The organism is Bradyrhizobium sp. BLXBL-01, from assembly GCF_051853025.1.
GTDB lineage: Bacteria > Pseudomonadota > Alphaproteobacteria > Rhizobiales > Xanthobacteraceae > Bradyrhizobium.
In genome coordinates this window covers 7236252-7348675 of the sequence record NZ_CP182471.1, presented here as the reverse complement: position 1 = coordinate 7348675, position 112424 = coordinate 7236252, and the positions used below count along the sequence as shown (strand labels likewise).

The following is a 112424-nucleotide window of genomic DNA, read 5'->3' as shown; positions in this document are numbered from 1 at the left end:
TCGTGGCGCTCAGCAAGCTCGATCTTGCGGACGCGGCCGCGGGAACGCGGATGCGCGAAGCCATCCGCGCCCAGCGCGTCCCCGCCGTGGTGGTCGACGCACACCATGGCGAGATACCCTCTGCGCTGCTGTTTCCCACGGCCGCCGATCGCGCGCCCGCGCCGCGCGATTCGGGACCGAAACGGCCGGTGGAGCAGCGCTTCGAGACGCTGAGCTGGATCTCCGATCACCCGATCTCGCTGCCGCACTTGCAGCAGGCCATCAGCCGGCTCGCGCCGAAGCTCGCCCGCGCCAAAGGCCTGTTCGAGACCGTCGAGCAGCCCGGACGCCAGATGGTGTTTCAGTTCGCCGCCGGCCGCGCCACGCTGGCGCTCGGCGAGGCGCCGCCGCAAGGCGTGCCGCGGACACGGATCGTCTTCATCGCCGAGCTCGGCGTGCTCTCGAAGGCCGAGCTCGACGGGATCATGGAGGGGTGTGTTGCGGGCGGCTGAGGCAAGGCGGTAGGGTCAACCGCTTCCGCCGGGAGGCACCGCCCCCTTCTCTTGCTGCGTCGATCCGAGACCGAACAATGCCAAATATCCTACCCGCCCCCGCCGATGCCGCCTCGCGCCGTGCCGCCAAGCAGGCCATCGTCTATCCGGCCGGGACGATGCCCGGGCCGGATATGGCCACGCTCGAAGCTGCCCGCCGTGCGATGATCAAGACGCACGAGTTCATCGTACCGCCACGCGATGCCCGTGCCTTTCGCGTGGCGCGCGGCCAGTTCTTCCGCATCGTCAGCATCGAAGGCCCTCAGGTCGGCGACCTCAATCTCTGGAACGCCGACAATCTCTCCGAGCGCTTCTTCAGCGGCAAGACGCGGGCGCTCCATGGCACGCATGTCGGCATCGGTGACCGGCTCTGGAGCAATATGCCCTATCTTCGGCCGATGGCGACCATCAGTCACGATACGCTCGGCTGGTACGGCTTCGACGCGGACGGCGCCGGCATTCACGATGTGATCGGCACGCGCTGCGATCCCTACACAAATCTCCTGCTAAGCGGCACGGCTTACGATCTTTGCTGCCACTCCAACCTGTCGCGTGCGCTGGCGACCGAACTGAAGATGGAGCCGCATGCGGTGGAGCATCATGTCCACGACGTGCTCAACGTCTTCATGTGCACCGGCTTCACCAAGGACACGCACCAGTATTTCATGAAGGCAAGTCCGGTCCGCCCCGGCGACTTCATCGAGTTTTTCGCGGAGATCGACCTGCTCGGCGCGTTGTCGGCCTGTCCCGGTGGAGACTGCAGCGCAACCCATTCCAGCGATGCCGCGGCATGCCATCCGCTCAAGATCGAAATCTTCGAGCCGGATCGAACGACCCTGAAGGGCTGGACCTGGCCCTCGCCGAGTGCTTATCACCGTCACCACGGTACGCATGCGGGAAGCTGAATCTCAGTCCTCGACCGGTAGTCCGTCGCCGTGCACATCATGCGAATTGCGCGATGCCGTGCCCCACCGACCAGTTCTCCTTGGGGGCGTCGAGCACGTTCACGAACACGTCCTCGGGCCGGATGCCCGGGTTCTCGCCGAGCAACTCGGCGATCCGCCGGTACAGCGCCTTTTTCTGCTCGGGGGTGCGCGAGGCGAATACGGTGATCTGGATCAGCACGGCGTCCTCGCTGCGCGTCACGCCGTAAGCGTTGCCGCAGCGGAAGTTCGCTGCTTCATGCTCGGTGATTGCCATGAACGCGTCGCCCTCGGGCACGTTCAGCGCCTCGCGCATGGCGCGATAGAGACTGTCGAGGATGGCCTGGCGGTAGTCGTCAGGCTTTCCGGCACGCATCGAGATGTGGAGGAGAGGCATCGTACGTCCCTTTGCATGCGGGCCTGATCGGCCGGCCACATGGTCCGCGCCGGCCGTCGGCTTGACGAAACGGGATATCAATCCCAATTGGTTTTTGACACGATGTCGAGAAAGCATGTTCTTGACGAAGTGTCAAATATTTTGAGGAGCAACATTTGAGGCCGCGCGAGTTCGACCATGACGACGTGCTGCGCATCGCGTTCGACCAGTTCTGGCGCAAGGGCGTGCGCGGCACCTCGCTATCGGACATCGCGCGCGACGCCGGTGTGCAGCGCGGCAGCCTCTACAATGCGTTCGGCAGCAAGGAAGCGCTGTTCCTGCAGGCCTATGAGCGCTACGCCGGGGACTATCTGCTCGCCCTGCAAAAAGCGCTCGGGACGGGGTCTTTGCGCAAACGCCTCACCGCGTTCTTCGACCTCACCATCACCAATTTCCGTTCCGGCTCGCCGCCGCGGGGATGCCCGACCACGCGCGGCCTGATGGAGCTCGGCCCGGCGGAAGGCGAAGGGTTGGACGAAGAGGCGCGCCAGGCCTTTGCGAGCCTCGTTTCCCGCATCACCACGCTGGTTCAGGACACCTTGTCGGCGGGCGCCAAGCGTGGCGAGTTCAAGGGCAATCCGGCGGCCGCAGCGCTGCACATCATCACGGTGACGCGCGGCCTTGCCGTGCTCGAACGCGCCTATGGCGACGAAGCCCAGCTGCGCAAGATCGCCGCGCACGCGATCGATCTCGTGCTCGAGAAGGGAGGTTAGGTGTCAGCAGCAGGCCAGCGCCAGCGCGTTGATCGCCTGCGTTGTCGCGTCCTCTTTCCCGGAGCCGACGAATTGGCAGACCACCGACCCGAGCTCGCCCGGCTGCTTGCGGCGCGCGACTGCCAGCAGGCGCATCAATTCCGCCTCGTCCTTGGAAAGCCGCCTGCAGGACGGCGGCATGAAGCACAGCTCGCAGGGCCGGTCGCCGCGCAGGATCCTGACGAGCGCTGCCGCGCGCGCAACCAGCAGCGGGCTGTCGGCAATGCCGGGAGCGTCCTCGGCAAAGCGATAGGCCGCTTCCCAGCAATCCGATGCGCCGGTCGCATAGGCCGCTCCGATGAAGCGGAACAGTGCCAGCGCGACGCGGGAAAAATCATCGTAGCTGTCGATGCTCGGCCGGGTCGCCAGCGCGGCTTGAAGCGGACGAGCAGCGGCTCGCCCGCGTCCGGCTTCGGCGCAGAATCGCAAATGGCCCGCATCGTGAGTGATCTCGTCAATGCAACGTCGCGCTGCCCACGAACCAGCTCTTCATCGCCATCATCCGGTCATGCTCGAAAGACTGCACGTGACGGTCGGGCAGGATGAGGCCGGCCATGCGGAAGATCGTCGCAAGCCCCTGGACCGGCGCGAGCGCCCAATCGGCACCGACCGGCGGCAGCCAGCGCTCGAACTGCTCGCGCGCGACATCGACGCGATCCTGCTGGGCCGCGGCAATTGCGCTCAAGATGCCGTGCTCGCTGTCGGACATGCGCGGACAGGTGGGGCAGTGCACTTCGATCGCCGTATGCGCGGTACAGGCAAAGATCTCGATGATGGATTCCAGCGACAGCACGGCATCGCCGACGCGGAAATGGTCGTACACCTGCTTGATATCGGCCGCCGTGGGGACGGCGCTTCCGCTGCGGGCCTTCGCGCGAAATCCCCAGATGAAGAGCCGCTCCGCCGCGCACAGCGCAGGAAGGTCGAGGGGCCTTGTGTCTGTCGATCGATGCATTGTGCCTCTTGGCTCTGGCTGCGCTCACGCCAGCGCTGGCGCGGATGATCTGCGCCGATCGTTCTGCCAGAGAGCTCTCCAAGTCAACGCGCGGAGAGGCGATGTCGAGGTGTTCTAGTTTGGAAGAATTCGTATCTCGGACGCGGTCGGTCGCTCGCCCGCAGCGATGAGCAGCAGGGCCGCCCGCCCCCGCACAATTGCGGATGCCGGAACCCGAATGCTTAAGGCTTTGCTAAGGGGGGCGGGATAAACTGGCATATCAGCCCTTCCAATTCCTGTGAGCACCGATGATTTTCTCCCGCATCAGTTTCAAGCTGGTCCTGATTGTCGGCATCAGCCTCCTCGGCATGATCGCGCTGGCGCCGGTCGCGCTCTCGACCCTGCGCACGCAGATGGTCGCCGACCGCCAGGCCAAGACCCAGCACATGGTCGACGTCGGCTACGGCATCCTGGCGCACTACCAGAAGCTCGAGAGCGAAGGAAAACTCTCGCGCGAGCAGGCGCAGGCCGGCGCCATGGCCGAGATCAAGAGCCTGCGCTACGACAAGGTCGAGTATTTCTGGATCAACGACATGACCCCCAGGATGGTCATGCACCCGATCAAGCCCGAGCTCGACGGCAAGGATCTCTCCGGGATGAAGGATCCCGCCGGCAATGCGCTGTTCATGGGCTTCGTCGACGTCGTCACCAAGCACGGTGCGGGCTTCTACGGCTATCTCTGGCCGAAGCCCGGCTTCGACCAGCCGGTCGGGAAAATCTCCTATGTGAAGGGCTTTGCGCCCTGGGGCTGGATCATCGGCACCGGCATCTATCTCGACGACGTCGACGCCGCCTTCCGCCAGAACGCGATGACCTTCGCCTATATTTGTCTCGCGGTGCTGGTCGTGGTGCTCGGGGCCTCGTTCCTGATCGGCCGTAGCGTCACCCGGCCGCTGGCCCGGATCACCGCGCTCACGGAGCGCCTTGCCGCCGGCGACAGTGCCTTCGACGTGCCCTACACCGACCGCCGCGACGAGGTCGGCGGCCTCGCCAAGGCGCTCGCCGTGTTCAAGGACAATGCATCGGCGGTGAGCCGGATGCATGCCGAGCAGCAGGAGCTGAAGCAGAAGGCCGACGACGAGAAGCGCAAGACGATGGCCGATCTCGCCGGCAAGTTCGAGGCGAGCGTCCAGGCCGTCGTCCGCGACGTCTTCGACGAGGCGCGCGCGATGCAACAGGCCGCGCAGGGCATGTCGGAAACCGCCAACAAGGCGAGCGATCGTGCGAGCTTCGTCGCCACCGCATGCCAGCAGGCCTCGAGCAACGTACAGACGGTGGCCTCCGCCGCCGGCGAATTGTCGGCCTCGATCGCCGAGATCAGCCAGCGCGTGGCACAGGCCGCGACAGTGGCCGACAAGGCCGCCGCCGACGGCCAGCGCACCAACGACACCGTGCAGGGCCTTGCCGCCGCCGCGCACAAGATCGGGGAGGTCATCGACCTCATCAACCAGATCGCCTCGCAGACCAATCTGCTCGCGCTCAACGCCACCATCGAGGCGGCTCGCGCGGGCGAAGCCGGTAAGGGCTTTGCGGTGGTCGCGAGCGAGGTGAAGTCGCTGGCGAGCCAGACCGCGAAGGCGACCGACGAGATCGGCGCGCAGATCACCGCGATCCAGGCCGAGACCAATCAGGTCGTCGGCAACATCGAGAGCATCCGCGCCACCATCATGGAGGTCAACGAGATCTCCTCGTCGATTGCCGCCGCGGTCGAGGAGCAGGGCGCCGCCACGAAGGCGATCGCGCACAGCGTGCAGGAGGCGGCCTCCGGCACCGACCAGGTCTCGCACAACATCTCCGGCGTCACCGATGCGACCGCCGAGACCGGCCAGGCCGCCGGCCTCGTGCTGCAATCGAGCGGCCGGCTGACGCACAAGCTGCAATCGCTGCAGGACGAGGTCGGCGCCTTCGTTGCGGGCGTGCGGGCAGCGTAACTGAAGCGCTGCAGGTGATCTTTTTCCGCGTCGCGGCATCGGCCGTGATGCGGAGACTGTTTTCCTTGACATGAAGTCTGCCGTGCTCGACGTGTAGCGACGTCGACTGGCGGCACGTGCGTGCCGTCCCGAAAAGAAAAGCAGCACGGGAAGGACGTCATGAACGCGGGCCTCGACGAGAAGGACTACCTCGCCAATTTGCGCGGCCTGTGGGACAAGGCCTGGCCGAAGGATCTGCCGCGCTCGCCGAATTATCTGCATGGCGAAGTTCCCCTGACGGAATATCTGCGCGCCTGGGCGAAGCGGAGTCCGGAGCGGCCCGCCGTGATCTTCTATGGCCATGTGACCACGTATGCCGATCTCGATCGGCAGAGCGATCGCTTTGCGGCGCTGCTGCAGGCGAAGGGCGTGCGCAAAGGCGATCGCGTCGCCGTCTTCCTGCCGAACTGCCCGCAATTCCACGTCGTGTTCTTCGGTATCCTGAAGCTTGGCGCGGTCCACGTTCCCATCAGCCCGCTGTCGCGCGCGTTCGAGCTGTCCTACCAGCTCAACGACACCCAGGCCGATGTGATCGTGGCGCTCGACCAGCTCATCCCCGTCGTCGAGCAGGTGAAGAGCGAGGTGCGGTTGCGCGAGATCATCGTCACCAGCTTTGCCGATGTCGTGCCGGCGGCGCCTGCGTTTCCCGCGCCGGACTCGATCCGCACGCCGCGCGTCGCGATCGCTGCCGCGACTGATCTCCTGCCGGCGCTTGCGGCAATGCCCGCACCGACGCCGCTGCCGCCGCCTCACCTCGATGATGTCGCCGCGCTCAATTACACCGGCGGCACCACCGGCATGCCGAAGGGCTGCGTGCATACCCATCGCGACATGGTCTACACGGCCGCCGCCAATTACGGCATCTCGCTTCCCTCGGACGAGAGCAGCGTGTTCCTGTCGTTCTTTCCGGAGTTCTGGATTGCGGGCGAGAATTCCGGCCTGATCTTTCCGCTGTTCTCGGGCGGCACGCTGGTTCTGCTCGCGCGCTGGGACGCCGTCGGTGCGATGGCGGCGATCGACAAGTACAAGGTCACGATCACGGCGATGCCGGTCGACAGCGCGGTCGAGATGATGGACCATCCGCGTTGGAGCGAGTTCGACCTGTCGTCGCTGCAACAGGTGCGCGTGGTCTCCTTCGTCAAGAAGCTCAACGCCGGCTATCGCAGGCGCTGGAAGGATCTGACCGGCACGATCCTGATGGAGGCAGCCTGGGGCATGACCGAGACGCACACGTCCAACACTTTCACCGCTGGCTTTCAGGACGGGGATTTCGACCTCAACAGCCAGCCGATCTTCGTCGGCCTGCCGGTGCCCGGGGCCGAGTTCAAGATCACCGATTTCGAGACCGGCGCGCTGCTGCCTCTCGGGGCGGAAGGCGAGATCCGCGTGCGCACGCCGTCGCTGCTCAAGAGCTACTGGAACAAGCCGGAGGCGACGGCGGAATCACTCGTCGACGGCTGGTTGCGCACCGGCGATATCGGCACGATCGACAAGGACGGCTTTCTGCACTTCCTCGGCCGGCGCAAGGAGATGCTGAAGGTCAAGGGCATGAGCGTGTTTCCGCCGGAGATCGAGGCGCTGCTGGGGCAGCATCCGAAGGTGCTGGGCTCAGGCGTGGTCGGCCGCGACGATCCGGACAAGGGCCAGGTGCCCGTCGCCTATATCCAGCTCAAGCCGGAAGCGATCGGCACGGTCTCGGAACAGGAGCTGCGCGCCTGGTGCGCCGAGCGCATGGCCGTCTACAAGGTTCCGGAAGTCCGCATCATCGATGCGCTGCCCCTGACGGCGACGGGCAAGGTCAGGAAGCAGGACCTCAACCCAAATCCTCCTGTCGTATAGTTGAGAGATACGATGTCGTTCAAGAAGCTCCTGATCGCCAATCGCGGCGAAATCGCCATCCGCATCGCACGCGCGGCGGCCGATGCCGGCATCGCGACGGTCGCGATCCATCCCGCCGATGATGCGCTGTCGCTGCACGTGCGCGTCGCGGACGAGGCGATCGAGATCCCCGGCCGCGGCGCGCGGGCCTATCTCGACATCGAGGCCGTGGTGAAGGCGGCGAAGAGCACGGCGTGCGATGCCGTGCATCCCGGCTATGGCTTCCTCAGCGAGAACGCGGCATTCGCGAAGGCCTGCGCCGATGCCGGCATCACCTTCGTCGGGCCGAAACCGGCCGCGCTCGAACTGTTCGGCGACAAGGTCGCGGCACGTCAGCTGGCGAAACGCTGCGGCGTGCCGATCATTGCCGGCACCAGCGGGCCGTCGAGCCTCGAGGAGATCACGGCATTCTTTACCTCGCTCGGCAGCAGCGCTGCGATCGTGATCAAGGCGATGGCCGGCGGCGGCGGCCGCGGCATGCGCGTGGTGGAGAACGCGTCCGATCTTGCGGAAGCCTATGCGCGCTGTCAGTCCGAAGCCAAGGCGGCGTTCGGCTTCGACGGCGTCTATGCCGAGCGGCTGATCCGGCAGGCGCGCCACATCGAGGTCCAGATCATCGGCGATCGCCATGGTGCGATCTCCCATCTCTGGGAGCGCGAATGCACCATCCAGCGCCGGCACCAGAAGCTGATCGAGGTGGCGCCGAGCCCATCATTGAGCGATGCCCTGCGCGGCCGCATCATCGAGGCGGCGAAGCAGCTGGCGGGTGCGGCGTCTTACGACAATCTCGGCACGTTCGAGTTTCTGGTCGACGGCACCGCGGAGGACAGCTTCGCCTTCATCGAGGCCAATCCGCGGCTCCAAGTCGAGCACACCGTCACGGAAGAGGTGCTCGGTCTCGACCTCGTCCGCGCCCAGCTCGCGGTCGCCGCAGGCAGCACGCTGGCTTCGCTGGGTCTTGCGCAAGCATCCATTCCGAAGCCGCGCGGCTATGCCATGCAGCTTCGCGTCAACATGGAAACGCTGGACGAAACCGGCGCCACGCATCCGACCGGCGGCGTTCTCGCCGTGTTCGAGCCGCCATCGGGCCCCGGCGTGCGCGTCGATAGCTTCGGCTATGCCGGCTACAAGACCAGCGCCGCTTTCGACTCGCTGCTGGCGAAGGTGATCGTGCACACGCCAGGCGAGGCCTGGCATGACGTGGTCGCGAAAGCCTCCCGGGCGCTACGCGAGTTCCGGATCGACGGTGTCGTCACCAACATTGCCTTCCTTCATGCGGTGCTCGCACATCCCGATTTCAGGACCAACCGCATCGCGACCGATTTCATTGACCGCAACATTGCCAAGCTCGTGGAAGCATCGGATGGCGCCGCCAAGCCGCTCTATTTCGCAGCAGCCGAGCGTAGTGGTGGCCACAGCGCGGAGGTGCACGTCGCGCAAGCCGTGCCCGAAGGCGCGGTGATGGTCGCGGCGCCCCTGCAAGGCACCATCGTCACCATCCAGGTGAAAGAAGGCGAGATCGTACGCCCCGGCCAGCAGCTTGCCGTGATCGAGTCCATGAAGATGGAGCATCTGGTGATGGCCGAGCAGGGCGGCCGGGTCATGAAGCTCGTCGCCGGCGACGGGGTCACGCTGATGCATGGCGAGCCGATCCTCTGTCTCGAGCCCCTCGACGTCGCCGCCGACAGCACGACGGCGGAAGCCGAGGTCGATCTCGACCATATCCGTCCCGACCTCGCCGAGCTGATCGCCCGCCAGGCCAACACGCTCGACGAGAACCGCCCCGCTGCGGTCGAGCGCCGTCGCAACACCAACCAGCGCACCGCGCGCGAGAACGTCGCCCAGCTCGTCGATGACGGCTCGTTCATGGAGTACGGCAGTCTCGCGATTGCGGCGCAGCGCCGCCGGCGCAAGCTCGACGATCTCATCAAGAACACGCCGGCCGATGGCCTCGTCATGGGCGTCGCCACGGTGAATGCAGAGAAGTTCGGGCCTGAAGGCGCGCGTTGCATCGTCGTCGCCTATGACTACACCGTGCTTGCGGGCACGCAGGGCCACATGAACCACAAGAAGATCGACCGCATGCTGAGCCTCGCGGAAGACTGGCGCGTGCCGCTGGTGTTCTATGCCGAAGGCGGCGGTGGCCGGCCTGGCGATACCGACCGGCTCGGCATGACAGGCCTCGACGGTCCGTCCTTCGTGCAGTTCGCACGGCTCTCGGGCCTCGTCCCAGTGGTCGGTGTCGTTTCCGGCTATTGCTTTGCCGGCAATGCCGCGATGCTCGGCTGCTGCGACGTCATCATTGCGACCAAGAACGCATCGATCGGCATGGGCGGCCCGGCGATGATCGAGGGCGGCGGCCTCGGTGTCTATCATCCGGCCGAAGTCGGCCCTGTCTCGTTCCAGTCGCCGAACGGCGTCATCGACATCCTGGTCGAGGATGAGGAGGAGGCGACATCTGTCGCGCAGAAATACCTGTCCTATTTCCAGGGCGCGGTGACGCAGTGGGAGGCCGCTGACCAGCGCCTGCTCCGCCGCGCAATCCCCGAGAACCGCTTGCGCGTCTACGACATCCGCAGCGTCATCGATCTCGTCGCGGACAAGGACAGCGTGCTGGAGCTGCGCCGCGACTACGGCGTCGGCATGATCACCGCGCTGATCCGCATCGAGGGCAAGCCGTTCGGCCTGATCGCCAACAACCCGCGCCATCTCGGCGGCGCTATCGATGCCGACGCCGGCGACAAGGCCGCGCGTTTCCTCCAGCTCTGCGACGCCTTCGATCTGCCTGTTGTCTCGCTGTGCGACACGCCCGGCTTCATGGTCGGCCCGGAAGCGGAGAAGACCGCGATCGTGCGCCACGTCTCCCGCATGTTCGTGACCGGCGCCAGCCTCACCGTGCCGCTGTTCGGCATTGTGCTGCGCAAGGGCTACGGTCTCGGCGCGCAATCGATGATCGGCGGCGGCTTCCACGCCTCGTTCTTCACCGCGGCCTGGCCGACCGGCGAGTTCGGCGGCATGGGCTTGGAGGGCTATGTCCGCCTCGGCTTCCGCAAGGAGATGGAGGCGATCGCCGATCCCGAGGAGCGCGAGACCTATTACCGCAACAAGGTCGCCGAGCTCTACGCCAACGGCAAAGCGGTCTCGATCGCCTCCGTGTTCGAGATCGACAACGTCATCGACCCCGCCGAAACGCGGCGCTGGATCATGGCCGGTCTGCGCACAGTGCCGAAGCCCGCGCCGAGGACGGCGAAGAAGCGGCCGTGCATCGACACGTGGTGAGGGCGGTGCAGCAACCCGGTCAGCTTAAGGCAATCCATATCAACGCCGTCTTGCCCGGGCTCGTCCCGGGCATCCACGTTCCTTGGCGCGCGCTGTAACACGTGGATGGCCGGGACGAAGCCCGGCCATGACGGCGCTGGGCCATCGCGCCATACAACTGCGTTCCGGTTCCCAATTGACATCCCCGCCTGCGGTGCCAGACTTTGCACAATAATACAGGGTGGAGACGTCCGCGATGGCCAGCCTCTCGGCCTCGAACCATGTCGCCCGTGTCTTGTCCGTCGCCAATCATGTGGCCGACGTCGATGCCTCCTCGCGGATTGCCAATTCCTGGCGGCGCTGCCTCGTCAATCACAAGCTCGATCCCGCCCGCCAGGGCCCGCCGCAGACGCTCACCGAAGCCGAGATCCGTCATGTCGCCGGGCCGATGGAGGAGACGATCCGGCTCGTCACGCCCGAGCTCGACGATCTCGCCCGCGTGCTGCGCGACGCCGGCTATTGCGTCAATCTCGCGGATGTGAACGCGACCATGCTGTTCAGCCGTCTGCCGGGCGAAGCCGACGCAAGGATGTTTCTGGACTGGAAGATCTACACCGGCTCGAACTTCGCAGAGGCTTGCGAGGGCACCAATGGGCTCGGCACCGCGCTGGCCGAGGAGAAGCCGATTCTGGTGCATCGCGACGAGCATTTTCGCGCGCAATGGCACATGTTCTCCTGCGCCGTGGCGCCGCTGTTCGACCAGGCCGGCCGGCTCGCCGGTGCCATCAACATCACCTCCTGCCGCGAAGACCTGGAGCGCGCCGCGCATCAGCTTGCACTCGCGGTGACGATGGAGGCGACGCGGCGGATGGAGGGTGCGATCTTCCGCGGTCATTTCCGCAATGCCTGGATCGCAACCGTGCCCGGTGACGGCGGCAGCGGCCTCGTCGCTTACGACGACGACCGCCGCATCGTCGGCGCCTGCCGCTCGGCGCGTGCGCTGCTCGGCCTCACCGACGGCATGATCGGCTCCGGCATCGACCTGTCGCGCTACGTCAAGTTCGATCATCACGCCGCGCGTGGCACCGGCGAGATCGTCGAGCTGCACCATGGCGATGGTCGTCCGTTGGGGCAGGGGCATGTTGCTCCGCCCCTGCGTGCGCGATCGCAGGCGCCGCGCCGCGATGCGCCGGTCGATCGCTTCGACGCGTTGCATCGGCTCGCCGGCCGCGACCCCGGCCTGATCCGAAGTGTCAAGCGGCTCCGAAGCATCGGCGATCACAATCTGCCGGTGCTGCTGCATGGCGAGACCGGCGTCGGCAAGGACGTGTTCGCGCGGGCCATTCACGGTGCGAGCAACCGCGCGCGCAACAATTATGTCGCGCTCAACTGCGCGGCGATGCCGGAAAGCCTGATCGACGCCGAGCTGTTCGGCTACGAGGCCGGCGCCTTCACCGGCGCGCGGCGCGAGGGCTCGAAGGGCCTGATCGTGCAGGCCGACGGCGGCACGCTGTTCCTCGACGAGATCGGCGACATGCCGATCGGCTTGCAGACGCGCCTGTTGCGCGTTCTGGAAAACCGCGAGGTCTGGCCGCTCGGCGCGCTCAAGCCTGCCGCTGTCGACATCCGCCTGATCAGCGCCACGCATCGCGATCTCGGCCGCATGGCGGAAGCGGGAGCCTTCCGCGCCGACCTCTACTTCCGCCTGCGCGGCATCGAGGTGCGCCTGCCCGCCTTGCGCGAGCGCGCCGACCGCGCCGACATCATTCGCCAGATCGCGGGCGAGGAGGCGCCGAACTGCCGGCTCTCGGACGAGGCATGGTCGCAGCTCGCGGCCTATCCGTTTCCCGGCAACATGCGCCAGCTCCGCCACGTGCTGCGGCTTGCCGGCTGCACGGCGGAAGATGGCGTCATCACGGATGCCGATCTCGATCTGCCGCCGTTCGGCGGACGGACGGAGCCCGACCTTGAAGCGGCCGAGCGTGCGACGATTGTCGCGGCGCTACGTAAGCATGGTGGCCGCGTGACAGAGGCGGCGCGTACACTCAAGCTGAGCCGCGCGACGCTCTATCGCAAGATCAAGCAGCTGAAAATCGAGACGGCGCAGTAGCGCTCGATTCCACGCAGCGTGCGTCCTTTCCCTCTCCCCTTGTGGGAGAGGGTGGCTCGCCGCGCAGCGGCGAGACGGGTGAGGGGTTCTCTCCGCGAGCACGTCTCTCATCGGAGTTCGCGGAGACATACCCCTCATCCGGCGCTTCGCGCCACCTTCTCCCGCAAGGGGAGAAGGTGCACCGAGCGCGCGGCGCCCCCTTACGAAAAATCCGTCCAGCTCAGATGCCGTGCGTCGAGATCGCCGATCGCGACCGTCTCGCGGATTTCTCGCGGCGTATGGAAATTGCTGCGCAGGTACACCAGCGGCGTGGCCGCAGCGGAATGCGAGGCGCTGCGGACCTCGCCGACGAAGATCGAATGCGTTGTCGTTTCGAACTCCTGCGCCAGCACGCAGTCGAACGCAGCCACCGCATCCGCCAGCACCGGTGCGCCGGTCACGCCACGCGTCCATTGCCCGAAGGCAAAGCGATCATCGCCATTGACGCCTTTCTGGCCGCTGAAGGTGAGGGCGAGCAGCGCGTGATCCTCGTGCAGGAAGTTGATGGCGAAAGCACCTTCCTCGCGGATGCGGGCATGTGCGCTGGCGTTGCGGTTGACGCAGACGATCAGCGAGGGCGGCTTGTCCGACAACGAGCAGGCCGAGGTCACCGTCAGCCCCGTGCGCTTGCCGTGATCGGCGCCCACCGTGACCAGCGCCACGGCACCGGCACATTGGCGCATCGCCTGCTTGAAATGCGTAGCGTCGAAAGAATTGGCGTCGAAAGAACTGGCGTCCACCGTCACGCGGAAATCTCCGACAATAGAAGCGGGTGCGGCACGATCGCGCCGCACCCGCTAACAGGTCAAGCCGCCTCCTTCGCGGAGCCGAGATGCGCAAGGCGCGGCATCACCTCGTTCTTCAGCAACGAGAGCGAGTGATGCCAGGCCTCCGCCTTGTGCTTATAGTCGAAGCCGAACACCAGCAGCACGCCGAAGCCGCCGACCTCGTCGTAGATCTTTTCGATCTTCTCGGCGACCGTTGCGGGCGAGCCGACGATCCAGTTCCGCTTGGCGCAATATTCCACCGTGACGTCGCTGTCGGGCACGTCAGGGGCGTGCTTCAGATAATCCTTGAAGCCGAAATGCCCGAGCAGCGGCAGGAAGTACTCGCTCATCATCCGGCCCATCATGTCGCCGGTCGAGAGCTTCCAGGCCTCTTCGTCCGTGTCGGCGACGAACACCTCGCGCACCAGCCGCCAATCCTGCCGGTTCGGCTTGCGTCCGGTCTTGGCCGCGCCGATCTCGACCGAGTCCCAGTGGCTGCCGACATAGGCCGGATTGAGGTTGAGGCTCATCGGGATGAAGCCGCGCTCGCCGGCGAGCTTCAGCGTGTCCGAGTTCTTGGACAGGCCCGCAACGCCGATCGGCGGATGCGGCGCCTGCAGCGGCTTGATGTGGGGCTTGAGGAAATCGAACATGGTGTCCGGCTTGGTCACCGTCCAGTACTTGCCCTTGTGGGTGAAGGGCGCCGGCTCGGTCCACAGCTTCAGGATGATCTCCAGCGCCTCGCGCGTCATGTCGCGGTTCTGTCCGCTCATGCCGTCGACGTTGAACATCGCCCAGTCGCTCGGCAGGCCCGAAGCTGCGACGCCGAAATTGAGCCGGCCCTCGGAGAGATGGTCGAGCATGGCAACGCGGTTGGCGAGCTCGGCGGGGTGGTGATAGGGCAAGAGGAAGCCGCCCGGCCCGATGCGCAAGCGCTTGGTCTGCATCAAGGCCTGCGCGATCAGAAGGTCCGGCGTGGGATTGGGTTCCCAGGGCGCGGTGTGGTGCTCGCCGACCCAGGCCTCCTGGTAGCCGAGCTCGTCGAGCCAGCGCATGACCTGCAGGTCCCAGTCGTTCCCTTCCTTCAGCCCGCACTCCGGCGGATGCGAGGGCATCGTGAAATAGCCGATCTCCATGGGTTTCCTCATCTGATGTTGACGCGTCTTGTCGCGCGTTGACGGAGTTGAGTGATGAAGCTTGTTGAGTGATGAACCTTGAGCAAGCGGTGTGCCAGCGCGGCGGAGCCTCGAATTGAAGAGAAAGGACTGGTTTGCCCGCGCAATAGCCGGTATCTCGACGGGAGCCTGCTGGACATCGTCTCATCTGTCGCGAGACGGCGTCTTGGCCATGAGACGAGGACGAGACCTGATATGACCGAACCCGCTTATGTCGCGGTGGATTGGGGCACCAGCAGCTTCCGGCTCTGGCTGGTCGATCGCGCCGGGCAGGTGATTGCCGAGCGCCGCAGCGGCGAGGGCATGCTGGCGGCGGCGAAGACCGGCTTTCCCGCCGTGCTGCAAGCGCATCTGGCCGCGGTCGAAGCGCCGGATCATCTGCCGGTTCTGGTCTGCGGCATGGCCGGCGCCAAGACCGGCTGGGTCGAGGCCGGCTACGTCGACACGCCGGCACAGCTCCTGGCCGTCCTGAAACAGGCCGTGCGCGTGCCGGGCGAGGCGCGCGACATCCGCATCCTGCCGGGCATCGCCCAGCGAGACGCCAAGGCGCCGGACGTCATGCGCGGCGAGGAGACGCAATTGCTCGGCGCGCTCGGCCTCGATGCCGCGGGCGAGGCGCTGGTCTGCATGCCCGGCACGCATTCGAAATGGGTTCGCGTGAAGGACGGCACGGTCGAAAGCTTCTCCACCTTCATGACCGGCGAGCTGTTCAGCGCTGTCTCGCGCGAGACCATCCTGTCGCTCGCAGTCACCGGCGCTGAAGACTCCGAAGATCTTGCGAGCTTCAAGGCGGCCGTGAAGGCCGCGTTCGACGCCCCGGCCTTTGCCGCCAACCTGCTGTTCACGGCGCGCTCGCGCCAGCTGCTGTTCGGCGGCACGCCCGCCGCGGCGCGCGAGACGCTGTCGGGCACGTTGATCGGTGCCGAGCTGGCAGCAGGGCTTTCCGGCGCAGTACCGAAAGAAGGTGCGACGCTGATTGCCTCGGGCCGGCTTGCAATGCTGTATCGGATGGCTTTCGAGGCGTTGTCGATGACCGCCAAGCCGGTCGATGCGGATGAAGCCGTCCGTCGCGGTCTGTCGATGGCGGCTGCCGCGATCTGGACGAAGTAGAAGGACTGCGAGAGATGAGCGTTCCCTTTCCGTCGATGCAGCGGCCGCTGGTCGCGATCCTGCGCGGCATCAAGCCCGAGGAGACCGAGGCGATCGTCGGCGTGCTGATCGAGGCCGGCATGACCGCGATCGAGATCCCCCTGAACTCGCCCGATCCGTTCCGCTCGATCGGGATGGCGGTGAAGCAGGCGCCATCGGGCGTGCTGATCGGCGCTGGCACGGTGCTGACGACGGCAGATGTCGATCGCCTCAACGACGTCGGCGGCAGGCTGATGGTCTCGCCCAATGTCGACACCGAGGTGCTGGCGCGCGCGCATCAGCACGGCATGGTGACCATGCCCGGCGTCTTCTCTCCGACCGAAGCGCTGCTGGCGGCGCGCTCGGGCGCGTCGAGCTTGAAATTCTTTCCGGCGAGCGTGCTCGGCGCTGCCGGCATCGCCGCGATCCGCGCCGTGCTTCCGGCAGGCGTGATGATCGCCGCCGTCGGCGGCGTCTCCGACCAGAACTTTGCCGAATACATCAAGGGCGGCGTGACCGCATTCGGGCTCGGCTCCAGCCTCTACAAGCCCGGCATGAGTGCGGCGGATGTCGCAGCCCGCGCAGAGGTGACAATTGCCGCTTACGATCGGGCAATTCAGAGCGATTGAACCGACAATAAACTAGCCGTGATCCTGACCTGGCTTATTCTGCCATATGGTGGCGCGATGCCGACATGCGCGCATCATCTTATGCGGCTGGATGAATCAGGAGACCGACATGGCGATCAACAACGTGGCCGACCTGTTCGTGGCAACGCTCGAGCAGGCCGGCGTCAAGCGCATCTACGGCATCGTCGGCGACAGCCTGAACGCGCTGACCGAGGCGCTGCGCCGCCGCGGCACGATCGAATGGATCCATGTCCGGCACGAAGAGGTCGCGGCCTTCGCAGCGGCCGGCGAAGCCGAGATGACCGGGAGCCTCGCGGTCTGCGCGGGCTCCTGCGGCCCCGGCAATCTGCATCTGATCAACGGCCTGTTCGATGCGCATCGCAGCCGCGTTCCCGTGCTGGCGATCGCGGCGCAGATCCCCACCGCCGAGATCGGCGGCGGCTATTTCCAGGAGACGCATCCGCAAAATCTGTTCCGCGAATGCAGCCATTATTGCGAGCTGGTCTCGGACCCGAGCCAGCTGCCTTACGTGCTGGAGAATGCGATTCGCGCGGCGGTGGGCTTGCGCGGCGTTGCCGTCGTCGCGATGCCCGGCGATGTCGCGTTCCGTAGTCCTCCGAAGCGCGCACTGTCGACGACGCGCAGCCTTGCGCTGGCTTCGCCACAGGTCGTGCCGCAGGCGGACGAGCTGAAGGCCCTCGCTGATCTTCTCAACGGCGCCGACCGCATCACCCTGTTCTGCGGCCGCGGCTGCGCCGGCGCGCATGCGTCCTTGATGCAGCTCGCCGAGACCCTGAAGAGCCCGATCGTGCACGCGCTCGGCGGCAAGGAGCATGTCGAATACGATAACCCCTATGACGTCGGCATGACCGGCTTCATCGGCTTCTCCTCCGGCTACGCAGCGATGCACGCCTGCGACGCGCTGGTGATGCTCGGCACCGATTTTCCCTACAAGCAGTTCTTCCCTGATGATGCCAAGGTCGCGCAGATCGACATCCGCCCGGAAAATCTGGGACGGCGCTGCAGGATCGATCTCGGGCTCGTCGGCGACGTCAAGCTCACCATCGAGGCGCTGCTGCCGCTGCTCAAGACGAAGACGCAGCGCAAGCATCTTGACGAGGCCGTCGCGCATTACAAGAGAGCCCGCGAGGGCCTGGACTCGCTCGCCAAGGGCACGCCGGGAGCCAAGCCGATCCACCCGCAATATCTCGCCAAGGTGATCAGCGACCATGCCTCCGACGATGCCGTCTTCACCGCCGATGTCGGCACGCCGACGGTGTGGGCGGCGCGCTATCTCGACATGAACGGCCGCCGCCGCCTGATCGGCTCTTTCGTGCACGGCTCGATGGCCAACGCCATGCCGCAGGCGATCGGCGCGCAGGCCGCCCAGCCGGGGCGCCAGGTCATCTCGCTCTCCGGCGACGGCGGCTTCACCATGCTGATGGGCGACCTGATCACGCTGACGCAAGAAAAGCTGCCGGTGAAGGTGGTCGTCTTCAACAACGGCGTGCTCGGCTTCGTCGCGCTGGAGATGAAGGCCGCGGGCTTCGTCGACACCAATGTCGACCTGGAGAACCCGGACTTCGCCGCGATGGCGCGCGCGATGGGCATCTTTGCCAAGCGCGTCGAGGATCCCGGCGAGCTTCCGGGCGCGATGAAGGAGATGCTGGCGCACAATGGGCCGGCGCTGCTCGACGTCGTCACCGCCAAGCAGGAGCTGTCGATGCCGCCGACCATCACGGCCGAGCAGGTCAAGGGCTTCAGCCTCTGGGTGCTGCGCGCGGTGATGAACGGGCGCGGCGACGAGGTGCTGGACCTCGCGAAGACGAATCTGTTGCCGCGGTGATATCAGCTGGCGCGGTGGTTCACCTCTCCCGAAGGGAGAGGTCGGATCGCATTGAAAATGCGATCCGGGTGAGGGGTTAAGGTTTCGCCGGGTGCTGCGGCCCCTCACCCGGATTGCTGCGCAATCCGACCTCTCCCCGCCGGGGAGAGGTGAAGGTCTGCCAGTGCAGCACGATGCCGATCAGCAGCGCCGGCACGAAGCCGAGCGCGATCAGGAAATGCGGCAGCTCCATCGGCGAGATGAAGGCGATGGCGATATCGGAGATCAGCCACAGCGCTGCGAACATCACCGCAAAATCCGTTCGCGGGCAGCGCAGGTAGTAGAACACGGCGGTGACGACGATGGCGGGTCCGATCGCGATGCCGATCATGATCGCCGTCAGCTCCTTCGGCGTCAGCGCGTCGAGCACCATCGACGCCAGCAGCCAGAGTGCGGCGAACATGGCGACGATGTCGAGCGGATGCCGCAATCCAATTCCTCTCGCGAAGGCGCGCTATCGTTGTGGCCGGACCTGCGGCCGTCAAGTCAAAATGAGCTTATTCTTCGTCGCTTCCAGGCGTCGGACGCAGCATGAAGTGACCGAAAGCGGTGGCGATCGGCCTCTCCGGATCGTCCTGCCAGGCCCGCGCCTCGAAGGCGACGATGCGCCGGCCCTGCTTCACGATCGAGACGTCGGCAAACGTGTCGAGCGCGCGACCGGAGCGCAAATAGTTGACGGTGAGGCCGATCGGCTTGGGCGGTGCCGCAGCGCCGAGCTCGCGCGCCACCCCGATGATGGCGGTGGTCTCGAGGAAGGCGCCGGTCATGCCGCCGTGGATCGCGGGCAGGATCGGATTGCCGATGATCTGCGGCGAGAACGGCATCGTCAGCGTGCCGTCATCGTTGATGCGGATGCCCAGCGCCCGCGCGAACGGGCTGCGCGCAAAGGGCCCGTCCAGATCCTCCGGCGCCTCCAGCGTCGGGATGCTGCGCGCATCCATCCGGCGGTCGGCGAGCATGTTGGTGCGGTTGGCACCGATCATGAAGCAGGCGGTTGCGGTCGCGACCGGATCGTCTTCGGACTCCTGATAGGCCGTGGAGCGTACGAAGGCGATCGAGCGCGTGGTGCGGTAGCAGACCGAATGCGCCTTGATGTCGAGACCCGGCGTCGCCGGCTTCTGGTAGTCGATACGCAGATCGAGGGTTGCGATGGCGCGCGTGCCGTCGAGCGCAAGTTGCACCGCCATGCCGCAGCTCTCGTCCAGCATCGCAGTGACGACGCCGCCGTGCAGCACACCGGTCTCGGTGTCGCCGACGAAGACCGCACGGTAGGGCAGGCTGGACCAGGCCTCGGCCGGCGCGAAGCGGTCGAGCTGGAGCCCGCTGATGTGGCCATAATCGGAGCGGCGGTCCTTGATGGCCTCGGCGAGTTCCTCGAAGGCAAGCGTGGTCGGTAAGGTGCTCATGGGGACGTTCTAGACCAGTGCCGGGCCGCGCAAAACCCCGAATGGGCCCCGCACCGGGCGGTTTGGTCTCGACAGGGCGGGCCGAAGCGCCGATGGTGGACGCTTCGTTCGTCGATGAACTGCAAGGAGCGCCCATGGCCGACCCCGAAACGCCCGCCACCAATCAGGGGCCCGTCACCATTTCGAGCTCCAGCTCGGAGCGGGCGCCGATCATCTATTTCGACGGCGCATCCTGCTTCGGCCACCACAACGGCGCGATCCAGATCGAGCTCGCCGCAAACCTGTTGATGCCGGTCGGCGCCGCCGTCAGGGTCGACGTGGTCCAGACCGCGCACTTACGTTGCAGTGTGGCTGCGGCGCTGGCACTGCGCGAAGCCCTCGACAAGGCGCTGGCGATGTATCAGCAGGGTCAGAAGCAGCCGGTGGCGGAGGAGATACCGGCAGTGAAGAACTGAAGGCGGTTGCGATCGCGTGTCGTGCGATCGCACACTTGCTAAAGCGGAATGGCTTTAGGTTGAATCGATGCCACGGGCTCGCTGCAACCTCTCCCGCTTGCGGGAGAGGTCGCGCCGAAGGCGCGGGTGAGGGCTTTCTCCTCTAGGGGATTGTCCCGTCGCGGAAACACCCTCTCCCGCAAGCGGGAGAGGGAGTGCACCTCCGCTGCAGCGATCGAACTGATCTCATCACGCTCTAATTTAGCTCACATGCACCTTCGGCTTCTTCCCGCCGTTCCACTTGCCGTCGAGCGCGCGCTCGATCTGGGCGGCGAGCTGCAGCAGCAGGCCGTCATTGGCCTGCTTGGCGATGGCCTGGATGCCGAGCGGCAGGCCGTGGTCTTGCGCCGCCATCGGCATCGAGATCGCCGGCATGCCGCAGAGATTGGCGAGCGGCGTGAAGGCGAAGAAGCGCCAGAGATTGTCGAACCAGTCGCGCACATCGGGGTTGTCGGAAATGGTGAGATATTCCCTGGTGCCGACCTTCGGCGTCGGCAGCGCCGTGATCGGGGTCAGGATCACGTCCCATTGCTCGAAGAAGCTGCCGAAGCCGCGCGAGGTCGTGTTGAAAACGGCCTGCATCTTCGCCCGCTCGGCGAAGCTGGTATGGCGCCCGGCTTCCCAGATGCGGATGTTCATCGGCTCGATCAGGTCCTCCGGCGGCTTTTCCAGCCCGCGCGCGGCGAGCATGTTGGAGATCACCACCGCGAAGTTCGAGATGTAGCAGGTGGTCTGCGCCTCGAAGGCGGCGGGGAGGTCGATCTCCGGCAGCGCATAATCGACGTGATGGCCGAGGCCTTCGAGGAAGCGTCCGGTCTTCTCCAGTTCAGTGGCGATCTCGGGCGTCGCGGTGTAATTGCCCCATGTGTGTGACAGCGCGATGCGAAGCTTTGCCGGGTCGCGCTTGATCATCTCGCAATAAGGCTGCGCCGTGGTCCAGAACGGCATGAACTCGCCGGGCGCAGGCCCGCGCGCATGATCGACGAAGGCGGCAGTGTCGCGCACGCTGCGCGACTGGCAGCCCTGGATCGAGACGAGGCCGGTGAGGTCGGACATGTGCGGCGCCAGCGAGAACACGCCGCGCGAGACCTTCAGGCCGATATTGCCGTTGACGCCGGCGGGAATGCGGATCGAGCCGCCGCCGTCGGTCGCATGCGCGATCGGCACCACGCCCGCGGCGACCATCGCGGCGCTGCCCGCCGACGAGCCGCAGGTGGTGTAATCGGTATTCCAGGGATTGCGGGTGACATAGACGGCGGGGTTGTCGGCCGACGAGCACACGCCGAATTCCGGTGTCGTGGTGCGTCCGATCAGGTTCAGCCCCGCCTGGCGGAATTTACCGGTGAGGAACGTATCGGCGCTCGCGCGATTGCCGCGCATCAGCAGCGAGCCCATCTCCTGCAGCCGGCCCTTCATGGTCGGCCCGAGGTCCTTCATCAGGAAGGGCAGGCCGGCGAAGGGACCTGCGAGATTGGCGCCGTCCTTGGCGGGATCGGCGATCACGTCCTCGAACAGCTCAACCACGCCCGACAGCGCCGGATTGACCTTGGCAACGCCGGCGGCGGCCTGGCGCGCCAGCTCCTTCGCCGTCAGCTCGCCCTTGCGGACACGCCCCGCTAGCGCGACGCCATCGTGCTGCGCCCATTCATTCCAGCTCATCGGCAAAGTCATGAAGTCAAAGTCCCCTTAAGGTGCGGCGTCACCTTTTTCGCAAGGGACCGCGTGAATCAACCGAGCCGCCGCGAGGGGCAGGGTTGCATGGGATGGAGGGGTCGCAGAGGAAGGCTGTATCAATCCGACAGTCGTGCGATCACTGCAACCGGTCCGCCACCGGCGGGCCCCTGATGCTCGGCGCCGCCGGAGACATAGACCGCGCCGGTGCCGGCAAGGCCCGCGATCAGGCCGCCGACCGCGGCGCGGGCGTGGCGGGTCGAGCTGATGTCGGTGTCCTCCAGCATGGTGTGGCGAAAGCCGCGCACGCTGCCGTCAGGCGAGGCCTCCGCCTTGGCGAAGATGTTGACGAGCGCGCGGCCCGGCTGCGGATTTGCACCAAGCCCGACGCTCTCCAATGCCGCGGTCACCGCCGCCGCATCGATGGCATCCCCCATCACGGCATGCCCGATCTCGAACTTACTCGCTGAAGATACCGAATTGCCGAGCACGATGACGACGTTGTGCATCAGCTCGATCCCCGACGAGGTCGAGGCGACCTTCGAGAACAGGTCGTAGCGCCGCAGCACGTCCTCGTCCCTGATGTTGGAGGCGATCTCGCCGAGCGCGACCGCAACGCCGAGCGCGGAGGCGCCGCGCGAATAGGCCATCGAGCTGTAAGAGCTCGTCGTCGCCGTCGTGTTGCCGCGCGCATGTGCCGCCGCGACGCGGTCGCTGGTCAGCAGCGGGCATTTGATCTGCACGAAATGGACGTCCGCGGGATCGCTGATGCCGGCATCTGCCATCGCAGCCTTCACGGCCCTGGCCGTCTCGGTGATCTGCGCCGAGCGCCCGAGCTCTTCCGGCAGAAAATCCCGCGTGTGCGCCATGCCGATGCTCAGGCGCTTGCCGGACAGGCCTGCCGGGCGCTCGGCCTCGCTGCGCGTGAACACCGTGATGTGCGGGCTCAGCACGCCCTCGGTGCCGCCGGACATCACGAAGGCGATGCGCTGCTCGACGGCCTCCGGCGACAGGCCGAGCTTGGGCGTCAGCGCCGTGCATAGCGCGGCCACCGCGTATTCCCGGGTAAAATCATTGACGCCGCCATTGCCTTCGGTCTTGCCGAGAACGGCGAGGATCGCGTGGGGATCGATCGCCCCGGACCCGATCAAGTCCATCAGGCCGGAGACGTCGCCGGGGCCCGTGGTGGCGATCCTGAAGACGCCGACCGATGTCGTACGCATGATTGGTCCTTGGTTCGGTGGCCCGGCGAGCCCACCAGCCGTGGAACGGGGGTGATGTCAAGACCGTAGCCCCGACGGAAGTGCGTAGGGCGGATTAGCGAAGCGTAATCCGCCTCTTCTGTCTCCGCGGGGATCAAAGCGGCGGATTACGCCTTCGGCTAATCCGCCCTACAAGATCTTGCGTTGCCCGAGGGGCAAAACACCCGATCGGCTGGTCAATTCGTATGCGCGAAAAGATTCGTCTTTACAGAATTTCCGATTTGTCGCATTCTCCCGCCACCTCATCCCGGTCAGAGGGGCGTATCGCGATCGTCACGAACGTGGGGTGAGCCGTGGTGGACGCTCGTTACACCGGCGCGAAGGATTTTGCAGGGCGGGCAACCGTGAGCGAAATACCTCGCGCACACGACCGGTGTGATCGGCGTATGGCAAAACCGTGTCGTCCTGACGCCCGGGGTCTGTGCGTCAAGTCTTGCGGTGATGTGGCGGTCCAACCGGACGCGCGCGTCAGCTATCGGCAAGGCGACGGGGGCAATAGTGCATCGCTCCCCGGGGAGAGCTCGGCATAAGCCGTAAAACCACTGCGCAGGGAAGGCCGGTTGTTTGGCTTCACCTGTATGCCGCTGTGCAGCCTCTTGTAGCGCAACCTTCGCACAGTGGACCGTGGGTGCCCGGCCGGCACCCGGTCTTCCCTGCGCCCTCTGACAGAGGGTGTCGTGACCAGGCAAAGCTCGGGCCTATTCCGCCGCGAGGATGCAAAGGCATGTCTGCGCGTTGAATGCCAGCTGAAAGAACGACGTGATCGCCTCATACTCCGTCATTGCGAGCGCAGCGAAGCAATCCAGAGTCCCTCCGCGGAAAGACTCTGGATTGCTTCGCTTCGCTCGCAATGACGAGGAGGAGAGTGTGCGCGACATATTCCGCTCTCGTGCCCCGGACGCCATCAGCGCGTTTACGCGCGTCTTCGACGCGCTATGGCAGCGTCCCTTCGACGGTGCGCTGCAGAGCCGGGGCCCATCTCGCCGTATTCCCGTGCCGCCTCTGGGTCCCGGCTCTGCACCGCATCGCTGGCGCGCTGCGCTGCGTCCGGGACACGAGAGCGCGGCCTCAAATCGACGAATGTGGCGAGATGGCATCGGTCGGGCAAAAAAAACCTCTGTCGACGATTGCGCGCCGCACCTTGATGAATCAACCTTGGTTGGTCCATAAGCGGCGTCCCGCGGCCGGTGGTTCGCCCCTGCGCCCGCGTGCTAGGATAGAGGGAATCTCGCGTGGCCAACATCAACCAGAAGATTGCGCAGGAGCTTGGGGTTCGGGCCGAGCAGGTCGAGGCGGCGGTGACGCTGCTCGACGGCGGCGCCACGGTTCCCTTCATCGCCCGCTACCGCAAGGAAGCGACCGGTGCGCTCGACGACGCGCAATTGCGCACCCTGGAGGAGCGCCTGGTTTACCTGCGCGAGCTCGAGGACCGTCGCAAGGCCATCCTCGAATCGGTCCGCGAGCAGGGCAAGCTCGATGCCGCGCTCGAGGCCTCGATCATGGCGGCCGACAGCAAGGCCCGCCTCGAGGACATCTATCTGCCGTTCAAGCCGAAGCGCCGCACCAAGGCGGAAATCGCCAAGGAAGCCGGCCTCGAGCCGCTCGCCAATCAGCTCATGGCCGAGCCCGGCAATGATCCGAAGGTCGTGGCGGAGGGCTTCATCAATGCCGAGAAGGGCGTTGCCGATGCCGCTGCGGCGCTCGACGGCGCCCGCGCCATCCTGGTCGAACGTTTCGACGAGGACGCCGACCTGATCGGGAGCTTGCGCGAGGAGATGTGGACCAATGCGCGCATGGCCTCCAAAGTGCGCGACGGCAAGAAGACCGAGGGCGAGAAATTCGCCGACTATTTCGATTTCTCCGAGCCGCTGACCAAGCTGCCGTCGCACCGTATCCTCGCGATGTTCCGCGGCGAGAAGGAAGAGATCCTCGATCTCCAGATCCAGGCCGAGGCGGAAGCGCCGCCGCCGGGCGTGCCGAGCGCCTATGAATTGAAGATCATGAAGCGGTTCGGCATTGCCGACCTCAAGCGCCCCGGCGACCGCTGGCTGATCGACACTGTGCGCTGGGCCTGGCGCACCAAGATCCAGGTGCATCTCAATATCGATCTACGCATGCGGCTGTGGAACTCGGCCGAGACCGAGGCCGTGCGCGTGTTCGCCTCGAACCTGCGCGACCTGCTGCTGGCCGCGCCGGCCGGCACCCGCGTCACCATGGGGCTCGATCCCGGCTACCGCACCGGCGTCAAGGTCGCCGTCACCGACGCGACCGGAAAGGTCGTCGATACCGCCGTGATCTATCCGCACGAGCCGCAGCGGCAGTGGAACGAGTCGCTGGCGACCCTCGGCCGGCTCGCGATCAAGCACCGCGTCGAGCTGATCGCGATCGGCAACGGCACCGCCTCGCGCGAGACCGACAAGCTCGCGACCGAGCTGGTCAAGGGGCTGCCCGAGCTGAAGATGAACAAGATCGTGGTGTCGGAAGCCGGCGCATCGGTCTATTCGGCCTCGGCATTCGCTTCGGAGGAGCTGCCCGGCCTCGACGTCACCCTGCGCGGCGCGGTCTCGATCGCGCGGCGCCTGCAGGACCCGCTCGCCGAGCTCGTCAAGATCGAGCCGAAGGCGATCGGCGTCGGCCAATATCAGCACGACCTCGGCCAGGCCAAGCTCGCCAAATCGCTCGATGCCGTGGTCGAGGATTGCGTGAACGCGGTCGGTGTCGACGTCAACACCGCCTCCGCGCCGTTGCTGGCGCGCGTCTCGGGCGTCGGCTCCGGCCTGGCCCAGAGCATCGTGGCGCATCGCGACGCCAACGGTCCGTTCAAGTCGCGCAAGGCGCTCAAGGACGTGCCGCGGCTCGGGCCGAAGGCGTTCGAGCAGTGCGCGGGCTTCTTGCGCATCCTCGGCGGCGAGGATCCGCTCGATGCCTCCGGCGTGCATCCGGAGGCCTATCCCGTGGTGCGCCGGATTCTCGAAGCGACCAAGAGCGACATCAAGGCGCTGATCGGCAACGGCGACGTCGTGCGCACGCTGAAGCCGAAGGATTTCGTCGACGAGACCTTCGGTCTGCCGACCGTGACCGACATCCTGCGCGAGCTCGAAAAGCCGGGCCGCGACCCGCGCCCGGCGTTCAAGGCTGCCGTGTTCAAGGAGGGCGTCGAGGAGATCAAGGATCTCAAGAAGGGCATGATCCTCGAGGGGACCGTGACCAACGTCGCCGCCTTCGGCGCCTTCGTCGACATCGGCGTGCACCAGGACGGCCTCGTGCACATCTCGGCGATGTCCAAGACCTACATCAAGGACCCGCGCGAGGTGGTGAAGCCCGGCGACATCGTCAAGGTGAAGGTGCTGGACTTCGAGGTCGCCCGCAAGCGCATCTCGCTGACGCTGCGCCTCGACGACGAGGTCGGCGCCAAGAAGGATGCCCCGGGCATGCAGCGCGACAACAATCAGCGCAACGCCAGCCGCATGACCTCGTCCGCGCCGCGCAAGCAGGAGTCTTCGGGCGGCGGCGCGCTCGCCGAAGCGCTGCGCCGCGCGGCGGAGAAGAACAACGGCAAGCGGGCGTGACCGCTTAACCTCTCCCCGCTCTCTGCGGGGAGAGGTCGGACCTCGCTCCATCCACGTCGTCATTGCGAGCGTAGCGACTTGTCCGCCGAAGCCTTCGGCGAAGGCGGAAGCAATCCAGACTCCCGCCGCGGAAAGACTCTGGATTGCTTCGCTGCGCTCGCAATGACGAGGTGAGAGTAGCGCCCCCTAACACCCGCGTCAGAATCTGGCGCGTTTGTAAGTTGAAGATGCCGGTCCCTTGCTCTCATCTGATCGTCCTCGGGCGGCGCCAAGGCGGCCGCACGGCAAGGAGGACGCTTCGATGAACAACAGGCTTCTCAAAGGCCTCACGGCGAGCGTGATCGCGGCCATGATGGCGGTCGCGTCACCGGCGCTCGCGCGCGGCGGCTTTGGCGGTGGCGGCCATGGCGGCGGCGGGCATGGTGGCCATTTCGGCGGCGCTGGGCATTTCGGCGGTGGCATGCACGCCGGCGGCTTTGGCGGTATGCGGGCTGGCGGCATGGGCGGTGCGCGCTTCGCTCACGTCGGCGGTTCCGGCTTCGGCGGGGCACGGTTCGCGCATGCGGCGATCGGGCCGCGCTTCGCCGGCGCGGGCTGGCATGGCCATCACGGCTTCCGCCATCACCACCATTTCCGTCGGTTCGCCGTCTTCGGCGCCCCCTATGTCTACGCCGGCTACAATGACGGCTGCTGGCGCAGGAGCTGGACGCCCTATGGATGGCAATGGGTCAATGTGTGCGGAGACTATTGGTACTAGCATCGCCGTGCCGCACCATTGTCGCGATCGCCACCGGGCGGTTCCGTCCAGCCCCGGAACGGGATAGTCTGGTGGCGATTGTCGCGCGGAGTTTTGCATGACCGGAGGTCACCGTCGCATCCTGGTCGTCGAGGACGATCCGGAGACCGCAGGCCAGCTCGTCGAGGAGCTGACGGTTTCGGGCTACGACGTCGACCTCGCCGCCACCGGGCGCGAAGCCCTCAGCCATGGCGCCGCGCGCGACTATGCGGTGATCACCATCGACCGCATGCTGCCCGATATCGACGGCATCAGCGTGATGCGCCAGCTGCGCGACGACGGCGTTGCCGCCCCCTTCCTGATCATCTCCGCGCTCGGCGAAGTCGACGACCGCGTGCGCGGCCTGCGCGCCGGGGGCGACGACTACCTCGTCAAGCCGTTTTCCTTCACCGAATTGCTGGCGCGGCTCGAGGCGCTCGGCCGCCGCAGCGAGACCATCGCCAAGGAGACGCTGCTGCGCGTCGGCGATCTCGCCGTCGACCTGATCGCGCGCAGCGCCTCTCGCCGCGGCCGCAAGATCCCGCTGCTGCCGCGGGAATTTCAGCTGCTCGAATATCTCGTCCGCAACGAGGGCCGCGTCGTCTCCCGCGCGATGCTGCTGCAGCACGTCTGGGACCTGCATTTCGATCCCTCCACCAACATCATCGATGTCTATGTCGGCCGCGTCCGCCGCAAGGTCGACGATGCCCAGGCCTATCCGCTGATCCACACCATCCGCGGCATCGGATATTGCCTCCGTGCTCCTGGTTAAGACGCTTCGCTCCTCGACCTTCCGCCTGGCGCTGATCGCGATCGCAGCGTTCGGAATGATCGTCGCGGCGATCATGGCGTACGTCTATTTCGGCACCTTGGCCTATGTGGAGAGCCGGCTCGGCACGGTCGGCGATCATGACGGCTTCACCGGCATGATCGAGCTCGCGATGGCTGCCGTCGCCGCGCTCCTGCTGGTGCTCGCCGGGCTTGCGGCCGTGCTGGTGACGCGGCGCACCGTGGGGCGGATCGAGCAGATCAATGCCACCAGCCGCGCCATCATGCTCGCAGGCCTCGACCAGCGCATCCCCTTGCGCGGCAGCAACGACGAGTGGGATCGCGTCGCCGAAAACCTCAATCAGATGCTCGACCGCATCGAGACGCTGATGGGCGAGGTCAAGCAGGTCAGCGACAATGTCGCGCACGATCTGCGCACGCCGCTGACGCGGATGCGCGGCCGGCTGGAAAAGGCCTATCACGCCCCGCGCAACAGCGAGGCGGATGCGGCGCTGATCGGCGACACCATCGCCGATCTCGATGCCGTGCTCGGCATGTTCGCCTCCATCACGCGGATCTCGGAGATCGAGACCCGCGCCCGCACCGGCGCCTTCCGCGCGCTCGATCTTTCCGAGATCGCCGCCGAGGTGGTCGAGCTCTACGATGCCGCCGCCGAGCAAGTTGCCACGCGCCTCAGTTTCGATGGCGACCGCGAGGTCGCGATCACCGGCGACCGCGACCTCTTGTTCGACGCCATCGCCAATCTCGTCGACAACGCGATCAAGCACGGCCGCAAGGGCGGGCAGGTGATTGTGAGCTGCCGCAGGGCCCATGGCGGCGCGGTGATCTCGATTGCCGACGACGGTCCTGGCATTCCCGCCGAGCAGCGCGATCATGTCTTCAAGCGCTTTTACCGGCTCGAGCAGAGCCGCTACACGCCGGGCAATGGTCTCGGCCTCAGCCTCGTCGCCGCGGTCGCGCGGCTTCATGGCGCCGAGATTGCGCTGCATGATAATGCGCCGGGCCTGAAGGTCGAGCTCAGCTTCCCGCCGATTTCGGCGAAGTGAGGCTCGGTGACTCAGAGCTCGATCACGCCGCGGCGTGCCGCATGCGCGACTGCATCGGTGCGACCGGTGGCATCGAGCTTGTCGAGCAACGAGCCGACATGGAATTTCACGGTGTGCACGGAGATGCCGAGCTGCCGCGCGATCATCTTGTTGGAGGCACCCTCGGCCATCAGCGCCAGCACGTCGAGCTCGCGCTGCGTCAGCGCGATGTCCGCAGGGCTGATGCGCGGATCGCGGGCGACAATCGTCGCCGCGGCGGCTTCGCCGGGCGCAGCGAGGCGCAGCCCGGCGACATTGCCGAGTAGGGCCGACAGGCGATCGGCGAGGGCGGGATCGTCGATCTCCAGGGCGAGTACGATCTCGGCCGTCTTGTCCTCGCTCACGCCTCCGGCCTCTCGCCGACCGTGACCTTGAAGCTGACCGGCTCGCCGCCGCGGCGCGCGGCGACCTCGACCACCACGCCGACGCTCGCAGGTCCCAGCGCCTGCGACAGCGCGCGCACGCCCGACAGCTTTTGATCGTTGACCGCCACGATCACGTCGCCCTGTCGGATACCGGCCGCGGCGGAAGGCCCGGCCTTGTCGACATTCATCACCATCGCGCCGATGCCGTCGTCGAGGCGCACCGGCTGCAGCCCGAGGCCGAGATAGCCGCGCGCGATGCGGCCGCGGCTTTCCAACTGCGGCGCGACGCGCTCGATCGTTGCCGTCGGTATGACGAGCACCCGCCGCGGCCCCAGCACGGCCATGCCGAAGGCGTCGCCCGATGCGTCGAGCGCGAGGCCACCCTGCTGACCGCGGCTGAGGCGAACGTCGAGCTCGATCCGGGCATCGATGTCGCCGCCGCGCAAGGAGCGCCAGCTCTTGCCGGACGCCGATACCATTCCGAGCGCCGCGCTCGGCGTCTCGCGGTTGGTGGCGACAACGATCGACAACGTGCCAAGCGGTGGGACCGTGGTGGCAAGCTTGACCGGCGTGACCGCGGCCTCGGTGCGCAGCAGCGCAATGTCGGTCGTGTGGTCGCGCCCGGCGATCGTGGCGGCGGCCCGGCTGCCGTCGGCGAGGCCGATCTCGACCTCGCCCTCGTCGGCCAGTGCCTCGTCGGCGGTGACGATCAGGCCGCTCTTCCAGGCAAAGCCGGTGGCGCGGGAACGATGCGAATGCACGGCAACGACGGACGGCGCGGTGCGCGCCACCAATCCCGCGAGCGCGAACGACAGTGAGGACAGGGGACTAAGATCGGTCATGGCGGGCTCCTGTAAGTTGCCCTCAATCTGGGATGCCGCAGGCGATTGCGAAACTGGCCGGGTGGCCAGGAGCAGAACGAGGACCAGAACAGGGGAGAGCGGCGGACCTCCGTAGGACCACGGCCGACGAACATGTGATTGGGAGCGCCTCACGGGAACGTGTAGCAATCCCGAAATTGCGCCCCGTGGCCTCTAGGATTTCGAGCCCTCATGACAATCGACCTCACCCGCCGCAGCCTGCTGCAACTCGCCGGCGCCACCTCGCTCGCGATGGCCGCCGCAGCCGCGGCCCGTGCCGAGGGCACACCGCAGGGCGGCGGCCCGACGTTTGCCAGCCGCACGCCGATGCGGGTCGGCATGGTAACGCTGCGGGTGAAGAACCTCGACAAGGTTGCCGATTACTACCGCGACGTGATCGGCCTCACCGTGATGGAGCGCTCGGCGGCCACAGCCAGGCTCGGCACGTCAGGCCTCACGCTGCTGGTGCTGGAGGCCCGGCCCGATGCGGCGATCGAGCCGCGCAGCGCCGCCGGCCTCTACCACACCGCCTTCCTGATGCCGACGCGCAAGGATCTGGCGCGCTGGCTGGTTCACGCCGCCTCGCACCGCGTGCCGTTGTCGGGCTTTGCCGATCACCTCGTCTCCGAATCCGTCTATCTCGACGACCCCGAAGGCAACGGCATCGAGGTCTATGCCGACCGCGATCCCTCGCAATGGCAATGGAGCGAGGGCAGCGTGAAGATGGCGACGGACGAGCTCAACATTCCCGACCTGCTGTCGCTGACCAACACGCGCATCCCTGATTACGCCAAGGCGCCGGACGGAATGCGCATCGGCCACATGCATCTGCGCGTCGGCGATCTCGCGCAGGCCGAGAGCTTCTACCACGGCACGGTCGGCCTCGACCCGACCCGCAAGCGCAACGGAGCAGCGTTCCTGTCGTCGGGTCGCTATCACCATCACCTCGGAATGAACGTCTGGCAGAGCCAGGGCGCCGGCCAGCGCGACGAGTCCGCGACCGGCCTTGCCTGGTTCTCGCTGGTGATGGCAAAGCCGGAGCTGCTCGCCGCGCAGGAAGAACGGCTGCGCAAGGGCGGCGCGAAAGTCACGCCGCTCGCGGACGGGGTGGAGGCGGTCGATCCCTGGGGCACGCGGGTGCGTCTGCTCAGGGTTTGATCGCCGGCGCCGGCATTGGTAAGAGCAGTCAGACGCAAACCAATCGACCGGGATCCGCGCCGACAATGTCCGAATTCCACGGTGTCTTTCCGTACCTCGTCTCGCCCGTCGATGCCGATGGCACGGTGCGGACCAACGTGCTGGCAAAACTCTGCGACGACCTGATCGGCGCCGGCGTGCACGGGCTGACGCCGCTGGGCTCGACCGGCGAATTCGCCTATCTCAACGCCGCGCAACGCACGGCGGTCGTGCAGACCACGATTGAGGCCGCGCAAGGCCGCGTGCCTGTTGTCGCCGGCGTCGCCTCGACTTCGACGGCGGATGCGGTGGCGCAAGCGAAAGCCTACCAGAAGTGTGGGGCCGACGGCATCCTGGCGATCCTGGAGGCGTATTTCCCGCTGGCCGATGCGCAGGTCGAATCCTACTTCCGCGCCATCGCCGATGCCGTGGACATTCCCGTCGTCATCTACACCAATCCGCAATTCCAGCGCTCCGATCTCACCCTCGACGTCATCGCGCGTCTCGCCGAGCATCCGCGCATCGGCTACATCAAGGATGCCTCGACCAACACCGGCCGGCTGCTCTCGATCATGAACCGCTGCGGCGACGCCTTGCGCGTGTTCTCCGCCTCTGCCCACATTCCGGCAGCAGTGATGCTGATCGGCGGCCGCGGCTGGATGGCGGGACCTGCCTGCATCATCCCGCGCCAGAGCGTCATGCTCTATGAGCTCAGCAAGGCCGGCCGCTGGAACGAGGCCATGGCGCTGCAGCGCCGGCTTTGGCGCATCAACGAAGCCTTCGCCCGCTTCAATCTCGCGGCCTGCATCAAGGCCGGCCTTTCGATCCAGGGCTATGACGTTGGCGAGCCCATCCCGCCGCAGGCACCGCTGACGGCCGAGGCGCGCAAGGTGGTGGAAGCGGCGTTGCGCGAGCTGACATAGCTGTTTGCCACGCGGCAATATGCCCCGGCACCCCTGCGGGAGCCAAAAAGGCCCTTACCCGCCCAACCGAGAAACTTCCGTCCGTTTGCGACGTTGCTGCGTCAGCGACCTCTGTCGCCTACGCATGCGCATGTCAGAGCCCGCGTTCAGCACAAACACGGTGGTCACCAATGAATCGTCGCTACGCGATTGCCGCGGCCGCCTTCGCCGCCCTGCTGCTCGCCGTCACTGCCGCGAAGATCCTGCATGTCCCGATCTCATATGTCCCTTGGGCGGCGCCCTCCGCACGTGCCGTCGAGCAGCGCGGCCCGCTGTCGGATGGCGAAAAGGCAACCATCGACATCTTCGAACGCGTATCGCCGTCGGTCGTTCAGGTCGCGGCCAGGTCGGCGGCAAGTCCCCTCATGGGCGAGGAAGGCCAGGGCGGTGGCGGCGCCTCCGGTACGGGATTCGTCTGGGACGGCGAGGGTCACCTGGTGACGAACAATCATGTCATCGCCAATGGCGGCGAGATCGCCGTGCGCTTTGCGTCGGGTGAAGTGGCCCAGGTCGACCTGGTCGGCACGGCGCCCAATTACGATCTCGCGGTGCTGCGCATCCGCAGCGTGCGCCAGCTTCCAGCGCCGATCGCTCTCGGCAGCTCGAGCGACCTGAAGGTCGGGCAATCCGCCTTCGCGATCGGCAATCCCTTCGGGCTGGATCAGTCGATGACCTCCGGCATCATCAGCGCGCTCAAGCGCCGGCTCCCGACCCATGGCGGCCGGGAGATCGCCAATGTCATCCAGACCGATGCCGCGATCAACCCGGGCAATTCAGGCGGCCCGTTGCTGGATTCCGCCGGCCGGCTGATCGGCGTCACCACCGCCATCATATCGCCGTCCGGCTCGAACGCCGGCATCGGCTTTGCGGTGCCGGTCGATGTCGTGAACCGGATCGTGCCCGAGTTGATCCGCAATGGTCGCGTGCCGACGCCCGGCATCGGCATCGTGGCCGCCGGTGAGGATGTCGCGACGCGGCTTGGCGTCGAGGGGTTGATCGTGGTGCGCACGTCCCCCGGCAGTCCTGCCGAGCGGGCAGGCATTCGCGGCGTCAACTTTTCGACGGGCGCGGTCGGAGACATCATCACCGCGGCCGAAGGCAAGCCGGTGCGCCGCCTCTCCGACCTGACCGATGCGCTGGAGCAGGCCGGGGCCGGGAAGACCGTTCGGCTCACGGTCAAGCGCGGCTCCGACAGCCGCGATGTCAATGTGAGCATCGTCGATATCGACCGGTCCTAGAGCATGATCCGGAAAAGTGTGAAGCGGTTTTCCGAAGAGATCATGCTCAAACAAAGACCTTAAGCGCGATGACGATTCGTCCAAATCTCATCGCGCTTTAGCCGATCCGCGCCTGCAAGGGCTCTGATGCGCATTGCAGATGTGCCGGGGCTCGGTTGTCTGGCGCGCAAAATCGGTTAAAACCGCCGCGGTCGTTTTCCGGATCTCGAGGATACAGCGGAATGAACATTCTTCCCGGCAATTTGCGTTTCGGAGCGGGGCAGCCCGTCAAGCGTTTGGAAGATCAGAGGCTACTCACCGGGAAGGGACAGTTCATCGACGACAAGCCTGCGGACGGCGCCTTGTGGTTGCACCTGCTGCGCTCGCCGCACGCCCACGCGAAGATCGTCGCGATCGACACCAGTGCCGCGGCCTCGATGCCCGGCGTCGCCGCGATCTACACCGGCGCGGACCTCATCAAGGACGACATCGGCACCATCCCGACGCTGAACATCTTCAAGCGCCCGGACGGCAAGCCGATGACGGTGCCGCCGCGCCGGCTGCTCGCCCACGAGGTCGTGCGCTATGCCGGAGAGGCCGTGGCCGCGGTGGTGGCATCATCGCGCGTGGAGGCGCAGAGCGCGGCTGAAGCGATCGCGGTCGAATATGACGTGCAGCCCGCGGTGGTCGATCCCGTCGAGGCGGTGAAATCAGGCGCGCCCGTGGTGTGGCCGGAGGCGCCCGACAACATCGTCGGCGCGATGGCTTACGGCGATGCCGCCAAGGTCGACGAGGCCTTTGCCAAGGCGGCGCACACGGTCGAGCTCGATATCGTCAGCCAGCGTCTCGTTCCGTCCGCAATGGAGCCGCGCTCGACCATTGCCGAGATCGACAAGAAGTCCGGCCGTCTCCTGCTGCACGTGCAGTCGCAGACGCCGGCCTCGACCCGCGACGTGCTGGCGGAAGCCGTGCTCAAGCGTCCCAAGGACAGCGTCCGGGTGCTGGTCGGCGACATCGGCGGCGGCTTTGGCCAGAAGACCAATCTCTACCCCGAGGACGGCATCGTCGCCTATGCCGCGACCAAGCTGAACAAGAAGATCCGCTGGCGCGGCGATCGCACCGACGAATTCGTCGGCGGCACCCACGGCCGCGATCTGACCTCGACGGCCTCCTTCGCGCTGGACGAGAAGGGCAAGGTGCTGGCCTATCGCGTCAAGTCGATCGGCTGCACCGGGGCCTATTCCTCAGGCGCGGCCAACATCATCCCGCTGGTGCTCGGGCCGTTCGTTCAGACCGGTGTCTATGACCTGCCGCTGGTGCACTTTGAGGTGAAGACGGTGATGACCCACACCGCGCCCGTCGGCGCCTATCGCGGCGCGGGCCGGCCTGAGGCCGTCTTCATCGTCGAGCGCCTGTTCGACGCTGCTGCGCGAAAAATCGGCATGGATCCACGTGCGATCCGCAAAGCCAACTACATCAAGCCGGCGCAGCTGCCCTATACCAATGCGGCCGGCCAGGTCTACGATTCCGGCGCCTTCGCGCACATGCTCGATCGCGCCGTGAAGCTTGCCGACTGGGACGGCTTCGCCGCGCGCAAGAAGGCCGCGAAGAAGAAGGGCCTGCTCTACGGCCGCGGCCTCACCTCCTACATCGAGTGGACCGGCGGCCGCGCCCACACCGAGAAGGTCAGCCTGCACGCGACCTCGCTAGGGCGCGTCGTGCTGCATTCCGGCACCATGGCGATGGGGCAGGGCTTGCAGACCACCTACACCCAGATGATCTCCGACTCGCTCGGTATCCCCATGGACAAGATCGACGTCGTGCAGGGCGACACTGATCTGGCCATGGGCTTCGGTAGCGTCGGCTCGCGCTCGCTGTTCGTCGGCGGCACCGCGGTCGCGGTATCCTCCAACGATCTGATCCAGAAGGCGCGCGAGAAGGCGGCGAACGTGCTGGAGACCTCGGTCGAGGACATCGAATATCAGGGCGGCTTGCTCACCGTGGTTGGCACTGACCGCCGCATCAGCCTGTTCGATCTCGCCGAGAAGGAGAACGGCGCCAAGCTCAGCGTCGATTCCGAAGGCGAGGTGGATGGACCGAGCTGGCCGAACGGCACGCATATCTGCGAGGTCGAGATCGATCCCGAGACCGGCGTCTCCAAGGTCGTGCGCTACACCACCGTCGACGACGTCGGCGTCGCCGTGAACCCGATGCTGGTCACGGGGCAGATCCATGGCGGCGTAGCGCAGGGCATCGGCCAGGCGCTGTATGAGGGCGTCTCCTACGATGCCGACGGCCAGCTGCTGACCGCGAGCTACCAGGATTATTGCATCCCGCGCGCCGACGACGTGCCGCCGATCGTGGTGACGCTCGACGACACCGCGCCCTGCCGCACCAATCCGCTCGGCGCCAAGGGCTGCGGCGAATCCGGCGCCATCGGCGGCCCGCCTTGCGTCACCAACGGCGTGATGGACGCGCTCGCCGAGCTCGGCATAGACCAGCTGAATACGCCGCTGACGCCGCAGAAGATCTGGCAGGCGATCCGGGACGCGAAGGCGGGCTAACGGCCACAGTGCACCGTCATTGCGAGCGTAGCGAAGCAATCCAGTTTATCTCCGCGGAAAGATTCTGGATTGCTTCGTCGCAAGAGCTCCCCGCAATGAACGGCGGAGAGGCCGTAGCCCTCAAATCCCCAGCATCATCTTCGCGATGATGTCGCGCTGGATCTCCGAGGTGCCGCCGAAGATGGTGTAGGCGCGGCCGTTGAGATATTCCGGCATCACCGTCAGCATCTCCTCAGGCGTCGCCGGCTCGTGGTTGAGCTTGTAGAGCGGGCGCATCGGCTCGACGGCGAGGGCGTCGTGGCCGATCACGTCGGCCCCGAGCCGCGTGACGGCCTGGCGGATCTCGCTGTTGCGCAGCTTCAGGATCGACGACACCGCACCGGGATTCTGGCCGGTCTGGAGTGCCGAGAGCACGCGCAGCTCCGTCATCTCCAGCGCGTCGATATCGACCTCCACCTCCGAGATCCGCGTTGCGATGTCGGGGCTGTCGATCGCGCGGCCCGTGAGGTCGGACTCGGCGAGGTCCGCGATCGCCTTCAATCCTTCGCGCAGCTTGGCCGAGGCGATGCCCGCGCCGCGCTCGAACTCCAGCAGATATTTGCCGTAGGTCCAGCCCTTGCCTTCCTCGCCGACGCGGTTGGCGACCGGCACGCGGACGTCGTCGAAGAACACCTGGTTGACCTCGTGGTCGCCGCCGATGGTCAGGATTGGGCGCGTGGTGATGCCCGGCGTCTTCATGTCGATCAGGATGAAGCTGATGCCGTCCTGCTGCCGCGGCCCGTCGCTGGTGCGCACCAGCGCGAACATGCGGTTGGCGTGATGGGCGTGCGTGGTCCAGATCTTGGTGCCGTTGATGATGTAATCGTCGCCGTCGCGCACCGCGCGGGTCTTGAGCGACGAGAGATCGGAGCCGGACCCCGGCTCGGAATAGCCCTGACACCAATAATCCTCGCCGGAGAGAATCCGCGGCAGGTAGAAATTCTTCTGCTCGGGGCTGCCGAAGCCGATGATGACGGGCCCGACCATCTTGACGCCCATCACGTTGACATTGGGCACGCCGGCGCGTGCGGATTCGGTTTCGAAGATCCAGCGCTGCGCCGGCGTCCAATCGGGGCCGCCATATTCGACCGGCCAGCCCGGCGCGCCCCAGCCTTGGGCGTGCAGCGCGCGCTGCCAGGCCATGCCGATGTCAGGGTCGGAGAACACCGATGGCGTCAGCGCGGTTGCGCGCTTCATCTCCTCGGAGAGATTCCTGGCAATGAATCCGCGCACCTCGTCCTGGAAGGCGCGCTCCTCGGCATTGAACGACAAGTCCATGATGCTCTCCCAGTGTCAGGCCCTGCGGCCCAGCGCGGCGTGGCGGGCATAGTGATGCGCGGTGCCGCCGAACAACGTGTCGAAGGCGACCAGCCGCTTGAAATAGGCGCCGACCTCGAGCTCCTCGGTGACGCCCATGCCGCCATGGAGCTGGATCGACTGCTCGCCGACGAAGCGCGCGCATTTGCCGATCTTCGCCTTCGCGCCCGACGCGGCCCGCGCGCGTTCAACCGGCGCGCTATCGGCCTTCAACGCCGCCCGCAGCGCCATCGAGCGCGCCTCGTCGACCTGCATCGCCATGTCGGCGAGGCGGTGGCGGATCACCTGGTTGGCGGAGAGCGGCCGGCCGAATTGTTTTCGGATCTTGGTGTAGTCGAGCGTGGTGTCGAGCAGCGTCTGCATGATACCGACAGCTTCCGCCCCTAACGCGGCCATGGCGCGATCGATCGCCCATTCGATTGCGGGCAGGGCGTCGCTGCCGTCGCCGAGCAGGGCGTCTTCCGGCAGATGCGCCTCGAGCAGCTCGATGTTGCAGGCCCGTCCGCCGCCGAGACGCGGATAATCGCTGATGACGAGACCTGACGTCGTCGCCTGCACGAGGAACAGGCCGATCCGCCCCTGGGGTCCCCGATGATCGTGGATATGGGCGGAGACGATGATCTCGTCGGCGGCATGTCCGTCAAGTACGGCGATCTTGCTGCCGGAGAGGCGCCAGCCTTGTCCTGTCTTGTTGGCGCTGGTCGTGACCCTGGCAAGATCGAACCGGGCGGCGCGCTCGGCATGCGCAAAGGCAAGCTTCAGCGATCCGTCCGCCACCTTGGGCAGGCTCGCCTGCTTCTGCTCGCTGGTGCCGCATCTGGCGATCAGCGCGGCCCCGAGCACGACCGTTGCGACATAGGGCTCCGACACCAGGCCCCGGCCAAAGGCCTCCATCAGGATGCCGATATCGACCGCGTTGCCGCCGAGCCCGCCATACTCTTCGGGAAGCGGCAGTGCCAGCCAGCCGAGCTCGGCGAATTGCTTCCAAACGGCCGGGCTGAAGCCGAGTGGGTCATTCGCCATCTTGCGGCGATGATCGGCGTCATAGCTTTCGACTACAAAGCGTTCCGCGCTTTCGCGCAGCAACTTTTGCTCGTCACTGAGATTGAGATCCATCGCGTCTACTCCGCGGCGGCCGGCGGCTTGCGCACGGAGGGATGCAGGCCGGATGGATCGACGATCATGCCGAACTCCTGGAGATTGTGCGCGTGACAGAGCTGATGCAGCGCAAAAGCCTGGTCGATCGCGGCCGGTTGGCCCATGACGTCGACCGAGCGGTTGACCGCCTCCTTGGTCAGCTTCAGCGCGAAGGACGGCTTTGTCGCGATCCTTCGTGCCAGCTCCAGCACGCGCGACGACAGCTCGGCGCGCGGCACGATTTGGTTGACCATGCCGAGCTGGTGCGCCTCCACGGCGCTCCAGCTGTCGGCGGTGAACAGGAACTCCTTGGCCTTACGCGCACCCAGCTCCCAGGGATGCACGAACCATTCGACGCCGCAGACGCCCATGGTGACAACGGGATCGCAGAACTGCGCATCGTCGCTGGCGACGATGAGATCGCAGGCCCAGGCCAGCATCAGACCGCCGGCGATGCACTTGCCATGGACCTCGGCAATGGTGGGCTTCGCCAGGTTGCGCCAGCGGCGCGTGATCTGGAGATAAATTTCCTGCTCGCGGGCGAAGCGGCCATGGGCGTTCGGCTCGGCAAAGCCACCCCAATTTCCAATCGGCGGAAAATCGACCCCTGCGGTATTCTTGTCTCCGGGACGCAGGTCGTGGCCGGAGGAGAAGTGCGGCCCGTTGCCGGCGAGAATGATCACCTTGACCGCGTCGTCCTGCACCGCCGCATCGAATGCGGCGTTGAGGTCGTAGGTCATTTGCAGGTTCTGCGCGTTGCGCGCCTCGGGCCGGTTCATCACGACACGGACGATCGCCGGCTCCGGCCGTTCCACGAGGATGGTCTCGAACGAGGACATCGCGTTCCCCCTGGCGTTTCCGCTTTTGTTTTGCGGGAGTTGACTATGTCGGCCTGCGATAGGCAAGAGGCTTGCGTCAGCCGGCTGCTTTTCTCGGGCGCGCAATCTGATAGTTTGCGTCGGATTCCACCGGGAGAAATTTAATGCGCAAGATCCTGACCGTGCTGGCCGCCCTGGCCTCGCTGAGCCTGACCAATTGCGGCTACAACGCGATCCAGAGCGAGGACGAGCAGATCAAGGCCAATTGGTCCGAGGTCGTGAACCAGTATCAGCGCCGCGCCGACCTCGTGCCCAACCTCGTCAACTCGGTGAAGGGCTTTGCCCAGCAGGAGAAGGACGTGCTGCTCGGCGTCACCAATGCGCGGGCCAAGGTCGGCAGCATCCAGGCGACGCCTGAGGTGCTGAACGATCCCGCCGCGTTCCAGAAATTCCAGGCCGCGCAGGGCGAGCTCTCCAGCGCGCTGTCGCGGCTCCTGGTCGTCACCGAGAACTATCCGCAGCTGAAGTCCGATGCCTTGTTCAAGGATTTGATGTCGCAGCTCGAGGGCACCGAGAACCGTATCACGGTCGCGCGCAACCGCTACATCAAGGCGGTGCAGGACTATAACGTCACCATCCGCTCGTTCCCGACCAACCTCACCGCGATGGCGTTCGGCTACAAGGAAAAGCCGAACTTCACGGTCGAGAACGAGAAGGCGATCTCGACCGCGCCGAAGGTGGACTTCAATCCGGCACCGGCGCCGTCGAAGTAAGCGCGTTCGGTCCCGATGCGCGTCCCACCCACCACTGTCATTCCCCGCGAAGGCGGGGAATCCAGTACGCCGCGGCCTCTCCGCATCCCGCCGGCGTCTCTGGAATACTGGATCGCCCGGTCCAGCCGGGCGATGACAGCGAGGGTGTGGTGCGCGGTCCTCGCCATCGCACTCCTCCTCACCTTTGCCTTCCCCACCCACGCCGACGTCGCCGTCCCCCAGCTCACCGGCCGCGTCGTCGATCAGACCGGCACGCTCTCAAGCAGCGACATCGCCACGCTCACGCAAAAGCTGCGCGACTTCGAGAACCGCAAGGGCAGCCAGATCGCCGTCCTGATCGTCCCGACCACGCAGCCGGAGACGATCGAGCAATTCTCGATCCGGGTCGCGGAGGCCTGGAAGATCGGTCGCAAGAAGGTCGACGACGGCGCGATCCTCGTCGTCGCCAAGAACGACCGGCATTTGCGCATCGAGGTCGGCTACGGTCTCGAAGGCGTGCTCACCGACGTCACCTCGCGGCGCATCATCGACGAGGATATCACCCCCAAGTTCAGGAGCGGCGATTTCGCCGCGGGCATCAGCGCAGGCGTCGACCGCATGATGCGGGTGATCGACGGCGAGCCGCTGCCGTCACCCTCGCGCAGCGTCAACTTCGCCCACAATCTGGACGACCTCGCGCCGGTGTTCGCGGTGGCGCTGTTCGCCTCGATCGGCGTCGGCGGGTTTTTCCGCGCGATCCTGGGGCGGCTGCTCGGATCATTGGTGACCGGGGGCATCATCGCAGCGGTGACCTGGCTCATCCTCGGCTCCGCTGCTCTCGCCGCGGCCGTCGGCGTGCTCGGCTTCGTCATCGGATTTATCGCCGATCTGTTTTCGGCGATCACGCCGGGTACGGGCCGCTCGCGCGGCGGCGCATGGTCGAGCGGCTCCTCGGGTGGCTGGAGCAGCGGATCGTCAAGCAGCAGCGACAGCGGCGGCTTCAGCGGCGGTGGCGGCAGTTTCGGCGGCGGCGGTGCCTCGGGGAGCTGGTAGGACATGAGCATCAAGCGCATTGCCCGACATCTCGTCCAGCATCATTGGCGGGCGAAGCAGATTTTCCCGCAAGCCGTGCTCGACCGCATCGAGCAGGCGATCCAGCGCGGCGAAGCCACCCATTCCGGCCAGGTCCGCTTCGTCGTCGAAGGGGCGCTCGACGGCCGTCCGCTGTTCCGCAACCAGCCGGCCCGCGCGCGCGCGCTCGACGTGTTCTCGCATCTGCGCATCTGGGACACCGCGCACAACAGCGGCGTTCTGATCTATCTCCTGCTCGCCGACCGCGACGTCGAGATCATCGCCGATCGCGGCATCGATGCGAAGGTTGGCGCGGAGGGTTGGGAGACGATCTGCCGCGCGATGGAGGCCGAGTTCAGGTCGGGCCGGTTCGAACATGGCGTCATCGCAGGTATCGACGCGGTGTCGCGCGAGCTGGCGCGCCATTTCCCGCCGGGCGCATCGCATCCGAACGAGCTACCGGATGCGCCGGTCGTGATGTGACGGAGTGTGATGTGAGAGGGGCGGGAGCCACTCCACATCCGTCATTGCGAGCGTAGCGAAGCAATCCAGGCTGCCGCCGCGGAGGAATTCTCGATTGCTTCGCTGCGCTCGCAATGACGCTGGAGGAGCAGCGCGCTCAACGCTCTCCGTCATCCTGAGGCGCGAGCGTAGCGAGCCTCGAAGGATGAGCGGCCCAGCGCCCATTCCGCCGCCGTTCATCTTCCCCCGATTACGAATTGTTTCACGCCCGCCACACCGGTTCCACTTTCCCGGCCCAATTCGGCCCCGGATAACTTCCTAAAATTTCGGTAAGCGGGTCCCGAGGTAAGGATTTCGCAAGCAATGAAAGTTACCAAAAGGTCAACCGAGACTGGAGTATTTGAGCCGTGAGCGAACCCATGCCCGAGCAGGCTGCCCAGGAGTCCGGTGCTGTCGACGCCGCAGCGCCGCAGGCCGTCGAGGTTGCCGCCGGTATCGACGCCCCCTCGATCGCCCCCGACCACGAAGCGCCGCCCAAGCCGGATCCGGTCAAGGCGGACGCCCCGAAGATTGAGCCGCCGCGGATCGAAGTGCCGAAGGTCGAAGCCAAGACTGAGGTCAAGACTGAGGCCAAGCCCGAGCCGAAGCCCGGCAAGCTGATTGTCATGGCGCCCTCGGATCGTTCGTGGGACCGTGAGGACTTCGCCCCCCATGTGAAGGCGGACGAGCCGCGCGAGGCCGGCAGCAAGCGTCGCCTGTCGGCCATGGCCGCGGTGGTGGCGATTGCCGCCAGCGTCGGCGCGATTAGCGGCGCGCTTGCGACCGCCGGCATGATGCATTTCGCTGCTCCAGCCCAGGCGCCGGTCCAGGTCGCCGACACCAGTGCGCTGGATGCCTCCGTCGCGCGGATCGATGCCGACCTTGTCGCACTGAAGGCCAATGTCGAGCAGAGCTCGAAGTCCGGCCTGAGCCAGTTCAACCGCGCCAACGACCGGCTGGACAAGCTCGAAAAGGCGCAGGCCGAGCCGCTGGCCAGGATCGCAAAGCTGTCCGAGACCGTCGACAAGCTCCGCGCCACGCCGCCTGCCGCGCCCGCGCAGGCCGCAGCAGCGATGCCCAAGGAGACCACCGGCTCGATCGCGCCGACCCAGCCCCAGACCCAGGTCGCGACCGCGGCGGCCCCGGCGCCCGCAGCTCCCAAGACTGAAGTCGGACGTCTGCCGACGATCGAGGGTTGGCGGCTGCGCAACGCCAGCAACGGCGGCGCGCTGATCGAGGGCCGCGACGGCCTCTACGAGGTCTATCCCGGCGATCCCATCCCCGGCGTCGGCCGTGTCGATGCGATCCGCCGCCAGGATGGCCGCTGGGTGGTCGTCACCAGCAGGGGGCTGATCACGGCGCGCTGAGCGTCCGGTATCCGACTTTCGAAGAGGCGCTTCACCGCGATGTGAGGCGCCTTTTTGCTTGAATAGGCATCCCTGCGCGGTGTTACCTCAGGCATGGGTCGCTTCTTGCGAATTCTCGTTGCTGCCGCCGCATTGCTGGGCGGTGTCGTTCCGCTCTTCGCAGCGGACAGCACTGCGCTGACCCGCGGCACCGCGATCACCGACCCCGCTCTCCTGCGCAAGCTCGACCAGACTAATGCGCTGACGATCTCGCGTCTTTTGTCGCCGGAGCGGAATTCCGACGTTCCGCTCACGACCGAGCTGATGTTCGCCTCGCTGCCGCAGCTGAAAGCGATTCTGCCCGCGATCGATGCGGAATTCGAACGGTACGCCGCCTGGTACAAGGCGACCTATCCTGGCGAGACCATCGGCGTCGGCGAGGGTTTCGACGCGCAATTGTTCGATCGGGCCAATCTGAAATCGCGCGAGGCGCGGTTCGTGCTCGCCGGCATCGTCAATCGCATGGACCGTGCCTATGTCTCGCAAGAGTCCTGCGGCGAGATCCGGCTGATCTTTCGTCTCGCGCGGTTCGACGGCGGGCCGGATGGCAGCAAGAGCGCATCGCGCCTGCCGATGACGTTCAACCTGGTGATGAAGGCGCGCGACGCGCGCCGGACGGATGCGAACGGCAAGCCGGTCAGCTGCGCCGAGATCGCGCGGCGCTGGCTCGACAAAGGCGACTGGCAGGGCTTGATCGGCAGCCGCTTCCCGCCTGACGACGCCATGCTCGACCAGATCGAGACCAACATCCAGGTCTCGGTCGCGCCGAAATCGGCGCTGCACGATTTCCGCTCCGACTATCTTCTGAAGGTGTTCAAGTACGACGCCGCCACCAGGACGTTCGAGGAATCGACGCTGGAGAACCAGATCGACCGCGACCGCATTCTTGCCGACGACGCGCTGCGGCGCGACTTCAAGGCCTGGCTGCTCGCGCCCGAGAACTTGCGCGAGTTCGATCGCGGCACGGTGCTGATCCCGGAGAGATTCCTGGCCAAGGCCGCAATGGTGCCGACCCCCGCCGGCCTCGACGCTTCGGCCTTGCAGCCGGAGTTCGGCTTGATGCAGGGGGAGGGCAAAGGCGATCCCGTCTTCACTGACAATGACGTGGTTGGCGCGCTGAAGCAGGCGGCCGCCCGCGGCCTCGACCTGCAGAACGTCCGTTCGGTCGCAGGCTTCCAGCGCCGCCTCAACGACATCACCTGTGCCGGCTGCCACCAGACCCGAGGCATCGGCGGCTTCCATTTCCCGGGCGTCGATTGGCTTGCGGACAAGCCGTCTAATTCCACCCTCGTGCCGGCCTCGCCGCATTTCTTCGGCGACCAGCTCCGCCGCCGCGACATCCTGACCGCGTTCGCGGCCGGCAAAAGCCCTGATTTCTCACGCGGATTTGCCGATAGGCCGCAGACCCGCGGCAGAAGCGAGCTGGCCGGCAGCGAATATCAGGACGGCTGGGGCGCGCATTGTTCCCTGCAAGATCCGGGATCGGGAACGCCGGACAAGAGTTTTACGTCATGGAGCTGTGCTAACGGTCTGACCTGCCAGGCCGCCGCGGCCTCGCGCCGCATCGGCATGTGCTTCATCAAGACGCGTTAGCGCGTGATCCGGACCCGGAGGGCCGCGCCAGCGCAAGTGTGTAGCCGTTTTCGGAAAAGATCACGCGCAAGCTAACAGATCGATTTGGATGACCCATGACGGACACGAGCGAAGCCAACAAGATGCGCAATCGCGAGATTGCGCGCAATGAGGAAGCCAAGCAGATCACCGGCAGCGCGCGTGTCAGCATCTGGGCGGTCGCGGTGGCTGTCATCATCGGCGGGATTCTGCTCACGCTGGGCTGGCTGTCGCTGAGGTGATCGGAGCCGTCACGTCGCGTAATTCGTCATCCGCTTGCCGGGTAGCAGCTCGTAGGCCGGCTTCCAGCCCGGCAGCGCGGCCATGCGGCCGAGCCAGGCATGGATGGCCGGATGGCTCGCGGCGAAATCGAAGCCGTGCTCATCGCTCGGATAATGCAGATAGGCCATCATCGAGATGTCCGCGACCGTGGGCCTTGCGCCGATCGCGAAAGCATTGTGCTGGAGATGTCCGTCGAGGATACCGAGAAAGTCTTCGAGCCGCCGGCGAAAATGCTTCAGCACCTGCGGGTCGTTTTTCTCGGTGAAGGCGCGCATGAAGCGGTAGGTCGCCATGTAGCCGGTGAGCTTGTGGTTGTCCCAGAACAGCCAGCGCAAGAGCTCGAACTTCTCGTCCTCCGTCTCGGCGCCAAAGCGGCCGTATTGCTCGGCCAGTTTCAGCAGCAGCGGCGCGGTCTGCGTCATCTTCACGCCGTCGACCTCGAGCACGGGAATCTCGCCCATCTCGTTGACGGCCTTGCGCCACTCCGCCGTGCGCGTGACGCCGCCGGCGAAATCGGTCCAGACCGGCTCGAACGTCTCGCCGCAGAGCGTCAGCATCAGCGCCAGCTTGTAGCTGTTGCCGGATTCGGGGAAGTAGTGAAGGCGATAGCTGGGCATGAGACCTCGCGGCATCTGTGTGTTGCCGGTTGTTATAGCGAGATAGTCCAGCATCGTCATTGCGAGCGCAGCGAAGCAATCCAGCAATGCATCCGCGGAGACACTCTGGATTGCTTCGCTGCGCTCGCAATGACGGGGTTAGAGCGGCGCGCTCCTACCCGACCGCCCCCGACGACCTCAGCTGCTTGATCGCCGCCTCGTCATATCCCGCCCCGCGCAAAATCTCGTCACTGTGCTCGCCGACGGCCGGCGGCTTGCGCGGCTGCACCTTCTTGGCGCCGTCGATCCAGATCGGGCTGTTGATGGTGAGCATGGTGTCGTTCTCGAACGGCACCAGCACCTCGTTGTCCAGCATCTGCTTGTCGTTCGGGATGTCGTCCAGGATGGCGACGACGCCGAACACGAGACCGTTGCCGTCGAGGATCTTTCGCCATTCGGCGAGATCCCTGGTGGCGAAGGTCTCGTCCAGGATCTTGATCAGCTCGACCGAGCGGGCGTGGCGGTCGGCCTTGGTGACAAAGCGGGGATCGGCGATCAGGTCTTCGCGCCCCACGCACTTGGCCAGCGTCGGAAACTGCTTCTCCTCGTTCAGCAGCGACAGGATCAGCCAGCGGCCGTCCTTGCACTGATAATGGTTGGCGACCGCGTTGAGCGCGCGCTCGCGCGGCCGTCTCTCAGCGAATTCGGCGCCGCAGAGCTTGGCCTGCGCCAGCGTGCCCCCGGCCCATACCCCGTTCGCCATCAGATTGGAGGCGACATGCGAGCCCTTGCCGGTCTTCTCGCGCTGATAGAGCGCGGTGACGATCGCGCTGTAGAGCGCCATGGCGCAGGGGTGGTCGCCCATGCCGGCGACCGAGCGGGCCGGGGTCGTGTCGATGTCGGCGCGGACCAGGTCCATCAGGCCGGAGCGCGCCCAATAGGCGTTACTGTCGAAGCCGGGCTTGTTGGCCTCCTCGCCCTTTTCGCCATAGCCGGTGAAGGAGGCGTAGATCAGCCGGTCGTTGAGATGAGCGAGATGGTCATAGGTGATGCCGAGCTTGGCGCGCACCGGCGGCGGCATGTTGGTGATGAAGACGTCGGCTTCTTCCACGAGCTTGTAGAGCACGGCCTGCGCTTCCGGCTTGGACAGGTCGAGCGCGATGCTCTTCTTGTTGCGGGCCTCCAGCAGCCAGGCGTAATTGTGCTCGCCGCCCGGATAGCCCGGAATGTTGGGCAGATTGCGGTAGGGGTCGCCAGTGCCGGGCGGCTCGATCTTGACGACGTCGGCACCGAAATCCGACAGCACGGTCGCGGCCGCGGGCGCTGCGATGAAGCTTGCGCAGTCCAGAACCTTCAGGCCTGCAAAAATGCCCTTCTCCATCGCAGCGTCGCTCCCTCGCTTCAGTCGTTTCCCGCGCGCTGGAATTGGCGCGGGCAGGTAGTGGGAGCATTAGACCGATGTTTTGCCGGGATGCAACGGCGCCTGGCGCAAGGCCTCACTCCTCTCCCGCAAGCAATGCGGCATTGCCGCCGGCAGCCGCGGTGTTGATCGTCACGGTCTGCTCGGTGGCGAAGCGCGCGAGGTAGTGCGGGCCGCCGGCTTTGGGGCCGGTTCCGGACAGGCCGCTGCCGCCGAACGGCTGCACGCCCACCACGGCGCCGATCATGTTGCGGTTGACGTAGATGTTGCCGACCTGGACGCGGTCGATGATGGCCTCGATCGTATCGTCGATGCGGGAATGGATGCCGAGCGTGAGCCCGTAGCCGGTGCGCGCGATCGATTGCAACACACGCTCGAGGTTTTCCGCGCGGTAGCGCACGACATGCAGGATCGGGCCGAACACCTCCTCGGTGAGCTGACCAGCCTCCTTGAGCTCGAAGATATGCGGCGCGACGAAGCAGCCATCCGGCGCGTGGCCTGCAAAGTGCAGCCGCGCCTCGCGCTTCATCCGCGCGACATGCGCATCGAGGCGTTGCTTGGCCTCGTCATCGATCACTGGACCGACGTGAGTCGCAGCATCTGCGGGATCTCCAATCCTGAGTTCGCGCGCGGCGCCCGCGATCATCTCGATCATGCGGTCGGCGACATCCTCCTGCACGAACAAGAGCCGCAGCGCCGAGCAGCGCTGGCCGGCGGAACGGAACGCGGAGGTGACGACGTCATCGGCCACCTGCTCGGGCAGCGCGGTGGCATCCGCGATCATGGCGTTGATGCCGCCGGTCTCTGCGATCAGCGGCACGATCGGCCCGTCCTTGGCGGCCAGCGTCCGGTTGATCGCTCGTGCAACCTCGGTCGAGCCGGTGAAGACGATTCCGGCGACATCAGGATGCGCGGTGAGGACGGCGCCGATACGGCCGTCGCCGGTGACGAGATGCAGCGCGCTTCCGGGGATGCCGGCCTCGTGCAGCAGGGCGACGGCCTCGCGCGCGATGCGCGGCGTCTGCTCGGCGGGTTTTGCCACCACGCTGTTGCCCGCCATCAGCGCCGCGGTCACCTGACCAAGGAAGATCGCGAGCGGAAAATTCCACGGCGAGATAGCGATGAACACGCCGCGGCCGCGAAGGCCGAGCGCGTTGCTCTCGCCGGTCGGGCCCGGCATGGCCGCATCAACGCCGAACAGCTTTCGGCCCTGCGCGGCGTAATAGCGGCAGAAATCGGCGGCCTCGCGCAGCTCGGACAGCGCGTCGTCGAGCGTCTTGCCGCCCTCGGCTTGCAGCAGCGCGATGAAACGGGCGCGGCGGCTTTCCAGGAGATGCGCGGCCTGCTCCAGCGCCGCGGCGCGTGTGCCCGCCGGCGTCCGGCTCCAGCCGGCAAAGCCGGCGCGCGCAGCCGTCACCGCCGCATTGGCCTGATCCGGTGTTGCATCTGCGACAGGCTTGAGATCGACCACCTCGGCCCTGACATCGGCCAGCAGCTGGTCCAGTGCGGCGCGCTCACCGAATTCGACGCCGCGCGAATTGCGCCGCTCCGGCGCGAACAGATCTGCCGGCAACGGTATGTTGGCATGAGGTGCCTGTTGCGGCCGGCCAATGGCATCCGCCGGGCGCTGCAGCAGCGCCGAAACCGGCACGCGATAGTCGGCCGCCTGCGCCACGAAGGACGAGTTGGCGCCGTTCTCCAACAGCCGTCGCACCAGATAGGCGAGCAGATCGCGATGGCTGCCGACCGGCGCATAGGTGCGGTAGGCGATCTCAGGATGATCCCTGGCGAGTTGCTCGTACAGCGCTTCGCCCATGCCGTGCAGGCGCTGGAACTCGAAACCGCCGCCATCTTGCGCGAGCTCGAGCACGGTCGCGACCGTCAGCGCGTTGTGGGTGGCGAATTGCGGGAAGATGCGCGGCCGCAAGGCGAGAAGCTTCGTCGCGCAGGCGATGAAGTTCAGATCGGTCATCGCCTTGCGCGTGAACACGGGATAGCCGTCAAGCCCGCGCTCCTGCGCGCGCTTGATCTCGGTGTCCCAATAGGCGCCCTTGACGAGGCGCACCATCAGCTTGCGGTCATGCGCGCGGGCGAGTTCATCGACATAGTCGATCACGGTGCTGGCGCGCTTCTGATAGGCCTGGATCGCCAGGCCAAATCCGTCCCATCCGGCAAGTGACGTATCGGCGAGCGTCGCCGCGATCACGTCGAGCGACACCTCCAGCCGGTCGGCCTCCTCGGCATCGACGGTGAAGTTCAAATCGTAGGTCTTGGCGCGCTGCGCGAGATCCAGCAGTTGCGGCACCAATTCGCGCATCACGCGGTCGCGGCTGATCGCCTCGAAGCGCGGATGCAGCGCCGAGAGCTTGACGGAGATGCCGGGCCGGTCGGGCAGGGCATGGTTGCCCGCCGCCTTGCCGATCGTCTCAATCGCGCTGGCATAGGCGTCGAAATAGCGTTTGGCGTCAGCGGCCGTGCGCGCGCCTTCGCCGAGCATGTCGAAGGAATAGCGCGGCTTCTGGCCGGAGCGCGGCCGGCCCCGCTCCAGCGCCTGCTCGATGGTCTCGCCGAGCACGAAATGATTGCCCATCAGCCGCATCGCCTGGCGCGTCGCGGTGCGCACCGCCGGCGCGCCGAGCCGCTTCACCAGCCGGCCAATGGTGCCGTCGGGCGTCTCCCCCGGCTGGATCACCCGGGCGGACAGGCCGAGTGCCCAGGCCGAGGCGTTGACCAGGAACGCCGTGGACTTGGTCTCGTGATGGATGAAATCGCCTTCGCCGAGCTTGTCCTCGATGAACTGGTCGGCGGTGCGCGCATCAGGCACGCGCAGCAGCGCTTCCGCCAGCACCATCAGCGCCAGCCCCTCCTTGGTCGAGAGCGCGAACTCCCGCAGCATGTCCTCGACCCCGCCGAGCCGGTCGTCGCGCTTGCGGATGGCCTCGATCAGCCGCGTCGCGGTGCGGTCGATCCGCGCCTCCTGTGGTGGGGCGAGATGCGAAGCCGGCAGAAGCTTTGCGGCGATCTCGGCGTCATCGGGGGCGTAAGGCGCTAAGAAGGGCGGCGGGATGTTCGGCATGGCGTGTCCTGTGGCTGACATCCAGGATAAGGCCCGCGTGACCGCAGTTCGATAGACAATCTAGCCAGTTTGCCTTAGAAAATGAAGATAGGAAACAGCTTGGCCTCATAAAGTATGGAATTGGACCGAACCGACCGGAAAATCCTCTCGATTTTGCAGGAGGATGGGCGCATCGCCAATGTCGAGCTCGCCGAGCGCATCGGGCTGTCGCCGACCTCGATCGGCGAGCGGCTGAAGCGCCTGCAGCGCGAGGGCTTTGTCGAAGGCTATGGCGCGCGGCTCAATCCGCACCGGCTCGGCCTTGGGCTCCTGGTGTTCGTCGAGGTGCTGCTCGACAAGACCACGCCCGACAATTTCGAGCGGTTCGCACGGGCCGTGAGGCTCGCCCCTGAAGTGCTGGAGTGTCACATGGTTGCCGGCGGCTTCGACTATCTTGTGAAGGCGCGGCTTGCCGACATGACTGCCTATCGACGCTTTCTCGGCGAGACCCTGCTGTCGATGCCGGGCGTGCGCGAGACGCGGACCTATGCGGTGATGGAGGAGATCAAGCGCGACGCACCGCTGCCGGTGGGTTAGCGAAGTGCAGTCGCGATTGTCATTGCTGTGGTTCGATAAGCGGTCTTCGCAGGAAAAATAGCTATCCTTGTGCAATCGCAACGCCTGTCGTCGAATGCACCGGCCGTCTTCTTAAATTTTTTTGGCCCGCTCCCGGACAAATCCGGGAGGCAGCAAAGGCTGGCGCGGGCTTATACTTTGAGGTTCTCCGCGGAGGTCTTGCCCCGGTTTGCGATCTCTTCGTATTCCACCGTCTGTCCCTCGTTGAGGGTCGACAGACCGGCCTTCTGCACTGCCGAGATATGCACGAACACATCCTTGCCACCCGACGCAGGCTGGATAAATCCATAACCCTTCGTCGGGTTGAACCACTTGACCGTACCTTTAGCCATCACGACTTCTCCGCGGGTCTTCCTCCGAGATCTCGAACCGCCAGTCCCCGCCAACCGGCCGGTTCGGTCCTAACAGGATACGCGGAATGTGGCAGGCTTGGTAGCTCAAACCACATCGCCATTTCGCCGAATTCCGCTCAACTTCGCGGCGTTTTTGCCGCTTTTGCCCGTTTCGCGGTCAAATGGCCGGCACGCGTGCCGGCGTCCGTCAATACGTCGCAGCCAGATAATCGACGATCTTGCCGACATCGGCATCGTCGATCGGTGCGCCATAGACCTTGATCATCTTGGTCACCGCGGCCTGCCAGAAGGCCCTCTTGTCCTTCATCGGCGGCTGCGTGGCGACGTAGTCGGACGAATGGCAGGCGCCGCAATTGCCCTGCACGACCTCGAGGTTGGGTCCGGGCTTGAAGGCGGCGACCTCGTCGGGGGTCTTGTAATTGACCGGCGCTGCAAGTGACGAGCCCATCAATGCGGCGGCGGCGAGCGTGATGGCGAGGAGAACGGTGCGCTGCATGATCAGTCTCCTTCAGGCCACGCTGACGCGGACGGTTTCGACGACGTTGCGCAAATAGCCCGCCGGGTTCCAGCGCGGCGTGTCCGGCTGGGTCTCGCCGCCATTGCCGGTGGCGCGGACCTTGAGCTCGTGGCTGCCGGCCGCGAGCTTCACCGGCAGCTTCCATTCGCGGAAGGCGTACTTGCCGAGATCCTTGCCGAGCTTGGCGCTGACCCAGGTCTTGCCGGCGTCGGTGGAGACCTCGACCGCCTTGATGCCCTTGCCGCCATCGAAAGCGATGCCGCGCAGGGTCACCGCTCCCGCCTTCAGCTTGGCACCGTCGGGGATGCTGGTGATGAAGGAGCGGATGGTGAAGCGGTTGATCGGGATGGTCGCCTTCGGCGCAGTGCCCGGCTCGACCGCGTTGTTCGGCGTGTCGGGGATGCGATAGGCCGACTTCATCCAGAAGCCGTCATAGACATTGTCGATGACGGTGATCTCGTTGAGGTGCTTGACCCAGTAGGTGCCGTAATAGCCGGGCACGATCAGGCGCAGCGGGAAGCCGTTGAGGAACGGCAGGTCCTCGCCGTTCATGCCATAGGCCAGCATCACCTCGCCGTCGCTGGCATGATCGATGTCGAGTGCCTTGACGAAATCCGGTGTCTTGTCGTTGACCGGCCCATCCATGCCGTTGAACGTCACCTGCTTGGCGCCGGCCTGCACGCCCGCCATCTCGAGCACCACCTTCAGCGGCACGCCGCGCCAGCGCGCACAGCCCATCGCACCGTTGGCGAGCTGGCCGCCGGCGACGCGTGGCTCGAAGAAACCGCGGCTGTTGCCGGAGCATTGGTTGACGGCGACGAGCTCTGTCGCCTTCATCTTCCTGATGTCTTTCAGCGACAGTTTCAGCGGCTTGTCGACCTTGCCCTTGACCTCCAGCGTGAACTTGTCGGGGTCGAGATCGTAGGGCAGGTCGGAGAGGTGATAGCGCACGAAGAATGCGTTGTTCGGCGTGATCGGGCCGTCGTTGAACACCGCAAACGGCGTCTCGAGTTGCGGCGGCCGGCTGGTCAGGCCGATCATCGGCCGCTTCTGCGGATACTTCACCAGCGGCCGTTCGCCGTTGGCGAAGGGCAGGGTCACGGTGTCGAGGGCCAGCGCCCTGGTGGCGTCCAATCCTGCCGCCAGCGCGGCGAGGCCCGCACCTTTGAGCAGGTCGCGTCGATCGAACATGTGGTCTCCTCCCGGAGCTTTTCTTCTGACCGCGGTCATCACCGCGAGACCCGCGCTCATCTGTCGCCTCGATTTGGATGATGTCAATTCGTGCTTTCGCAGCAAGCCCATGCCGCTGCGTTGCAGCAGGCCGGTGTTGCGCTTGTAGGGGATTGAGCCGAGCTGCTGTAGCGCAGGCGGGAGAGGGAGCGCACCTCGCGCTTGGCTTGCGCCTTAAGCCGCCACGCGCTCGCTGCGATCGACCAGCCCCGCCAGCTCCCTCGCATTCGCCACCACGCGCACCGCGAGCACCTCGTCGCGGCCGCGGATGGCGACCTCCTGCTGCGGCAGGGCGTCCTCGGCAATATCAGCGGTGCGGCGGATTTCTTCCGAAACGATCGCCTCGCAGGCCAGCGTCTTGGTCATGTCCTGCAGTCGGGCCGCGACGTTGACGGCATCGCCGAGCGCGGTGAAGACGATGTGATCGCGATAGCCGATGTCGCCGATGATGACCTCGCCGCCGTGGATGCCGATGCCGAAGCGGATCGGCTGGCGCAGATCGTGGCTCAGGAGGTCGTTGAGCGCGTCGATATGCGTGGCGATCCCGGCTGCGGCCTTGAGCGCCTGCCGGCACGCGGTTTGCGGGTCGGCCGCGAGGCCGAACAGGGCCAGCATGCCGTCGCCGACGAACTGGTTCGGCTGGCCGCCGTTCTCGATGACCGCCTGCGACACCGCGCCGAGGAAGCGGTTGACGATGAAGACCGTGTCGAACGGCAGCCGCTTCTCGGCCAGCTGCGTCGAGCCGCGCATGTCCACGAATAGGCTGACGAGATAGCGCTCCTGGCCGATGCTGGCGGATGTCGAGGCCTGCCCGTCCGCTCCATGCGTGTGAGGCGTGAAGAGCTGGAAGAAGGAAAGGTCGGAGGTCGGGCGCAGCTGACAGGCCAGCCGGATCGAGGGATCGGCGGTGCCGACGCGGGTGAGCACGAAGGCCTCGCGCTGCGACGGTGTGGGAAGGGTGTCATGATCGCCGATGATGCGGATGCGGCAGGTCGAGCAGCGGGCGCGGCCGCCGCAGACGCTGGCATGCGGCACGTTGTGGCGCAGGCTCGCTTCCAGCACGGACAGGCCCTTGGGGACGCGCACCGTCTTGCCGTTGCCGTAGGACAGCGCGATCATGCCGCCGCGCCGTTCGCGCAAGGCGCGCGCGCCGCGCGCCACCAGCACCAGTCCCAGCAGTCCGAAATAGCCGATGGTAAGACCGCCCGCGATGCGGTCGAGCGTGTTGCCTTCCGCAGCCGTGCCGACCTGGCGGCGGGTGAGATTGTGCGTACGCCATTCGCCGTCGTCACTGTCGGCGGCGACGCTCCGGCCGCCCTGGTAGATGCCGAGCAGTGACAGCGTCGGGACCAGCACGGCGGCCGCGAGCAGATAGGGCGCCGCACGCGTGAAGAACGGCTTCAGACGAAGCCAGAAATAGATGCCGATGCAGCCGTGCACCCAGGCAATGAGAAGCAGGATCGTCATCTGCCAGAGTCGGCCCGGCGCCGCGACGAAGAACAGATAGAGCTCCTGCGGATAGAGCTTCTGGTGTCCGTACAGCGTCTGTCCGAGCCGCACGCCGATGACGTGGCCCATGACGAGCACGGGGATGCTCAAGCCGAGCACGAGCTGGAGCGGCTCGATCGTCCGCCAGCGGAACTGGCGGCGCTGATACAGCGCGTAGAGGCCGAGCCCCATATGGGTGAGTGCGGCCGTGTAGAACACGATCGCGACCGGGAGAAACTGCCAGAACAGCGTGTGGTAGGAGACCCCGGTCTCCATGGCATCGACCGAGATGTTGCCGAGCGCATGGTTGAGGAAATGACTGACCACATAGGCGAACAGGATGATGCCGCAGACGAGCCGCACCTGCCGCACGCCGGTGGCGCGGACGACGGACATCTGTCTGGGAGCGGTGGCCATGATTCGGTTGTATCAGTTCATGGAGGAGAACAGCCAGCGTAGCCTTTAATTCCCGGTGTGGACAGGTTGTAAGGTCACATGCGCGGCAAAGGTTACCAAACCGTAGGGTGGGCAAAGGCGCGCGCCGGCGCGCCGTGCCCACGATCTCTATCCTCAATAACCGTGGGCACGCTTCGCTTTGCCCACCCTACGGCCCCTGTGGTTATGGGTCACGGGTCTGCGCTGACGCTTGCCCGGGCCACAGCGGTATCTGCGGCACGCTCCCCACATTGACTCCCCCTCCCAAGTCGGGGAAAAGCGCGACCGTGACGATCGCTCCCGACATCGCTGCGAAGCCAGACGGCGCCGAACGCCGTCTCATCCTGATTGCTGCAGCGATCATCGCCGCGATGACGCTGCTCCGCATCGTCTACGCCTCCGTCATCGAGCTGCGCACCGACGAAGCCTATTACTGGACCTGGTCCAAGGAGGCTGCGCTCAGCTTTCTCGATCATCCCCCCGGCATCGCCTGGCTGATCCGCTTCGGAACCGCGATCTTTGGCGACACCAATCTCGGCGCTCGCTTCGGTGGCATCGTCGCGATGCTGGTGACGCAGCTGCTGCTCGCCGACATCGTCCGCCGCCTCACCCATGATGCGCGCGCGATCGTGTTCGCGGTGCTGATGCCGGAAGCCGCGCTTTACTACGGCCTGCTGATGGCCAAGGTCGCGCCTGATGTCGCCATGATCCCGTTCGCGGTGGCGATGATATGGTCGCTGGTGCGGCTGGCGCAAAGCGGCGACGGACGCTGGTGGCTGGCGGCGGGGCTGTTCGCGGGCCTCGCGATGCTCTCGAAATTCACCGTGATCATGTTCGCGCCGGCGGTTGCCGCTTTTCTGCTGGTGCCGGATTGGCGCTGGCGCTGGCTGCGCAGTCCTTACCCTTATCTCGCCGTCCTGGTCGCGATCGCCGTGTTCTCGCCGGTGCTGATCTGGAACGCGCAGCACGACTGGGCCTCGTTCCGCTTCCAGGGCGTGCGCGCGACCGCCAATTACGGCCTCTCGCTGCGTACGATCGGCGATTACATCGGCCTGCAATTCGGCCTGGTCGGCTTCGTCATGCTGCCGGTGGTGTTGACGGGCCTGGTGCTGACGGCATGGCGCGGCTATCGCACGCGCGAGCCGGTCGCGATCCTGTTGTCGACCGCGGTGCTGGTGCCTTTCGCCTACTTCTTCTTCAAGTCGCTGACGCTTCGCGTCGGCGACACCTGGCCGATGTTCATGTGGCCGGTCGGTTTTGCCGCCACCGCGGTCAATCTCGTCACGATGAGGAAAGAGGGATGGTCCGCCCGGATGCTGGAATCCTCGCTGTTCTGGGTCAGGACAGCGATCGTCTCAGGCATCGGCTTCACCATCATCGTGTTCCTCTACTACGTCGCCGCGCCCTGGAATCTGCTCGGCAAGCTCGACCCGATAGGTGCCGAAGCCGGCTACGAGCAGGTGGCCGCGCGCGCGCAAGCTGCGCTCGACGAAACCGGCGCGACCTGGATCGCGACCACGGACTACCGCACCTACGCCATGATGCGCTGGCTGTTCCGTGGCCGCGTGCCCGTGATCGAGATCAACGAGCGCGGCCGCTTCCAGGATTTCCGCGATCCCGGCATGGACAAGATCAAGGGCCACGCCGGAATCTATGTCGGGCGCGAGCCGGACGATCGTTCATCGCTGTGGGAGAGCATCCCCGCCCAGCGCCAGCAGCTCGGCCAGGTCGACCGCCGCTGGCGCGGTGTCGTGACGGACACCTATGTGCTGGAGAAGCTGACCGGCTGGACCCCGGAGCTGTCACCGCCCAAGGACTCGCCGCTATTTTTGTGGCGCGTGCTGGCGGGAGAATTCGAAAAGCAGGAGCGCGCCTAGCGCGGCAAGCTCGGACTTCCTCCCTTCTCCCCTTGCGGGAGAAGGTGGCGCGAAGCGCCGGATGAGGGGTCTCTATCCATACGGCAAAAGCTGCGTAAGCGGAGAGAAACCCCTCACCCGTCTCGCCGCTACGCGGCGAGCCACCCTCTCCCGCAAGGGGAGAGGGTGAACCGTTGCCGTGGCACGAATGTCGTCACCTACTCCTCGCCGTCCTTCTTCCGCAGCAGATCGGTCGCCAGATCCGACAGCTTCGGCGGCGGCAGGGCCGCGAAGGGCAGCGGCCGCGTGACATCGATCGCGGCCAATCCCAGCCGCGCCGTCAGCAATCCGTTCAGCACGCCTTCGCCGAGCCGCTGCGACAGCTTCGCCGCGATGCCGTGGCCGAGCATCTGCTGCACCAGGCTGTCGCTCGCGGCCATGCCGCCGGTGATGGCGAGATGGGTAATGACGTGGCGGAGCAGGCGGATCATGCCGAGCGCCCCGGGACGGCCGCCATAGAGATAAGCGAGCTGGCGGATCAGGCGCAGCGCCGCCACGAACACGAACAGCACGTCGATTGCGGCGCGCGGCGAGACCGCGGTGACGATCGAGACCTTTTGCGCCGCTGAGGACACCAGCCGTCGCGCTTCCGCGTCCAGCGGCGACATCAGCTCGCGCTCGGCGAGGCGGATCATGTCGGCGCCGTCGATGATCTCGCCGGCATGGCTCTCCAGCGTCGCGCGGGCGCGCGCCAGCTGCGGGTTCTGGTGCGCGATCTTGAGCAGGTCCTGCACGATGACCCGGCTCTCCTTGCGATCGTCACTGGCCAGCACGGCCGCTGCGCGCTGATGCAGCTTCTCGATGGTCGCAAGCCGCGCCAGCCCGAACGCCTCGCGCCCGATCACCACCGCGAGCGCCAGCGCGGTGACGCAGGCGAAGGCAAGACCGACGAAGCCGAGCGTTTCGTTGCGCGCGAACAGATCCTCGATCAGATGGACTACGCCGAGCCCGGTGCCGAGCAGCGTCAATCCCGCGAGCCCCGACCAGAACAGCGTGCCCCAGGGAAAACCGCGCCGCGCCGGGAGTGCGGCTTGCACCGGCAGCATCGCGGGATCCGGCTCCGGCGTGATCTGGATCGTCGCGCGGGCGAGGTGGCTGGTCTCGTCGGCCTCGGTGACGACGACGCCGGGATCATCCAGACGGAACGTCGCCGGCCGCCGTGGCTTCGATCGGTCGGTCATGACAGCTTGTCTCCGATCAGGAACTGCAAGGCACGGTCGAGGCGGATGTGTGGCAGCGTCGGCTCGTTGGCGCCCTCACGTTCGAGCCTCGGCGGCCGGAAGCGCAGGAAGCGGAAATCGCTGTTCCCCGCCGCCTCCCTCGCGAGCCCGCGGAACGCATCCGTGCCGTTGAACAGCGGTTCGGGATCGACGGGCAGATCGCCCGGAAAGGTCGCAACCTCGGTGTTGCCGTCGAAGAACTCGCCACCGGCGCTTTCGCCTGCGGCCGGTGTTCCCAGGATCGACGGCAACTTGTCGCGGCCCCGCGCCACCTGCGCTTCGCGCGTGGCGCGCACGGCGGCGAGCGCGACGACGTCGATCGCCGCGCCGGTGTTTTCCGCGCGGGCGACCGCGCGCGAGACGGCGCGGCGCAGCACCGCCTCGAGCCGGTCGTGGCTGGAATGATGCAGATGATCCGCCTTGGTCGCCGCGAACAGGATGCGGTCGATGCGCGGCCGGAACAGGCTGGAGAGGATCGTGCTGCGGCCGATGTTGAAGCAGTCGAGAATGCCTGATAGCGCGGCTTCGAGATCGTGCAGCGCCCCGGGGCCGGAGTTGAACGCGGAGAGCGCATCGGCCAGCACGATCTGGCGGTCGAGCCGCGCGAAATGATCGCGGAAGAACGGCCGCACCACGACGTCCTTGTAGGCCTCGAAGCGCCGCACCATCATCGCCCACAGCGATCCCTCGCCCGCCTCTCCGCCAGCGGGCAAATCCAGCGGCGCAAAGGTCAGCGCCGGCGTATCGGCGAGATTGCCGGGCATCAGGAAGCGGCCGGGCGGCAACAGGCTCATCGCAAAGCGCTCGTCGCGGCAGGCGCGCAAATAATCGGTGAAGAGCTTGGCGGCCGTCAGCGTCGCCTGCTCGTCCTCGCGCGCCTCGGGCTTGAGCGTTGCGAGATGGGTGTGCCACTCGGCCGCGAGATGCGCGCGCGGCGCCTCGCGCGACAGGGCCAGGCTCTCCGCCGACCATTGCTCGTAGCTCTTGTGGAGCAGCGGCAGGTCCAGCAGCCATTCGCCGGGATAGTCGACGATGTCGAGCGTCAGCGTGCGATCGGCGCCGTTCGGGCGCTGGTAGTCGATCACGAGCCTGAGCTCGCTGATGTCCACGGTCGAGTTCGGCCAGCGCCGTTCCTCGATCAGCGCGCGCAGATGGCTTTCATAGGCAAAGCGCGGCACGGCATCATCCGGTTGCGGCGCCAGGTGCGCCCGCGCGATCCGGCCCGAGGCATAGGCCTCGAACACCGGAAACCGGCCGCCGCGCGTCAGCCCGTGGATCAACGCGGTGATGAATACGGTCTTACCGGCGCGCGACAGGCCGGTGACACCAAGCCGCACCGTCGGGTTGAAGAAGTGCTCGCCATAGTCGATCAGCGCCCGGGCCGACAGCCGCGCCTCCTCGACCATATCCTGGAAACTGAATGCCATATGAACGTGGGGGATCTCGGGCGAGGGATACGCAAATTGGACTAGTCACAAAAGTGGCAATTGCCTGAGGAAATTCAAGCTTTCATACTTCCACCGCCTTTGTCGGCAAATCAGCCGTTTGAACGATGCGCCGATCCCGAGAGACCCATCCAAGAGGGCATTGCCACGCTTTGCGGATTGCCATGACCGTCTTCCAAATGAAACAGTTCGCGTCCAATTCCGTCCATGCCGCAGCCGACGCGATCGGCTGGGATTACGATCGCGCCGAGCTGATCGCCGACGGCATCGTCCACGCGATCGGTGTTCTCTCAGGCCTCATCGCCGCAACCGTGCTGGTGGTGCTGACGGCGGTCTATGCCGACTCCACCGACATCGTCGGCGTCTCGATCTATGTCGCCGGCCTGCTCTCGATGCTGGTGCTGTCGGCGACCTATAATCTCTGGCCGGTCTCGCCGGCCAAATGGCTGCTGCGCCGCTTCGACCATTCCGCGATCTATCTCTTGATCGCCGCGACCTACACACCGTTCATCCTGGAGCTGAAGGACAGCGTGTTCGCGCTGGTACTGCTCGCCGGCGTCTGGTGCGTGGCAATTCTTGGCATCGTGCTTAAGCTGCTCTATCCCGGCCGGTTCGACCGCGTCTCGGTCGGGATCTATCTCGCGATGGGCTGGAGCGGCATGATGCTCTACGATTCCGTGGTCAGGGCGTTGCCCACGCTGGCGCTGGGCTTCATCCTTGCCGGCGGCTTGCTCTACAGCTTTGGCGTGATCTTCCACGCCTGGCGGCGGCTGCGCTTCCAGAATGCGATCTGGCACGGCTTTGTCTTGGCCGGCGCGGCATGCCATTATACCGCGGTGCTCGACCTCGTGTTGAGCTGACCCGCGACGCGGAATAAGCGGCGCGTTAAAAAAGCGACACAAGACAGAGGAGACGTCGCATGCAGGTGACCGGCAAGGTCGTGGTCGTCACGGGCGGCGCAAACGGCATCGGCAAGGCGCTGTGCGAGGCCTTTCACAATGCGGGTGCGGCCAAGGTCGTGGTCGCAGACATGGACGCCGCCAATGCGAGAGCGGTCGCCGCCATGGTCGATGGCGCCGCCTTCAAATGCGACGTCGCGCAGGAAAAGGACATCGTCCACGTCATCGAGGAATCCGAGCGGCAGTTCGGGCCGATCGCGCTGTTCTGCTCCAATGCCGGCATCGGCGGCGGCTTCGATCCGATGTCGGAGAATGCCGGTGGCGCGTCCGACGAGCCGTGGCAGCGCAGCTGGGCGATCCACGTCATGGCGCATGTCTATGCGGCGCGGCATCTCGTCCCCCGCATGAGGGCGCGCGGCGGCGGCTATTTCCTCAACACAATCTCGGCCGCGGGCCTGTTGTCGCAGGTCGGCAGTCCGGCCTATTCGACGACCAAGCACGCCGCGGTCGGTTTTGCCGAGAACCTCGCGATCTCGCACAAGGCCCACAACATCAAGGTCTCGATCCTGTGTCCGCAGGGTGTCGACACCAACATGCTGCGCTCGATCCCCAAGGGCCCGCAATCCGGCGACGGCGACCTGACGCCCGAGCAGGTGGCGAAAGACGTGCTCGCCGGCCTCGAGCAGGAAACATTCCTGATCCTGCCGCACCCGCAAGTGCTCGGCTACATGCGCAAGAAGACCGAGAACTACGACCGCTGGATCGGCGGCATGGCCAAGATCCAGGCCAAGATGCGGGACGAGTTCCGGAAGTAGACGCCGCGATTGATGCTGTCATGCCCCGCCTAGTGCGCAATTGCGCACGGGGGGCGGGGCATCCATTACGCCGCGGCGTGTCGGCTCAACACAACCGTCTCGGCGTACTGGATCGCCCGGTCAAGCCGGGCGATGACACCGGTAGTGTGGCTACACCGCCGCTTCCTCCACCCGGCTCTGTCTGAGCGCCTGCGCATAGAGCATCATGCCCTCGCGCACAGTGCGCTGCTCGGCCGGCGTCAGCGCCGCCAGCGCGCCGCGCACCTGCTGGCGGCCGAACGCATGCAGTGCTTCCTGCGTGCGCCGCCCCTTTTCCGTCAGCGACAGCCGCTTGCTGCGCGCATCCGCCTCGTCCGGCATCTCCTTGAGCTCGCCGCAATCGATCAGCTTGCGCACCAGGCGGCTGACGCTGGATTTCTCCAGCCGCAGGAAATCGCCGAGCTCGCCCGAATTCATCGGACCGCGGATGCCGATCTCCAGGATGGTGTGGACCGCGGAGGGCGGATAGCCCGAGGCCGCCACCGTGGCGTCCATGAAGCCGAGCTCGCGCACCATCAGGCGCGAGGCGGCGCGGATGTCGTCGATCAGCGAAAGTTCGGCCATGGCTTGACTCGGCCCATATAGTTGTATCATACAACTATATGCGCGCAACGGCGCGCGCAAGTGTTTTGGAGTGGACCATGAGCGGAGCTTTGCCGGCAGGTCATCGGATGAGCGGCAAGGTCTGCTTGGTTACGGGCGGCGGCAGCGGCATCGGGCGCGCCACGGTGCTGCGGATGGCATCCGAAGGGGCGGAGGCGGTCATCGTCGCCGGCCGGCGCGAGGCCGAGATCGAGGCCACCGCCGCCGCGTGCCGCGAGCTCGGCACGGAGGCGATCGCGCTCAAGACCGACATCACGAAGGAAGACGAGGTCGCGCGCCTCGTCGGCACGGCCGTCGAGCGCTGCGGCCGGCTCGACGTCGCCTTCAACAATGCCGGCTTCCAGGAGCGCCGGGCGCCGCTGGAGGAACAGGGCACGGAGATCTACGACAGCGTGTTCGACACCAATGTTCGCGCGCTGTTCCTGTGCCTGCGCCATCAATTGCCGGCGATGCTGGCGAAAGGCCGCGGCAGCATCGTCGTCAACGCCTCCGTCAGCGGCGTGCGCAACCCCAATCCCGGTTTCTCGCTTTATTCGGCCTCCAAGGCTGCCGCGATCTCGCTGACGCGCTCGGCGGCGATGGAGAACGCGCCGCGCGGCATCCGCATCAACGCCGTCGCGCCCGGCCGCGTCGTCACCGACATGATGCTGCGCGCCGGCGTCGGCGATGTCGCGACGGTCAGCGCAGGCCTGCCGCTGCGGCGGATGGGCAGCCCGGAGGAAGTGGCCGAGGCCGTGGTGTGGCTGTCGTCGGATGCGTCGTCCTATGTGGTCGGGCACGTGCTCGCCGCGGATGGAGGATTTCTGGCGTCGTGATGCCGTAGCCGGGATGAGCGCGCGTCAGTGTTTCTGCCCGTACAGCACCGGCACCGCGGAATCCACGACGACCTCGACAAGGCTCGTGCCCTCGAACGCCATCCCGCGCTTCAGCGCATCGCCCAGCTCCGCCGCCTTCGTCACCCGCATCGCATGGCAACCCATGCTCTCGGCAAGCCGGACGAAATCGATCCCCGGCAGCTCCAGCCCCGGCACGTTCCGCACCTGCATCACCTGGCTGAACGAGCGCATCGCGCCGTAGCCGGAATTGTTGATGACGACGACGGTGAGCGGCAGCTTGCGCTGCGCCGCGGTCCAGAGCGCCTGGATCGAATACATCGCCGAGCCGTCACCGATCAGGCACACGGTGCGCTGCTTCGGCTTGCCCAGTGCCATGCCGACCGCGGCGGGCAGGGAATAGCCGAGGCCGCCGCTCGACATGGTGTAGAAACTGTCCTGGCCGCGCATCGGCATGAACTTCTGCATCGCCGGACGGTGCGAGGGCACTTCCTCGACCAGTGATGCGCCGTCGGGCATCGCCTGCGACAGCGAGTGCAGCAGGAATTCGACCGGCAGCGGATCGGCGGCCTGCGGCGCCGGTGGCAGCGTGCGGCCTTTCGGCGTGACGCGCTTGCTCTCGGGCAGCAGGTCGAGCAGCAGGCTCAGCGCTGGCTTCATCGTGGCGATGACGCTGGTGCCGACCGGTGTCACCGCGGCAGCATCCGCATCATCCGTGATCTGGAAGATGCTCGCGCCGCCGTCGAAGATCGCGGCGTGGCCCTCGACGTGGAAGGTGAACACCGGCGCGCCGATGACGACGACGAGATCGTACTCGCGCAGCGCGTCGGACAACTGGGCCGGCGAGGCATGCAGAAAGCCCGCAAATTGCGGATGCCGCTCGGGGAAGGAGCAGCGGGCCGAGAACGGACTGACCCAGACGCTCGCCTTGGCCTTCTCGGCAACGCGCACCATCAGTTCGACCGCGCCGGCGCGATCGATTCCGGGGCCGACGACGAGGGCAGGGTGCTTTGCCGAGCCGAGCGCAGCCACCAGCGCCTTCATCGGCTCCAGCTCTGGCCCGATCTCGCGACTGACCTTGCGCGCCTCGATCGGCGCGCAGGCATGGGCCCAGTCGTCGATCGGAATCGACACGAAGGTCGGCCCGCACGGCGGCTGCATTGCGGTGTAATAGGCCCGTGCGATCGCGGCCGGCACGTCCTCGGCCCGCGCCGGCTCGACGCTGTACTTGACGTAAGGCCGCGGAAACTCCGAGGCGCGCTCGGCATAGAGGAACGCCTGCAAGGGAAGAATCGAGCGCGCCTGCTGGCCCGCGGTGATCACCAGCGGCGTCTGGTTGCGGTGCGCGGTGTAGATGTTGCCGAGCGCGTTGCCGACGCCGGCGGCCGAATGCAGATTGACGAAACCGGCATTGCGCGTCGCCTGCGCATAGCCGTCTGCCATGCCGACGGCAGAGGCTTCCTGCAGCGCCAGCACGTAGTCGATATCGCCGGGCCAGTCGCTGAGGAACGGCAGCTCGGTCGAACCAGGGTTGCCGAACACCCTGTCGATGCCGAAGGCGCGCAAGAGGTCGAGCGTTGCCTGCTTGACGGTGACGGACTTGCTGCCGGTCTTGCCGTTCTTGCCCATGGTTTCCGTCCCCTGTTTATTGCCGCGCTACCAGCCCCGCCCGTCATTGCGAGCGAAGCGAAGCAATCCAGACTATCTCCGCGGAGGCAGTCTGGATTGCTTCGTCGCTTCGCTCCTCGCAATGACGAGGAGAGACTATTACCACACCGCCGTGCCCTTCATCGTCGGCTGCCCCTCCGCGTTCGCGGTCCAAAGCTCCATGCTCTCGCCGCTGTCATTGGCGTTGACCGAGAACTCCGTGCCCTCGAACAGCGGCTGCACGCCGCGATACGAGAATTTCTTCGGCGCCTTGCCGCCGCGCAGCTTCGCCGCCATCTCGACGATCAGCGCCGCCTGCAGCGGGCCGTGGAAGATCAGGCCCGGATAGCCCTCGACCTTGGTGACGTAATCGCGGTCGTAATGGATGCGGTGGCCGTTGAAGGTCAGTGCGGAATAGCGGAACAGCAGCACGGGATCGGACACATGGCTCTCGCGGTGCTGTGCCTTGGGCGGCGGAGGCGGCGCCTTGCCGCCGGCCGGCGCGCTGCCCGTCATCTCGCGATAAACGATGTCCTGCCGCTCGCGGATCGCCGTGCCCCTCGGCGAGGAGATGCTGTGCTCGACCGAGACGAAGCACAGCGTGCCGGTCGAGCCTGATTTCACCTGCACATCGGCAATGCGCGAGATCCGCGTCGATTCGTCGCCAACGCGCAGCGGCTGCAAAAACTCGATCTCGCCGCCGGCCCACATCCGGCGCGGCAGCGGCACCGGCGGCAGGAAACCGCCGCGGGTCGGGTGGCCGTCGGGGCCGAGCATTGACATCGGGAACACCGGCTGCGCCAGGCACCAGTGCATCGTGAACGGCGCAACGTCGCCCGCCTTGGGCTCGCCGACCTCCTGGAACAGCGTCGCGCGCAGACCCTTCACGAGCTGCGCGGTGACGATGTCGGTGGCTTCCTGGCTGCGGCCGATCCATTGCCGCAGATGATCGATGTCGAGCTTCTCGGTCATGACGCCTCGCTCTCATTATTTGGATTGGGAACGCTCGCCGATAGCGGGCACGGCGCCGTAAGAGCGCGTCTCGCCGACGACGATCGGCGCCGGCGCGGGATAGCTGACACGGCCGTTCGGCGTGTCGACCTCGATGCGCCGCAGATGCGGATGGTTGGTGAGGTCGGCCATGGTGTTGACCTCGGCAAAGGCGATGTCGGCGTCCGACAGCCGCTTCAACAGCTCATCGCGCGTCATCCTGCCGAAGATGTCGGCCACGGTCTTGTCGGTGAAATCCCGGTTACGCACGCGCTCGACCATGTTGGCGACGCGGGGATCGGTTGGCAGGTCCGGCTGATCCAGCACTTCTGCGCACAGCGTCTTCCACTCGCGCTCGCTCTGGATCGAGATCAGGATGTCCTTGCCGTCCTTCGAGGTGAACACGCCATAGGGCGCGATCGAGGGATGGCGCAGGCCCATGCGCTTGGGCGGATTGCCGGCCTCGGCATTGAGCAGCGGCACGGTGCACCAGTCCGCCATCACGTCGAACATCGAGATGCGGATGTCGGCGCCCTTGCCGCTGCGCCCGCGCGCGATCAGCGCCTCCAGGATCGCCGCATGCGCGGTGGCGCCGGTCGCGACGTCCACGATCGACATGCCGACGCGCGAGGCGCCGTCGGGATTGCCGGTGATCGAGGCAAGGCCGCTCTCGGCCTGGATCAGGAGATCATAGGCTTTGCGATGCGCGTAGGGGCCCTCGTCACCATAGCCGGTAATCGTGCACGAGATCAGCTTTGGATAGTCCTTCAAAAGCCGCTCGCGCGAAAAACCGAGCTTGTCCATCGAGCCCGGCTTCAAGTTCTGGATCAGCACGTCGGCACTCGCGATCAGCTTCTCCAGCTCGGCGCGGCCTTCCTTCGTCGTGAGATCGACCACAGCTGATTGCTTGCCGCGGTTGAGCCAGACGAAATAGCTGCTCTGGCCCTTGGCCGCCGCGTCATAGCCGCGGGCGAAATCGCCCTCGGGCCGCTCGATCTTGATCACCTCCGCGCCGGCATCCGCCAGGCGCGAGGAGCAGAACGGCGCCGCCACCGCCTGCTCGACCGCAATCACCCTGATCCCGTCAAGTGCTCCCATGGCGGAACCTCAGTACGAGCGCGGCATGCCGAGCACGTGCTCGGCGACGAAGGACAGCACGAGGTTGGTCGAGATCGGCGCCACCTGATAAAGCCGCGTCTCGCGGAACTTGCGCTCGACGTCGTATTCCTCGGCAAAGCCGAAGCCGCCATGGGTCTGGATGCAGGCATTCGCCGCTTCCCAGGACGCATCCGCCGCCAGCATCTTGGCCATGTTGGCCTCCGCGCCGCAATCGAGCCCGGCTTCATATTTGCGCGTGGCTTCCTTCACCATCAGCTCGGCCGCGCGCATCGAAGCATAGGCCTTGGCGATCGGAAACTGGATGCCCTGATTTTGGCCGATCGGCCGGCCGAACACGGCGCGCTCCTTGGCGTAGTTCGTCGCCTTCGCGATGAACCACTTGGCGTCGCCGACGCATTCGGCCGCGATCAGGATGCGCTCGGCATTCATGCCGGACAGGATGTAGCGAAAACCCTTGCCTTCCTCACCGATCAAATTCTCCGCCGGCACCCTCATATCGGTGAAGAACACTTCGGTGGTGGCGTGGTTCATCATGGTGCGGATCGGGCGGATCTCGAGGCCGTTGTTCTTGGCCTCGCGCATGTCGACGATGAACACCGAAAGGCCATCGGTGCGCTTCTTGACCTGATCCTTCGGCGTGGTGCGCGCCAGCAGCACCATCAGGTCGGAATGCTCGGCGCGGCTGGTCCAGATCTTCTGGCCGTTGACGATGTAGCTGTCGTTGCCGTCCTTGCGCGCGAACGTCTTCAGCGAGGAGGTGTCGGTGCCGCTGGTCGGCTCGGTGACGCCGAACGCCTGCAGGCGCAATTCGCCGCTCGCGATCTTCGGCAGGTATTTTGCCTTCTGCTCGGCATTGCCGTGCCGCAGCACCGTGCCCATCGTGTACATCTGGGCGTGACAGCCGCCGCCGTTGCAGCCCGCGCGCTGGATCTCCTCCAGGATCGCCGCGGCCGCCGACAGCTTCAGGCCCGCGCCGCCGTATTCCTCGGGGATCAGCACCGAGAGATAGCCGGCCTCGGTCAGCGCATCGACGAACGCCTTGGGGTAGGCCATCTCGCGATCGAGCTTGCGCCAATATTCGCCGGGGAACTGCGCGCAGAGCTTGGCAACGGCCTCGCGGATGTCGGCGTAATCTTCGGTGTGTTGTTCTTGACTCATGGCGTTTCCAATTCTTAGCGGCAGTTAAGATAACGCCGGCCAACCCACGGGCGTTGTGAAAACAATGCCCGCCCCCTATGCTCATTTGTTATAGCGTATGGAGTAGCCTTCCAGGATTGGCAAGCATGGATTTCCGGCAGCTCAGGACCTTCAGTTGCGTGGCGGAGCTCGGCAGCCTGTCCAAGGCCTCCGACACCTTGCGCGTGGCGCAGCCGGCGCTCTCTCGTCAGATCAAGCTGCTGGAACACGAGCTGCGCACCGAGCTTTTCACGCGCAACGGGCGCGGCATGGTGCTGACCGAGGCCGGCCGCCTCCTGCTCGCGCGCACCTCCGGCATCGTGCGGCAGATCGACCAGATCCGCGACGACATCCAGTCCGCCAAGGGGCCGCCGTCGGGCCAGGTCGTGCTCGGTCTCGTTCCGACCGTGAGCTGCGTGCTGTCGGCGCGCTTCGCGCGGCGCTGCGTCGAAAAATTTCCCGGCATCTCGCTGCGCATCGTCGAAAGCTACAGCGGCCATCTGGTCGAATGGCTGCATCGTGGCGAGATGGACCTCGCCATCCTCTACGGCCGCTCGGCCGATCTGCATCTCAACGTGCAGAGCCTGGGGCGCGACAACATCGTCGCGGTCGGCCCGCGCGGCTGCGGGCTGGCGCGGAAGAAAAACGTCGACATCGGCTGGCTGCTGCGGCAGCGCCTGGTGCTGCCCTCTCATTCCCACGGCCTCCGCGCGCTGATCGAGCACGCCGCGGCCCAGCGCAAGATCAAGCTCGACGTCCAGCTGGAGGCGGATTCGTTCCGCGTGCTGACCAGCCTGGTCGAGGAGGGCCTCGGCTTCGCGCTGCTGCCGCCGTCCTCGGTCCACGGCGAGGTCGCGGACGGGCGGCTGGAAACCGCCCCCGTATCCAAGCCGATGACGCGCGAGCTCATCTTTGCTTCTCCAATCGACCGCCCGGCCTCGACGGCCTCGCTCGCCATCACCGCGCTGTTGCGCGAGGAGGTCGCCGCCTGCCGCAAGGACGGCGTGTGGGACATCAAGTTGAGTTAGATGGCGTGTGGTAGAACAGCCGCGCGCCATCGTGCCTTCGCATCTGGCGCGAGCTGTCATGCCGGAATTTTATAGCTGGGGGAGGTGTGATAGCCGAGCGTTAGGGACGACGTGCTCCTAGCCCCACCCTCGGTGTCATTGCCCGCGAAGGCGGGCAATCCAGTATTCCAGAGACAGCAGTGCTTGAACCGAGAAGCCGCGGCGTACTGGATGCCCCGCCTTCGCGGGGCATGACAGCGGAGTTTTGGAGAGACGCCTTGCCTCAAAGAACTCCGCAGAGCGGCGCCTACCCCGGTATCCTCACCGGCAGCGTCTCGTATCCCTTGATGAAGCTCGAATAGATCCGCTTCGGCTCGCCAACCACCTCGATGCGGTCGAACCGCTTCAGCATCTCCTCCCAGATGATCCGTAGCTGCAGCTCGGCAAGGCGCATGCCGACGCAGCGGTGGATGCCGAAGCCGAAGGACAGGTGCGTGCGCGGGCGCGGGCGGTCGATGATGAACTCGTTCGGCTTCTCGAACATCTCCTCGTCGCGGTTGCCGGAGACGTACCACATCACGACGCGGTCGCCCTTCCTGATGTGCTTGCCGCCGATCTCGGTATCGGCAAGCGCCGTGCGCCGCATATGCGCCAGCGGCGTCTGCCAGCGGATCACCTCCGGCACCATGGAATCGATCAGCTCCGGGTTGGCGCGCAGCTTGTCGTATTGTTCGGGATTCTCGTTCAGCGCCAGCACCGAGCCGGTCATGGTGTTGCGCGTGGTGTCGTTGCCGCCGACGATGAGCAGGATGATGTTGCCCATGAGGTTGTCGGGGTCCATGTGCCGCGTGGCCTCGTTGTGGGCCATCAGCGACAATAGATCGTTGCGCGGCGCCGAGTTGACGCGCTCGTTCCAGAGCTTGGACATGTAGGCGTAGCACTCGTCCATCTCGCGGCGGCGCTCTTCGGCGCTGGCGACGATGCCGCTCTTGGGCAGCGCGGTCGAGACGTCCGACCAGCGCGTCAGCTTGCGCCGCTCTTCCCAGGGGAAGTCGAACAGGGTCGCCAGCATCTGCGTGGTCAGCTCGATCGAGACCCGCTCGACGAAGTTGAAGGTCTCGTTGCGCGGCAGATTGTCCAGCACGGTCTGCGAGCGCTGCCGAATGAGTTTGGCCAGCTCGTCCAGATGTGTCGGCGTGAACATCGGCGATACCGTCTTGCGCTGCGCCGAATGCCGGGGCTGGTCCATCGCGATGAAGCTCGGATAGTCGTAGCCTTCCGGCACGTCGCGGATCGAGATGCCGCCGAGCTTGGAGTCCGATGAGAAGATGCCGTGATTGGTGTCGACATGCATGATGTCGTTGTATTTCACCACCGACCAGTACGGCTCGATCGGCGCATTGGTGCAGTAATGCACCGGCTCTTCGTTGCGCAGGCGCTCGAACCAGGGCCACAGCGTGTCGTCCTGGAACAGCCGGGGCGCGCCGGGATGGAATTGCGACAGCGGCGTCGCATAGGCCTCCTCGCGGGCCCTGCGCATGCGTTCGGCCTTGTCGGATTTGACCGGCGCTTGGATGTTCATGATCGTGGCTCCAGTTGCGTTCGACTCACGCCGCAATCTTCACCGGCAGCGTCTCGATACCCTTCACGAAACTCGAATAGACCCGCGTGGGTTCGCCGACCACGTCAATATGGTCGAATCGCTTGAGAATTTCCTCCCAAATGATCTTGAGCTGAAGCTCGGCAAGCCGCAGGCCCACGCAACGGTGAATGCCGAAGCCGAAGGACAGGTGGGTGCGTGGGCGCGCGCGATCGATGATGAATTCGTAAGGCTTGTCGATCGCCTCCTCGTCGCGGTTGCCCGAGACGTACCACATCACGACCTTGTCACCCTTCTTGATCTGCTTGCCGCGGAACTCGAAGTCGGAGAGCGCCGTGCGGCGCATATGCGCCAGCGGCGTCTGCCAGCGGATCACCTCCGGCACGAAGCTGTCGAGCAGATCAGGGTTCTCGCGCAGCTTGCGATATTGGTCGGGATGCTGGCTCAGCGCGAGAAGCGAGCCCGACATGGTGTTGCGGGTGGTGTCATTGCCGCCGACGATCAACAGAACGAGATTGCCGAGGAAGTTCTTTGCATCCATGTCGCGCGTAGCAGTGCCATGCGCCATCATCGACAGCAGGTCGCTCTTCGGCGGCTGTTCGATGCGCTCCTTCCAAAGGCGGGAGAAGTAGGCGGCGCATTCGGCGAGTTCGGCCTGCCGCTCGTCCTCGGTCGCGACGAGACCGTCGGGGCCGGGAATCGTGGTGGCGACGTCCGACCAGCGCGTCAGCTTGCGGCGGTCCTCCCAGGGGAAGTCGAACAGCACCGCCAGCATCTGCGTCGTGAGCTCGATCGAGACGCGGTCGACCCAGTCGAACACCTCGCCGCGGGGCAGATTGTCCAGGCACTCGGCCGAGCGCTTGCGGATGTTGATGGCGAGATTGTCCAGGTGCGTCGGCGTGAACATCGGCGCCACGGTCTTGCGCTGGGCTGCATGGCGCGGCGGATCCATCGAAATGAAACTCTCGCGGCGCAGATCCGGATCGATGTCGCGGATGGTGATGCCGCCGAGCGAGGAAGCGGAGGAGAACACCGCATGGTTGGTCTCGATCTCCATGATGTCGTTGTAGCGCGTCACCGACCAGTACGGCCCGAACATCGAGTCCTTGCAGTAGTGCACGGGATCTTCCCGCCGCAGCCGGTCGAAATAGGGCCAGAACGTATCGGTCCTGAACAACTCGGGGTCGCCGGGATCGAATTGCTCCAGCGGCAGCGACGTTGCGCGCTCGCGCAATGCGTCGAGCTTGGCCGCGCTTTCGATGGTCCCGTGCATGACCGTTCTCCCTGGGTATGAACCGCGCGTCGTTGAATTCTGCGCTGCGGTATTTGATTTGCAATTACAGCCGGTTGTCTGCGCCGGGGCAAGGGAGAGTTTTGCCACATCCAACCCTTGAGCGTAGGCCGAATGGAAGCGCGTAGCCTGGATGGAGCGCAAGCGAAATCCGGGAATCGTGCCGCTGCCGCTGTCCTGGATTGCGCGTCGCTCCATCCAGGCTACGCGACATCGACGAGCGTGATCCCCCAGCACACCGTTTTGTCGTGGAAGCATGGCAGAAACCGACCGGAATCGAGCTGAATCGAACCCGCCCATCTTGGGGATCGACTAACCTCTGATCTATAGTTTGACCGGAACAGATCCGCATCCCGAGGTTGCCGCCGTGAACGACATGCAATGGACCCCGATCGGGTCCGAACCCTTACCTCCGCCGCTGCCGCCGACGCGGGTCGATTTCTCCGGCAACCGCTCCGAGTTCCGCAAACTGGTCACCAAGGGTGCCTTGCTGGAGCTGGTCACCTTCGGCTTCTACCGGTTCTGGCTCGTCACCGACATCCGCCGTCATCTGTGGACGCACACCGCGATCGACGGTGATGCGGCCGAATACACCGGGCGGGCCAGGGAGCTCCTGGTCGGCTTCCTGTTCGCGCTCGCGATCCTGGTGCCGATCTATCTCGCCTATTTTCTCGTTGGCATCGAGTTCGAGCGCTGGCAGGGCTTCGCCTCGACGCCGCTGTTCATCGCCTTCTACGCCTTCGGCCAGTTCGCGATTTTTCGCGCGCGGCGCTACCGCCTGACGCGCACGGTCTGGCGCGGCGTCCGCTTCTGGATGGACGGCTCGGGCTGGGCCTACGCGTTTCGCGCCATGCTGTGGGGCTTGCTGGTATTCCTGACGCTCGGCCTGGCGCTGCCCTGGCGCGAGGCTGCGCTCGAACGCTACAAGATGCGGCACACCCATTACGGCGATCTCCGCGGCGACTTCGAAGGCGACGGCTGGACCTTCTTCAAGCGCGGCTGGTGGCTGTGGCTGCTCAGCCCGATCGCGCTCTTCATCTTCCCGCTCGCACCGTTCTTCTACGCCGAGTTCAAGGCGCGCGAATGGCGCTGGTGGCTCGACGGCATCCGCATCGGCGGTGTCGGCCTGTCCTCGAACCTGCCGCACGACGCCTTCTACGGCCTGTACTGGAAAGTGATCGGCTGGTGGATGCTGCTCACGGTCGCGTTCGCGGCCTATATGGGCGGCAGCGCCTTGCTCGTCGTCACGCTGACCGGCGTTCCGGCCGAGGAGATCTTCGCCGGCGACAATGCGACGAAGAGCATCCCGATGGTGGCGATGATGGTGATCGGCTATTTCGCGCTCGCCCTTGCCATCAACATCGTCATGCGCGTCTATCTTCAGCGCGATCTCTGGGCCAAGGTGCTGGAGACCGTCGAGGTGCACAACATCGGGACCGCGGCGGACGTGCGCGGCAGCGGTCAGCTTGCCAGCGCGCTCGGCGAAGGCTTTGCCGACGGACTCGATGTCGCGGGATTCTGAGCTGTGAGTGACGTGTTTGCCGAGACCCCGGCGCAGTCGGCCAAGCCGACCATCTTCTTCGACGGCGTGTCGAGCCGCAGACGGCAAGTGGCGCTGATCCTCGGCGATGCGCTCGAGATCGCCGAGGACGGCGCGACGCCCGTTCGCTGGGCCTATGCCGACATTCGCCGCGCCGACGGTCCCCCTGGAATCCTGCGCCTGGCTGCGACGTCAGCGCCGCCTCTGGCCCGGCTGGAGATCCGCGATGCCGCGCTCGCCGCCGAGGTGGTCGCCCGCTGCACGCGTCTCGACGAGCACCAGACGACGCGCCGCGGTGTCGCCAAGATCGTGGGCTGGTCGGTTGCCGCCGCCGTCTCCATCGTCTGCGTCGTCCTGTTCGGCGTGCCGCTCGCCGCCGACCGGCTCGCGCCGCTGGTGCCCAAGCCCGTGGAACGGCGCATTGGCGACGCCGCCGAGGTCCAGATGAAGACCATTTTCGGCCGCAGCGTCTGCGAAGATCCCGCGGGCAAGGCCGCCTTCACGAAGCTCGTCAACCGCCTGCGCGATGCGGCCGGCCTCGACGACACCATGACGGCCGGCGTGCTGCCGACCGCGGTGCCGAATGCCTTCGCGCTGCCTGGCGGCAAGGTGTTCGTGCTGAAGGGCCTGCTCGACAAGGCCGAGAATCCCGACGAGCTTGCCGGCATCCTCGCCCACGAGCTCGGCCATCTCAAGCATCACGACAACATGCGCGGCCTGATCTATAACGGCGGCACCTCGTTCCTGATCGGCCTGTTGTTCGGCGACATCACCGGCTCATCGGCCGTGATCTTCGCCTCGCGCAGCCTGGTCGAAGCCTCCTATTCGCGCGAAGCCGAGACCGGCGCCGACACCTTCGCGATCGAGATCATGCATGCGCTCGGCCGTTCGCCGAAACCTGCGGCCCAATTGATGTTCCGCATCACCGGCAAGGAAGGCGGCTCCTCGCTCGCCACGATTCTCGCCAGCCATCCGCTGACCGAGGACCGCCTCGCGCGCATGACGACGGAGGATCGGCCCGTCAGCGGCCCACCGCTGCTGACCGACAAGGAGTGGCAGGCGCTGAAGGGCATTTGCGGCAGCGGGAAGGTGTGAGGGCCCGCTCTCAGCGCATCACTTCGCCGGCGCGGCAGGTGGATTCGATCCGGTCGTGACGCTCGGCGCGTTGTTCGGATTGGTCGACGTCGCCTGCGGACCCACCTCGCGTCCGTTGTAGAAGAAGACGGCGGCGACCACGGCGATCACGAAGATCGCGCCGATCGCCCAGCCCACCGGGCTGTTGCGGCGCGCTCTGTCGGCCCTGCGGTCATCATTCTGATAGGTCATCGTGCTCTCCATGCTAGAGCCGGAGAACCTCGCGCGATGGAAGCTGTTCCTAAAGCGCGCAGCGCTTAGCGCGTTCCGTAGGCGCGGTCGCCGGCATCGCCGAGGCCCGGCAGGATGAACCCGTTGTCGTCGAGCCCTTCATCCACCGCCGCGGTCCAGATCGGCACGTCCGGATGCAATCCGCGCAGCCGCTCGAGCCCTTCAGGAGCTGCGATCAGGCAGGCAAGGCGGATGTCCCTGGCGCCGCGCTCCTTCAGCCGGTCGATGGCGGCGACGGCGGTGTTGGCGGTGGCGACCACCGGCGTCACCACGATGGCGAGGCGCTCGCCGAGGTCAGAGGGCGATTTGAAGAAATACTCCACCGCCGCGAAGCTGTGCGGCTCGCGGTAGAGGCCGATATGGGCGACGCGAGCGGTCGGCACCAGGTCCATCATGCCGTCGACGAAGGTGGTGCCAGCGCGCAGCATCGGCACGAACACCAGCTTCTTGCCGGCGATCTTGGCCGAATGCATCGTCGCCAGCGGCGTCTCGATGACGGTGTCGGCGAGCGGTAGGTCGCGCGTCACCTCGTAGCACAGCAGCATGCCGATCTCCTTGATCAGCTCGCGGAACGACTTGGTCGAGATGGACTTGTCCCGCACCAGCGTCAGCTTGTGCTGCACCAGCGGATGATCGACGATCGTGACGCCTTCCATAATGAGATGCTCCTGAAATTTCACCGAGGCGTCATTGCGAGCGCAGCGAAGCAATGCAGGATCTCTCCGCGGACGGACTCTGGATTGCTTCGCTGCGCTCGCAATGACGCGCGTGGTCGAAAATCTCTATCCATTCTCTAAAACACCGTACCGTCGCTGATCACCCTTAGCGGCGGCGATCCATCGCGGCGGCGTGCAAAGGCGATGGCGCGGCCGGCGGCCCAGGTGCCGCCTTCCAGAATACTTGCAAGCGGCAGTGTCTCCGGCGTGCGGCCGAGCTTGGCGCGAACCAGTTCGGCAAGGCGATCCAGCAGAGCAACGGTCAGCGCGCGCCACTCCACGACGAGCAGCGAGTCCACCGCATGCGCGCGCTCGGCATCCGCGGCTTCGCGCAGGCGCAGCACCTCATGGTCGACGAACAGGCCGCCATTGCGATATTCGGCAAGCCCGGTCAGGCCGTCGATGTCGGTCACCTCGAAGCCGGCGCGCTGCAGCGGCTCGATCAGCGAATAGCTCAGCCATTGCGATAGCTTGTGCAGCGGCACGAGGCCCGCAGTGCCGTCGTCCGCCTTGATCGCAGGATGGCGCCAGCAATCGCCGAGCGGGACGCCCGCGAGCTCGAGCCGCGACGGCCAGATCGGGCCGAGCTGGTTCAGCACCGCGGACAGGATCGCGGGCGCAGCAACAGTGCCGCCGATCGCCCGCGCCGCGATATGATCGAACAGCCCGCCCGGCCGCGGCGTATCGTGCAAGCCGAACACGTCCGCACGCTCCGAGACCTGCTTGCCCAGACGACGCAGCAGGTCGGTGCGTCCCTCCAGGCCGAGCAGCGGGTTGACGTCGCTCACCTGAAAGGCGGAGGTGAGGGAGGCGAGGGGCAGTCTTGCGAGCACATCCGCATCGGCCCTGAACGGCGCACGGGCATCGTGCGAAAACAGCCCGCTCGCGAACATGTCGAGGCTCGCGATCGCAAGCCCTTCCGATCGGCCTACGTCTGCTCCCGTCACGGCGTCGCGATAGCGCCACGCTGCGCCGGCGCCGGCGTCGAGCAGCACGCTGACGATGGCGAGGTCGAACTCGGCGCGCGCCCGCGCCGCGCGATCCGGCCAGGACGCAGCCTCGGCAAGCCGGGCCCAGCGGTCGACGCCGCCGAGCACGAAGTGCCGCCAGCGCGCATGGAACGGAATGTCGAGCGTCGGATAGGCTTTACGCGTGACCGCGAGCACGGCCTCGGCAACGCCATCCATGCGGTCGAGATCAACGGTGAAATGGGTGAGCCCGCCGGCAAGGCCGAGCTCGAGCATCTGCCCGGCGCGCGCGCGCACCGCCTTTGCGGTGAGCAGCGCGTGCGCCTGCAATTCCAAAGCGTCCGCCATCGCGATCAGTATTTTTCCAGCGAACGCCCGACCACGCCGTTGACGTCCTTCTCCGGCGCGATGTCGGTGGAGTAATAGCCGGCAGCTTTCTTCGCGGCGATCTCGACATGAGCATCGGCCGGAATCAGCTCCAGCGGGATCGGCACGCGCTCGACGATGTCGATGCCTTGCGAGGTCAGCGCGTCGTATTTCATGTCGCTCATCGACAGGAAACGGTCGATGCGCTTGAGGCCGAGCCAGTGGATCGTATCCGGCATCAATTGCTGGAAGCGCGCGTCCTGGACGCCGGCCACGCACTCGGTGCGCTCGAAATAGGCGGCGGCCGCATCGCCGTCCTCCTGCCGCTTGCGCGCATTGTAGACCAGGAATTTGGTGACCTCGCCGAGCGCGCGGCCCTCTTTCCGGTTGTAGATGACGAGCCCGAGCCCGCCCTCCTGCGCGCCGCGCGCGGATTCCTCAATGCCGTGGATCAGATAGGGCCGGCAGGTGCAGATGTCGGAGCCGAACACGTCGGAGCCGTTGCATTCGTCATGCACGCGGCAGGTGATCTTGGTGCGATGGTCCGGCAGTTTTGTCACGTCGCCGAACAGATAGACCGTAGTGCCGCCGATCGGCGGCAGGAACACCTTCATGTCCGATCGCGTGACGAGTTCGGGGAACATGCCGGCAGTCTGCTCGAACAGCGTGCGCCGCAGCTCGGTCTCGCCGGTGCCAAAGCGCGCCGCAAGGCCCGGCAGGTACCACACCGGATCGATCGCGATCTTCACCACCGAGACGCTGCCATTGGCGTGCACGACCTCGCCGTCGGCGCGGAGCCGCTTTGCGGCGATCGCTTCACGGATCTCGGGCAGGTCGAGCCGCGCCCGCGTCACGGCGATGCTCGGGCGGATGTCCGCGCCCTCGGCGATCTCCTGGCGAAAATTCTCGGCGACCAGGTGCCCCCAGGGATCGAGCGCGACGATTTTCGTGGGATCGTTCCATTGCGGGAACGGGCCGATGGTCGCGGCCGGAAAGGTGTTGGTGAGATCGGGCCTTCGAATCGGATCGAGCGCGCCGGCGGAGACCGCGAGCGCCCGGTACATCGCATAGGAGCCGCCATGGCTACCGATCACGTTGCGGTCTCCGGCGCGCGATACCGTGCCGATGATCGGCCCGCGGGCGCGCGCATCAGTGGCGCCCCAATGGATCGGAAAGGCGGCCTTCCTGCCCGGCTCCGGATGGGAGGTCAGGCGGATGTGGTCGGTACGGTTGGCACGGCTCATGTCCAGGCTCCCAAAAAGCCAACGGCCCGCCGCTCGGACGGGCCTGGCTCGCTTGCGACGCCGAACCGGCGGCGCAAGCTCAATCCAACATATTGTAGCGGCCGGTGACGACAGACAAGTTAATCGTGGCAGGGCGCAGGGGCCGCTCGCGGCCAAATTCCGGGCATCGGGAGGGCCGTCAGGCCTGCCGGCATCCGATGCCGCGCCTCATCGAGCTTGCCGCCGCGCCCGGGAGGCCAGTTTAAGGAATTGAAATAGTTCTGTTTTTCGTGTTTTCAAGGAGGTGTTGCTTCGTGCGGCGGGCTTCAAGTTCGGCGCACCGCGCTACCCCTCCTTGGAGACTGCCATGCCTGCCGCCAGCTACATCGATCCCCGCAACGGAAAGCTCTATCCCCTGGACCAGCCGCGCTGGTGCTCGGACGAGCGCACGCCGCTGCTGGTGACGCCGGGGGCGGGCATCTCGCGCCAGGACATCGATGGCCGGACGCGGTCGCTCTGGCGCTATCGGGCGGCGCTGCCGGTCGAGATCAAGACCCCGATCACGCTCGGCGAGGGTTGCACGCCGCTGGTCCAGCAGGAATGGGGCGCTCTGCGCCCGCTGTTCAAGCTCGAATGGTTCAACCCGACCGGCAGCTTCAAGGATCGCGGCTCGGCGGTGATGCTGTCCTTCCTGCGGCAGATCGGCATCGACGCCATTCTGGAGGATTCCTCCGGCAACGGCGGCTCATCGATGGCCGGCTTGGGTGCGGCCGGCGGCATGCGCGTCAAGATTCTGGCGCCCGCCTCCACGTCGCCGGCGAAGATCGCGCAGGTCCGCGCCTACGGCGCGACCGTGCAACTCGTGGAGGGCCCGCGCGAGGAATCCGAAGCCGAGGCCATCCGCCAGTCGAGCCAGACCTTCTACGCCAGCCACAATTGGCAGCCGTTCTTCCTCGAAGGCACCAAGTCGCTGGCTTACGAGATCTGGGAAGATCTCGGCTTCCGCGCGCCCGACAACGTCATCGTTCCCGTCGGCGCCGGCAGCAGTCTCCTCGGTTGCGCCTTCGGCTTCCGCGAGCTGTTGAAGGCCGGGCAGATATCGAAGCTGCCGCGCCTGTTCGCGGCGCAGCCGCTCAACTGCTCGCCGATCGATGCAAGCTTCAAGGCCGGCGTCGATACGCCGGTCGCGCGCGAGGTGAGCAAGACCGTCGCGGAGGGCACCGCGATCAAGAGTCCCCTGCGCCTGCGCGAGATCGTCGCCGCCTTGCGCGAGAGCGGCGGCGGCACCATCGCGCTCACCGAGGACGAGATCGTCGCCGCCCTGCGCCGCCTCGCGCGGCAAGGCCTGTTCGCCGAGCCGACCAGCGCCAGCGCAGCTGCGGCCCTGGACAAACTCGCGGCTGCCGGGGCCATCAGAGCGAACGAGACCACGGTCGCTGTTCTCACCGGCACGGGCCTGAAAGCCGCAACCACTGTCGCCGATCTCGTGCAATAGAGCCCTTGTGCCGCGGAGCTACGCTAACGCATTGAACCTTCGGTGTGCGTCGCCAGCCTCATGAAGGTTGAGCTCACGCAAAGGGAGAGTTCCATGACCGCGCAGGATCCGTTTGCAGGTTTCAAGGCGATCCAGAAGGAAGCTTGGTCGCTGTTCACGCCGATGGAGGTTTTCACGACTCCGACCGCGGCCAAGCTGGTCGGTTTTGCCGGCATTGCCGCCGGCCAAAAGCTGCTCGACGTCGGATGCGGCACCGGCGTTGTCGCGATCACGGCCGCGCGCCGCGGTGCGAAGGTCAGGGGTCTCGACCTCTCGCCGGTTCTGATCGAGCGCGCCCGCGAGCACGCAGGGCTGGCGAATCTCGATGTCGACTTCGTCGACGGCGACGCCGAGAGCCTGCCCTATGGCGACAGCGAGTTCGACGTGGTGCTCAGCCAGTTCGGCCACATGTTCGCGCCGCGTCCGGACGTCGCGATCGGCGAGATGCTGCGCGTGCTGAAGCCCGGCGGCACCATCGCCTTCTCCACCTGGCCGCCGCATCTCTATGTCGGCCGCATGTTCGCGCTGGTCGGCCGCCATCTGCCGCCACCCGAGGGCGTCGCATCACCGGCGTTGTGGGGCGATCCGAAAATCGTCGCCGAGCGTCTCGCGGGGAAGGCGAAGGAAATCTCGTTCGAGATGGACATGATGACGCCGTCCACGCTCAGCCCGCAGCATTTCCGCCGCACCATGGAAGCGACGATCGGGCCGTTGATCAAGCTCGTCGCCCAGTACAAGGACGAGCCGGACAAGCTCAGCAGCTTCCGTGCCGAGTTCGAGGCGTTGATCTCGGAGTATTTCGACGCCGGCAACAACGTGATGCGCCAGCAGTTCCTGATGACGAAGGCCAAGAAGGCGTGAGGCGCGATCGAGGGTGAACGCGAGGTCTTCTCAGGATGAGGCTAATCAGCGTCAGTGCTCGTTGACACTGCTGCCGCGCACTCCGCCCTCATCCTGAGGAGCCCGCCCAAAGCGGGCGTCTCGAAGGATGGCCGCAGGGAAAAGCTCTCAAATGCGACTGCCCTCCCTTGCAAGGGGAGGGCAGTGCGCTTCACTCCTTCAGGTCATTCACCCGCTTCACCCAGGCGCGCACGTCCTTGAGCACGGCGGGCAGCACCGCCTTGACCTCCGCCACGGTCATGCCCGCCTTGATGCGGGGATCGTACAGCAGGTTGAGGATGTACTGGTCGTAGATGTCGAAATAGCCCATCGAGACGTTGTCGTTGAACATCGTCCAGGGCACGCTCGTGGTGTCGTTGATCGGCCCGAGCGATTGCAACAGCTCCTCATAGGCGCAGTCGAAGAAGGTGAAATCGCCGTTGTCGACGGTGAGGATGACGTCGGAATGCTCGATCTCGAAATTGTCGTTCTTGCGGAAGCCGGACAGGCATTGCGGATCGAGCGAGGAGCGGATCTCGCGCGCCTTCTCGGCGCCGTAGAAGCTCGAGATGGTGCGGAAGAGATCGCGGTCGCGCACCAGCTTTACGCGCACGTTCGCCGCTTCGTTGGTCTCGATCATGGCGATGTCGAGATGCTGCACGCGCTTGCCGATGTCGGCCACGACCTTGGCGAGCTGCGTCTTGCGATCCGCGCGGTCGCTCTCGGCGTAGACGCGCACCGGTCCGTCGAACTTGCGGATGCGGTCGACGCGGCCGGCAAGATGGTATTCGGCGCCGAACGCCGTCTTCAGGAAGCCGTCGACGATCTCGCCGTCGGTGAAACTCTTCTTCTCGGCGCGCTGGCGCGAGGAGATCGCCGGCAGCTCGCCGGCCGCAGCCATGGTAGCGGTGTCAGGCGCACAGGTGAGCGTCACGAGCACCAGCAGGGCGAAGCGAAGGCCGGGCGAGGGCGGGACAGATGCGCTCATCGTCCTGCGACGCTGCCGCATTCGCGCCGCGCGCACAAGACCGCAAATTCACGCGCCCTGCGGGTTCCGGCCGTCGTCTGTAGCAAGAGAGTTACAGTGTCGTAGCAACCATTGAAGCGGCGCCCGATTGCCTTGAGCATGACGCCGCGCTTGCGACCGTCAAGGCGTGGCCTGGCGGCAGCGGATGTGAGGCGAGATTTGAGCGACGGCCAGCCTTGACGGCCGCCGCGCGCGGCGTCGTTGTGGCGGCAGGTCGGGACGAAGAAACGGTCGCCTGATCGAACAAAGAAACGCGGTCAGACGGCGGGCAGCTAGGCGCGTGAGGCACCTCGGCCACCCAGGGAGTTCCGCGGGCGACGACGGCGTTGATGGTGACGAGCAGCTTTCTGGCGCAGGCGATGCGCGCGCATTTGTGGCGTGCCGGCTGCGATCAGGCGGGCGTACAGAGCCTTGAGCTGCGGATTCCAGCGGAAGGATGCCGCGAGAGCCGCGTTGTAGAGCGCCCGGCGCAGGCGTTCGCGGCCACCCTCGATGTGACGGGCGCCGGTGTGATTGCCGCTGTCGTCGTCATAAGGCGCCAGCCCGCCGAGAGCTGCAGCGGGCCCGCGCGTGATGTTGCCGACCTCGGGCATCCTGACCAGGACGGCAACGGCGGTCGGCAGGCCGCAGCCGGCGACGCTATAGATCAGATCGAGCCGTGCGGCCAGATCAGGGTGCTGGCGGATCGCCGCCAGCAGCGCTTTGAGTTCGGCTCGTTTGGACTTGGCCAGGAGCGCGATCTGCGCCTTCCAAATCCCTTGAATCCGCGTGTCGCGGCAACTCTCGAGCCGGTTCTTCAGTCTTGCGATGTCCTCCGTGATCTGGTCGATCATCGTCAGATGCTCGGCAAAGGGCTGCAGGCGCGGATCCGGAGCGGGATGGATCGTCTTGACCGCAGCAGTGCACATCGCGATCAGCGCCGCGTCGATCTTGTCGTTCTTGGCCAGCAGCTGATGGAACGTGGCATAGGCACAGACCTGCTTCGGCTGAAACAGGATGACGACGAACCGCTTGCGCCGCAGCTCGGCGACCACCGCCTGCTCGTAGCCTCCACTGGCCTCGATCCCTATCCGCTTGACCTTGCGGCGCTTCAGCCACTCCACCAGCGCCTGGTGGCCTTCTACCGTGTTGTCGACCTGCCATTGCTCCGAGCTGCCGTCGACCGCCACGTCGAGCTTAGCTTTGCCGGTATCGATCCCGGCACAGATCGTGATACGCTTGGCCATCTTCCTCGACCCTCCCTTGTGAATGCGAACCTGAAGTTCGTTCAACCATGCGGGTCCCGATGAAGTGCCGACCGCGATCTTGCTACGAAACGCAGCCCTTCAAGGCTTCGGTGGGCATCGATCCGATCGATCGGCGGCCCAGCTCGGGCGGCCACCCGGGCTGGGCCATCCCTCACGGAACGGGGCCATCCTAACCCGGCGCGCTAATACAAGGGTGGGCAAAGGCGCATAGCGCCGTGCCCACCATCTCAAAACCGTGGGCACGCCGGCGGACCGCGCGTTCGCGCGATCCTCCGGCTTTGCCCACCCTACGAGAGTTTGCGTCTGGTCAGTTGTTCAGCACCACCACCGTGGTGCCGATCGAGACGCGGCTATAGAGGTCGGTGACGTCGTCGTTGGTCATGCGGAAGCAGCCCGAGGAGACGGCCTGACCGATCGTCTCCGGTTCGTTGGAGCCGTGGATGCGGTACAGCGTCGAGCCCAGATACATCGCGCGGGCGCCGAGCGGATTCTCGATGCCGCCCTTCATGTGGCGCGGCAGGTCCGGCCGGCGCGCCAGCATCTGCGACGGCGGCGTCCAGTCCGGCCATTCCTTCTTGGCGGTGATCTTGTGCACCCCGCCCCAGCGGAAGCCGTCGCGGCCGACGCCGATGCCGTAGCGCAGCGCCTGCCCGTTCCCGAGCACCAGGTAGAGCCGCCGCTCGGAGGTGTTCACCACGACCGTGCCTGGTGCGTAATTGCCGTTATACATGACGGTGGTGCGGGGAATCGGGCTCGCACCGTGGCCGAGATAGCCGGTGGAACTGGTGCCCGTGAAGTCTATCATCCCCGCCGCGGATGCGTCGGCTGCGCCAGCCAGCAACAGCGCCATTGCGGTCATCGGTGCGGCAAAAAACCGGATCATCATTTCCCCCCGAAAAAATCGATTCAACCGAAGCCAGAGGCCACATTTGCGCGCGTTCCGCAAGCCACGGGCCCGTGAGGGTCGCATCGTTAACGACTGGCGTTACCAAATCGCAACTGCGCCAATTTGCTGGAAAGCGTTAGCCAAATCCGCGCCTCGTCACGCGGGGCAGGGCCGCAATGCCCGCTATTGCTTTGACGGGCCGCGCGAACAATGATTGACCGAACGGATTACTGGAAACGCCGGTTGCGGGAGCAGACAGAATGAACGGTGCGGAAAGCCTGGTGCGGACGATGGTCAAGGGCGGGGTGGACGTCTGCTTCACCAATCCCGGCACCTCCGAGATGCATTTCGTCGCGGCGCTCGACCGTGTCCCAGGCATGCGCTGCGTGCTCGGCCTGTTCGAAGGCGTGGTGACGGGTGCGGCCGACGGCTATTTCCGCATGAAGGGCACGCCTGCCTCGACCCTGCTGCATCTCGGCCCCGGCCTCGCCAACGGCCTTGCCAATCTGCACAACGCCAAGAAGGCCAATTCCGGCATCGTCAACATCGTCGGCCAGCACGCCGTCTACCACATCGGCTACAACGCGCCGCTGACCTCCGACATCGAAGGCCTGGCCCGGCCGATGTCGTCCTGGGTCCGCACCTCCCCGGATTCCAAATCGGTCGCCGCCGACGGCGCGGCCGCGATTGCCGCCGCCAAAAGCGCGCCGCCGCAGATTGCGACCCTGATCCTGCCCGCCGACACCGCCTGGAACGAAGCCGACGGCATTGCCGAGGTTCCGGCCGAGCAGCAGCGCGCGAGCTATTCGCCGCAGGCGGTCGAGCAGGCCGCAAGAATCCTGCACGGCGACGGCGAAGGCACGCTGCTGCTGATGACCGGCAGCGCGCTGAGCGAGCATGGCCTCGCGCTGGCCGAGCGCATCGCCGGCAAGACCGGCTGCACCGTGATGGGCCCGACCTTCCGTCCCAAGATGGCGCGCGGCCGCGGCCGTTTCTCGATCGACCGCATCCACTACGTGATCGAGAACGCGCTGCCGATGCTGGCAAAATTCCGTCACATCGTGCTGGTCGAGTCCGACGATCCCGTGGCGTTCTTCGCCTATCCGAACAAGCCGAGCATGCTCAAGCCGCAGGGCTGCGAGGTGCATCGCATGACCTCCTGGGGCGAGAATTCGGTCGCAGCGCTCGAGGCGCTCGCCGGCGCCGTGAAGGCCAGCACCAGGGACGTCAAGCCGCAGGCTTTGCAGGAGCTGGTCAAGCCGACCGGCGCGCTCACCTTCGCCTCGATCGCGCAGGCCATTGCCTGTGCGATCCCCGAGAACGCGATCATGGTCGACGAATCCCTCACCACCGGCCGCGGCTTCTTCCCGCCGACGGCGGCGGCCGCCCCGCACGACTGGCTGCAGAACATGGGCGGCTCGATCGGCTTCTCGACGCCGCTGTCGATCGGCGCGGCGATCGCCTGCCCGGACCGCAAGGTCATCACCATGGTCGGCGACGGCAGCGCGATGTACACGATCCAGTCGCTGTGGACCCAGGCGCGCGAGAACCTCGACATCGTCACCATCGTGTTCGCCAACCGCATCTACCAGATCCTGCGCGGCGAGTTCGACAATGTCGGCGCCGGCGAGCCCGGCCAGCGCGCCAACGACATGCTCCGCCTCGACCGGCCGACGCTGGATTTCGTGGCGCTGGCCAGGGGCATGGGCGTGCCCGGCCGCGCCGTCACCAACGCCGACGAGTTCAACAAGGCGCTGGCGGAAGCCGTCGCCGAGCCCGGCCCGCGGCTGATCGAAGTTCAGATGTAGGGCGGCAACAGACAGAGCGCCATGAGCCCGGAGGCACGATGCAGACCGAGCTGAACAAGGTGATCGCGGCGCTCCGGGACTTCTACGCCCAAGAGGCTTTCCTGTTCGAGAAGGATGTCGGCGAGCGGGCGGTCACGCACCGCTTCGCCGTGCATCTGGAAAAGCAGTTTTCGGGCTGGTCGGTCGATTGCAATTACGACCGGCTCGGCGAGCGCACGCTGCATCTGCCGCACGGCACCATCATCTCGACCGACGACCATCTCGGCAAGTCGATCTACCCCGATGTCGTCGTGCATCAGCGCGAGATCCCGAACAATCTGCTCGCGGTGGAAATTCGCAAGGCGAGCAATCACACGCCGCTCGATCACGATCGGCACAAGCTGCGGGCGCTGACCGACGTCCATGTCTGGTTTCCCTATTGGATCGGCTTGCTGCTGGTGCTGGACAGGCCCCATGTGACGATGTCGGAGGTCTATGTCTCCGGCGCCGTCGACGAGGCACTGTCGCGCTGGTTCGCGACGCGGCTGGAGGAGACCGGCCTCGGGGCGCGCGCATAGCGGGGGCGCGGCGGCGCAGTGACGCGCGCTGCGATGTCATGACGATAGGCCATGCCGGTAATGTGATCCCCACCACAGTTCCGGCATGGGATAGGACCTATTGTCTACGGACTTGCACGCGTCGATGCCGGAGGCCTACGCTGGCCCATTCGGATCAGGCATATTGGAGGTTCTGATGCAGAAATCATATTTGCTGGCTGCGACGGCAGCGCTGGTGCTCATGGTGCAATCGCCGCTCGCACTGGCGCAGGGCGCTCCAGCCACGGGCGGAACCGCCGCGCCTGCCGCGACAAGCACTGCGCCGGCTGCGACGACGACAGCGCCGAGCGCGACCACCGACACGTCCAGCCAGCCCACTGACGGCAAGAAGAGCGCATCGAAGAAGCCGGCGAAGGGGAAGATGACCCGGCAGCAGGAGATCGATCATTCGATCGACACCGGCACCGTGCCGGCGCGCTACCGCAGCTCGGTGCCCAAGCAGTACCAGCAGTACATTCCGTTCGACAAACGGTAACGGATCGCACGGCGGCGCGACGTGAGCGAATGTGGTGCCGCCGATCATTCGGCCCGGGGGGATTGATGAGTGACGAGGTGAAGGATGCCGGCCTTGTGGCCATGATCAGCAGCATCCTGGGAGGCAACAAGCGCGCAGACCATGTTGCACCGCCGCCGCTCGCCGAGGTTCCGCCGATTGTGCCGGCCGATCCCGTGGAGCCGGTCGAGAGGTCCAGGTCCGATGCGGCCGCGGCCAAGGCCGAGCGCGCGCCCGATGCGGCGCCGGCGGCCACCAGGCCGGCCGAGCCGCCCGAGCCAATCGCAACCACGCGGGACGGCAAGCGCCTGCTGCCGGCGGAGGCAATCGCGGATCTCGTGCTCGGCGAGCTGCGCAAGCTGGAAAACTTCCCGAGCTCCGGCGTTTCGGTTACGGTCTATGGTTACCGGCACTGGAACGCGATGCTGACCTTCGCGCCGTTCTCGACCAGTTTCCAGAACGCAACCCGGTTCCGTCAGGCCGTGCCGGACCTCGTCTTCAAACTCCGCCGTTTCGTCGAACTTGAGATATAGTCTCGGTCGTCGGCGCCACACGGCGTCGCCAACGAAACAGTTCGACAGGATCTTCAATTGAGCGTCGCCTTCACCAAGGAAGAGAGCGCCGAAACTGCGTCCGAGACGCTGTTGCCGGACCGCCCGATCTCGCCGCATCCGAACCTCGTGACGGAAGCAGGCTTCAAGGCGCTGCAGACGCAGCTTGCCGAAGCGCGCGCGGCCTACGAAGCCGCGCAAGCCATCGAGGACGTCAACGAGAAGCGCCGGCAGTCGGCCGTGCCCCTGCGCGATCTCCGCTATCTCACCGAACGCTTGCGCACGGCCCAGGTGATGACCGATCCTGTCGCGACCGAAATCGTCGCCTTCGGCAGCACCGTGAGCTTCAGTCGCGCCGACGGCCGGGTGCAGACCTACCGCATCGTCGGCGAGGACGAGGCCGATCCCAAGGCCGGCTCGATATCGTTCGTCGCGCCGGTCGCGAGGTCGCTGATGGGCAAGGCGGTCGGCGACGTCGTCGGCTCTGGCGCGCAGGAGATCGAGATTCTATCGATCTCGTAGGGTGCGCCAACCCAGGTGCGGTTGCGTGGCAAAGAGCGCCATCGACAGCATCAAGCCCATTGGCCTAAAGCATGATCCGGAACAGCGCGAGGCCGTCGTCTCCGCCAAACAAAGCTTGATGATTGGATGAGACGGTTTTTGTCGGGAGCGCTGCCGTTCTACGCGCTGGCTGCCCTCGCCATGTGCATGTACCTCGTACTTTACAGGACGAGCCTGTTCGACCTGAACGCCATCGTCCATGGCGCGACCGGGTCGGCATGGTTTCCGGCCTTCATGTTCGTCTGCGTGCTGGTGGAAGCGGTCTTTCCGTATTTCGGCTATTTTCCCGGCACCGCCCTCATCCTGATGTCCGTGGCGCTCAGTCCGAAGGCCGTGGATGGCTCCGTCTTCGTCGCGGCGTGGCTCGCCATCATCCTGGGCGCCGTTCTCAGCTACGGACAGGCTCGTTTCTTCCGGCCGTTCCTGCAGCGGGTGGCCTCGAAGGCGGCCCTGCGCCGATGCGAGTCCTTGTTCGACGCCTATGGCCCCTATGCCCGCATTGCCTTGTTCGTTCATCCCAACGCCTGCGCGATGTATTTCACGGCGCTCGGACTGCTTGGCCGCAGCCTGAGGCGCGAGCTCGCTTATCTCGGCGTGGGTGCGGCGGCGGCGGTGGGCATTCTGTTCCTCATCGTGACCAGGCTGGTGTCGTCCATCGGCCCCACCGACGATGGCGAATTGCAGGTGCTGCTGGCCGCCGCGCTGGTCGCCATCGGGACACTGATCGGTCTCTACACGGCCTGGCGGCCACAACGCGCGGCGTGAAATGCCGCTCTCCGCCGTCATTGCGAGGAGCTCTTGCGACGAAGCAATCCAGAGTCTTTCCGCAGAGGGATTCTGGATTGCTTCGCTGCGCTCGCAATGACGAGGATTCCATCGTGCGTTACACCTCCGGCAGCGCAACGCCCGTCAGCTCGCTCAATTGGCCGATGAGCTGGTGCTGAAATCTCGGATCGGTCGCCTCGCGGGCCGGCTCTTGCTGCTCGAGATGATGCCAGTAGCGCCCGCTCACCCGCGCCGCGTGATCCTCGCTCACCGCCAGCCAGGTCTGGGTCCGTTGCCCCGTGTCGATATCGACCGGGGCGCCCGCGCCGCCCATCTTCGTGCGCACCCAACCGGGATCGACGGCGTTGCAGAGGACGTTGGGCCAGCGCCGCGCCAGCGCGTAGGCGAGCGCGACGACGTGCAGCTTGCTCTCGGCATAGGCCTTGGCCGCATTCCAGGCCCGCTTGGTCCAATCGAGGTCGTCGAGCGAGCCCTCTCCGCCGCGGTGCAATCCGCTGCTGAGATAGATCAATCGGGCGGGCCGCGCGATCAGGGCCGTCAGCATGAACGGCGCAAGCGTGTTGATGGCCAGCGTCTCGGCATGGCCTTCAGGGCTCGCGCCGCGGCTCGGCCGCGTGTAGACGCCGGCATTGTGGATGACCCCATCCATGCGCCCGATCGCGTTGACCTGGTCAGCGATGCTCCGCGTCTCCCCGGCGCTTCTGAGGTCGCCGATCACCAATCCCCGGGCGCGCGAAGTGAGCCCGCCGAGGGCCGCAGCACGATCGGCCGAACGCGCGTGCAGCACGACGTGGTGGCCCCGATCGAGGAGCGATTGCGCCGCCGCCGGCCGAGGCCGTCCGTGCTGCCGGTGATGAATATGGTCGCCATGGGGTTCTCCTAGGATTTCAGGACGCAAACTACGGCGCTCGCGGCACTCGGGTCCCGCGCCCCCAAGGCCTGCGGACCCGAAGCAAGGGGGCCTCCAGCGGCATTTTGCGGAACTCGCCGCTTTCGTCGATCACGAAAGGCGAATTGACGCGTAGTCGATCGAAAATCAACTCACGGTACCTCTGGTCGAAAGCACCTGATGGTGGAATAATTCCCGACACATTCTTGATTAGATTTTGACGTCGGCCGCGAACCGGCTGGCGACGTGGATTTTCATCATGGCCGCGCTTCCTCAGGACGTTGTGGCGGATTTGCAGCAGGAGAACGCGCGGCTCCTGGCCGAATTGCGCGCCGCACAAGATCGCGAGACCGCCACCGCGGACATTCTCAAGATCATTGCCAGTTCGCCATCGGAGGTGAAGCCGGTATTCGATGCGATCGCGAGGCGCGCAAATGCCTTGCTCGGCGGCTTTTCGACGACCGTATTCCGCTTCATCGAAGGCAATGCCCACTTGGCGGCGTTCACGCCGACGAATCCTGCCGCCGATGAAGCGTTGAAGAAGATGTTTCCGCGTCCGATCGCCGATTTCGAGAGTTTTGCGAGGGCAGAGGCCGGTAAGGTGGTGCCGACGCCCGATACTGAAGCGCTGACGAACGACATCAAATTCATCGCGCGGGCCCGCGGCTTTCGCAGCATGTTGTTCGTTCCGCTCGCGACCGGCGGCGTGGTGATCGGCATGATCAGCGTCACGCGAGCCGAGCCGGGGGCCTTCGCTCCGCATCATGTGCAGCTTCTGCAGACCTTCGCCGACCAGGCTGTCATCGCCATAGAGAACGCGCGGCTGTTCGACGAGGTGCAGGCGCGCACCGACGACTTGCGGGAATCGCTGCAGCAGCAGACCGCGACCGCCGATGTGTTGAAAGTCATCAGCCGCTCCGCGTTCGATCTGCAAACGGTTCTCGACACGCTGACGGAATCGGCGGCGTGGCTGTGTGGTGCCGACATGGCGGCAATCGTCCGGCACGATGGCGACGGTGGCTACTATCATGCAACTCGCTACAATTTCTCGCCCGAGTGGGCCAAGGCCTCGGCGGGCGTTCGGCTCAATGCGGGACGCGGTAGCCTGGTCGGGCGCGTCCTGCTGTGCGGCAAGGCTGTTCAGATCCCGGACGTCCTGGTCGATCCCGACTATGCCTATCCCGAGCAACAGAGGGCCGGCGGTTACCGCACCCTCCTGGGCGTACCCTTGCTCCGGTCCGGAGAAACGATCGGCGTGCTATTCCTGGGCCGCAAGACCGTGAACTCGTTCACGGGCAAGCAGATCGACCTGGTCTCCACTTTCGCCGATCAGGCCGTGATCGCGATTGAGAATGTGCGGCTGTTCGATGAGGTCCAGGCGAAGACGCGCGATCTCGCCGAATCGCTCCAGCAGCAAACCGCGACTGCCGACGTGCTGAAGGTGATCAGCCGCTCGACCTTCGATCTGCAAACCGTGCTCGACACGCTGGTCGAGTCGGCGGCACGGCTGTGCGAAGCGGAGATGGCCTTCATCATGCGCCGCGAGGGCGATGAATATCAGGCCGGAGCAGCGGTCGGGTTTTCCGAGGACTACATCGCTTTTCTGCAGGCTCATCCGATCGCCCCCGGCCGGGGCACGGTCACGGGTCGAGCGGTCCTCGAACGCCGTCCGGTGCAGATCCTCGACGTCGCTGCCGATCCCGAATACGGCCTACAGGCGTCGATCACGATGGCTGGTCAGCGCACGGCGCTCGGTGTTCCACTCCTGCGCGAGAATGAGCCGATCGGCGCGCTCGTGATCGCCCGCAAGCGCGTGCAGCCCTTCACCGAAAAGCAGATCGAACTCGTCGCCACGTTTGCGGACCAGGCGGTGATCGCCATCGAGAATGTCCGGCTGTTCGAACAATTGCAAACCAGGACGCGCGATCTGTCCGAGGCGCTGACGTACCAGACCGGCAGCGCCAATATCTTGCGGGTCATCGCTTCCTCCCCGACCGAAGTCGGTCCGGTGCTCAAGGCGATCGTGGAAAGCGCATGCGGGCTTTGCGAGGCATATGATGCACTGGTCATTCTGAGGGATGGCGACGATATCGTCATCCAGGCGCACCATGGCCCGGTTCCCGTGGTGTGGAGCCGACGACCGATCAGTGTCAAATCGCCGACCGGCTGGGCGATTATCGATCGTCGCACCGTTCAGGTGCACGACCTGCTCGGGCCCGAAGGGGAGCAATACCCGACAGGACGCGAATATGCGCTTCGCTCCAACGTTCGGACCGTTTTGAGTGTGCCGCTCTTGCGCGAAGGCGAGAGCATGGGGGCGATCGTGCTGCGTCGTACCGAGGTGCGCCCATTCGACGACAAGCAGATCACGCTGCTGCAGACCTTTGCCGATCAGGCTGTTATCGCCATCGGCAACGTGCGTCTGTTCGAGCAATTGAATGAATCGCTGGAGCGGCAGACGGCAACATCGGAGGTGCTGGAAATCATAAGCGCTTCATCGGGCGCACTCACTCCGGTCTTCCACAAGATGCTGGAGAATGCGACGCGAATTTGCGGCGCCGGTTTTGGCACCATGAATCTCTACGAGGAGGGCGGCTTTCGCACGGTCGCATTGCACAACGCGCCGCAAGCTTATGTCGATACCCGGCTCTACCAGCACATTCGCCCACATCCCGCGAGCGGGCTCGGCACCGTCGAGAAGACGCATCAGACGGTTCATATCGACGACATCAGGACGCAGCCGCCCTATGTCGAAGGCAACCCCAACGTTCGCGCGCTTGCCGACCTTGCCGGCGCAAGGACCCTCGTCATCGTGCCCATGCTCAAGGAAGATGAGCTGATTGGCACGATCACGATCTTCCGCCAGGAAGTCAAACCCTTCACGGACAAGCAGATCGAGCTCGTATCCAATTTCGCGCACCAGGGCGTGATCGCGATCGAAAATGCGCGCCTGCTGAATGAGTTGCGCGAGCGCACCATGGAATTGTCGCAATCGCTCGAGGAGTTGCGAAATGCGCAGGACCGGCTGGTCCAGACCGAGAAGCTTGCCTCGCTCGGGCAACTCACGGCCGGCATTGCGCACGAGATCAAGAACCCGCTCAATTTCGTCAACAACTTTGCGGCGCTGTCCTCCGAACTCACCGACGAGCTCGGCGACGCGCTGCGCTCAGCCGGCCTGGGCGAGGCGGAAAGGCAGGACATCGACGCGCTGATACACATGCTGAGAGGTAACCTTAAAAAGATCGTGCAGCACGGAACGCGCGCCGATTCCATTGTCAAGAATATGCTTCTGCATTCCCGCGAAGGGTCTGGCGAACGCCGCGCGGCCGACATCAACGCCATCCTCGAGGAAAGCCTCAACCTCGCCTATCACGGAGCCCGCGCGGAAAGAGCCGGCTTCAACATCACGCTTGAAAGAAAGCTGGATCCGTCTGCGGGCGCGCTCGAGCTGTATCCGCAGGAAATCACGCGGGTGTTCCTCAATCTGGTTTCAAACGGTTTCTACGCGGCAAGCAAGCAAAAGGACGCCGCCGGTGACGGCTTCGAGCCAAGGCTGCGCGCGACGACCACAGACCTCGGCGGCGCCGTCGAAATCCGCATTCGCGACAATGGCACCGGCATCCCGGCCGATGTCAGAGAGAAGATATTCAATCCGTTCTTCACCACCAAGCCCGCCGGCGAAGGAACGGGCCTTGGCCTTTCGATCTGCCACGACATCATCGTGAAGCAGCACGGCGGCAGCATCGAGGTCGATACCGAGCCGGGCGAATATACCGAGTTCATCATTACGCTGCCGCGCACGCGGGCGGCACCGTTGCAGACGGGAGGCAGAAGTTGAGCGTCTATATAATGGTCGTTGACGACGAGCCCGATGTCGAGGCGCTGTTCCGCCAGCAGTTTCGGCGCGATCTGCGCGCCGGTCGTTTTCTGATGGAGTTCGTATCCTCGGCACCCCTGGCATTGCAGCGCGCGGCAGAGATTGCGGATGCCACCCTGATTCTGATCCTGTCCGACATCAACATGCCCGGAATGAGCGGACTGGAGATGCTGCCTATCGTGCGCTCGGCCCGCCCCGATGTGCCTGTCATCATGATCACGGCCTACGGTGATGCCGAGACCAGGCGCAAGGCGCTGGAGAAGGGCGCCGCCGACCTATTGACCAAACCAATCGACTTCGCGGCGCTGCGCCAGGAGATCGATACGAGGCTTGAACAGGCCGCATGACGCAACCATTGTGACAAACTGAATCGCTCGGAAAGTGAAACTTCGCAAACGCTACCCCAATTGAAAGCAGGCATCCTCCGTCAATCTTCGTCAGAAAAATCGGGGATTCAAAATGAAGACGCTCTTGGTCCCGCTTCAGAATATTCCGATGATGACAGCCACGCTCGCTGTGGCCTTGGATATCGCGCGACGTTCCGGCGCCTATATCGAAGGTTTTCCACTCCGGTTCGGCATCCCTCAATATGCGGCCGCCGAATTGGCCACCGGCATTCTCCTGGATTCGTATCAGGTGAAGAGCGAAGCCGAATTGAACGACATGCGCAACTTCTTCGAAGCATTCATGCTCAAGCATGTTGTTCCTCGAGCCACCGCAGGGTCGAACCCGCCATGCTTCGGCTGGCTGGAGAACGCGCCTGAGGGCGAAGACTTTATCGGAAGTTATGGGCGCGCTTTCGATCTGATCGTGATGGCGCGGTCTGACGTTGATGCTGCGGGCCCTCACCGCCGCGCGATCGAATCCGCGCTGTTTGAGAGCGGCAGGCCCGTTCTGCTGGCGCCGTCGAATGCACCAAGAAGCGTCGCAACAAACATCATGATTCACTGGAACGGGAGTACCGAGCAAGCTCGGGCAAACGCATTTGCCATGCCGTTGCTTCGTCTGGCCGAAAGGGTATCGGTCCTAACGGTTGTCGGCGGCCAAGCGGTGCCGGGACCGTCTGCCGGTCAGATCGCTCGGCAACTCCAATACAATGGCATTGCGCCCAGCTTGATCAGCGTCGAGCTGGAGGGGCGCGAAACTGGTGAGGCGGTCCTCGATGCCGCCAGGGCACACGGTTGCGATCTATTGATCAAAGGAGCCTTCACCCGCACGCGGCTGCGGCAGATGATATTCGGTGGGGCGACCAGCTATATCATGGAGCACGCGGATATCCCCGTTCTTATGGCTCACTAGCGCACAAAAGGCATGGTTCTTTCGTCGCTGGTGAGACAATCTATTGATTCACGGAGCGACAGCGCGTGGCTTTGGCTATCAACATTCGGTCCGACGATCCCTCGGCAAAGCAGATCGAAGCCTTGTGGGATGAAGTTGCCGCGTTTGAGAGCCAGCCTTCGATGAGGGCTCTCGGCTATCGCCCGCATTTTACATTCGCCATCTATGATGCGCCCGAGATTACCGCGGAGATCGCGTGGGACACCATGCTCCGCGCGGTAGGAGGCGAAGGGCAACTACTCGTCGCGTTCAAGCGAATTCGTTGGTTCGCAGGTCCGCCGCTGGTGCTCTGGGCGGAGCCGGAATTCGATGAAACGCTCGTCAGGTGGCACGCTTCGATCAGCGCTGCGATCGATCCAGCCTTTTGTCGGCTGCACTATCGGCCGGGAAACTGGCGACCTCATTGCACGCTCGGCACACAAATCGCCGACGCAAAGCGTGATGACGCGATCGCTTTCGCGCAGTCATTCAACGGGAGCATCAGCGTGCTGTTCGATGTCGTGGATTGCGTTTCTTTTCCGCCCGTGCGGGTGGTTGCAGAACAGCGGTTGCCGGTTCGGGCTCCGTGAGCCGACGTCCCGCTCATCGATGCATCCGGCCGCTCCAGCCGCGACGATTATCCGTAAGGCCTCTCCCGACGATGCCATCCTGCCCCTGTTTTGCCCGACAAGTCAAACGCGACTTCGGAAAAGGCGTAACCCCTTGATCCCGCTGGTGCCGTCTACTGTGCATGGGGTTGTTTTCGAATTTTGACAGAGCGGAAGCAAGACCCGCAAGTCCGTCTACGCTCTTCGAGCTACGCCGGATACGCGTCGCTACTATTGGGCGTGGCTGCGCCACGCGAAGCCTTGGCGAAGCGTGGTGGGCGCACAAGGGATCGAACCTTGGACCTCTCCCGTGTGAAGGGAACGCTCTCCCGCTGAGCTATGCGCCCGGGACCATCATGCAGGCGGCCGGACCTTTCGGCCGGCCGGCACATTGGAGCCCGCGATTTAGAAGTGCCGGCCGAAGGTGTCAAGTTTTGAAGGCGTCGCGGGGGCGGAAAACCTTCGGCAGGTCGGCCCATTTGCTAGGGAAGCCGGATTTTGGCCGGTTACGCGCCCTGCTGGCGGGCGCGGGAGGCGTGGGCCTGGAGCGCGCGGATGCGCTCGGCGAGCGTTCCGCCGCCTTCGGGCAGGCGGGCAGCCGGAGCGCCGTTGGTTGCGGCGTCGTTGGCCGGGCGCGGCGCCGGCTTCGGCGGCTGGCCGGCCTCGGCCGCGAGCAGCGCCTCGATCGGCGAGTTCGGGCCTTCGAGCTGCATCGCGAGCTTGGCGACTTCGGCCGCGATGTCGTTGATGCGTTCGCGCAGCAGCGCGTTCTCCATCCGCTCCGTCGCCCAGGAACTCTCGGCCTGCTGCTGGATCGCGTTGATGTCGCGCTGGAGTTTCGCGCGCTCGTCGCGCGCGCTGCGCAGCTGCTCCTCCAGCGTGGCCTTTTCCGCACGCAGCTGCTCCATCGCAGCCGACGACTTGCCGCCGCTGAGGCCCGCGATCTCGACGCGCAGCTCCTTGATGGTGCGCTCGTTGGCCTCGTTGGCCTGGCGCAGCTGGTTGTTCTCGTAGTCGCGCTCGGCGAGCAGCTTGCCCTGCGTGGCAAGGCGTCCTTCGAGATCTGCGACGCGGCTCGATAGCATCTCGGCCTCCTTGACCTGCACGATGAGCTGGCGGTCGAGCTCGGTGACGCGCTGGCTCAGATTCTCGACGCGGCCGCGCGCCTCGTTGAGCTCGCGCGAGGCGGTCTCGGATTCGGTGCGCTCCTGTGCGAGACGCGCTTGCGTCGCGGCAAATTCCTTCTCGGCATCGCCGACGCGGTGCTTCAATTCCTCGATCTGCGTTCGCACCGCGACCAGCTCGACCTGGCGGCTCTCCGCCATCATCGAGCGGTCGGACAGTTCGGAGTTGATCTTGGCGAGCTCGGCCTGCTTGTCGGCCAGCGCGATCTCGGCCTGGCGCAAGGCTTCCGTCTTGGCGCTGAACTCCTCCTCGGTGGCGCGGAGCTGCTCCTTCACCGCCTTCTCGCGCGCCTCCAGCGCGAAGATCGTGGCGTTCTTCTCGCCGAGCTCGATCTTCATGCGGTTGATGGCGTCGCTCTTCTTGCCGAGCTCGGCCAGCTGGCTCGTGGTCTTGTTCTTGAGCTGCTCGACGCTCATCTCGAGCCGCCGGGCGGACATGGCGAACTCGGCGCGGAGCTGGTCCTTGTCGGCCTGGATCTCGGCCATCGACAGCGGGGTGGCGGCCTCTAACCGGCGCGTGGTCAGGCGCACCGCGCGGTTATGCACCAGCGGCACGATTGCGAGCCCGCACAGCATGGAGAGCAGGAAACCGATCGCCAGGTACATGATCGGTTCGACCATGGGCCAGAACTCCCAAGCTTAAGGAAAAATTCACCAACGACAATGCCATGGCGGGCCGGCAAAAAGCCAGCCCCGCGCTGTCGTTAACCTTGATCGCAGTGGGGAGGGCGGGGGCCTAGAACGGGTTCCAGGTCGCGCGCGGGGTGTATTTGAGATAGCCGATATTGGCGCCCAGCCGCAGGCCGAGCCCCGAGCGGATCGGCACCAGCACGATGTTGTTGGCGGTGAGCGCCGTCATGCCGAAGCCGCCGATGATGTAGGCCGAGCCGTCGATGCCGCCGAAGCGCTGGTAGATCGCGTTGGTGGCGGGCAGGTTGTAGACCAGCGTCATGGTGCGGGCGCCGTCGCCGCCCCAGTCGAAGCCGAGCGAGGGGCCCTGCCAATAGACGCGCAAATCGCCGGCGTTCTTGGTGTAGAGCGTGCCTTCGCCGTAGCGCAGGCCGGCGACGAAGGCGCCGGAGCCTTCCTCACCCAGGATGTAGCCGTTCGGCAGGCCCCATTGGCTGACCGCCTTCTCGATGATCGAGGCGAGCCCGCGCGAGACGTTGCCGAAGAAGCGATGGCCGGCGGTGACGAGCTCGTCCGGCCCATAGGTGTTGGGCGTCGGGGTCCGCTGCGGCGGCGGCAGGTCAGGCGGCGGCGCCTGCTGGGCGGCGGCCGGCACGATCCAGCCGATCATCCCGGCAAGCGCGAGCGCAGCAAGGCGTGATGCGAAAGTCATAAAAGAACCCCTGGTACCGAATCCGGTCGCTTCCTTAACCTGACGCCAACAGGCACGGCTCTAGGTTGCGCCGGATGTCCCCTCGACTCGGATGTTATCCGCAGCAACTATGACGGCACAACGGCAGGAAGATAGCCCTTTGCGCCCCGGAATTGCCTTGATCGCCCGCCGCCTCTGCCTGCTTGCGGGCATTTGGATCGTCGGCGCGGGGGGGCCGGCAGGGGCCGCCACCACCGAGCGGATCGTCGTCAACCGCTTCACCGGCGTCGCCATCGAGGGCTTCGACCCCGTCGCCTATTTCGTCGCCGGCGCGGCCGTGCTGGGGACAGCGGAGTTCGAGGCGAACCTCTGGGGCGCCGTCTGGCGCTTCCGGAACGAGGGCAACCGCGCCTCTTTCCAGGCCCATCCCGAGATCTACGGACCGCAGTTCGGCGGCTATGATCCAGCCGACATCGCCCGCGGTGTCACCGTTGCCGGCAATCCGCATTTCTTCGCGATCGTGGCGCAGCGGCTCTATCTGTTCAGCCGGGAAGACAATCGCGATGCCTTCGTCGCCGATCCCGATCGCTTCCTCTATGAGGTGGGCAAGCGCTGGCCGGCCCTGCAGGAGAAGCTCGGGCAGTAAGCGAGCCCGGTCAGTAGCAGCCTACCGCCTGCGGGTCGCCCCAGGCGATGAATTCCGGGATGATGAAGTCGGTATCGCTGCGCTGGCCGAATCGGAGCTCGCCGCCTTTGCCATCGGTTACCTTGCCGCCGGCCGCGGTCACGACCGCGCAGCCGGCCCCGACGTCCCATTCCGAGGTCGGCCCGAAACGGGGATAGATGTCGGCGCTGCCTTCCGCGATCCGGCCGAATTTCACGGCCGAGCCGCACGTCATCCTGACCGCATTGGGCCTGTTGTCGATGAACGCCTCGCTTCTGGCATCGCCATGCGAACGGCTCACCGCCGCGATCCAGGGCTCCCCTCGCGTCGGCAGCTTGCGGGTGCGGATCGGCTCGGCGGCGGCGATCGTCGTGCCGTTGAACCTCACGCGTTCGGCGCCGTGGCCGACGATGCCGCGCCAGAGCAGGCCGAGCGCGGGGGCGGACACGATGCCGAGCAGCGGTACGCCTTCCGTCACCAATGCGAGATTGACCGTGAATTCGTCGCGGCCGGCGACGAATTCCTTGGTGCCGTCGAGCGGATCGATCAGGAAGAAGCTGCTCTGAAACGGCGGGGAGGCGAGCCCGGTCCGCTCCTCCGACAGCGTCGGAACATCGCCCGCGAGCTGCGCGAGACCGTCCGCGATGATGCGGTCGGCGGCAAGGTCAGCCTCGGTCACCGGCGAGCCATCCTGCTTGCCGTCGATCCGCATGGCAGCGCGGTTGACGGCAAGGATCGCCTCGCCCGCCTTCACCACCAGCGCGGTCAGCGGCTCCATCAGGCCAAAGGCGGCCGCTCCGTCAATGATCCGCTTCACCTGCATGCCTCATCTGTCGGCAAAATCGTTCCTCGTCCACTGATTCGCCCCGATCGATTCGCTTGGGCTTATGGCCGCCTCGAGCCGATCGCAAGCTAGCTGCCGCGGGGTTGCGAATGTTAGAACCCGCAGCATCCGTCAAGCATGCGTGATTCGCGGCGTCCAGCGCCGTGCAATTCCAGGAACCCTCCAGGACCCCATTATATGTCTGACGCTTCGTCGCCCGCGACCGCTACTGCTCCCGATATGCTCGAACTCGCCGCGCTGTTGTGCTCGCGGGTCTGCCACGATCTCATCAGCCCCGTGGGCGCCATCGTCAACGGGCTCGAAGTGCTCGACGACGATCCCAAGCCCGAGGACCGCGAGTTCGCGCTCGACCTGATTCGCAAGAGCGCCAAGACGGCCTCCGCCCGGCTCCAGTTCTGCCGTCTTGCCTTCGGTGCGGCCGGCTCCTCCGGCGCGCAGATCGATCTCGGCGATGCCCAGACCATGGCGAAAGGCCATATCGAGGACGGCAAGTGCTCGATCACCTGGAATCTGCCGCGGCTGCTGCTGCCGAAGAACCGCGTCAAGCTGCTGCTCAACATGCTGGTCGTCGCCCAGCACACGATCCCGCGCGGCGGCATGCTGACGGTCGATCCGGTCGGCGAGGGCGAGGCGATGAGCTTTCGCATCACCGCGACCGGACACAATGCGCGCCTGCCGCAGAACATCTCCGAGCTCCTGAGCGGCGAGCGCGGGCCGGCTGCGGATGCGCATGCGATCCAGCCTTACTATACGCGGCTGCTCGCGCAGGCCTGCGGGCTCACCGTGACGCTCAGGCCGGAAGGCGAAGCGATCATCGTTATCGCTTCGTAAACGCGAAGCGTCGCTCGCGAAGCGTTAATCCAATCTTTACGAGGCGCTTCGGCTTGTCCGGAGCGCCTTATCTCTTTGTTGGTTCCGTTCTTTTGCACATACTCAACCAATATTAAACGCTTTGCGGTGAAGCTGGCCCCATTCCGAAATGGCGCATCACGCCTCGTGCGCGCCCTTCCTGTATGAAGGCCTGTTTTCATGGATGATCTGTTGCGGGAGTTTCTGACGGAGACCAGCGAGAGCCTGGACACCGTGGACAATCAGCTGGTGAAGTTCGAGCAGGAGCCGAACAACGCCAAGATCCTGGATAACATCTTCCGCCTGGTCCACACCATCAAGGGCACCTGCGGCTTTCTCGGCCTGCCGCGGCTGGAAGCGCTGGCGCATGCCGGCGAGACCCTGATGGGCAAATTCCGTGACGGCATGCCTGTCACCGCCGAGGCGGTGACGGTGATCCTGTCCTCGATCGACCGCATCAAGGAGATTTTGGCCGGCCTGGAGGCAACCGAGGCCGAGCCTGAAGGGAACGACCGCGATCTCATCGACAAGCTGGAGGCCATGGTCGAGCAGGGCATGGCCGCCATGTCAGGCTCGGCGCAGCCGATGCCGGCCGGCACCCCCGTTGCCGATGCGCCGCCGCTGGCGCCCGACGCCCCGGCCGCGGCGCCTGCCAAGGAGATGACCACGGGCTCGCTGGTCGAGCAGACCCTGGAGCGCCCGCTGCGTCCGGGCGAGGTCTCGCTCGACGAGCTCGAGCGCGCCTTCCGCGAGACCGCGATCGAAGCGCCGGTCGCCGCGCCCGTGGCCAAGACTGAGGTCAAGGCTGCACCTGCGCCGGCTGCCGAAGCCGCCGTTGCCAAGGAAGCCGCAAAGGCGCCCAAGGAGAAGGCCGCGAAGAAGTCGATGGCCGACGAGACCGCGGGCGAGGGCGACCGCATCGCCAACCAGTCGATCCGCGTCAACGTGGATACGCTGGAGCACCTGATGACCATGGTCTCCGAGCTGGTCCTGACCCGCAACCAGCTCCTGGAGATCTCCCGCCGCAACGAGGACACCGAGTTCAAGGTGCCCTTGCAGCGCCTCTCCAACGTCACCGCCGAGCTGCAGGAGGGCGTCATGAAGACGCGCATGCAGCCGATCGGCAATGCCTGGCAGAAGCTGCCCCGCATCGTCCGCGACCTCTCATCCGAACTCGGCAAGCAGATCGAGCTCGAGATGCACGGCGCCGACACCGAGCTCGACCGCCAGGTGCTCGATTTGATCAAGGACCCGCTCACCCACATGGTGCGCAACTCCGCCGATCATGGCCTCGAGACCCCCGCCGAACGCCTCGCCAGCGGCAAGGGCGAGCAGGGCACCATCCGCCTCTCCGCCTATCACGAGGGCGGCCACATCATCATCTGCATCGCCGACAACGGCCGCGGCCTCAACACCGAGAAGATCAAGGCCAAGGCGCTTTCCTCAGGTCTCGTCTCCGAGGCCGAGCTGGAGAAGATGAGCGAAGCCCAGATCCACAAGTTCATCTTCGCGCCGGGCTTCTCCACCGCGGCCGCCATCACCTCGGTCTCGGGCCGCGGCGTCGGCATGGACGTGGTCCGCACCAATATCGACCAGATCGGCGGCACCATCGACATCAAGAGCGTGGCCGGCGAAGGAAGCTCCGTCACCATCAAGATCCCGCTGACGCTCGCCATCGTCTCGGCGCTGATCGTCGAAGCCGCCGGCGACCGCTTTGCGATTCCGCAGCTCTCGGTGGTCGAGCTGGTGCGGGCCCGCGCCAACTCCGAGCACCGCATCGAGCGCATCAAGGACACCGCGGTCCTCAGGTTGCGCAACAAGCTGCTGCCGCTGATCCACCTCAAGAAGCTGCTGAAGATCGACGACGGCGCCGCCAGCGATCCCGAGAACGGCTTCATCGTGGTCACCCAGGTCGGCAGCCAGACCTTTGGCATCGTCGTCGACGGCGTGTTCCACACCGAAGAGATCGTGGTGAAGCCGATGTCGACCAAGCTGCGTCACATCGACATGTTCTCCGGCAACACCATTCTGGGCGATGGCGCGGTGATCATGATCATCGATCCCAACGGCATTGCGAAGGCGCTCGGCGCCGCCGGCTCCTCGGCCCATGACATGGGCGACGAGAACGGCGCCCATCACATCGGCTCCGGCGAGCAGACCACCTCGCTCTTGGTGTTCCGCGCCGGCTCGTCGCAGCCCAAGGCGGTCCCGCTTGGCCTCGTCACGCGCCTGGAAGAGCTGCCCGCCGACAAGATCGAGTTCAGTAACGGCCGCTACATGGTGCAGTACCGCGAGCAGCTGATGCCGCTGGTCGCCATGGACGGCGTCACCATTGCCAGCCAGGGCGCCCAGCCGATCCTGGTGTTCGCCGACGACGGCCGCTCCATGGGCCTCGTCGTCGACGAGATCATCGACATCGTCGAGGAACGGCTCAACATCGAGGTCGGCGGCTCCTCCTCCGGCATTCTCGGCTCGGCCGTGATCAAGGGCCAGGCCACCGAGGTGATCGACGTCGGCCACTTCCTGCCGATGGCGTTCGCCGACTGGTTCACCCGCAAGGAGATGAAGCCGTCGCTGCACTCGCAGTCGGTGCTGCTGGTCGACGACTCAGCGTTCTTCCGCAACATGCTGGCGCCGGTGCTGAAAGCCGCCGGCTACCGCGTCCGCACCGCGCCGACCGCGCAGGAAGGCCTGGCCGCCCTGCGCGCCCAAAACTTCGACGTGATCCTGACCGACATCGAGATGCCCGACATGAACGGGTTCGAGTTCGCGGAAGTCGTCCGCTCCGACAACAACCTCGCCGCGACGCCGATCATCGGCCTCTCGGCGCTGGTGTCGCCGGCGGCGATCGAGCGCGGCCGGCAGGCCGGCTTCCACGATTACGTCGCCAAGTTCGACCGTCCCGGTCTGATCGCGGCGCTGAAGGAGCAGACCGCGGGCGCCGCCGGCGCCTCCGAGCTGAGCCGGGCCGCGGCGTAAGCAGGACAGGGATCAGGAGACACCGAGATGAGCAAGAAGACCCAGTCCGCTGAAGGCGCCATGGTCGAGTACGTCACCGCGATGATCGGCGGCCAGCTGTTCGGCCTGCCGATCTCCCGCGTCCAGGACGTGTTCATGCCCGAGCGCGTCACCCGCGTGCCCCTGTCCTCGCGCGAGATCGCGGGCGTCCTCAACCTGCGCGGCCGCATCGTCACCGTGGTCGACATGCGCGCCCGTCTCGGCCTGCCCAAGGCCGAAGACGGCAAGGTGCCGATGGCGGTCGGCGTTGACCTCCGCGGCGAATCCTACGGCCTGCTGATCGACCAGATCGGCGAGGTGCTGCGCCTGCCCGAGGCCGGCATGGAGGAGAACCCCGTCAACCTCGACCCCCGCATGGCCAAGCTCGCCGGCGGCGTCCACCGCCTCGACGGCCAGCTCATGGTCGTGCTCGACGTCGATCGCGTCCTCGAGCTCGCGCCCGAGATGATGGCAGCCTGATACGGCGGCACTGCCGCCGGCGAGCTCGCAATTGGAAGTATCCCCGCAAAGGGGAGGAAGCAGAGGTTCACATGCGAACGTGTCTCGTCGTTGATGATTCCAGCGTCATCCGCAAGGTTGCGCGCCGGATCCTGGAGGGGCTCGACTTCCAGATCCTCGAAGCCGAGGACGGTGAGAAGGCGCTGGAGGCCTGCAAGCGCGGCCTGCCCGATGCGGTGCTGCTCGACTGGAACATGCCGGTCATGGATGGCTACGAGTTCCTCGGCCATCTCCGCCGCATGCCCGGCGGCGACCAGCCGAAGGTGGTGTTCTGCACCACCGAGAACGACGTCGCGCATATCGCGCGCGCGCTGCACGCCGGCGCCAACGAGTACATCATGAAGCCGTTCGACAAGGACATCGTGACGGCGAAATTCCAGGAAGTCGGCCTGATCTGAGCGACCGCCCGGAGGCTGAACGGATCCTTCGGCGCTTGTTTTCAACTGAACCGTTTCAGTCTGAGTTGGTGAGTAATGAGTGTTGCGTTCGCAGGTAATTCGACCACGGGCACGTCGCGCGAAGCCGGACCTTTGCGGGTAATGATCGTCGACGATTCCGTCGTCATCCGCGGTCTGATCTCGCGCTGGATCGGTGCCGAGCACGACATGGAGGTCGCGGCGTCGCTGCGCACCGGGCTCGAGGCGGTCAACCAGCTCGATCGCATCAATCCCGATGTTGCCGTGCTCGACATCGAAATGCCCGAGCTCGATGGCCTCTCGGCACTGCCGCAACTGCTCGCCAAGAAGCGCGATCTCGTCATCATCATGGCTTCGACGCTGACCCGCCGCAACGCGGAGATCAGCTTCAAGGCGTTGTCGCTCGGCGCGGCCGATTACATTCCCAAGCCGGAATCGACGCGTGAGGCGTCGGCCGCAGACATTTTCCATCACGACCTGATCCAGAAGATCCGCCATCTCGGCGCGCGGCTGCGTCGCAAGTCTGCGGTTGCGAGCCCGCCGCTGGCGCCCGCGAGCCCGGCTCCCGTTGTCCGCGGTCCTGTTGCGCGGCCTGCCGCGCCTGCGCCCGCTCCGGCCGTGCATGCCCCCTCGTCAGGATCGCTAGCGACACGTCCGTTCTCGACCCAGGCGCCGAAGGTGCTGCTGATCGGCTCCTCGACCGGCGGTCCTCAGGCGCTGATGGCGCTCGTCACCGAGCTCGGCCCCGTGATCGATCGCTTCCCGGTGCTGATCACCCAGCACATGCCACCGACCTTCACCACCATCCTCGCCGAGCATCTGGGGCGTACGAGCCGCCGGCCGGCGGCCGAGGCGGTCGACGGTGAGCCGGTGAAGCCGGGACGGATTTACCTTGCTCCGGGCGGCAAGCACATGCGTGTCGCGCGCAGCGGCGCTGACCCGGTGATCGCGCTCGACGACGGCCCCGCCGTCAATTTCTGCAAGCCTGCGGTCGATCCGCTCTTCACCTCCGCCATCGACGTCTGGCACGGCAACATCCTCTCCGTGATCCTGACCGGCATGGGCTCGGACGGGATGCGCGGCGGCAAGGACATCGTCGCGGCCGGCGGCAGCGTGATCGCGCAGGACGAAGCCTCCAGCGTGGTCTGGGGCATGCCGGGCGCGGCGGCCAATGCCGGCATCTGCGCGGCGATCCTGCCGCTCAACCAGATCGGCGCCAAGGTCAACCGCCTGTTCGCGGGAGACCGCTCGTGACACCCGCAGATTACGACTATCTGCGCAAGTTCCTGAAAGAGCGCTCCGGTCTCGATCTCTCCGCCGACAAGCAATATCTGGTCGAGAGCCGGCTGCTGCCGCTCGCCCGCAAGGCAAGCCTTCCCGGCATCCCCGATCTCGTTCTGAAGATCAGGAACGGCGACGGCCGGCTTGCGACCGACGTGGTCGAGGCGATGACCACCAACGAGACCTTCTTCTACCGCGACAAGATCCCGTTCGATCATTTGCGCGACACCATCCTGCCGGGCCTGATCCAGGCGCGCGCGGCGCGCAAGTCGCTTCGCATCTGGTCAGCGGCCTCCTCGACCGGGCAGGAGCCCTATTCGATCGCGATGTGCATGAAGGAGATGGGCGCTGCTCTCGCCGGCTGGCGCGTCGAGATCGTTGCCACCGACCTGTCGCAGGAGGTGCTGGAGAAATCCAAGGCCGGCGTGTACAGCCAGTTCGAGGTACAGCGCGGCCTGCCGATCCAGCATCTGGTGAAATACTTCACGCAAGTGGGCGAGCTCTGGCAGCTCAACGCCGACATTCGTGCCATGGTGCAGTTCCGCCAGCTCAATCTGCTGCAGGACTTCTCCCATCTCGGCACCTTCGACGTGATCTTCTGCCGCAACGTGCTGATCTATTTCGACCAGGACACCAAGGCGGTGATTTTCGAGCGCATGGCGAAGGCGATGGAGGCGGACGGCACGTTGCTGCTTGGCGCCGCCGAATCCGTCGTCGGCATCACCGACGCGTTCCGCCCGGTCGCCGATCGCCGCGGTCTCTATCAGCTCAACCCCGCGCGTTCCGGCCGTCCGATGGGCGGATTGATGCCGCAGCCGCTGAAGCTCGCCGCGGCGAGGTGAGATGCTTCTCGTCATTCCGGGGCCGCGCGTAAGCGCGGAGCCCGGAATCCATAATCACAGGACATCGAGATAGGCAGGCGGTTGGATGTGGGCCATTCCATCCGCCTGGGGTTATGGATTCCGGGCTCGCGACTGCGTCGCGCCCCGGAATGACATTACAAAATTGCATGCGGCAAAAACCGCGAGCGGTTGCCTGTGATCGGGCTCTCGTCCTCGCGGATCGACAGGCCGCAGGGCTCGTGGTTCACCAGCCAGCTTCCGATCACCGGATAAAAGCCCGAAAAGTTCGGCAGCGGTGACAATGCCTGGCGCACGAAACCTTCGGCGCCGTAGGGCCCTGCCTGCTCGTCGAGCTGCATGCCGCCGGACACCAGCGTGACATTGGCGCCTTCGCGCGACAGCAGCGGCTTGCGCACATAGGACGAGCCGAGCTCAGCGGCGCGCGGATCGTCCTCGAAGAAGGCCGGCAGCAAATTGGGATGATTCGGAAACATCTCCCAGAGCAGCGGCAAGATGCCCTTGTTGGAGAGCACCGCCTTCCACGGCGGCTCGATCCAGCGCGTCGGCGCATCCTTCAGCTTGGCGCCGAAGGCGTCCTGGAGCATCCATTCCCAGGGGTAGAGCTTGAAGGCGAGCGCGATATCGTTCTCGTCAACATCGACGAAGCCGCCGGTCTCGTCGCGCCAGCCGACCTGTTCGATGTCGAGCAGCGTCGTCGAGAGTCCGGCCTGGCGCGCGGTGTCTTCGAGATAAGCGAGCGTGCCGGCGTCTTCCTCGTTGCCGGTGATCCCGGTAAGATGGACGGGACGACCGCCAGCGATTTCCTTCCAAGCTGCGATCAGCCGCTCATGGATGGAGTTGAACTGGTCGGCGCGCGAGGGGATGACGCGGCGTTCGATCGCCTGTTCGAGCCAGGTCCATTGGAACACCGCGGCCTCGAAGATCGAGGTCGGCGTATCCGCGTTGTATTCGAGCAGCTTCGCCGGCGACTTGCCGTCGAACCTCAGATCGAGCCGGCCGTAGAGGCTGCGGTCGTCGCGCTTCCAGCTCTCGGCGATCAGGCTCCAGAACGCTTCCGGAATCTTCAAGCGCTGCAAGAAGCGCTCGTCGCCGATGACGCGGCCGGCAAGATCGAGGCACATCGCGTCGATCTCGCCGGTCGGCGTCTCGATGCCGCGCTCGATCTCGTCCAGCGTGAAGCCGTAATAGGCGCGCTCGTCCCAATAGCGCTCGCCGTCGATGGTGTGGAAGACGAAGCCGCATTGCGCCGCGGTCTCTCGCCAGTCGTCGCGCTCCAAGCAAGTGATGCGTTGCATGGTCAACCCCCGCCGGAGAAGCCATGGCCGAACGAGCCGAAGCCGCCACGGCTCACGCTGCTGTGGCCGGAATCCGACGACGTGCCCGACGAGGAATGGCTCGATGAATCGCTCTCGAAGAAGCTCGATCGCGACGACCAGCGCGAGCTGCTGCCGCCCGACGAACTGCTGCTGCTGCTGGTGGTGCAAGTCGTGGTCGTCTGCCCCGGCACGGCGCTGGGGGAGGGCTCGCAGGTCTGCCGCGGCATCAAGGTGTAGGCGGTGGTGCCGACGGCGATCGTACCCATCACCAGCAGCGCGACGTGGCCGGAGCGCTTCATCGGCGGCCGCGAGAGCGGCGGCTCGGCCACCGGCCGGCGCTTGCCGAACTCGTTCTTGGCGGGTTTGTCGGCCATGTCAGTAGATCATGCTGGCGGCGTTGAGCAGCCCCGCGGCGAGCGAGGACAGGCCGAGCCAGATCGCCGGGGCAAGCTCGCCGGCGGAGATCCGCTCCGAGAGGTTGGGGACCGGGACCTTGATGAGGAAGAACACGATGACCTGCACGATCAGCGCGATCGTCGCCCAGATCAGGCAGTCCAGCACGTTCGCCGAATGCGCGATGGCGCTGACCAGCGGCGCCACGAAGCCGAGCAGGCTCAGCCCGAGCGCGATCGCCGCGGCCGGCTCGTTGTCGCGGATGAGCTGGAACTCGTTATGGGCCGTGATGCGGGTATAGACGAACAGATAGGCCACGATCGCGATCAGCCCGGTGCAGAAATAGACCAGGAAGGCGGGCAGGCCGGCGAGTGATTGCAGGATCATCGTTCCCCCATCGTGCAGCGACCATTCGTCGGCAGGGGAAGGCTAGTGGTTCAAACGTTAAGCTTCGGATGAAGCCTCACCCCAAAAAACGAAAACCCCGCCATTTGCGGCGGGGTCCAGGCTGGGAGGAGCGAGCCTGACTGGGCTCGCGAAACCCCTAAGATCAGGCGGGGATGCGCTCGTCGGCCTCGTGCGGCTCGCGCAGCACGTAGCCGCGGCCCCAGACGGTCTCGATGAAGTTGCGGCCCTCGGAGGCGTTGGCGAGCTTCTTGCGGAGCTTGCAGATGAAGACGTCGATGATCTTCAGCTCGGGCTCGTCCATGCCGCCATAGAGATGGTTGAGGAACATTTCCTTGGTGAGGGTCGTGCCCTTGCGCAAGCTGAGCAGCTCCAGCATCTGATATTCCTTGCCGGTCAGATGCACGCGCTGGCCGCCGACTTCCACCGTCTTGGTGTCGAGGTTGACGACGAGGTCGCCGGTCTGGATGACCGACTGGGCATGGCCCTTGGAGCGGCGCACGATCGCGTGGATGCGGGCCACCAGCTCGTCCTTGTGGAAGGGCTTGGTCATGTAGTCGTCGGCGCCGACGCCGAGACCCTTGACCTTGTCCTCGATGCCGGCGAGGCCGGAGAGGATCAGAATCGGTGTCTTGATCTTGGAGACCCGGAGCTGCTTGAGCACGTCGTAGCCGGACATGTCGGGCAGGTTGAGGTCGAGGAGAATAATGTCGTAATCGTATAGTTTACCGAGATCGACGCCTTCTTCCCCCAAATCGGTCGTGTAGACGTTGAAGCTCTCCGACTTCAGCATCAGCTCGATCGACTGCGCGACGGCGCTGTCATCTTCAATCAGCAAAACGCGCATGCCAGTTCCCCATAGTCGCCGCTCCTGGGCGTCAGGTCGGCCGCATTCGCGGCACTCAACAAAACGCCTTTGAACAACTGATTCGGATCCTGACAACAGATGGTTAACAAAGTCTGATTCTGGAACGCAAGTCCCCCCGGTGCAATTTTTGTCGAATCGCCCTAAGGTCTTGCGGGAGAAGCAGCTTTCGTTACCCGATTCCGTTCAAGCTCCACTTTAAGAGACGGGCCTAACCGACTCCCGCGACTCAGCCTTCTTCTGAAGGGGAGTCACGCTCAGTCTCAAAGACAGTGACGCAATGATTAATGATGCGGGTAAACACGAAGTTAAGCGCCGTTCAGAAATATGGCGAAACTTAAGGTTTCCACCGTGATGTCCCGGGATCACCAAAGGCGACCATCTCATGAGGCCCCTCATATGAAGGTGCGCTGCCGATGAAGGCCCCCCTATGAAGGCGCTGGCCGAACAGATCGGCGACATCGACGGCATCAACATCTATGGCCGCGTCGTCGGCGTTCGCGGTCTGATGGTCGAGGTGGCCGGCCCGATTCACGCGATGTCGGTCGGCGCGCGGCTCGTGATCGAGACCGGCGCCAACCGCACCATTCCCTGCGAGGTGATCGGCTTCTCCGGCAACAATGCCGTGGTGATGCCGTTCGCCGGCCTCGAGGGCGTGCGCCGCGGCTGCAAGGCGGTGATCGCCAACGCCGCCAATCAAGTGCGGCCATCCGCGGCCTGGCTCGGCCGCGTCGTCAACGCGCTGGGCGAGCCGATCGACGGCAAGGGGCCGCTGCCGCAAGGCTCTTCGCCGATGCCGTTCCGCAATACGCCGCCGCCTGCACATTCGCGCAAGCGCGTCGGCAGCCCGCTCGATCTCGGCGTGCGCGCCATGAACACCTTTCTCACCTGCTGCCGCGGTCAGCGCATGGGCATCTTCGCAGGTTCCGGCGTCGGCAAGTCGGTGCTGCTGTCGATGCTGGCGCGCAACGTCGATGCCGATATCAGCGTCATCGGGCTGATCGGCGAACGCGGCCGCGAGGTGCAGGAATTCCTTCAGGACGATCTCGGCGAGGAGGGCCTCGCGCGCTCGGTCGTTGTGGTCGCGACCTCCGACGAGCCGGCGCTGATGCGCCGCCAGGCGGCGTACCTCACGCTCGCGGTCGCCGAGTACTTTCGCGACGAGGACAAGGACGTGCTCTGCCTGATGGACTCGGTGACGCGCTTTGCCATGGCCCAGCGCGAGATCGGCCTGTCCGCCGGCGAGCCGCCGACGGCCAAGGGCTACACGCCGACCGTCTTCACCGAGTTGCCGAAGCTCTTGGAGCGTGCCGGGCCGGGACTGGGCGAGGGCGCCATCACCGCGATCTTCACGGTGCTGGTCGACGGCGACGACCATAACGAGCCGATCGCGGATGCCGTGCGCGGCATCCTCGACGGCCATATCGTGATGCAGCGCTCGATCGCCGAGCGCGGCCGCTACCCCGCGATCAACATTCTCAAATCCGTCTCGCGCACCATGCCGAAATCGGCCGATCCGCAGTTCTGGCCCGTCATCCTGCGGGCGCGCCAGGTGATGGCGACCTATGCCGACATGGAGGAATTGATCCGTCTCGGCGCCTACCGCGCCGGCTCCAGTCCCGAGGTCGACGAGGCGATCCGCCTGAATGAGCCGCTGGAAGCCTTCCTGCGCCAGCGCAAGGACGAAAAGGCATCGCTCGCGGAGGGCTATCGCCAATTGGCGCAAATCCTCGGCAATTTGGAAACGGAACGCTAACTTTGTCCGGTCATCATCCGATCCCACAGAGTAGCAGAGCCGGTCTGGGCCCCCTTCGGGCCCGTGGGGTGACCGGTATCGTCCCACGTGCAGCGGGGGGACTTCTGGGGAGTACGAGTCGATGAAGTCACGAGATACCCTCATCCGCCTGAAGAAATTTCAGGTCGACGAGAAGCGCCGCCGGGTCACCCAGATCGAGACCATGATCGCCGACTTCCAGCGCATGTCGGTCGATCTCGAACGCGAGATCCAGACCGAGCAGGAGCGCGCCGGGATCAACGATCCCTCGCACTTCGCCTACCCGACCTACGCCAAAGCCGCGATCCAGCGCCGCGAGAACCTGACCCGTTCGGCCGACGAGCTCAGGGGCCAGCTCGAGGAGGCCAAGGCCGCACTGGCCGAGGCCTTCGAGGAGCTGAAAAAGGTCGAGCTGCTCGACGAGCGCGACCAGGCCCGCGAGCGCGCCGAGGAGAACGCCCGCGAGCAGGCCGACCTCGACAGCATCGGCCTGATGCGTGCCCGCATCGGCGCCGTCGCCTGAGCCGCTAGCGCCAGACCATCCAGAAATTCCAAAACCCGGACCCGCAAGGTCCGGGTTTTCGCATGTGCTGTCCACAGTGTGGCGCCGCGCCCCTTGGTGGTCGGCTTGGCCGCGCGCTATGGTAGCGGGGATGAATGCTGTGCCAGCGACGGCGGTGACCACCTCTCCCTTGGGAGAGGTCGGCGCGGAGCGCCGGGTGAGGGGTAACGGTCTCCCGTCAGCCCTGCGCCCCCTCACCCGATTTGCTGCGCAAATCGACCTCTCCCCGTCGGGGAGAGGTGAAGGGAAGCGACTGGGCCGCGTTTCAGGGGGCTGAATGCTGACGCCAGCAGAGCTGGTCGGGTTGATCGAGGCGGTGGCAAAGGGCGATCAGGCCGCGTTCGAGCGCCTCTACGCCGCCACGCGCGCGAAACTCTATGGCGTCGTGCTCCGTATCTTGCGCAGGCAGGATCTCGCGGAGGAGGTCATTCAGGAGACTTACGTCAAGATCTGGAACAGCGCCGGCCAGTTCAATCCGGCCCTGTCGTCGCCGATCACGTGGATGGCCTCGATTGCGCGCAACCGCGCGATCGACATCGTGCGGAAAAAATCGGAAACCTCCATCGAGGAAGAGCCTCAGGCGATGGAGGTGGCGGCCGAAAGTCCCGATCCGCTGGCGCGCCGCGAGATGACCGAGGAGCTGAAGCGGCTCCTGGAATGCGTCGGCCGGCTCGAGCCGGACCGTCAGAGGCTCGTGCTGCTCGCCTATTACAACGGCTGGAGCCGCGAGCAATTGGCGGAGAAATTCGCCGCGCCCGTCAACACGGTGAAGACGTGGCTGCGGCGCAGCATGCTGGAAATCCGGGAGTGCCTCGGACTGTGATCGCTTGGATGATGAGGGTGGTTCTGGACTGCAATTGATGGCCTACACGGAGGACCATATCGCGCTCGCCGCGGAATACGCGCTCGGTACGCTCGGCGCCGACGAGCGCGCGCAGGTCGAGACCATGATGGCGGTGGACCCGGCGTTCGCCGAAATCGTGCAGGCCTGGGCCTATCGG

Annotated in this window: 99 protein-coding genes, 1 tRNA gene and 2 pseudogenes (2 of these 102 cut by a window edge); 56 read left to right on the top strand and 46 right to left on the bottom strand. The window is 65.6% G+C overall.

Features of this window, described 5'->3' with window-relative positions; genetic code table 11:
• Nucleotides 1-491 carry the 3' portion of a CobW family GTP-binding protein gene (locus ACNJYA_RS33940; protein WP_439401514.1) on the top strand. Its footprint begins 439 nt before the window's first position, so the window shows 491 of its 930 coding nt (coding positions 440-930); its start codon lies beyond the left edge, outside the window; the stop codon is at nt 489-491.
• Nucleotides 492-568: 77 nt separating this feature from the next.
• Nucleotides 569-1435: an urea carboxylase-associated family protein gene (locus ACNJYA_RS33935; protein WP_439401513.1), complete on the top strand. Its 867-nt coding sequence runs from the start codon at nt 569-571 to the stop codon at nt 1433-1435.
• A gap of 37 nt (nt 1436-1472) precedes the next feature.
• Here the strand turns inward: ACNJYA_RS33935 and ACNJYA_RS33930 are convergent, their stop codons facing one another.
• Nucleotides 1473-1850, bottom strand: a complete 378-nt coding sequence (locus ACNJYA_RS33930; protein WP_212259879.1) for a tautomerase family protein — start codon at nt 1848-1850, stop codon at nt 1473-1475.
• Nucleotides 1851-2005: 155 nt separating this feature from the next.
• Between ACNJYA_RS33930 and ACNJYA_RS33925 the strand changes: the two genes are divergently transcribed.
• Nucleotides 2006-2602 carry a TetR/AcrR family transcriptional regulator gene (locus ACNJYA_RS33925; RefSeq protein ID WP_212259877.1) on the top strand — a complete coding sequence of 199 codons (597 nt, stop codon included), beginning with the start codon at nt 2006-2008 and terminating at the stop codon, nt 2600-2602.
• Nucleotides 2603-2605: 3 nt separating this feature from the next.
• Here the strand turns inward: ACNJYA_RS33925 and ACNJYA_RS33920 are convergent.
• Nucleotides 2606-3081, bottom strand: a pseudogene (locus tag ACNJYA_RS33920) (hypothetical protein).
• Between the two features lie 14 nt (nt 3082-3095).
• Nucleotides 3096-3596, bottom strand: coding sequence for a hypothetical protein (locus ACNJYA_RS33915; RefSeq protein ID WP_212259873.1), 501 nt, complete (start codon nt 3594-3596; stop codon nt 3096-3098).
• Between the two features lie 287 nt (nt 3597-3883).
• Here ACNJYA_RS33915 and ACNJYA_RS33910 point away from each other — a divergent pair, with 287 nt between their 5' ends.
• From ACNJYA_RS33910 to ACNJYA_RS33895, 4 genes are all read left to right on the top strand, one after another.
• Nucleotides 3884-5566 carry a methyl-accepting chemotaxis protein gene (locus tag ACNJYA_RS33910; protein ID WP_439364590.1) on the top strand — a complete coding sequence of 561 codons (1683 nt, stop codon included), beginning with the start codon at nt 3884-3886 and terminating at the stop codon, nt 5564-5566.
• Nucleotides 5567-5725: 159 nt separating this feature from the next.
• Nucleotides 5726-7444 (top strand): AMP-binding protein, encoded by a 1719-nt coding sequence (locus tag ACNJYA_RS33905; protein ID WP_439401512.1) that lies wholly within the window; start codon nt 5726-5728, stop codon nt 7442-7444.
• A gap of 12 nt (nt 7445-7456) precedes the next feature.
• Nucleotides 7457-10762: a carboxyl transferase domain-containing protein gene (locus ACNJYA_RS33900; protein WP_439401511.1), complete on the top strand. Its 3306-nt coding sequence runs from the start codon at nt 7457-7459 to the stop codon at nt 10760-10762.
• A 235-nt stretch (nt 10763-10997) separates the two neighbouring features.
• On the top strand, nt 10998-12851 hold the full coding sequence (locus ACNJYA_RS33895) for a sigma-54-dependent Fis family transcriptional regulator (RefSeq protein WP_439401510.1): 1854 nt from the start codon (nt 10998-11000) through the stop codon (nt 12849-12851).
• A 200-nt stretch (nt 12852-13051) separates the two neighbouring features.
• Here the strand turns inward: ACNJYA_RS33895 and ACNJYA_RS33890 are convergent, their stop codons facing one another.
• Entirely contained in the window at nt 13052-13573 is a 522-nt protein-coding gene (locus ACNJYA_RS33890) for a flavin reductase family protein (protein ID WP_210268486.1), read from the bottom strand.
• Nucleotides 13574-13695: 122 nt separating this feature from the next.
• Nucleotides 13696-14793, bottom strand: a complete 1098-nt coding sequence (locus tag ACNJYA_RS33885) for an LLM class flavin-dependent oxidoreductase (RefSeq protein ID WP_439403504.1) — start codon at nt 14791-14793, stop codon at nt 13696-13698.
• A 234-nt stretch (nt 14794-15027) separates the two neighbouring features.
• On the opposite strand from ACNJYA_RS33885, the gene ACNJYA_RS33880 reads away from it, so the two are divergent.
• The 3 genes from ACNJYA_RS33880 to poxB all read left to right on the top strand — a co-directional run bounded on the left by ACNJYA_RS33880 (nt 15028) and on the right by poxB (nt 18435).
• Entirely contained in the window at nt 15028-15942 is a 915-nt protein-coding gene (locus tag ACNJYA_RS33880) for a 2-dehydro-3-deoxygalactonokinase (protein WP_439401509.1), read from the top strand.
• Between the two features lie 14 nt (nt 15943-15956).
• A complete protein-coding gene (locus tag ACNJYA_RS33875; RefSeq protein WP_439401508.1) occupies nt 15957-16589 on the top strand; it encodes a 2-dehydro-3-deoxy-6-phosphogalactonate aldolase in 633 nt (210 codons plus the stop codon).
• Between the two features lie 109 nt (nt 16590-16698).
• Nucleotides 16699-18435 carry a ubiquinone-dependent pyruvate dehydrogenase gene (gene poxB, locus ACNJYA_RS33870; RefSeq protein WP_439401507.1) on the top strand — a complete coding sequence of 579 codons (1737 nt, stop codon included), beginning with the start codon at nt 16699-16701 and terminating at the stop codon, nt 18433-18435.
• Between the two features lie 76 nt (nt 18436-18511).
• Here the strand turns inward: poxB and ACNJYA_RS33865 are convergent, their stop codons facing one another.
• Nucleotides 18512-18904, bottom strand: a complete 393-nt coding sequence (locus tag ACNJYA_RS33865) for a hypothetical protein (RefSeq protein WP_439401506.1) — start codon at nt 18902-18904, stop codon at nt 18512-18514.
• A gap of 67 nt (nt 18905-18971) precedes the next feature.
• A complete protein-coding gene (locus ACNJYA_RS33860) occupies nt 18972-19880 on the bottom strand; it encodes a PaaI family thioesterase (protein ID WP_439401505.1) in 909 nt (302 codons plus the stop codon).
• A 134-nt stretch (nt 19881-20014) separates the two neighbouring features.
• On the opposite strand from ACNJYA_RS33860, the gene ACNJYA_RS33855 reads away from it, so the two are divergent.
• On the top strand, nt 20015-20335 hold the full coding sequence (locus ACNJYA_RS33855) for a hypothetical protein (protein ID WP_172788450.1): 321 nt from the start codon (nt 20015-20017) through the stop codon (nt 20333-20335).
• A 240-nt stretch (nt 20336-20575) separates the two neighbouring features.
• Here ACNJYA_RS33855 and ACNJYA_RS33850 read toward each other — a convergent pair whose 3' ends face one another.
• Entirely contained in the window at nt 20576-22045 is a 1470-nt protein-coding gene (locus ACNJYA_RS33850) for an amidase (protein ID WP_439401504.1), read from the bottom strand.
• A 119-nt stretch (nt 22046-22164) separates the two neighbouring features.
• A complete protein-coding gene (locus tag ACNJYA_RS33845; RefSeq protein ID WP_439401503.1) occupies nt 22165-23268 on the bottom strand; it encodes a ring-opening amidohydrolase in 1104 nt (367 codons plus the stop codon).
• A gap of 1271 nt (nt 23269-24539) precedes the next feature.
• Here ACNJYA_RS33845 and ACNJYA_RS33840 point away from each other — a divergent pair.
• The 4 genes from ACNJYA_RS33840 to ACNJYA_RS33825 all read left to right on the top strand — a co-directional run bounded on the left by ACNJYA_RS33840 (nt 24540) and on the right by ACNJYA_RS33825 (nt 29486).
• Nucleotides 24540-26876 (top strand): Tex family protein, encoded by a 2337-nt coding sequence (locus tag ACNJYA_RS33840; protein WP_439401502.1) that lies wholly within the window; start codon nt 24540-24542, stop codon nt 26874-26876.
• A gap of 301 nt (nt 26877-27177) precedes the next feature.
• A complete protein-coding gene (locus ACNJYA_RS33835) occupies nt 27178-27633 on the top strand; it encodes a hypothetical protein (protein WP_212259847.1) in 456 nt (151 codons plus the stop codon).
• A gap of 97 nt (nt 27634-27730) precedes the next feature.
• Nucleotides 27731-28423: a response regulator transcription factor gene (locus tag ACNJYA_RS33830; RefSeq protein WP_172788444.1), complete on the top strand. Its 693-nt coding sequence runs from the start codon at nt 27731-27733 to the stop codon at nt 28421-28423.
• Nucleotides 28410-29486, top strand: coding sequence for a sensor histidine kinase (locus tag ACNJYA_RS33825; RefSeq protein WP_439364580.1), 1077 nt, complete (start codon nt 28410-28412; stop codon nt 29484-29486). Before ACNJYA_RS33830 ends, ACNJYA_RS33825 begins: the two co-directional genes overlap by 14 nt.
• A gap of 11 nt (nt 29487-29497) precedes the next feature.
• On the opposite strand, the gene ACNJYA_RS33820 is transcribed toward ACNJYA_RS33825, so the two are convergent.
• Both ACNJYA_RS33820 and ACNJYA_RS33815 read right to left on the bottom strand, forming a co-directional pair.
• Nucleotides 29498-29869, bottom strand: coding sequence for a response regulator transcription factor (locus ACNJYA_RS33820; RefSeq protein WP_271508700.1), 372 nt, complete (start codon nt 29867-29869; stop codon nt 29498-29500).
• Nucleotides 29866-30732 carry a S1C family serine protease gene (locus ACNJYA_RS33815; RefSeq protein WP_439364579.1) on the bottom strand — a complete coding sequence of 289 codons (867 nt, stop codon included), beginning with the start codon at nt 30730-30732 and terminating at the stop codon, nt 29866-29868. Before ACNJYA_RS33815 ends, ACNJYA_RS33820 begins: the two co-directional genes overlap by 4 nt.
• A 210-nt stretch (nt 30733-30942) precedes the next feature.
• Here ACNJYA_RS33815 and ACNJYA_RS33810 point away from each other — a divergent pair, with 210 nt between their 5' ends.
• The 4 genes from ACNJYA_RS33810 (at nt 30943) to ACNJYA_RS33795 (ending at nt 36669) form a co-directional block, all read left to right on the top strand.
• Nucleotides 30943-31908, top strand: coding sequence for a VOC family protein (locus tag ACNJYA_RS33810; RefSeq protein ID WP_439364578.1), 966 nt, complete (start codon nt 30943-30945; stop codon nt 31906-31908).
• A 65-nt stretch (nt 31909-31973) separates the two neighbouring features.
• The gene (locus tag ACNJYA_RS33805) at nt 31974-32849 is read left to right on the top strand and encodes a dihydrodipicolinate synthase family protein (protein WP_439364577.1); all 876 of its coding nucleotides are present in this window, start codon (nt 31974-31976) and stop codon (nt 32847-32849) included.
• Between the two features lie 170 nt (nt 32850-33019).
• Entirely contained in the window at nt 33020-34126 is a 1107-nt protein-coding gene (locus ACNJYA_RS33800) for a S1C family serine protease (RefSeq protein ID WP_439401501.1), read from the top strand.
• A 221-nt stretch (nt 34127-34347) separates the two neighbouring features.
• On the top strand, nt 34348-36669 hold the full coding sequence (locus ACNJYA_RS33795) for a xanthine dehydrogenase family protein molybdopterin-binding subunit (RefSeq protein ID WP_439401500.1): 2322 nt from the start codon (nt 34348-34350) through the stop codon (nt 36667-36669).
• A gap of 120 nt (nt 36670-36789) precedes the next feature.
• Here the strand turns inward: ACNJYA_RS33795 and ACNJYA_RS33790 are convergent, their stop codons facing one another.
• The 3 genes from ACNJYA_RS33790 to ACNJYA_RS33780 are packed head-to-tail and all read right to left on the bottom strand — an operon-like array spanning nt 36790 to nt 40001.
• On the bottom strand, nt 36790-37986 hold the full coding sequence (locus ACNJYA_RS33790) for an acyl-CoA dehydrogenase family protein (RefSeq protein ID WP_439364574.1): 1197 nt from the start codon (nt 37984-37986) through the stop codon (nt 36790-36792).
• A 15-nt stretch (nt 37987-38001) separates the two neighbouring features.
• Complete coding sequence (locus ACNJYA_RS33785) at nt 38002-39141, bottom strand: acyl-CoA dehydrogenase family protein (RefSeq protein WP_439364573.1); 1140 nt, start codon at nt 39139-39141, stop codon at nt 38002-38004.
• Nucleotides 39142-39146: 5 nt separating this feature from the next.
• Nucleotides 39147-40001 (bottom strand): enoyl-CoA hydratase, encoded by an 855-nt coding sequence (locus tag ACNJYA_RS33780; protein WP_439364572.1) that lies wholly within the window; start codon nt 39999-40001, stop codon nt 39147-39149.
• Between the two features lie 143 nt (nt 40002-40144).
• On the opposite strand from ACNJYA_RS33780, the gene ACNJYA_RS33775 reads away from it, so the two are divergent.
• The 6 genes from ACNJYA_RS33775 to ACNJYA_RS33750 all read left to right on the top strand — a co-directional run bounded on the left by ACNJYA_RS33775 (nt 40145) and on the right by ACNJYA_RS33750 (nt 45563).
• Nucleotides 40145-40753 carry a LemA family protein gene (locus tag ACNJYA_RS33775; protein ID WP_212259825.1) on the top strand — a complete coding sequence of 203 codons (609 nt, stop codon included), beginning with the start codon at nt 40145-40147 and terminating at the stop codon, nt 40751-40753.
• A 132-nt stretch (nt 40754-40885) separates the two neighbouring features.
• On the top strand, nt 40886-41785 hold the full coding sequence (locus ACNJYA_RS33770; protein WP_439364571.1) for a TPM domain-containing protein: 900 nt from the start codon (nt 40886-40888) through the stop codon (nt 41783-41785).
• A 3-nt stretch (nt 41786-41788) separates the two neighbouring features.
• Entirely contained in the window at nt 41789-42286 is a 498-nt protein-coding gene (locus ACNJYA_RS33765; protein ID WP_439364570.1) for a TPM domain-containing protein, read from the top strand.
• 398 nt (nt 42287-42684) lie between these two features.
• Nucleotides 42685-43671 carry a hypothetical protein gene (locus ACNJYA_RS33760; protein WP_439367546.1) on the top strand — a complete coding sequence of 329 codons (987 nt, stop codon included), beginning with the start codon at nt 42685-42687 and terminating at the stop codon, nt 43669-43671.
• 93 nt (nt 43672-43764) lie between these two features.
• Entirely contained in the window at nt 43765-45303 is a 1539-nt protein-coding gene (locus ACNJYA_RS33755; protein WP_439364569.1) for a hypothetical protein, read from the top strand.
• 95 nt (nt 45304-45398) lie between these two features.
• A complete protein-coding gene (locus tag ACNJYA_RS33750) occupies nt 45399-45563 on the top strand; it encodes a hypothetical protein (RefSeq protein ID WP_212259817.1) in 165 nt (54 codons plus the stop codon).
• 9 nt (nt 45564-45572) lie between these two features.
• On the opposite strand, the gene ACNJYA_RS33745 is transcribed toward ACNJYA_RS33750, so the two are convergent.
• The 3 genes from ACNJYA_RS33745 to putA form a co-directional block, all read right to left on the bottom strand.
• The gene (locus tag ACNJYA_RS33745; RefSeq protein WP_172788428.1) at nt 45573-46220 is read right to left on the bottom strand and encodes a glutathione S-transferase family protein; all 648 of its coding nucleotides are present in this window, start codon (nt 46218-46220) and stop codon (nt 45573-45575) included.
• Nucleotides 46221-46374: 154 nt separating this feature from the next.
• Complete coding sequence (locus ACNJYA_RS33740) at nt 46375-47580, bottom strand: CaiB/BaiF CoA transferase family protein (RefSeq protein WP_439364568.1); 1206 nt, start codon at nt 47578-47580, stop codon at nt 46375-46377.
• A 115-nt stretch (nt 47581-47695) separates the two neighbouring features.
• Nucleotides 47696-50695, bottom strand: a complete 3000-nt coding sequence (gene putA, locus ACNJYA_RS33735) for a bifunctional proline dehydrogenase/L-glutamate gamma-semialdehyde dehydrogenase PutA (RefSeq protein ID WP_439364567.1) — start codon at nt 50693-50695, stop codon at nt 47696-47698.
• A gap of 114 nt (nt 50696-50809) precedes the next feature.
• Between putA and ACNJYA_RS33730 the strand changes: the two genes are divergently transcribed.
• On the top strand, nt 50810-51271 hold the full coding sequence (locus ACNJYA_RS33730) for an Lrp/AsnC ligand binding domain-containing protein (RefSeq protein ID WP_036009699.1): 462 nt from the start codon (nt 50810-50812) through the stop codon (nt 51269-51271).
• 170 nt (nt 51272-51441) lie between these two features.
• Here the strand turns inward: ACNJYA_RS33730 and ACNJYA_RS33725 are convergent, their stop codons facing one another.
• From ACNJYA_RS33725 to ACNJYA_RS33710, 4 genes are all read right to left on the bottom strand, one after another.
• Nucleotides 51442-51642 (bottom strand): cold-shock protein, encoded by a 201-nt coding sequence (locus tag ACNJYA_RS33725; protein WP_008563500.1) that lies wholly within the window; start codon nt 51640-51642, stop codon nt 51442-51444.
• Nucleotides 51643-51850: 208 nt separating this feature from the next.
• Nucleotides 51851-52159, bottom strand: coding sequence for a SorB family sulfite dehydrogenase c-type cytochrome subunit (gene sorB / locus ACNJYA_RS33720; RefSeq protein WP_172788425.1), 309 nt, complete (start codon nt 52157-52159; stop codon nt 51851-51853).
• Between the two features lie 12 nt (nt 52160-52171).
• On the bottom strand, nt 52172-53371 hold the full coding sequence (sorA, locus tag ACNJYA_RS33715; RefSeq protein ID WP_439364566.1) for a SorA family sulfite dehydrogenase catalytic subunit: 1200 nt from the start codon (nt 53369-53371) through the stop codon (nt 52172-52174).
• Between the two features lie 213 nt (nt 53372-53584).
• Nucleotides 53585-55315 carry an adenylate/guanylate cyclase domain-containing protein gene (locus ACNJYA_RS33710; RefSeq protein ID WP_439401499.1) on the bottom strand — a complete coding sequence of 577 codons (1731 nt, stop codon included), beginning with the start codon at nt 55313-55315 and terminating at the stop codon, nt 53585-53587.
• Nucleotides 55316-55704: 389 nt separating this feature from the next.
• Between ACNJYA_RS33710 and ACNJYA_RS33705 the strand changes: the two genes are divergently transcribed.
• On the top strand, nt 55705-57210 hold the full coding sequence (locus tag ACNJYA_RS33705) for a glycosyltransferase family 39 protein (protein WP_439403503.1): 1506 nt from the start codon (nt 55705-55707) through the stop codon (nt 57208-57210).
• 197 nt (nt 57211-57407) lie between these two features.
• Here the strand turns inward: ACNJYA_RS33705 and ACNJYA_RS33700 are convergent, their stop codons facing one another.
• Entirely contained in the window at nt 57408-58430 is a 1023-nt protein-coding gene (locus tag ACNJYA_RS33700; RefSeq protein ID WP_439401498.1) for a YcjF family protein, read from the bottom strand.
• Complete coding sequence (locus ACNJYA_RS33695; RefSeq protein ID WP_439401497.1) at nt 58427-59896, bottom strand: YcjX family protein; 1470 nt, start codon at nt 59894-59896, stop codon at nt 58427-58429. Before ACNJYA_RS33695 ends, ACNJYA_RS33700 begins: the two co-directional genes overlap by 4 nt.
• A gap of 182 nt (nt 59897-60078) precedes the next feature.
• On the opposite strand from ACNJYA_RS33695, the gene trhA reads away from it, so the two are divergent.
• Nucleotides 60079-60774 carry a PAQR family membrane homeostasis protein TrhA gene (trhA, locus tag ACNJYA_RS33690; protein WP_172788420.1) on the top strand — a complete coding sequence of 232 codons (696 nt, stop codon included), beginning with the start codon at nt 60079-60081 and terminating at the stop codon, nt 60772-60774.
• A 59-nt stretch (nt 60775-60833) separates the two neighbouring features.
• The gene (locus ACNJYA_RS33685) at nt 60834-61628 is read left to right on the top strand and encodes an SDR family oxidoreductase (RefSeq protein ID WP_439401496.1); all 795 of its coding nucleotides are present in this window, start codon (nt 60834-60836) and stop codon (nt 61626-61628) included.
• 150 nt (nt 61629-61778) lie between these two features.
• Here the strand turns inward: ACNJYA_RS33685 and ACNJYA_RS33680 are convergent, their stop codons facing one another.
• Nucleotides 61779-62231, bottom strand: coding sequence for a MarR family winged helix-turn-helix transcriptional regulator (locus ACNJYA_RS33680; RefSeq protein ID WP_439401495.1), 453 nt, complete (start codon nt 62229-62231; stop codon nt 61779-61781).
• Nucleotides 62232-62308: 77 nt separating this feature from the next.
• On the opposite strand from ACNJYA_RS33680, the gene ACNJYA_RS33675 reads away from it, so the two are divergent.
• Complete coding sequence (locus ACNJYA_RS33675) at nt 62309-63085, top strand: SDR family NAD(P)-dependent oxidoreductase (RefSeq protein WP_439401494.1); 777 nt, start codon at nt 62309-62311, stop codon at nt 63083-63085.
• 24 nt (nt 63086-63109) lie between these two features.
• Here the strand turns inward: ACNJYA_RS33675 and mdlC are convergent, their stop codons facing one another.
• From mdlC to ACNJYA_RS33655, 4 genes are all read right to left on the bottom strand, one after another.
• Nucleotides 63110-64732 (bottom strand): benzoylformate decarboxylase, encoded by a 1623-nt coding sequence (mdlC, locus tag ACNJYA_RS33670; protein WP_439401493.1) that lies wholly within the window; start codon nt 64730-64732, stop codon nt 63110-63112.
• Between the two features lie 138 nt (nt 64733-64870).
• A complete protein-coding gene (locus ACNJYA_RS33665; protein ID WP_439401492.1) occupies nt 64871-65722 on the bottom strand; it encodes an FAS1-like dehydratase domain-containing protein in 852 nt (283 codons plus the stop codon).
• Between the two features lie 15 nt (nt 65723-65737).
• Nucleotides 65738-66838 carry a CaiB/BaiF CoA transferase family protein gene (locus ACNJYA_RS33660; protein ID WP_439401491.1) on the bottom strand — a complete coding sequence of 367 codons (1101 nt, stop codon included), beginning with the start codon at nt 66836-66838 and terminating at the stop codon, nt 65738-65740.
• A 9-nt stretch (nt 66839-66847) separates the two neighbouring features.
• Nucleotides 66848-68017, bottom strand: a complete 1170-nt coding sequence (locus ACNJYA_RS33655; protein ID WP_439401490.1) for an acyl-CoA dehydrogenase family protein — start codon at nt 68015-68017, stop codon at nt 66848-66850.
• Nucleotides 68018-68142: 125 nt separating this feature from the next.
• Between ACNJYA_RS33655 and ACNJYA_RS33650 the strand changes: the two genes are divergently transcribed.
• The gene (locus tag ACNJYA_RS33650; RefSeq protein WP_172788413.1) at nt 68143-69063 is read left to right on the top strand and encodes a LysR substrate-binding domain-containing protein; all 921 of its coding nucleotides are present in this window, start codon (nt 68143-68145) and stop codon (nt 69061-69063) included.
• Between the two features lie 286 nt (nt 69064-69349).
• On the opposite strand, the gene ACNJYA_RS33645 is transcribed toward ACNJYA_RS33650, so the two are convergent.
• Entirely contained in the window at nt 69350-70624 is a 1275-nt protein-coding gene (locus ACNJYA_RS33645; RefSeq protein WP_172788412.1) for a cytochrome P450, read from the bottom strand.
• 25 nt (nt 70625-70649) lie between these two features.
• The gene (locus ACNJYA_RS33640; RefSeq protein WP_212260433.1) at nt 70650-71915 is read right to left on the bottom strand and encodes a cytochrome P450; all 1266 of its coding nucleotides are present in this window, start codon (nt 71913-71915) and stop codon (nt 70650-70652) included.
• A gap of 394 nt (nt 71916-72309) precedes the next feature.
• On the opposite strand from ACNJYA_RS33640, the gene ACNJYA_RS33635 reads away from it, so the two are divergent.
• Together ACNJYA_RS33635 and ACNJYA_RS33630 are read left to right on the top strand one after the other, a co-directional pair.
• On the top strand, nt 72310-73455 hold the full coding sequence (locus ACNJYA_RS33635) for a YjgN family protein (protein WP_172788465.1): 1146 nt from the start codon (nt 72310-72312) through the stop codon (nt 73453-73455).
• Between the two features lie 3 nt (nt 73456-73458).
• Nucleotides 73459-74568, top strand: coding sequence for a M48 family metallopeptidase (locus ACNJYA_RS33630; protein ID WP_439364560.1), 1110 nt, complete (start codon nt 73459-73461; stop codon nt 74566-74568).
• Nucleotides 74569-74586: 18 nt separating this feature from the next.
• On the opposite strand, the gene ACNJYA_RS33625 is transcribed toward ACNJYA_RS33630, so the two are convergent.
• The 4 genes from ACNJYA_RS33625 to ACNJYA_RS33610 all read right to left on the bottom strand — a co-directional run bounded on the left by ACNJYA_RS33625 (nt 74587) and on the right by ACNJYA_RS33610 (nt 78132).
• The gene (locus ACNJYA_RS33625; RefSeq protein ID WP_212260431.1) at nt 74587-74799 is read right to left on the bottom strand and encodes a hypothetical protein; all 213 of its coding nucleotides are present in this window, start codon (nt 74797-74799) and stop codon (nt 74587-74589) included.
• A 65-nt stretch (nt 74800-74864) separates the two neighbouring features.
• The gene (gene upp / locus ACNJYA_RS33620; protein ID WP_172788408.1) at nt 74865-75494 is read right to left on the bottom strand and encodes a uracil phosphoribosyltransferase; all 630 of its coding nucleotides are present in this window, start codon (nt 75492-75494) and stop codon (nt 74865-74867) included.
• 137 nt (nt 75495-75631) lie between these two features.
• On the bottom strand, nt 75632-76870 hold the full coding sequence (locus tag ACNJYA_RS33615; protein WP_439364559.1) for a URC4/urg3 family protein: 1239 nt from the start codon (nt 76868-76870) through the stop codon (nt 75632-75634).
• A gap of 5 nt (nt 76871-76875) precedes the next feature.
• Complete coding sequence (locus tag ACNJYA_RS33610) at nt 76876-78132, bottom strand: GTP cyclohydrolase II (protein ID WP_439364558.1); 1257 nt, start codon at nt 78130-78132, stop codon at nt 76876-76878.
• A gap of 346 nt (nt 78133-78478) precedes the next feature.
• Here ACNJYA_RS33610 and ACNJYA_RS33605 point away from each other — a divergent pair, with 346 nt between their 5' ends.
• Both ACNJYA_RS33605 and ACNJYA_RS33600 read left to right on the top strand, forming a co-directional pair.
• The gene (locus ACNJYA_RS33605) at nt 78479-79606 is read left to right on the top strand and encodes a threonine synthase (RefSeq protein ID WP_439364557.1); all 1128 of its coding nucleotides are present in this window, start codon (nt 78479-78481) and stop codon (nt 79604-79606) included.
• Nucleotides 79607-79699: 93 nt separating this feature from the next.
• Nucleotides 79700-80506 carry a class I SAM-dependent methyltransferase gene (locus ACNJYA_RS33600; RefSeq protein ID WP_212260427.1) on the top strand — a complete coding sequence of 269 codons (807 nt, stop codon included), beginning with the start codon at nt 79700-79702 and terminating at the stop codon, nt 80504-80506.
• Nucleotides 80507-80696: 190 nt separating this feature from the next.
• On the opposite strand, the gene ACNJYA_RS33595 is transcribed toward ACNJYA_RS33600, so the two are convergent.
• From ACNJYA_RS33595 to ACNJYA_RS33585, 3 genes are all read right to left on the bottom strand, one after another.
• A complete protein-coding gene (locus tag ACNJYA_RS33595; RefSeq protein ID WP_439364556.1) occupies nt 80697-81512 on the bottom strand; it encodes a DUF2927 domain-containing protein in 816 nt (271 codons plus the stop codon).
• 311 nt (nt 81513-81823) lie between these two features.
• On the bottom strand, nt 81824-82777 hold the full coding sequence (locus tag ACNJYA_RS33590; protein WP_439401489.1) for an IS110 family transposase: 954 nt from the start codon (nt 82775-82777) through the stop codon (nt 81824-81826).
• Nucleotides 82778-83105: 328 nt separating this feature from the next.
• Nucleotides 83106-83681: a L,D-transpeptidase gene (locus tag ACNJYA_RS33585; RefSeq protein WP_172788402.1), complete on the bottom strand. Its 576-nt coding sequence runs from the start codon at nt 83679-83681 to the stop codon at nt 83106-83108.
• A gap of 263 nt (nt 83682-83944) precedes the next feature.
• Here ACNJYA_RS33585 and ACNJYA_RS33580 point away from each other — a divergent pair, with 263 nt between their 5' ends.
• The 6 genes from ACNJYA_RS33580 (at nt 83945) to ACNJYA_RS33555 (ending at nt 88458) form a co-directional block, all read left to right on the top strand.
• Nucleotides 83945-85492 carry an acetolactate synthase large subunit gene (locus ACNJYA_RS33580; protein ID WP_439401488.1) on the top strand — a complete coding sequence of 516 codons (1548 nt, stop codon included), beginning with the start codon at nt 83945-83947 and terminating at the stop codon, nt 85490-85492.
• Between the two features lie 38 nt (nt 85493-85530).
• Nucleotides 85531-86049 (top strand): hypothetical protein, encoded by a 519-nt coding sequence (locus ACNJYA_RS33575; RefSeq protein ID WP_439401487.1) that lies wholly within the window; start codon nt 85531-85533, stop codon nt 86047-86049.
• A 175-nt stretch (nt 86050-86224) separates the two neighbouring features.
• Nucleotides 86225-86563: a hypothetical protein gene (locus ACNJYA_RS33570; protein ID WP_439401486.1), complete on the top strand. Its 339-nt coding sequence runs from the start codon at nt 86225-86227 to the stop codon at nt 86561-86563.
• 65 nt (nt 86564-86628) lie between these two features.
• Complete coding sequence (locus tag ACNJYA_RS33565) at nt 86629-87114, top strand: hypothetical protein (protein ID WP_212260423.1); 486 nt, start codon at nt 86629-86631, stop codon at nt 87112-87114.
• Between the two features lie 57 nt (nt 87115-87171).
• On the top strand, nt 87172-87654 hold the full coding sequence (gene greA, locus ACNJYA_RS33560; protein ID WP_260382282.1) for a transcription elongation factor GreA: 483 nt from the start codon (nt 87172-87174) through the stop codon (nt 87652-87654).
• 126 nt (nt 87655-87780) lie between these two features.
• Entirely contained in the window at nt 87781-88458 is a 678-nt protein-coding gene (locus tag ACNJYA_RS33555) for a hypothetical protein (protein WP_172788397.1), read from the top strand.
• Between the two features lie 118 nt (nt 88459-88576).
• Here the strand turns inward: ACNJYA_RS33555 and ACNJYA_RS33550 are convergent.
• Nucleotides 88577-89349 (bottom strand): annotated as a pseudogene (locus tag ACNJYA_RS33550) (SDR family NAD(P)-dependent oxidoreductase).
• Between the two features lie 278 nt (nt 89350-89627).
• Between ACNJYA_RS33550 and ACNJYA_RS33545 the strand changes: the two are divergent.
• The 4 genes from ACNJYA_RS33545 (at nt 89628) to ACNJYA_RS33530 (ending at nt 95152) form a co-directional block, all read left to right on the top strand.
• Nucleotides 89628-93206 carry a GAF domain-containing protein gene (locus tag ACNJYA_RS33545; RefSeq protein ID WP_439403502.1) on the top strand — a complete coding sequence of 1193 codons (3579 nt, stop codon included), beginning with the start codon at nt 89628-89630 and terminating at the stop codon, nt 93204-93206.
• Nucleotides 93203-93592, top strand: coding sequence for a response regulator (locus ACNJYA_RS33540; protein ID WP_260382285.1), 390 nt, complete (start codon nt 93203-93205; stop codon nt 93590-93592). Before ACNJYA_RS33545 ends, ACNJYA_RS33540 begins: the two co-directional genes overlap by 4 nt.
• A 112-nt stretch (nt 93593-93704) precedes the next feature.
• Nucleotides 93705-94544: a universal stress protein gene (locus ACNJYA_RS33535; protein ID WP_439364551.1), complete on the top strand. Its 840-nt coding sequence runs from the start codon at nt 93705-93707 to the stop codon at nt 94542-94544.
• 65 nt (nt 94545-94609) lie between these two features.
• Nucleotides 94610-95152: a 2'-5' RNA ligase family protein gene (locus ACNJYA_RS33530; protein WP_439401485.1), complete on the top strand. Its 543-nt coding sequence runs from the start codon at nt 94610-94612 to the stop codon at nt 95150-95152.
• Nucleotides 95153-95442: 290 nt separating this feature from the next.
• On the opposite strand, the gene ACNJYA_RS33525 is transcribed toward ACNJYA_RS33530, so the two are convergent.
• From ACNJYA_RS33525 to ACNJYA_RS33515, 3 genes are all read right to left on the bottom strand, one after another.
• A tRNA-Val gene (locus ACNJYA_RS33525) sits at nt 95443-95517 on the bottom strand.
• Between the two features lie 159 nt (nt 95518-95676).
• A complete protein-coding gene (locus tag ACNJYA_RS33520) occupies nt 95677-96975 on the bottom strand; it encodes a hypothetical protein (protein WP_172788391.1) in 1299 nt (432 codons plus the stop codon).
• 115 nt (nt 96976-97090) lie between these two features.
• The gene (locus ACNJYA_RS33515; RefSeq protein WP_439401484.1) at nt 97091-97696 is read right to left on the bottom strand and encodes a DUF1134 domain-containing protein; all 606 of its coding nucleotides are present in this window, start codon (nt 97694-97696) and stop codon (nt 97091-97093) included.
• A gap of 139 nt (nt 97697-97835) precedes the next feature.
• Between ACNJYA_RS33515 and ACNJYA_RS33510 the strand changes: the two genes are divergently transcribed.
• Nucleotides 97836-98321: a YHS domain-containing (seleno)protein gene (locus ACNJYA_RS33510; RefSeq protein WP_439401483.1), complete on the top strand. Its 486-nt coding sequence runs from the start codon at nt 97836-97838 to the stop codon at nt 98319-98321.
• Between the two features lie 10 nt (nt 98322-98331).
• On the opposite strand, the gene cysQ is transcribed toward ACNJYA_RS33510, so the two are convergent.
• On the bottom strand, nt 98332-99162 hold the full coding sequence (cysQ, locus tag ACNJYA_RS33505) for a 3'(2'),5'-bisphosphate nucleotidase CysQ (RefSeq protein ID WP_212260415.1): 831 nt from the start codon (nt 99160-99162) through the stop codon (nt 98332-98334).
• Between the two features lie 198 nt (nt 99163-99360).
• On the opposite strand from cysQ, the gene chpT reads away from it, so the two are divergent.
• From chpT to ACNJYA_RS33475, 6 genes are all read left to right on the top strand, one after another.
• A complete protein-coding gene (gene chpT / locus ACNJYA_RS33500) occupies nt 99361-100014 on the top strand; it encodes a histidine phosphotransferase ChpT (protein ID WP_212260414.1) in 654 nt (217 codons plus the stop codon).
• Between the two features lie 198 nt (nt 100015-100212).
• The gene (locus tag ACNJYA_RS33495) at nt 100213-103011 is read left to right on the top strand and encodes a hybrid sensor histidine kinase/response regulator (RefSeq protein WP_439401482.1); all 2799 of its coding nucleotides are present in this window, start codon (nt 100213-100215) and stop codon (nt 103009-103011) included.
• 27 nt (nt 103012-103038) lie between these two features.
• Nucleotides 103039-103509: a chemotaxis protein CheW gene (locus tag ACNJYA_RS33490; RefSeq protein ID WP_260382291.1), complete on the top strand. Its 471-nt coding sequence runs from the start codon at nt 103039-103041 to the stop codon at nt 103507-103509.
• Between the two features lie 71 nt (nt 103510-103580).
• Nucleotides 103581-103946 (top strand): response regulator, encoded by a 366-nt coding sequence (locus ACNJYA_RS33485; protein ID WP_007600538.1) that lies wholly within the window; start codon nt 103581-103583, stop codon nt 103944-103946.
• Between the two features lie 75 nt (nt 103947-104021).
• Nucleotides 104022-105218 carry a protein-glutamate methylesterase/protein-glutamine glutaminase gene (locus tag ACNJYA_RS33480; RefSeq protein WP_260382292.1) on the top strand — a complete coding sequence of 399 codons (1197 nt, stop codon included), beginning with the start codon at nt 104022-104024 and terminating at the stop codon, nt 105216-105218.
• Nucleotides 105215-106087, top strand: a complete 873-nt coding sequence (locus ACNJYA_RS33475; RefSeq protein ID WP_172789633.1) for a CheR family methyltransferase — start codon at nt 105215-105217, stop codon at nt 106085-106087. Before ACNJYA_RS33480 ends, ACNJYA_RS33475 begins: the two co-directional genes overlap by 4 nt.
• Before the next feature lie 155 nt (nt 106088-106242).
• Here ACNJYA_RS33475 and ACNJYA_RS33470 read toward each other — a convergent pair whose 3' ends face one another.
• The 4 genes from ACNJYA_RS33470 to ctrA form a co-directional block, all read right to left on the bottom strand.
• On the bottom strand, nt 106243-107403 hold the full coding sequence (locus tag ACNJYA_RS33470) for a glutathionylspermidine synthase family protein (protein ID WP_439364546.1): 1161 nt from the start codon (nt 107401-107403) through the stop codon (nt 106243-106245).
• Nucleotides 107404-107405: 2 nt separating this feature from the next.
• Nucleotides 107406-107798, bottom strand: coding sequence for a hypothetical protein (locus ACNJYA_RS33465; RefSeq protein WP_439364545.1), 393 nt, complete (start codon nt 107796-107798; stop codon nt 107406-107408).
• A gap of 1 nt (nt 107799) precedes the next feature.
• Nucleotides 107800-108204, bottom strand: a complete 405-nt coding sequence (locus tag ACNJYA_RS33460; protein ID WP_172789636.1) for a DUF350 domain-containing protein — start codon at nt 108202-108204, stop codon at nt 107800-107802.
• Between the two features lie 163 nt (nt 108205-108367).
• Complete coding sequence (ctrA, locus tag ACNJYA_RS33455; protein ID WP_016848562.1) at nt 108368-109069, bottom strand: response regulator transcription factor CtrA; 702 nt, start codon at nt 109067-109069, stop codon at nt 108368-108370.
• A gap of 448 nt (nt 109070-109517) precedes the next feature.
• Between ctrA and fliI the strand changes: the two genes are divergently transcribed.
• The 4 genes from fliI to ACNJYA_RS33435 form a co-directional block, all read left to right on the top strand.
• Nucleotides 109518-110843 carry a flagellar protein export ATPase FliI gene (fliI, locus tag ACNJYA_RS33450; RefSeq protein WP_439364544.1) on the top strand — a complete coding sequence of 442 codons (1326 nt, stop codon included), beginning with the start codon at nt 109518-109520 and terminating at the stop codon, nt 110841-110843.
• A 121-nt stretch (nt 110844-110964) separates the two neighbouring features.
• Complete coding sequence (fliJ, locus tag ACNJYA_RS33445; RefSeq protein ID WP_172789638.1) at nt 110965-111384, top strand: flagellar export protein FliJ; 420 nt, start codon at nt 110965-110967, stop codon at nt 111382-111384.
• A gap of 316 nt (nt 111385-111700) precedes the next feature.
• Nucleotides 111701-112246, top strand: a complete 546-nt coding sequence (locus ACNJYA_RS33440) for a sigma-70 family RNA polymerase sigma factor (protein WP_172789639.1) — start codon at nt 111701-111703, stop codon at nt 112244-112246.
• Nucleotides 112247-112283: 37 nt separating this feature from the next.
• Nucleotides 112284-112424: the start of an anti-sigma factor domain-containing protein gene (locus ACNJYA_RS33435; protein ID WP_439364543.1), read on the top strand. The gene runs 918 nt beyond the window's last position; the window shows 141 of its 1059 coding nt (coding positions 1-141); its start codon is at nt 112284-112286; its stop codon lies beyond the right edge, outside the window.

Coding starts and splice junctions, on each gene's coding strand:
- ACNJYA_RS33845 (WP_439401503.1), bottom strand. CDS start 23,268: ATGCGTACGACATCGGTCGGCGTCTTCAGGATCGCCACCACGGGCCCC.
- ACNJYA_RS33590 (WP_439401489.1), bottom strand. CDS start 82,777: ATGGCCAAGCGTATCACGATCTGTGCCGGGATCGATACCGGCAAAGCT.
- chpT (WP_212260414.1), top strand. CDS start 99,361: ATGTCTGACGCTTCGTCGCCCGCGACCGCTACTGCTCCCGATATGCTC.
- ACNJYA_RS33515 (WP_439401484.1), bottom strand. CDS start 97,696: ATGACTTTCGCATCACGCCTTGCTGCGCTCGCGCTTGCCGGGATGATC.
- ACNJYA_RS33575 (WP_439401487.1), top strand. CDS start 85,531: ATGCAGACCGAGCTGAACAAGGTGATCGCGGCGCTCCGGGACTTCTAC.
- ACNJYA_RS33745 (WP_172788428.1), bottom strand. CDS start 46,220: ATGCCCAGCTATCGCCTTCACTACTTCCCCGAATCCGGCAACAGCTAC.
- ACNJYA_RS33935 (WP_439401513.1), top strand. CDS start 569: ATGCCAAATATCCTACCCGCCCCCGCCGATGCCGCCTCGCGCCGTGCC.
- mdlC (WP_439401493.1), bottom strand. CDS start 64,732: ATGGGCAAGAACGGCAAGACCGGCAGCAAGTCCGTCACCGTCAAGCAG.
- trhA (WP_172788420.1), top strand. CDS start 60,079: ATGACCGTCTTCCAAATGAAACAGTTCGCGTCCAATTCCGTCCATGCC.
- ACNJYA_RS33810 (WP_439364578.1), top strand. CDS start 30,943: ATGACAATCGACCTCACCCGCCGCAGCCTGCTGCAACTCGCCGGCGCC.
- poxB (WP_439401507.1), top strand. CDS start 16,699: ATGGCGATCAACAACGTGGCCGACCTGTTCGTGGCAACGCTCGAGCAG.
- ACNJYA_RS33665 (WP_439401492.1), bottom strand. CDS start 65,722: ATGACCGAGAAGCTCGACATCGATCATCTGCGGCAATGGATCGGCCGC.
- ACNJYA_RS33440 (WP_172789639.1), top strand. CDS start 111,701: ATGCTGACGCCAGCAGAGCTGGTCGGGTTGATCGAGGCGGTGGCAAAG.
- ACNJYA_RS33785 (WP_439364573.1), bottom strand. CDS start 39,141: ATGGATCTCAATCTCAGTGACGAGCAAAAGTTGCTGCGCGAAAGCGCG.
- ctrA (WP_016848562.1), bottom strand. CDS start 109,069: ATGCGCGTTTTGCTGATTGAAGATGACAGCGCCGTCGCGCAGTCGATC.
- ACNJYA_RS33855 (WP_172788450.1), top strand. CDS start 20,015: ATGGCCGACCCCGAAACGCCCGCCACCAATCAGGGGCCCGTCACCATT.
- ACNJYA_RS33915 (WP_212259873.1), bottom strand. CDS start 3,596: ATGCATCGATCGACAGACACAAGGCCCCTCGACCTTCCTGCGCTGTGC.
- ACNJYA_RS33685 (WP_439401496.1), top strand. CDS start 60,834: ATGCAGGTGACCGGCAAGGTCGTGGTCGTCACGGGCGGCGCAAACGGC.
- ACNJYA_RS33645 (WP_172788412.1), bottom strand. CDS start 70,624: ATGAACATCCAAGCGCCGGTCAAATCCGACAAGGCCGAACGCATGCGC.
- ACNJYA_RS33605 (WP_439364557.1), top strand. CDS start 78,479: ATGCCTGCCGCCAGCTACATCGATCCCCGCAACGGAAAGCTCTATCCC.
- fliI (WP_439364544.1), top strand. CDS start 109,518: ATGAAGGCGCTGGCCGAACAGATCGGCGACATCGACGGCATCAACATC.
- ACNJYA_RS33725 (WP_008563500.1), bottom strand. CDS start 51,642: ATGGCTAAAGGTACGGTCAAGTGGTTCAACCCGACGAAGGGTTATGGA.
- ACNJYA_RS33885 (WP_439403504.1), bottom strand. CDS start 14,793: ATGGAGATCGGCTATTTCACGATGCCCTCGCATCCGCCGGAGTGCGGG.
- ACNJYA_RS33635 (WP_172788465.1), top strand. CDS start 72,310: ATGCAATGGACCCCGATCGGGTCCGAACCCTTACCTCCGCCGCTGCCG.
- ACNJYA_RS33905 (WP_439401512.1), top strand. CDS start 5,726: ATGAACGCGGGCCTCGACGAGAAGGACTACCTCGCCAATTTGCGCGGC.
- ACNJYA_RS33880 (WP_439401509.1), top strand. CDS start 15,028: ATGACCGAACCCGCTTATGTCGCGGTGGATTGGGGCACCAGCAGCTTC.
- ACNJYA_RS33850 (WP_439401504.1), bottom strand. CDS start 22,045: ATGACTTTGCCGATGAGCTGGAATGAATGGGCGCAGCACGATGGCGTC.
- ACNJYA_RS33580 (WP_439401488.1), top strand. CDS start 83,945: ATGAACGGTGCGGAAAGCCTGGTGCGGACGATGGTCAAGGGCGGGGTG.
- ACNJYA_RS33565 (WP_212260423.1), top strand. CDS start 86,629: ATGAGTGACGAGGTGAAGGATGCCGGCCTTGTGGCCATGATCAGCAGC.
- ACNJYA_RS33860 (WP_439401505.1), bottom strand. CDS start 19,880: ATGAGCACCTTACCGACCACGCTTGCCTTCGAGGAACTCGCCGAGGCC.
- ACNJYA_RS33615 (WP_439364559.1), bottom strand. CDS start 76,870: ATGGCGGACGCTTTGGAATTGCAGGCGCACGCGCTGCTCACCGCAAAG.
- ACNJYA_RS33555 (WP_172788397.1), top strand. CDS start 87,781: ATGAGACGGTTTTTGTCGGGAGCGCTGCCGTTCTACGCGCTGGCTGCC.
- ACNJYA_RS33830 (WP_172788444.1), top strand. CDS start 27,731: ATGACCGGAGGTCACCGTCGCATCCTGGTCGTCGAGGACGATCCGGAG.
- ACNJYA_RS33740 (WP_439364568.1), bottom strand. CDS start 47,580: ATGGAGAAGGGCATTTTTGCAGGCCTGAAGGTTCTGGACTGCGCAAGC.
- ACNJYA_RS33595 (WP_439364556.1), bottom strand. CDS start 81,512: ATGAGCGCATCTGTCCCGCCCTCGCCCGGCCTTCGCTTCGCCCTGCTG.
- ACNJYA_RS33790 (WP_439364574.1), bottom strand. CDS start 37,986: ATGGACTTGTCGTTCAATGCCGAGGAGCGCGCCTTCCAGGACGAGGTG.
- ACNJYA_RS33465 (WP_439364545.1), bottom strand. CDS start 107,798: ATGGCCGACAAACCCGCCAAGAACGAGTTCGGCAAGCGCCGGCCGGTG.
- ACNJYA_RS33520 (WP_172788391.1), bottom strand. CDS start 96,975: ATGGTCGAACCGATCATGTACCTGGCGATCGGTTTCCTGCTCTCCATG.
- ACNJYA_RS33895 (WP_439401510.1), top strand. CDS start 10,998: ATGGCCAGCCTCTCGGCCTCGAACCATGTCGCCCGTGTCTTGTCCGTC.
- ACNJYA_RS33680 (WP_439401495.1), bottom strand. CDS start 62,231: ATGGCCGAACTTTCGCTGATCGACGACATCCGCGCCGCCTCGCGCCTG.
- upp (WP_172788408.1), bottom strand. CDS start 75,494: ATGGAAGGCGTCACGATCGTCGATCATCCGCTGGTGCAGCACAAGCTG.
- ACNJYA_RS33485 (WP_007600538.1), top strand. CDS start 103,581: ATGCGAACGTGTCTCGTCGTTGATGATTCCAGCGTCATCCGCAAGGTT.
- ACNJYA_RS33900 (WP_439401511.1), top strand. CDS start 7,457: ATGTCGTTCAAGAAGCTCCTGATCGCCAATCGCGGCGAAATCGCCATC.
- ACNJYA_RS33610 (WP_439364558.1), bottom strand. CDS start 78,132: ATGAGCCGTGCCAACCGTACCGACCACATCCGCCTGACCTCCCATCCG.
- ACNJYA_RS33625 (WP_212260431.1), bottom strand. CDS start 74,799: ATGACCTATCAGAATGATGACCGCAGGGCCGACAGAGCGCGCCGCAAC.
- ACNJYA_RS33495 (WP_439401482.1), top strand. CDS start 100,213: ATGGATGATCTGTTGCGGGAGTTTCTGACGGAGACCAGCGAGAGCCTG.
- ACNJYA_RS33875 (WP_439401508.1), top strand. CDS start 15,957: ATGAGCGTTCCCTTTCCGTCGATGCAGCGGCCGCTGGTCGCGATCCTG.
- cysQ (WP_212260415.1), bottom strand. CDS start 99,162: ATGCAGGTGAAGCGGATCATTGACGGAGCGGCCGCCTTTGGCCTGATG.
- fliJ (WP_172789638.1), top strand. CDS start 110,965: ATGAAGTCACGAGATACCCTCATCCGCCTGAAGAAATTTCAGGTCGAC.
- ACNJYA_RS33585 (WP_172788402.1), bottom strand. CDS start 83,681: ATGATCCGGTTTTTTGCCGCACCGATGACCGCAATGGCGCTGTTGCTG.
- ACNJYA_RS33755 (WP_439364569.1), top strand. CDS start 43,765: ATGGGTCGCTTCTTGCGAATTCTCGTTGCTGCCGCCGCATTGCTGGGC.
- ACNJYA_RS33795 (WP_439401500.1), top strand. CDS start 34,348: ATGAACATTCTTCCCGGCAATTTGCGTTTCGGAGCGGGGCAGCCCGTC.
- ACNJYA_RS33490 (WP_260382291.1), top strand. CDS start 103,039: ATGAGCAAGAAGACCCAGTCCGCTGAAGGCGCCATGGTCGAGTACGTC.
- ACNJYA_RS33780 (WP_439364572.1), bottom strand. CDS start 40,001: ATGTCCTCGTTCGAGACCATCCTCGTGGAACGGCCGGAGCCGGCGATC.
- ACNJYA_RS33480 (WP_260382292.1), top strand. CDS start 104,022: ATGAGTGTTGCGTTCGCAGGTAATTCGACCACGGGCACGTCGCGCGAA.
- ACNJYA_RS33695 (WP_439401497.1), bottom strand. CDS start 59,896: ATGGCATTCAGTTTCCAGGATATGGTCGAGGAGGCGCGGCTGTCGGCC.
- ACNJYA_RS33770 (WP_439364571.1), top strand. CDS start 40,886: ATGACAGCGAGGGTGTGGTGCGCGGTCCTCGCCATCGCACTCCTCCTC.
- ACNJYA_RS33930 (WP_212259879.1), bottom strand. CDS start 1,850: ATGCCTCTCCTCCACATCTCGATGCGTGCCGGAAAGCCTGACGACTAC.
- ACNJYA_RS33910 (WP_439364590.1), top strand. CDS start 3,884: ATGATTTTCTCCCGCATCAGTTTCAAGCTGGTCCTGATTGTCGGCATC.
- ACNJYA_RS33660 (WP_439401491.1), bottom strand. CDS start 66,838: ATGGGAGCACTTGACGGGATCAGGGTGATTGCGGTCGAGCAGGCGGTG.
- ACNJYA_RS33760 (WP_439367546.1), top strand. CDS start 42,685: ATGCCCGAGCAGGCTGCCCAGGAGTCCGGTGCTGTCGACGCCGCAGCG.
- ACNJYA_RS33655 (WP_439401490.1), bottom strand. CDS start 68,017: ATGAGTCAAGAACAACACACCGAAGATTACGCCGACATCCGCGAGGCC.
- ACNJYA_RS33765 (WP_439364570.1), top strand. CDS start 41,789: ATGAGCATCAAGCGCATTGCCCGACATCTCGTCCAGCATCATTGGCGG.
- ACNJYA_RS33750 (WP_212259817.1), top strand. CDS start 45,399: ATGACGGACACGAGCGAAGCCAACAAGATGCGCAATCGCGAGATTGCG.
- ACNJYA_RS33705 (WP_439403503.1), top strand. CDS start 55,705: ATGACGCTGCTCCGCATCGTCTACGCCTCCGTCATCGAGCTGCGCACC.
- ACNJYA_RS33570 (WP_439401486.1), top strand. CDS start 86,225: ATGCAGAAATCATATTTGCTGGCTGCGACGGCAGCGCTGGTGCTCATG.
- sorB (WP_172788425.1), bottom strand. CDS start 52,159: ATGCAGCGCACCGTTCTCCTCGCCATCACGCTCGCCGCCGCCGCATTG.
- ACNJYA_RS33545 (WP_439403502.1), top strand. CDS start 89,628: ATGGCCGCGCTTCCTCAGGACGTTGTGGCGGATTTGCAGCAGGAGAAC.
- ACNJYA_RS33815 (WP_439364579.1), bottom strand. CDS start 30,732: ATGACCGATCTTAGTCCCCTGTCCTCACTGTCGTTCGCGCTCGCGGGA.
- ACNJYA_RS33650 (WP_172788413.1), top strand. CDS start 68,143: ATGGATTTCCGGCAGCTCAGGACCTTCAGTTGCGTGGCGGAGCTCGGC.
- ACNJYA_RS33890 (WP_210268486.1), bottom strand. CDS start 13,573: ATGCGCCAATGTGCCGGTGCCGTGGCGCTGGTCACGGTGGGCGCCGAT.
- ACNJYA_RS33640 (WP_212260433.1), bottom strand. CDS start 71,915: ATGCACGGGACCATCGAAAGCGCGGCCAAGCTCGACGCATTGCGCGAG.
- ACNJYA_RS33805 (WP_439364577.1), top strand. CDS start 31,974: ATGTCCGAATTCCACGGTGTCTTTCCGTACCTCGTCTCGCCCGTCGAT.
- ACNJYA_RS33775 (WP_212259825.1), top strand. CDS start 40,145: ATGCGCAAGATCCTGACCGTGCTGGCCGCCCTGGCCTCGCTGAGCCTG.
- ACNJYA_RS33835 (WP_212259847.1), top strand. CDS start 27,178: ATGAACAACAGGCTTCTCAAAGGCCTCACGGCGAGCGTGATCGCGGCC.
- ACNJYA_RS33470 (WP_439364546.1), bottom strand. CDS start 107,403: ATGCAACGCATCACTTGCTTGGAGCGCGACGACTGGCGAGAGACCGCG.
- ACNJYA_RS33700 (WP_439401498.1), bottom strand. CDS start 58,430: ATGACCGACCGATCGAAGCCACGGCGGCCGGCGACGTTCCGTCTGGAT.
- ACNJYA_RS33800 (WP_439401501.1), top strand. CDS start 33,020: ATGAATCGTCGCTACGCGATTGCCGCGGCCGCCTTCGCCGCCCTGCTG.
- putA (WP_439364567.1), bottom strand. CDS start 50,695: ATGCCGAACATCCCGCCGCCCTTCTTAGCGCCTTACGCCCCCGATGAC.
- ACNJYA_RS33675 (WP_439401494.1), top strand. CDS start 62,309: ATGAGCGGAGCTTTGCCGGCAGGTCATCGGATGAGCGGCAAGGTCTGC.
- ACNJYA_RS33730 (WP_036009699.1), top strand. CDS start 50,810: ATGGAATTGGACCGAACCGACCGGAAAATCCTCTCGATTTTGCAGGAG.
- sorA (WP_439364566.1), bottom strand. CDS start 53,371: ATGTTCGATCGACGCGACCTGCTCAAAGGTGCGGGCCTCGCCGCGCTG.
- ACNJYA_RS33535 (WP_439364551.1), top strand. CDS start 93,705: ATGAAGACGCTCTTGGTCCCGCTTCAGAATATTCCGATGATGACAGCC.
- ACNJYA_RS33600 (WP_212260427.1), top strand. CDS start 79,700: ATGACCGCGCAGGATCCGTTTGCAGGTTTCAAGGCGATCCAGAAGGAA.
- ACNJYA_RS33710 (WP_439401499.1), bottom strand. CDS start 55,315: ATGGCCACCGCTCCCAGACAGATGTCCGTCGTCCGCGCCACCGGCGTG.
- ACNJYA_RS33460 (WP_172789636.1), bottom strand. CDS start 108,204: ATGATCCTGCAATCACTCGCCGGCCTGCCCGCCTTCCTGGTCTATTTC.